This is a genomic window from Leclercia sp. J807, assembly GCF_009734465.1.
Classification (GTDB): Bacteria; Pseudomonadota; Gammaproteobacteria; order Enterobacterales; family Enterobacteriaceae; genus Enterobacter.
In genome coordinates, this window is record NZ_CP046446.1 from 56546 (window position 1) to 171008 (window position 114463).

The following is a 114463-nucleotide window of genomic DNA, read 5'->3' on the forward strand; positions in this document are numbered from 1 at the left end:
TGCGTGCCAGAGCTTCAAGCCAGATTTCACAGGGGTCGTTCAGGTGCCAGCCGCTGAGCAGAAGGTTGTCGCCCGGCGCTTTCTTATCGCCCTCAAGGCAAAACGAGGTATAGGCGATGATAATGCCATCGAGGATCTCGCGCAGGGTCATGGCGGCGGGAACGTTCGCCGAGACCTGGCTGCGCAGCGGGCGTAACACCTTCGCGACCAGCTCTGGCCGGGGATACTCGCGGCCGGCATCGTAAATCATCTGGCGCAGGGATTCGATTTTGCCCGCCTGCAGACGGTCCAGCATGTTCTGTTGCAGCGTTTGCCAGTTATTGGTACGGCTCGGTGCAGGGCGCTCCAGCAGTGGCTTCACCTGGCCAATCGGGACGCCTTTTTTCACCCAGTCGAGGATTTTCAGCGCCTGTTGGACATCTTCCTCGCTGTACAGGCGATGGCCACCCTCCGTACGCTGCGGCTTGAGTAAACCGTAGCGGCGCTGCCACGCCCGCAGGGTGGTGGCGGTGATCCCGCTGAGTCTGGCGAATTCGCCGATGGAGTAGGCCATGTCTGCGTCCGAAGGAAAGGATTAATCTCAATATACTACGAATATTTGCCTGCGGGATGAAGCACCACAGCGGTGCACTACACTTTACATCCAGACGCGCAAATGAAAGGAGTTCTCATGAAACTATGGCCTGTTGTGACCGGTGTCGCCATTGCGCTGACCCTGGTTGCCTGTAAATCCCCTACGCCGCCGAAAGGTGTGCAGCCCATCACTAACTTTGACGCCAGCCGCTATCTCGGCAAGTGGTACGAAGTCGCCCGTCTGGAAAACCGCTTCGAACGCGGTCTGGAGCAGGTTACCGCCACCTACGGCAAGCGCAGCGACGGGCAGATCAGCGTTATCAACCGCGGATACGATCCGGTGAAACGCAAGTGGAACGAGAGCGAGGGGAGAGCCTCCTTCACCGGCGCGCCGACCACCGCCGCGCTGAAGGTCTCGTTCTTCGGCCCGTTCTATGGCGGGTATAACGTCATCAAGCTGGACGATAACTACCAGTACGCGCTGGTCAGCGGCCCGAACCGCGACTACCTGTGGCTCCTGTCACGTACCCCGACCATTCCGGATGCGGTGAAAGAGGATTATCTCAATACCGCGCGCAGCCTGGGCTTCCGGGTCGATCAGCTGGTATGGGTGAAGCAATAAATATCGTGCTTTCTTCCTGGGGCGGCGTGCGGGCAGACGGACAACCGGATGGACAGCAACAGCTGCCACTGGTTTATCCACGCTAACGACGCCATAGGCATCCGTTCCCAGGCATTACAGTACGATCTGAAAGCGTGCCTGATCCGCAGCGACAAACAGGTGAATGTGCTGGGGATCTTCGAATATTTCAACGACACCGATGTGGTGGCCTTTTTGCAACATATCCTACGGCTGGTGAAACCCGGAGGAAAACGTCATGACCCTTGTGCCGAAAGATGAAGTGAAATCAGGAAGTAAAGTTGCCATATTTATTGGGCTACGACAGAGGGATGAAATTGCAGTTTTTATATCCGCTTGATATTGTTTACGGCGCAGTGGGATATATCTGGATCAGAAAATTAATTTTTAATTTATCTAGTGAATAATATAAGGAAATATTAATGGACGATTTGAAGGACCTGATACACGCCCTGAAAAACAGTATCCCGGAATTAGATCCCGATTCACTTTATGCCTCTGTTCCCACCACCCTTGAGCCTGAAACTGTTCTGGATTGGTTATATGACAACCTCAGTGCGCAACATCTGATGGTATATGAAGAATGGACGGAATATACCGGTTATCTTCCGGCGTTAAAAACACTGGCTAGTGTTTCTCTTCCCGTTGATCCCTCTGAGTATCTTTTTACGTTCATTGAGAAAATTAACTGGTCAGAGGCTGAAATTGAGCCCTGGGATCTTCCCTACATGATGCCTTGGCTCGAACATATCAACCACTACCTGAGCCCACAAGGTATAAGGCTTGTTGATATTTTACCTTTTGAAAATGCCTATATTATCTGTTTGAAGAATGATGACGCATTAATCCAAAATCTCCACGCATGTCTGCAAAAGCTGGGAATGGGCATCAATATGCGGTCGCCAATGAATCAACAACAGGTTCTCACGTACATTGAATCCACTCTTTCAGGAAACGTTCAATAATATAGCGAATTGATTGTCCTATATCTTGCCGGGGCAGGCTGCGATGGATACATGTATAAGGAAAATTACACCGGCTGCAAAAGTATTTAATGGCAAAAAAAATGTCATACGGTCGTGCAGAAAGACGGGGTGGGTGCGGTGATGGGAGTATCTGTTTAAGCGCGGTCGGTTCCCTCTCCTGTTGGGAGAGGGACAAAACTGGAATTTCCTAAATGTGAAACGCCACGCGCTTCCCGGTCGGGAGTTCAACATCCAGACTCAGTTTACCGCCCATTGCCTCAGCGACATGCTTTTGCGACAGCTTTAGCTCTTCTCGCATCATTTGCAGACCCGTTTCCAGGATCATTTCGTCGGCCATTTCTTTGATGCGTTTTTGGCTTTCAGGGGAACGCGAAGCGATCGCTTCATTCAGGGTTTTCAATTTCTTGTTTCCATTACATGATGTCATCCTTGATAAGTTATTAATTGTATAAGCTACAGCTTATAAATACACCTGCTCAGGCTTGATGTAGATTCGTTTCCCGACCATGATCGCATTATGAAAATCGAAACCGCAGTCCCCTCACAATTTGAATGTCTCGTCGCGATCTGGGAGTCCTCCGTTCGCGCTACGCACCATTTTTTACAGGAGAGCGATATTGCGGCATTGCGTCCGCTGTTGCTCAATGCCTATTTACCGAACTTAAAGGTTGTGATCGCCCGCGATGAAAGCGGCGTTATTCATGGCTTTTTGGGCGTGGATGAGAACCGCATTGAAATGCTGTTTGTAGATGATGCGAGCCGGGGGAAAGGCGTCGGCACGCTGCTGCTGAGACACGCTATTGACCATTTCGGTGCTAACGAGGTGGACGTCAACGAGCAGAATCCGCAGGGGGTTGGGTTTTATCAGCATATGGGGTTTGTGCAGGTTGGGCGATCGGAGCGGGACGGGCAGGGGAATGCGTTTCCGTTGTTGCATATGCGGCTCTCTGTTTCCTGAGCAGGAGGCGGTTGCGGTTACCCGGAATCGTAGGCCCGGTAAGCGTAGCGCCACCGGGCTTCAGGTTTGTGCTGGGAGGGGAATATGCCGCATGAGTGGTGGTTCCGTTCACCTTACGTTCGCTGCTGCTCTGTAAACTACGTCACCTGTGAACGTGTTAAGGGGCTTGCCGCCGCCCCTTAACAATCCCGGCTCCCGGCAAAGAAAATCGCCGCTTCGCGGATTGTTCGCCCCATCCCTGGGGCTCACCCCTTCGGGGCCAGCGCAAGCGCTGTCCAAAATTGCTCCCGGCAATTTTGTCCTCGGCTTATTCCCTCCGGCTTTCGGGTCGGGCGTGATCCTACATCCATGTAGGTCACGCCCTCTCGGCGCATCCATGCGCCTCGCCCCGGCCTGCGGTCAACGCCTCAGCGATTTTCAGCCGGACCAGGGAGCCGCTGTAAGCTATTTACTTTCTGATGATTTGTTCATTGCTGTAGGTTTGCTCTCTGATCACGACGCCAGAGCCAGCGCTCCTTCAATGCCTTTCAGCTTCTGCTGCGCCAGCTTTAATTTGTCTAACAGCTTCTTCTCATGCGGGTTGTGCACCATTACCACGATGCAGCCATCCATGACTTTTACCGTGACTTTATCTCCGGTATCAAACCCCGCCGCGCGCAGCCATTTACCGGAAAGGATAAGGTTTGGCGTACTGCGATCGCGACCTTGCGGGCGATATCCCACAATTAATGTACGCTCAGTTCCGGTTGCGGTGGTGTCTGGGGTAGAATGCGAATCAGCCATAATCAACTCCTTGATAGTTGGTGAGGTTAGACGCACCGGTGTGTTCCTGCACACTGGTGCGTTGATAAAACCGGAGGTTTAGGTGGCCTCCTATATGGTTCAGATTAGATGGATAGGTGGCCCCATGTCAATCATAGCGCGTGAAAAAAAACCAAAAGGCGGCGGGCAATCTCCGCAGTTTAAAATGCGTATTGATCCGGCATTGAAGGAACAGTTGGATGCTGTGGCTGCGGAAGAAGGGGTGAGTCTCGCCAGCTGGTTGAAGGAACTGGCGAGAGGGGCTTTGCGGCAGAAAAATATTGAACCGAGGGGATAAAATATTGCTAATAGAGCCTTCTATTAAATAGCTCCTTCATTTGAAAATCTAAATATCTGTATGATTGTGGGGGCGTAAAATTAACTAACTCAGATTTTATCTCGGTTAATGATAATGGATGAAGCAGAGTAACTTTCTTAATTTTTATACCAAATACTTTTTTATCTTGAATATAATGAAGCATTTCTTCTTTTGTTAAGCATGATTGACTGAGAAGATCTTCAGTAATTTCATTTTTATCAAAATGGATTAGAGACTCTATTTGGAATTTTCCAATTATTTTTTGATCGGGAAATGATGAATAGATATATACATCTTCGTCCTTGGAGAATTTTTTGCCAATTTTTTTTCTTATTTCAATTGTCTTTTTTTGTGTTATAATCTGATGGGAATATAACGGCTTAATACTCATTAGGATAGGGTTCGACATGGCCAAAAGTTTCGCTGTTTGGGTTGAGGGGAAGCCAGATAATAACCAAGCCTCAAAGATATGTATAGATGAGTTGCATATAAATTTTTGGTGCACAAGAAAACCACTAATAAATTGTATTGATTTAGGTGTAAAGTTTACATTTAATAATAGTGATGCCCAAAAAATTCAAGAAGATGATGAAAAATTCTTAAACATCTTCATACCGTTTCCTATAACTAAGGATAGAATACATGACTTAAGCGGGAAAATGGATGCTAACAAGGATCTTGTATCAGCTATATTTAATGACTATGTATCCGTTACTCGTAATGTTAAAACAAAGCATGTTGTTTATAACCTTGCTTCGAATCCAAATAGTTTCTTGGCATTAAATACGAGTTTAGATTTTAAAGATGTAGATGGCAGATATGATAATAGAGTCAGAGTTGTTGTAAATGATGAGTATACAAAGATTTCGTTTAAGCTATCAAAATGTGTTATTGATAGTGAAGATTTAAGCTTCATTAATAATAAAGAAGATTTGAAATATTATATTCGTTTGCGTTTAGAGGATTTGAAACCCAATGAAATTAATGCGTTAATTCATAAAACTGAAAATTCTGATAAGTTTTTAAAGCCTTTTAAAGATGAATTGGTAGTTATTGATTTCAGGATTAATGAACTACGTGTTTTGCCTATGGATGTTAGGGTTAGCTTAGCTAATGCATGTGCATGCCCTCATAAATACCATCTTTTTGTCATACGTGACGAGACGGATGAATACCAACTGTCTCATTCAGGACAAAGTTTTAAAAAATGTAGAATACTTGAGGGTGAAACATGGCAAAAATATTTTGAAGAGGATATTTTCAAAAAAGAGCAATCATCTATGATCTATCATTGGGAAAAAGACTGTCGCCCTAAAAAAGATGCGAGTTGCAATATTGATTCCGAAGAGATGTCATCGCGAGTAGAACATAATAAAAAAATAAAAAGCATCAATATGCATAAAATGACAGACTTTATTGCCGTTGCTAAATTCAAGCAAACAGAATCACCAATATTGACGATAATTATATATGTACTTGTAATAGTGTTTTTAAGCATTTTCAGTAATTATATTTACGATCTAATTAAAGCATGGTTTGATTCGTTCAAAAGTTGAAGAAACGTGTTTTTTATAATATAATTGTTAAGTTAAATTTATATATGTTTCGGGAGGGTAAAATGCACGTACTTAAAAACATTGATAAAAATAGCTTTTACAGTATGCATTTGGATGCACCACCTTCAATCGAAAAAATTAAATTATTAATCTTAGATGATTACTCTGATTTTCAAAATCATGAAGTGAAAAATCTTTTTGTTAAGGCCAATGATTACTATCCGTGTTTTCATAAGTGGTATGAAACAAAATTGATTAATGATGTTATAGAAAACAAAATTAAGTATCGGGACTATTTCAGTAGTTATCAATTAGATAATACAAACATTGATTTTCTCAAAAATAGAATTTTACCTAATGGCAGATTTGTTCTGGCTGCTTCAGTAGATGAGCAATTGGCTGGGTTGTCGGTATTAAAGATACATCCTAGTGAATATAAGATTTCTACATTCTTTATTGAAGAGAAATTTAGTGGGATTGGTTTAGGTTCTCTATTATTGAATTGTTCGCTTTCTTTGTTGAAAGGTAAAAACGTTAATATAACAGTTAGTGAAGATGCATTAGATAAAATGGTTCCATTTCTTACTAAAAATGGTTTTCATGAGTATAAATCTATAGCTGGGGAATATCTGAAAAACAAAAAAGAAACCCATTTCATTAAAAAATAGTAGTTATAACTATTTCTTCACTATTTATAGGTTTTGTACTAAATGCAAATTAGAAGGATAAGAAATTTTGGCGGAAGATCACAGGAGTCGAACCTGCCCAGGACCGCTGGCGGCCCCAACTGGATTTGAAGTCCAGCCACCTCACCGGAGATGACGATCTTCCGCGCCTCGATTGCTACATGGAGGCGGGGCGCATTATAGCTACTTTCAATCATTTACCCCATCATTTCCCTCACTTATTTCACCCCTTTTTTGACCTGCGTTATGCCCCCAGCGTAAACCCTAAGAAAATCCTCAGCTTACATTTCCCGCCTCCACACTTTTATCGCGATCACAAAAAACAAGAAACGTAAAAAAGTAACCAGAAAACGCAATACCTGCCCGTGGGTGAATGGTTTACAAAAAATGTAACCGGTCTCAGCGCCCTACGCGTGAAGGAAAAACAATGAAAAGCGAAGTCTTATCCGTCAAAGAGAAAATTGGTTACGGCATGGGTGACGCCGCAAGTCACATCATTTTCGACAACGTTATGCTCTACATGATGTTTTTCTATACCGATATCTTCGGCATCCCCGCCGGGTTCGTCGGCACCATGTTCCTGCTGGCGCGTGCGCTGGATGCTGTCTCCGACCCCTGCATGGGGCTGATAGCCGACCGCACCCGCAGCCGGTGGGGTAAGTTCCGCCCGTGGATACTGTTCGGGGCGATCCCGTTTGGCGTGGTCTGCGTGCTGGCCTATACCACGCCGGATCTCAGCCTGAACGGCAAAATGATCTACGCTGCTGTCACCTACACCCTGCTGACCCTGCTCTATACCGTGGTCAACATCCCTTACTGCGCCCTGGGAGGGGTGATCACCAACGACCCGACACAGCGTATCTCCCTTCAGTCCTGGCGCTTTGTGCTGGCGACGGCGGGCGGCATGCTCTCCACGGTGCTGATGATGCCGCTGGTGAATATGATTGGTGGCGAGAATAAAGCGCTCGGCTTCCAGGGCGGTATCGCGGTGCTGTCGGTGGTGGCGTTCCTGATGCTGGCGTTCTGCTTCTTAACCACTAAAGAGCGCATCCAGGTGCCGCCGAGCACCACCTCCATGCGTGAAGATCTGCGCGACATCTGGAAGAACGACCAGTGGCGCATCGTCGGGCTGCTCACCATCCTCAACATTCTGGCGGTCTGCGTGCGCGGCGGGGCGATGATGTACTACGTCACCTGGATCATGGGCTCGCCAGAACTGTTCGTCGCCTTCCTTACCACCTACTGCGTCGGCAACCTGATTGGCTCCGCGCTGGCGAAACCGCTCACCGACTGGAAATGCAAAGTCAGCGTCTTCTGGTGGACCAATGCCCTGCTGGCGGTGGCGAGCGTGGCGATGTTCTTCGTGCCGATGCAGGCCAGCATCACTATGTTCGGCTTTATCTTCGTGATTGGCGTGCTGCACCAGTTGGTGACGCCGATCCAGTGGGTAATGATGTCCGACACCGTCGATTACGGTGAGTGGACCAACGGCAAACGCCTCACCGGCATCAGCTTTGCGGGCACGCTGTTCGTGCTCAAGCTGGGTCTGGCGCTGGGCGGGGCATTAATCGGCTGGATGCTGGCTGGCGGCGGCTACGATGCCGCAGCAAAAACCCAGAACAGCGCCACCATCAGCATTATCATCGCCCTGTTTACCCTGGTACCCGCCGCTTGCTACCTGCTGAGCGCGGTGATCGCCAAACGCTACTACAGCCTGAAGACGCCATTCCTGGTCAAAATCATGAACGATCTGGCGCAGGGCGCGCGACGTAACCAGCAGGAATTTAACACCCTGCCGGTCAGCAAAGAATTGCAGAACTAAGAGGACGAAAGCATGAAAATCAGTGATGGAAACTGGCTAATTCAACCGGGTCTGAACGTGACCTATCCGGTTCAGGTATTCGATGTGGAGCAGCAGGGCAACGACCTGGTGGTCTATGTCGCCCCGCGCGACGTGCGCGAGCGCACCTGGCAGCTCGACACCCTGATGTTCACCGTGCGCCTGTTTGCGCCGCAGGAGGGGATTGTCGGGGTGCGTATCGAGCACTTCCAGGGGGCGCTGAATAACGGCCCACACTATCCGCTCAACGTCCTGAAAGACGTTAACGTGCAGATTGAAAACAACGCGGAGTTTGCCGAGCTGAAAAGCGGCAACATCAGCGTGCGCGTCACTAAAGGCGAGTTCTGGTCGCTGGATTTCTTCCGCGACGGCCAGCGCATCACCGGCAGCCAGTTGAAAAACAATGGCTACGTGCAGGACGGTAATACCGATCGCAACTACATGTTTGAGCGTCTGGATCTGGGCGTGGGTGAAACCGTCTACGGCCTGGGCGAGCGCTTTACCGCCCTGGTGCGCAACGGCCAGACGGTCGAGACCTGGAACCGCGACGGCGGTACCAGCACCGAACAGTCGTACAAAAATATCCCGTTCTACCTCACCAACCGCGGCTACGGCGTGCTGGTGAACCACCCGGAAAACGTCTCCTTTGAAATCGGCTCCGAGAAGGTGTCGAAGGTGCAGTTTAGCGTCGAGGGTGAATATCTGGAGTACTTCGTCATCGACGGCCCGACGCCGAAAGAGGTGCTCAACCGCTATACGCAGTTCACCGGGCGTCCGGCGCTGCCGCCAGCGTGGTCGTTCGGCCTGTGGCTCACCACCTCGTTCACCACCAACTACGACGAAGCCACGGTGAACAGCTTTATCGACGGCATGGCGGAGCGCGACCTGCCGCTGCACGTCTTCCACTTCGACTGCTTCTGGATGAAGGCCTTCCAGTGGTGCGACTTCGAGTGGGACCCGGTCACCTTCCCGGACCCGGAAGGGATGATCCGCCGCCTGAAGGAGAAAGGGCTCAAGGTCTGCGTGTGGATCAATCCGTACATCGGGCAGAAATCCCCGGTATTTAAAGAACTGAAAGAGAAGGGCTATCTGCTGAAACGTCCGGATGGCTCCCTGTGGCAGTGGGATAAATGGCAGCCGGGGCTGGCGATCTACGACTTCACCAATCCGGAGGCTTGTGCCTGGTACGCCGACAAGCTGAAAGGCCTGGTGGAGATCGGCGTCGACTGCTTTAAAACCGACTTTGGCGAGCGCATCCCGACCGACGTGCAGTGGTTCGACGGTTCCGATCCACAGAAAATGCACAACCATTATGCCTACATCTACAACGAGCTGGTGTGGAACGTGCTGAAAGAGACGGTGGGCGAGGAAGAGGCGGTGCTGTTTGCTCGCTCGGCCTCGGTGGGTGCGCAACAGTTCCCGGTTCACTGGGGCGGCGACTGCTACGCCAACTATGAATCGATGGCCGAAAGTCTGCGCGGCGGGCTGTCGATCGGGCTCTCCGGATTTGGGTTCTGGAGCCACGATATCGGCGGGTTCGAAAACACCGCCCCGGCGCACGTCTACAAACGCTGGTGCGCGTTCGGGCTGCTCTCCAGCCACAGCCGCCTGCATGGCAGCAAATCCTACCGGGTGCCGTGGGCGTATGATGACGAGTCCTGCGATGTGGTGCGCCACTTCACTCAGCTGAAATGCCGGATGATGCCATACCTCTATCGCCAGGCGGCGCTGGCCCGCGAGTTCGGCACGCCGATGCTGCGGGCGATGATGCTCGAGTTCCCGGACGATCCGGCCTGCGACTATCTCGACCGTCAGTATATGCTGGGCGATGCGGTGATGGTTGCGCCGGTATTCAGCGAGGCGGGCGACGTGCAGTTTTACCTGCCGGAAGGGCGCTGGACGCATCTGTGGCATAACGACGAATTGCAGGGCAGCCGCTGGCACAAACAGCAGCACGATTTCCAGAGCCTGCCGGTCTACGTGCGCGACAACACCCTGCTGGCGCTGGGTAACAACGACCAGAAGCCAGACTACGCCTGGAACGAAGGTACCGCCTTCCAGCTGTTTAACCTGGACGATGGCGCCACGGCGATAAGCGAAGTGCCTGCGGCTAACGGTGATGTGGCCTTTACCCTGACCGCGACGCGCAGCGGGGATACGCTCACCCTGAAAGGGAACGGCGAGGCGAGGGGCTGGTCGGTCTGTTTGCGCAATGTGCAGCGGATTAGCAGCGTGAAAGGCGCATCCAACATCGGCAGCGAGTGGGGCGTGGTGGTGAAAGCCGAAGGGGATGAGGTGGTGGTTCACCTCTGAGTCGTCTGGAAAAGCCCGGCGGCGCGTTGCTTGCCGGGCCTACGGGTCGTGCATGCTGTGGGTTTTGTAGGCCGGGTAAGGCAAAGCCGCCACCCGGCAATGCAGTACGGTCTGATGCCCGGCGGCGCTGTGCTTGCCGGGCCTACGGGTCGTGCATGCTGTGGGTTTTGTAGGCCGGGTAAGGCGAAGCCGCCACCCGGCAATGCAGCGTGGTCTGATGCCCGGTGGCGCTGCGCTTACCGGGCCTACGGGTCGTGCATGCTGTGGGTTTTGTAGGCCGGGTAAGGCGAAGCCGCCACCCGGCAATGCAGTGCGGTCTGATGCCCGGCGGCGCGTAGCTTGCCGGGCCTACGGATTGTGCATGCTGTGGGTTTTGTAGGCCGGGTAAGGCGAAGCCGCCACCCGGCAATGCCGTGCGGTCTGATGCCCGGTGGCGCTGCGCTTACCGGGCCTACGGGTCGTGCAGGCTGTGGGTTTTGTAGGCCGGGTAAGGCGAAGCCGCCACCCGGCAATGCAGTACGGTCTGATGCCCGGTAACGCTACGCTTACCGGGCCCACATTATGGTGCGGGTGGTGGTGCCACCGTATTCACCGCCCCGCCCGTCATCGTCTGGGTCACCTGTTGCTTATCCATATTTACCGCATTCAGCCTGCCGTTAACCGTCGGTTTTAACGGGGAATCTTTCTGCACGTTGCCGCTGGCGGTGAGCTGAAGATTGCCGTCGCCGGACACCGGCAGCGCTGGCCAGCCCCACTGCTGGATGATGTTCAACGGCACGCCGCGCCCGGTCAGATTAACGGTAGTCTGGCGCACCGGGGTCTGCGACACGCTGGCTTTCGCTTCCAGGATACCTTTCTCGGTAAAGGCGCTCAGTTCATTGATGGCAATCGTCGAGGCGTTGGCGGTAAGCGTCAGCGACGGACGGCGCACGTCCACACGGTTAAAGGTGGCGGCCGCGCCGTTCAGGGTGGCAGTGCCTGACCAGACCCCCCACTCGCGATCTTTCGCCAGTTGCAGGTTGGTGCCATAACCGTCGAGCGCGGTGATCTGCCACGGGAAGGTGGCGTCGACATCGATCACCAGGTTCCGGCTCAGGCCGAATTTGCGCAGCGTGACGCTGTGCAGCCATTCCGGCAGGGTCGTCATCCACTGCGTTTTCCAGTTCTCCGGCAGGGTGTATTCCAGCCCGGCGACGGCGACATCATCCAGCACCAGCGCTTTACCGCTGCGCAACCAGTTGCCGGAGGTGCGCACCATCCCACCTTCCCAGCGTGAGGTGAACTGGCGCAGGGCGATCCCCTGCGGGGAGAATTCGGCGTTCAGGATCGGGTCGAACAGATGCAGTGAACCGTAGATAAATTCACTGGCGTTCATCGACAGGCGGCCATCCTCGCTCTGCCAGTCGCCCTGGCTGAGGGTCAGGTTGCGCAGGTTTAAATCGAGATCGGTGACCGCCCAGTCCGGCCCCTGCAGGCGGGCATCGGTCACGTCGAGGCGGCCAATCTGCAACGATGGCAGGGTAGTAATCGGGGCAAAAAAGTCGGACAGCGATTTATCGCTCTGCAGGCGGATCTCATTCAGGCGCATGTTGTCCACCTTCCAGCCGCCGTTGGCGTCGCGTCGCGCGGTGCCGGTGAGCGAGCCCCGGGCCATGTCTGCGCCGATGGTGGTCAGCACCACCTCTTTACCGTTCAGTTCACCTTCAATCAGCACGTTGCTGGCCGGTACGCCGTTCAGCGTTAGCGACCCGGCGCTGATCTGAATCTGCGCTTTTTTACCCAACACGTTGCCCGCTTCAGGGTCCCAGGGGCGCACGCCGCCGGTTACCTTCTGGGCGCTCAGATCCCATTCAGTGTTCGGGCTGTTAAACGCCATGTTGTTCAGCAGCAGGCGATCGGCCTGGAAGGGAAGAGGAGCGGTCTGCGGCGAGAGGTTCAGCGTGCCGTCAAACAGGGTGATGGTATCCATGTGCAGCGGATCGGTGAGCTGACGGCTGCTCACGCCGATATCCACCATCTTCGCGACCAGCGTCGCGGGTTGGCCATCGCGCCCGAAGGTGACGTTTTTCAGCACCAGGTGCGTGGGCGACGAGAAACGGTGATCCATCAGGTCGAAATTGAGTTCGTAATCGGTGTTTACCGTGATCCAGCTGCTGACCTGCGCCGCTCCCCAGCGGGTTTGTACAAGGATATAGAGCGCGAGGATCGCAATAAGCAGAACGGCCAGAATACCGACGAGAAGCTTTCCAATAAATTTCATGGTCTTCCATCACGTAAAACGAACATAAAGGAGTTATGCACGATTTATACGCAATGCTCAAGGCGGGAATGGTGTAATTACGTGTCACGGCAGCAGTTGCCTGCTGCCGTGAAAGGCGATCAGTTCTTTTCTGGCGGGAAAATCAGGTTCAGGACGATAGCGGTGATCCCACCGGCGGCGATGCCGGAAGAGAGCAGGTTCTTCACCCAGTCCGGGGCAAACTGCAGGATCAGCGGCTGCTGAGAAACACCCAGACCCACTGCCAGCGACAGGGCGATGATCATGATAGCGCGGCGGTTCAGCGGCTCGCGGGAGACGATACGCACGCCCGATGCCGCGATGGTGCCAAACATCACCAGCGTTGCGCCGCCCAGGACCGGCTCAGGAATGTGCTGCACAAAGCCGCTCACCGCCGGGAATAGGCCCAGTAAAACCAGCATCAGCGCCACGACAAAGCCCACGTAGCGGCTGGCAACGCCGGTCAGCTGGATTACGCCGTTGTTCTGGCCGAAGCAGGAGTTCGGGAAGGTGTTGAACACGGCGGAGACAAACGAGTTCAGACCGTTGGCCAGGACGCCGCCTTTCAGGCGCTTCATGTACAGCGGGCCAGAGACCGGCTGTTCAGAGACGTCAGAAGTCGCGGTAATGTCGCCGATGGTTTCCAGTGAGGTGATCATAAATACCAGCATCAGCGGCAGCAGCAGGCTCCAGTCAATGCCCAGGCCGTAGTAGAGCGGCGTCGGCACCATGATCAGCGGGCTGTCGGTCGGCGCGGCAGACTGCGGCAGCATACCCATCGCCCAGGCGGCCAGGTAGCCAGCCGCCATGGCGATCACCAGCGAGGCGACGCGCAGGTACGGGTTACGCTGACGGTTAAGCAGAATAATGATTGCCAGTACGATGCCCGCCAGCAGCAGGTTTTTCGGGGCGCCGAAGGTGTGGTCGTTCATCGCCGCGTAGCCGCCGCCGATGGAGGTCAGACCCACCTGAATCAGCGACAGGCCGATAATCATTACCACTACGCCGGAGACCAGCGGGGTAATAATGCGGCGCGCCAGGTGCAGAACGCGGGAGATCACCATCTCGGTGCAGCTTGCCAGCATCAGGGTGCCGAACAGCGCCGCCATCATGGTAGGTACATCCGCGCCGCCGGTTTTCAGCGCCGTACCGCCCATGATCAGCGGGGCAACAAAGTTAAAGCTGGTGCCCTGAATCGACAGCAGACCGGAGCCCACCGGCCCCCAGGCTTTAATCTGAATAATGGAGGCCACGCCCGAAGCAAACAGTGACATGCTGATAATGTGCTGGGTGTCCTGCGCCGGTAAACCGAGAGCCTGACAGATCAGCAGGGCTGGGGTAATAACGGCCACAAACATCGCCAGCAGATGCTGGCAGGCGGCAAACAAGGTCTGCGCCAGCGGCGGACGGTCTTCAAGACGGTAAATCAGTTCACTGTTTTGCGGCTGCGCAATCGGTTGCGCATCTTGCTGTTCAATGGCGTTAACGGACATCTGCTGCGAACCCCTGGAGGAAAAGCGGGCATTTTAGCCGAGTGGATGAGAAAAGCAAACGATTGCCAACAAAAAGCGTAGATAAATTCACCCGTCCAGAACGGCTTTTTCTGTCCTGATGCGGCAAAGTTCATTACACTCCTGCTCCCGGTTGCGCTTAAAACACGCAAACGTCAAAGGAAAACGCGCATGTTGATGGAGCACGTGCCTTAAAAGGAGCCCACTATGATTCATCTCGATACGTTGTCGACCCTCGTTGCGGCAACTCTCGTTTTACTGCTTGGCCGTAAACTGGTTCACAGCGTCCCCTTCCTCAGAAAATACACCATCCCGGAGCCCGTTGCGGGCGGATTGCTGGCCGCTCTTGCGCTGCTGGTGCTGAAAAAAAGCATGGGTTGGGAAATCAACTTCGATATGACCTTAAAAGACCCGCTGATGCTGGCCTTTTTCGCCACTATCGGCCTGAACGCCAATCTCTCCAGCCTGCGGGCAGGCGGGAAGGTGCTTGGGGTGTTTTTAATTGTGGTGGTCGGCCTGCTGGTGATGCAGAACGCCATCGGCATCGGCATGGCGTCGCTGCTGGGGCTGGACCCACTGATGGGTCTGCTGGCCGGTTCGATTACCCTGTCGGGCGGTCACGGTACCGGCGCGGCCTGGAGCAAGCTGTTTGTTGAACGCTATGGCTTCCAGAATGCCACCGAAGTGGCAATGGCCTGCGCCACCTTCGGGCTGGTGTTGGGTGGCCTGATCGGCGGGCCGGTCGCGCGCTATCTGGTGAAGCGCTCCACCAACCCGAACGGCTGCCCGGACGATGAGATGACGCCGTCGGCGTTTGAAAAGCCGGACGTCGGACGCATGATCACCTCTCTGGTGCTGATCGAAACCATCGCTCTGATCGCCATCTGCCTGACGGTGGGTAAAGTGATTGCGCAACTGCTGGCAGGTTCCGTGCTGGAGCTGCCAACCTTTGTCTGCGTGCTGTTTGTGGGGGTGATCCTCAGCAACGGCCTGGCGCTGATGGGCTTTTATCGTGTCTTTGAGCGGGCGGTCTCGGTACTGGGCAACGTCTGCCTGTCGCTGTTCCTGGCGATGGCGCTGATGAGCCTTAAACTGTGGGAGCTGGCCTCGCTGGCGCTGCCGATGCTGGCCATTCTGGCCGTGCAGACCCTGTTTATGGCCCTGTATGCCATGTTTGTTACCTGGCGGATGATGGGTAAAAACTACGATGCGGCGGTGCTGGCGGCCGGACATTGCGGCTTTGGTCTGGGGGCCACGCCGACGGCGATCGCCAACATGCAGGCCATTACCGAGCGCTTCGGTCCGTCGCATATGGCGTTTCTGGTGGTGCCGATGGTGGGGGCGTTCTTTATTGATATCGTCAACGCGCTGGTGATCAAACTCTACCTGATGCTGCCGATGTTTGGCTGATCAGGCGTTAGAGTAGCGCTCGGTCTCGGGCATCCAGCGCTCGATTAACGCTGCCGCCTGTTCGGGGTAGCGTTCATGAATATGGCGTGCCAGACGCTGAACTTCGGGGATCATGCCCTGATCGCGCAGTAAATCTGCCACTTTAAACTCGGCGTTACCGGTCTGACGGGTGCCGAGCAACTCTCCCGGCCCACGGATCTCCAGATCCTGTTGCGCAATCACAAAGCCGTCATTGCTGTCGCGTAATACCTGCAGGCGCTTCTGCGCCGTTTTCGACAGCGGGGCTTTATAGAGCAATACGCAGTGCGAAGCCACCGCGCCACGTCCGACGCGGCCACGCAGCTGGTGCAGCTGCGCCAGACCCAGACGTTCCGGGTTTTCGATGATCATCAGGCTGGCGTTAGGCACGTCCACCCCCACTTCAATCACCGTGGTGGCAATCAGCAGATGCAGTTCGCCCTGCTTGAAGGCCTGCATGACCGCCTGTTTTTCCGCAGGTTTCATCCGGCCATGTACCAGCCCGACGTTCAGCTCCGGCAGGGCCAGCTTTAACTCTTCCCAGGTGGCTTCTGCCGCCTGGGCTTCCAGCAGGTCGGACTCTTCAATCAGCGTACAGACCCAGTAGGCCTGACGCCCTTCCTGCAGGCAGGCGTTGCGCACGCGATCGATGATGTCGCTGCGGCGTGTATCCGGGATGGCGACGGTGGTCACCGGCGTGCGGCTCGGGGGCAGCTCGTCGATAACAGAGGTGTCGAGATCGGCATAGGCGGTCATCGCCAGGGTGCGGGGGATGGGCGTGGCGGTCATGATCAGCTGGTGCGGATGATAACCCTGCTGAAGCCCTTTCTCCCACAGCGCCAGACGCTGATGCACGCCGAAGCGGTGCTGCTCATCAATGATCACCAGCGCCAGACCGTGGAACTGCACCTGCTCCTGAAAGATGGCATGGGTGCCGACAATCATCTGCACCTGACCGCTGGCAATCGCCTCCTGCTGCGCCTGTCGCGCTTTACCTTTTTGTTTACCGGCAAGCCAGCCCACCTCCACGCCCAGCGGCGCAAACCAGCTGCGGAAATTGTTGGCGTGCTGCTCGGCCAGCAGCTCGGTCGGCGCCATCAGGGCGACCTGTCTGCCGTGGGCAATGGCGCGTAATGCTGCCAGGGCGGCCACCAGCGTTTTGCCGGAGCCGACATCACCCTGCACCAGGCGCATCATCGGCACGTCCAGCGCCATATCATGCTCGATCTCGGCGGTTACGCGGGCCTGCGCCCCGGTAGGTTTAAACGGCAGCGAGGCCAGAAGCCTCTCTTTTAATTCGTTACGGGCCGGGAGCGGCAGGGCGTGAAAACGCTGTGCCCCGGCGCGCAGGGCCAGCATGCTCAGGTTGTGCGCCAGTAACTCTTCGAGAATAAGACGGCGTTGCGCCGGGTGTTGCCCGCTCTCTAAATCGCTCAACAGCAGTGAGGGCGGCGGGCGATGCAGGGTGCGCAACGCATCCGGCAGGCTCATCATCCCCTGCGCCAGCTCCGGCGGCAGAAGTTCGGCAATGGCGCAGGTGTCCAGCAGCTCCAGCGCCTGATCGGTCAGCTTGCGCAGCGTCGCCTGCTTAACGCCTTCGGTCGTCGGGTAGACCGGCGTCAGCGTCTCCTGCATCTCCGGCGTGCTGAGATCGCCCTGCACGCGGTACTCCGGGTGGATCATCTCTGCGCCATATTTCCCGCGTTTGGCTTCGCCATAGGCCAGCACCCGTCGTCCGGTGGCGAGGCTGTTTTTCATTGCCGCATTGAAGTTAAAAAAGCGCATCGTCAGGATGCCGGAGCCGTCGCTGATCTGGCAGGTCATCATCCGGCGACCGCCGAAGGTGATGTTGCAGTTCAGGACTTCGCCTTCAACGGTGGCGTAAATGCCAGGCAGGAGTTCACCAATCTGGTAAAGCTGAGTGCGGTCTTCGTAACGCAGGGGGAGGTGCAGAAGGAGATCCTGCACAGTATGCAGGCCGATTTTCGCCAGTTTACTGCTCTGGGCCGCGCCAACGCCCGTCAGGGAATTGAGCGGCACAGCATCCAGCAGACGGCCTTGCATGATTTACTTCGCCGCCTGCATCGTCGCCCACCACGTCGCATCGGCTTCAATCTCGCCCTGCAGATTCACGTGGGGGTACGGTAATTTTTTCTGCTTCGCCACTCTGGCCAACACCGGATAACCGCCTTCAAACAGCAGGCGCTGCTGCTCATCGTCCGGCAGCATGCTGTTCTCGCGTTTGTACATCCCGGCATTTTGTCGCTGGCGCTGGGCTTCATACAGAATGAGGGCGGAGGCCACGGAGACGTTCAACGACTGCACCATGCCGATCATCGGAATGATGATGTCCTGATCCGCCAGATCTAAGGCTTCCTGGGTGATCCCCGTCTTCTCCTGGCCCATCAGAATGCAGGTCGGGCGGGTGTAATCAATTTCACGGAAATCGACGGCTTTGTCGGAAAGGTGGGTCGCCAGAATCTGCATGCCGCGCCCTTTCAGATGCGAAATGGCTTCGCCAATAGTGTTGTGGGCTTTGACCTGTACCCAGCTGTTGCTGCCTGCGGCAGCCGAGGCCATAGGACGCATCCGCGTCCCCTTCCAGACGGCGTGTACTTCATGCACGCCGACGGCATCAGCGGTACGGACGATAGCAGCAACGTTATGAGGTTTATGCACCTGCTCCATGCACACCGTCAGATCGGGCTGACGCCTGGCGAGCATTTCGCAGATCCGGGCATAACGCGTTGAGTTCATAAAACTAGTTTCGGTTACGGGTGACTTTAATGACGTCAGCCATCACGCGGATTTTACGCATGATATTCGCCAGATGCACACGGTCCCGCGCGGTCAGACGAATAAAGGCGCTGTAGACACGGCCATCCTTCTCTTCGGTATTCAGGCTATGAATATTGGAAGAGGCGGTATTGATCGCCGCGGTCAGGTTCGCCAGCGCGCCCTGGTGGTTGAACATATCTACCTTGATCTCGGTGATAAATTCTTGCTCGGTCTCTTTATCCCACTCGACCGCCATAAACTTCTCTGGCTCTTTCTGATAGCCGCGGATGTTACGACAGGATTCGTGATGGATTACCAGACCTTTACCCGGGCTGACGTGGGCGATAATCGGATCGCCAGGGATAGGGCGGCAGCACTTGGCAAAGGTGATCAGTACGCCGTCGGCACCCTTGATCGGCAGATGACCGTGGCTGGTTGATGACGGCTGCGGCACAGAGGTTTCACCCTGCTGCAGGTTCTTCGCCACCACCACGCTCATCGCGTTACCCAGACCGATCTCTGCCAGCAGGTCATCAAGCGAGGCGAGCTTCATACGCTCCAGCTCGTGCTGAATGCTCTCTTTCGGGATCTCAGCCAGCTTGCGGCTACCCCCCAACGCATGGTTGAGCAGACGACGACCCAGGCTGACGGAGTCATCGCGTTTGAGGTTCTTCAGCAGCTGACGGATCTTGGCGCGCGCTTTCGAGCTCACGACAAAGTTGAGCCACGCCGCGTTCGGACGCGCGCCTGGGGCAGTAATGATTTCCACCGTCTGGCCACTGGTCAATGGCTGTGACAGCGGGTAAGGCTGCCTGTCGACACGTGCCCCCACGCAGGCATGACCGATATCGGTATGCACGGCGTAGGCGAAGTCGACCGGCGTGGCACCAGCAGGTAGCTCGACAATGCGCCCTTCTGGTGTGAAAACGTAAATCTCATCCGGGAAGAGATCGGATTTAACGCTCTCGATAAATTCAAACGAGCTACCGGCGCTCTGTTGCAGCTCCAGCAGGCTCTGCATCCAGCGCTGGGCACGGATTTGCGCGGTAGTGCTGGTTTCGCCGTGCTCTTTATAGGCCCAGTGTGCGGCAACACCCATCTCCGCCATCTGATCCATATCTTCGGTACGAATTTGCACCTCAACCGGCACGCCGTGCGGGCCAATCATCGAGGTGTGCAGAGACTGATATCCGTTCGCTTTTGGAATGGCGATATAGTCTTTCATTCGGCCAGGACGCGGCTTGTACAGGCTGTGCATCTGACCGAGCACGCGATAACAGGTGTCGGCGTCATGTACGATCACGCGGAAGGCGTAGATATCCATGATCGAGTGAAAACGCTGCTCTTTGAGCACCATTTTGCAGTAGATGGAGTACAAATGCTTTTCGCGACCGCTGACGCGGCAGGGAATACCGGCTTCCTGCAAACGCCCTTCGATTTCCGAGAGGATCTTCTGAATCATCTCTTTACGGTTGCCACGCGCGGCTTTCACCACCTCTTTAATCACGCGGAAGCGGTTCGGGTACAACGCTTCAAAACCCAGCTCTTCCAGCTCGGTTTTAATGTGATGAATACCTAAACGGTGCGCCAGCGGGCTGTAGATTTCGAGGGTTTCACGGGCAATACGGCGACGTTTGTCCGGGCGAAGCGAGCCCAGCGTGCGCATATTGTGGGTACGGTCAGCGAGTTTGATCAGAATGACGCGGATATCCTGCACCATCGCCATGATCATCTTGCGGAAGTTTTCGGCCTGCGCCTCTTTCTTGTCGCGGAAATTCAGCTTATCAAGCTTAGAGACCCCTTCCACCAGTTCGGCAACGCTTTTGCCAAACAGCTGTTCCATATCCTGGTAGGTGGCAGGGGTATCTTCGATCACGTCATGCAGCAGGGCGGCCATCAGTGTTTCATAGTCGAGTTTCATCTCGGCCAGAATACAGGCCACCGCTACCGGGTGCGTGATATAGGGTTCACCGCTTGAACGTGTCTGACCCTCGTGAGCGTCACGTGCAACGAGATACGCCTGCTGGAGACGTTTAATCTGATCTACCGGCAGGTAGGTTTGAATCAGTTGATTCAGGCTTTCAAACAGATACAAGGGCGACCCGCAGGTTTAATTAACGACGACCTTCAGCAATGGCGGTAACGGCCTGCAGTTCTGCGGCTTCCTGCTCTTGCTGCTCCTGGCGCTCACGAACATCGAGGATCTGGCTGTTGATCAGACCTTCTTCGATTTCGCGCAGTGCGATAACGGTAGTTTTATCGTTTTCTTCCGGTACCAGTGGATCTTTACCGCCTGACTGCATCTGACGAGCGCGACGCGCGGCGACCAGCACCAGGTCAAAACGGTTACCAATTTTCTCTACAGCGTCCTGAACAGTTACGCGTGCCATACTTAAAATGCTCCACAGATGAAGAAATGACTGGGCATGATACTGAATGTGGGTTCAGTCTGCCAACAGTTTGGTGATTAATGCGTCATGTCGCTGCTTCTGGCGGCTCATACGCAGACGTTCGGCGCGAAGGATAGTTTTGAGATCGCTCAGGGCGGCGTCAAAATCATCATTCACAATCAGGTAATCATATTCGGCGTAATGGCTCATTTCCGCAACTGCCTGGGCCATACGTTTTGCGATAACCTCTTCGCTATCCTGGCCGCGACCACGGAGACGGCGATCCAGCTCATCTTTCGATGGCGGCAAAATAAAAATGCTGCGTGAATCGGGCATTTTCTGGCGAATCTGCTGCGCGCCCTGCCAGTCGATATCCAGGAATACGTTTACGCCGGTCGACAGCACTTGCTCGATGGTTTCACGCGAGGTGCCGTAATAGTTACCGAAGACCTCAGCGTGTTCAAGAAACGCATCTCTGCCAATCATCGTTCTGAATTCGTCGTGATCGACAAAGAAATAGTGTTCACCGTGTACTTCACCCGGACGCGGCGCGCGTGTGGTGTGAGAAACAGAAACCTGCGTATCGTACAACGGTTGGGTTTTTAACAGCGCCTGAATCAGGCTGGATTTACCCGCGCCACTTGGGGCAGAAACAATATAAAGCGTGCCTTGAGCCATGAGAGTCTTTTGTATGTGTTAGCGAAGAAAGTCCTACATACGGGCTTATTATACACGTCGCCGCTTCGTGACGTAGCCTTTGTCACACTTTTTCCGCATTCCGGTTGATTTTTGCGTATCTTTTTCCGGTTTTAACTTCTTTCTGCTGCAACAAAAACAACGTGCTGAAGCACGCTCGTAAAATGCCTTTTTGCTGCTGGTCTGCGGTATCCGGGCAGGGTATACCCTTCGCAAAACAGGGAGGGATACTAATGGTGAGATGGATAAGCATACTGATGTTCTTCTTAAGCAGCGGGGCGATAGCAATCTGCCCTGTCTGGTCACCGTCGAAGGCCGGGCAGGAGATCGCGGCCTTGAAGGCGCAGCTGACCCGCTGGAATGATGCTTACTGGAAGCAGGGCAGCAGCGAGGTGAGCGACGATGTTTACGACAGGCTTAACGCCCGATTAAAACAGTGGCAGCGCTGTTTTCACGATGAGCTGCTGCACAACGATCTCCCTGCCACCAGCGGGACGGTGAAGCACCCCTTCGCCCATACCGGCGTGCATAAGGTAGAAAGCCAGCAGGCGCTTAGCCGCTGGATGGCGGCGCAGCAGGATCTCTGGGTGCAGCCAAAGGTGGATGGTGTAGCGGTCACCTTGGTCTACAAATACGGCAAGCTGGCGCAGGCGATCAGCCGGGGCGACGGACTACAGGGAGAAGATTGGACGGCACAGGCGCGAATGATCCCCGCTATCCCGCAAACGCTGGGCGGGCCGCTTGCCAACAGCGTGTTGCAGGGTGAACTTTTTCTGCTGCGCGAGGGGCATATCCAACAGCAGATGGGTGGTATGAATGCGCGTGCGAAGGTGGCGGGAGCGATGATGCGCGCGACCGATCCCGCAGCGCTGAAGCAGACAGGTATTTTTATCTGGGCCTGGCCGAACGGCCCAAAAATGATGAAAGCACGCCTTTCCGCGCTGGCGGAGGCAGGTTTTACCCTGACTGCGCGCTATACCCTGCCGGTTAAAAACGCGGCTGACGTGGAGGCGCAGCGGGCGGTCTGGTTTAAGGCTTCGTTACCCTTCGCCACGGATGGCATCGTGGTTCGCGCCTCGGCAGAGCCGCCGGGTGAGCAGTGGCTGCCGGGAGAAGGGAACTGGGTTATCGCGTGGAAATATCCTCCTGTGGCCCAGGTGACGGAAGTCAAAGCCATTCACTTTACCGTTGGCCGTACCGGACGGATCAGCGCGATTGCGCAGCTTGAGCCGCTTATGCTCGATGATAAACGTGTACAGCGCGTTAGCCTGGGGTCGGTCAACCGCTGGCAGATGCTGGATATTGCCCCCGGAGATCAGGTGCTGATAAGCCTGGCGGGACAAGGTATTCCCCGGCTGGATAAGGTGGTGTGGCGCAATGTGGATCGCCGTAAACCGCAGCCGCCCTCATCGCGCTACAACAGCTTAACCTGTTTCTACGCCTCCCCGGAATGCATGGAGCAATTTTTTGCCCGGCTGATGTGGCTAAGCTCTAGCCAGGCATTAGATATCAAAGGAATGGGCGAGTCGGGATGGCGTACCCTCTATCAGACGCATCGGTTTGAGCATCTCTTCTCCTGGCTACAGCTCACACAAGCTCAGCTCACTGCGACGCCGGGGATATCGGCAACGCATGGCGCTGCGCTATGGCATCAGTTTAACCTGGCGCGGGAGCGTCCTTTTATCCGCTGGATCGCTGCAATGGGAATACCGTTGGCCCGGTCGACGCTGAAGGCGGCAGGGGATCGCTCCTGGCAGGCGCTAATTCAGCGAAACGAAGCGGAGTGGCGGTTGCTGCCTGGTACCGGGGAGGAGAAGGCCCGCCAGATCGTAAACTGGCTGCATCAGCCCCAGATTGAAGCGCTGGCGAGGTGGCTGGCCGCACAGCACATCGGTGGATTTTAATCTGCGTGCGCTCCTGAACAGACTAGCAAGGGTGCACTATTCCGCAGTTGTTAAAACGCGTATTTATGATAAGGGGTTTAATATACATAATAGATATGAATATGAATAAACTATTCACAGTAAATATATTTTGAGGAAATCTTATTCCTGCACCCTCTTTCAGAAATTAGATTATTTGATCTCAATCATTGTTAATCAATAATAATAGCCTGAAATGAAGATAATATTGGGCGGGTGCCTTGGTATTAAGCCGGTTATTGTTTATTATTTCATTGACTTAATCATTTCATTATTAATATGTAGAGAGTTTTCTAAATTAACAATTAGTCATATTTATTCTGCCGGAAATCATTGCGTCAAATTATCATAAGAATTATCTTATCTGAAATTATTAAGGTGGTTACCGCTGGGGTGAAATTTGTATCACCTCTGCGTTTTTCTTTATTTTGGCGCCCCGTGAGGGAGTTAACTATCTGAACTCCAATTGAAGCAATTAAGGGTATCTAAATATACCCTGACGGTTTATGTGCGCTGGTATTCAGAGCTCAGGGCTTTTGCATGGATGATTTCCCGTCCCTGTCGGGCCGGGATTCAGCCCCGGGCTTTATGCCCGTCAACTGAGGCCTGGTTTCCAGGCGCTCATCTTTTCCTTCATTGGAATGAGGAACAAAAATGAAAAAGACACTTTGTACAGTGCTGACGGCACTCACGCTGGCGGCTGCGCTACCTGCTATGGGGGCAACCACCGAAGCTGGTAGCGCCAGCGCAGCAACAGGCGGAACGCCGACCGGAACAACAATTGGTACAGCGACTGGAACGACAACCGGTACAGCGACCGGGACAACAACCGGAGCGACGACCGGGACAATGGTGGGAACTACCGCTGGCACCACGGGGGGGCTGGCAGCAGGTGCGATTGGAACGACCGCTGTTGTCACCACCGCTGCGATTGCCGGTGTAGCGACGTTAGCCGTTGTTGCGGCAAGCGATAGTGGCGATGACTCAGGCAACGGTACTTCCACGACGACAGTTACCCGCTAAGGCTGGTGCGCAAGGCGATATAGCCTTCCGCTGAACAGCGCAACTACTTGACCCGGTGGCGACATCAAAGCCGGGTATTTAATTGATTCTGATGTTATTCAATAAAGGATTTCTGGTGAGACTGCTTATTCTGCTCATCATGATTCTGCCGATCCAGGGATGTACGCCGAGTCAGCAGAGCATCATCGAGACCTTTAACACCAGCCTGGCCGGGCGTCAGGATGTGACGGTAACGGACGGGCAGATTCAGGCGCTCCCTTACTCAACCATGTACCTGCGTCTTGATAATGGTCCGAGGATCCTGGTGGTTCTCGGATATATCGAACAGGGAAACAGTAAATGGTTATCGCAGGATAGGGCGATGATCGTCACGCATAACGGTCGCCTTATCCACACGCTGAAGCTCTCTTATAACCTGCTTGAGGTGTCCAACCTCGGGCAAGATCCGCTGCGCCACGCGCAGCAACTCCACGACGGCAGCGAGTGGTCGCGGGATGTGCGCTGGCAGGAAGAGGAGCGTTATCGCTCCGCACATCTGACCTCGCGCTTCTCCCTGAGCGGGACAGAAAACCTGACCATTGCCGGAAACACGCTACGTTGTCAGGTCTGGCAGGAGACGGTGCAGGCCGACGGCCTCGATCGTCGCTGGCATAACACCTTCTGGATTGATTCCGCTACCGGTCAGGTACGCCAGAGTGTACAGATGCTCGGCGCTGGCGTATTACCTGTTGCCATGACGATGTTGAAGCCCGCCCCATGAACAGTCTTAGAAAATGGTTACCTGGCGTAGGGCTATCACTCTTCAGCCTGTCCGCCTTATGTGCAAGCGTCGTTACCGTGCATCAGCCGGGAAAAACGTGGTCTGCCGGACAGGCCGACACGCTCTTGCAACTGGTTACCCAGCCGCAGCTGAACAACGTCTGGTGGCAAGGCGCTGCGATCGCAACCCCTTCCGCCACGCTGCGCGCGCAACAGACGCAACAGCAGGTTCTGGCGTCGCTTTCAGCCTGGCAGAATCGTGCCGATGACGAGCGGAGCGCGACCGTTCGCGCTGTCGCTGCACAGATTCAATCCCTGCGGATCGTCGGGCGGCAGTTTGTCAGCCTCGATCCAGACGCAGTGCGTACCGACGCCCACGGCGATCGTCCCCTGATAGGCCGTTACGATTTGTGGCTCTCGCCTGCACCCCGCACCGTCACGCTGATGGGGGCGGTCGCAACACCAGGAAAACTGGCCTGGCGACCGGGCGCAAGCATTCGGGATTACTTACAGGGGCAGCCCCGGCTGGCCGGAGCCGACAGGAATAACGTGACCGTTATCGATCCTGACGGCAGTACGGTTGTTGCGCCAGTGGCGTACTGGAACGCACGCCATATTGAAGCAGAGCCGGGCGCTGTTTTGTGGGTGGGTTTTGAACCCCGGGCGGTACCGGACGATTTTACCGGGCTGAATGAGCAAATCGTTGCGCTCCTGACGCGGCGGATACCTGACTAATGAACAAACTTTTTTTACTGAGCGGCCTTGCTCTGGCGATCTCTTCTGCCTGCCACGCGGAGCTGCGTACCTGGCCCGATCCCACTGGACCTTCGCAGTCTGACTTTGGCGGCACCGGCCTGATGCAAATGCCCGATGCGCGCTTTGGCAGAGAGGGAGAATTTAGCGTCAACTACCGCGATAACGATCAGTATCGTTTTTACTCCTCTTCTGTCGTGCTCTTCCCGTGGCTGGAGGGGACGATTCGTTATACCGACGTCCGCACCCGCAAATACAGCAGCGACGAGGATTTCAGCGGCGATCAAAGCTACAAGGATAAGTCGTTCGACTTTAAGGTTCGTCTGTGGGAAGAGGGCTACAGCCTGCCGCAGGTGGCGCTCGGCAAGCGCGATATTGCGGGCACCGGCCTGTTCGACGGTGAATATTGGGTTGCCAGCAAAATGGCCGGCCCGGTCGATTTTACCTTTGGAATAGCCTGGGGATATCCCGGTAATAGCGACAACGTGGGCAACCCGCTTTGCCACGACAACAATAAGTATTGCACCCGCGGCGAGTCGCATGATGCCGGGGATATCAGCTTTAGCGATATGTTTCGTGGTCCAGCGTCGCTGTTTGGCGGCCTACAGTATCAGACACCCTGGCAGCCTCTGCGCCTGAAGCTGGAGTATGACGGCAACAACTATGCCGATGATTTTGCTGGCTCCCTTAAGCAGTCGAGCCATATCAACGTGGGGGCAGTCTATCGCGTTGCCGACTGGGCCGAGCTCAATCTCAGCTATGAACGTGGCAATACGCTGATGTTTGGTTTTACCCTACGGACCAACTTCAACGACCTGCGCCCCGCGCTACGTGATAACCCAAAACCGGCCTGGCAACCGGCACCGGCAGGCGAGACGCTCAACTATACCTCGGCGGCAAACCAGCTCACCGCGCTTAAGTACAACGCAGGCTTTGATGCGCCGGAGATCCTTCAGCACGGCAACACTTTATACATGACCGGCGAGCAGTATCGCTATCGCGATCCGCGCGAAGCGGTGGACCGCGCCAACCGTATTCTGATCAATAACCTGCCCGAAGGGGTCGACACGATCAGTATCACCCAGCAGCATGACCATCTGCCGCTGGTCACGACGCAAACCGATGTCGCTAGCCTGCGCAAACGGCTGGCGGGGCAGCCGCTCGGCCAGGAGGAGATGCTCAAGCAGCAGCGCGTCGAGCCTGTTGATACCACAGCATTCGGGCGAGGCTACCGTATTCGCGCCGATCGCTTTAGCTACAGCTTCAAACCGACGCTGGCGCAGTCGCTGGGTGGTCCAGAAGATTTCTATATGTTCCAGGTGGGGGTGATGGCCAGCGCCAACTACTGGCTGACCGATCATCTGCTGCTCGACGGCGGCGTGTTCGCCAACCTCTATAACAACTACGACAAGTTCAAATCCTCGCTACTTCCTGCGGACTCCAGCCTGCCGCGCGTCAGAACCCATATTCGCGATTATGTCAGCAATGATATCTACATCAATAACTTGCAGACCAACTATGTCGATGCGTTGGGGCACGGCTTATATGCCCAAATTTATGGCGGCTACCTCGAAACCATGTACGGCGGCGTGGGGGCAGAGGCGCTTTGGCGCCCGCTGGATAGTGACTGGGCGCTGGGCATTGATGCGAACTACGTCAAACAGCGCGACTGGGACGACATGATGCGCTTTACCGATTACAGCGTGCCTACAGGATTTATCACCGCCTACTGGAACCCGGCAAAGCTCAACAGCGTGCTGATGAAGCTGAGCGTCGGGCAATACCTGGCGAAGGATAAAGGTACCACCCTCGACGTCGCGAAGCGATTCGACAGCGGCGTGACGGTAGGCGTCTGGGCGGCACTGACGAACGTCTCGAAAGACGATTATGGCGAAGGTGGCTTTAGCAAAGGCTTCTATATCTCGATCCCGCTCGATCTGATGACGATCGGCCCAAATCGCAACCGGGCAGTAGTCTCGTGGACGCCCCTCACGCGTGATGGCGGCCAGATGTTAGGCCGTAAATATCGGCTCTATGACATGACGTCAGAACGCGAAACCCCGGTAGGGCAGTAGTACCGGATGAAACATGCATTACTTAACCAGATGATTTTCCTGAATGAAAAACTTTAAATTTTCCGTGCTCGCGTTGTCCATGGTGGCGTTAAGCGGTTGTACTATCTTGCCGGGCCAAGGACTCAGCACCCACGGCAAAGATATTATCGATCTGCCTGACAGCAATTACGACCTGGATAAGATGGTCAACGTCTATCCGCTCACGCCGGGGCTGGTCGAGCAGTTGCTGCCTGGTAAAGTCGACTCCCGCGCCAATCCTGGACTGGATCGCCAGCTCCAGAGTTATCAATACCACATCGGCGTTGGCGACGTGCTGATGGTTACCGTCTGGGATCACCCGGAGCTGACCACTCCTGCAGGCCAGTACCGTAGCGCCAGCGATACGGGCAACTGGGTGAATGCCGATGGTACGATCTTCTATCCCTATATCGGCAAAATCTACGTTGTCGGCAAAACGCTGGCCCAGGTGCGCGATGAGATCGCCGCCCGGCTGGACTCGGTGATTGAGAGCCCGCAGGTGGATGTCAGCGTGGCGGCGTTCCGCTCGCAAAAAGCCTACGTGACGGGCGAAGTGGCTAAGTCGGGCCAGCAGCCCATCACCAACATTCCGCTGACGATAATGGATGCGATCAATGCGGCAGGAGGCCTGACGTCGGAGGCGGACTGGCGTCACGTGGTGCTGACCCACAACGGCAAGGATACGCACATTTCTCTCTACGCGCTGATGCAGCGCGGTGATCTCACCCAGAACAAACTCCTCTATCCGGGCGATATTCTCTTCATTCCGCGTAATGACGACCTGAAAGTGTTTGTCATGGGCGAGGTGGGTAAACAGAGCACCCTGAAGATGGACCGTAGCGGCATGACGCTGGCAGAAGCGCTGGGTAATGTACAGGGTGTGAATCAGGAAATGGCCGACGCCACGGGTATCTTTGTGATTCGTCCGTTGCAGGGCAAGCAGAACGGTAAAATCGCCAACGTCTACCAGTTGAACGCCAGGGATGCCACCGCGATGGTACTGAGCACCGAATTTCAGCTGGAGCCTTACGACATCGTTTATGTCACCACCACGCCGCTGGTGCGCTGGAACCGTGTGATCTCTCAACTTGTACCGACCATTACCGGCGTACATGACCTGACTGAAACAGGGAGATATATCAGAACATGGCCAAATTAACCTTTAACGCCATCCTGGTGATCTGTACCGGCAATATCTGCCGCTCCCCCATCGGAGAACGGTTGCTGCGTCGGCTGCTGCCCGCCACCCGGGTCGATTCAGCGGGAATTTGTGGCCTGGAAGGGCACACTGCCGATTCGCAGGCGACAGAGATTGCCGCCGAACGCGGCACTCTGCTGGAGGGCCACGTTGCGCGCAGGCTCACCCCCGCCATGGTGCGCGACTACGATCTAATTCTGGCGATGGAGCTGGAACATATTGAGCAGGTCACGGCTATCGCACCGGAGGCGCGCGGCAAAATGATGCTCTTCGGTCACTGGACAGGCAGAAAAGAGATCCCGGACCCCTACCGTAAAAACCGGGACGCATTTGAACATGTTTATGGGCTGCTGGAGCAGGCCAGTCAGGAATGGGCAAAACGGCTCAGTTAATCACACGGGATAGTCACGTTTTATGTCAACAAATACTCTTCACACCCATGATGCGTCTGCCGCGAATAACGAGATCGATCTGGTGCGTCTGTTTGGTGAGTTGTTCGACCATCGAAAGTTTATTCTCACCCTTACCGCGCTGTTCACGCTGGCAGCGCTGCTTTATGTGCTCTTTGCCACGCCGGTTTATCAGGCCGATGCGCTGATACAGGTGGAACAGAAACAGGGCAACGCGCTACTCAGTAATCTTAGTGAGCTTATCCCTGACTCCTCGCCGGAGTCGGCGCCGGAGCTTCAGCTTCTACAGTCGCGAATGATCCTCGGTAAAACGATTGATGACCTGAACCTGCGCACGAAGGTGAGCGAAAACTATTTTCCCGTTGTCGGACGCGGCTGGGCGCGGCTCACCGGCCAGCAGCCTGGCATCGTCGATATCAGCATGCTCAATCTCCCTCCTGTCGCTGGCCGGGCGCAAAAGCTGAAGTTGACCGTCGGCGAGAAGGGCCACTATCAGCTGGAAGGGGATAACGTGACGTTACAGGGCGTCGTGGGACAGCAGCTGAGCGCGGCGAATATCGCCATTAAAATTGCCGATATCCAGGCGAAGCCGGGTACCCAATTTACGATTACACGGTTGAGTGAGCTGGAAGCTATTGACGCGCTACAGCTGCGCTTTACCGTGGGCGAGCGCAGCAAGGATAGTGGGATGCTTGGCCTGACCATCACGGGGGAAGATCCCGATGAGATGGCCCGCGTGCTTAACTGCATCGCCGACAATTATTTGCACCAGAACGTGGCTCGCCAGGCGGCGCAGGATGCGAAAAGCCTGCAATTTCTGAAGCAGCAGCTTCCACAGGTGCGCGGCGAGTTGGATCAGGCCGAGGAGAAGCTCAACCGCTATCGTCAGCAAAACGACTCCGTTGACCTTAACCTGGAGGCAAAAGCGGTGCTGGAGCAGATTGTGAATGCAGACAATCAGCTCAATGAACTGACCTTCCGGGAAGCGGAAATTTCTCAGCTCTACAAAAAAGATCACCCCACTTACCGGGCGCTGATTGAGAAACGCCAGACGCTGGAGCAGGAAAAGAATCGCCTGAATAAACGGGTATCGTCCATGCCGGCCACCCAGCAGGAGGTATTGCGCCTGAGCCGCGATGTGGAGTCGGGACGCGTCATCTACCAGCAGCTGCTTAACCGCGAGCAGGAGCTGAGTATCGCCCAATCGAGCGCGATTGGTAACGTACGCATTATCGATCCGGCTGTGACCCGGCCGCAGCCGATCAAGCCGAAAAAAGCAATGATCGTCTTTCTGGGAGTTATTCTGGGTTTAATGGTCTCCACAGGCTGGATCCTGGCGCGCAGTATGCTGCGTATGGGCATTGAAACGCCAGAGCAGTTGGAGGAGCACGGGATTAACGTTTATGCCACCGTGCCGCTGTCGGAATGGCTGGCTAAAAAGATACGTTTGCGCAAAAAAGGCTTTATATCCCCGGCCCTGCGCCATAAGAAAAAAAATATCCCCTTCCTGGCGACGGATAACCCTGTTGATCTCTCGGTAGAGGCGATTCGCGGCCTGCGCACCAGCCTACATTTCGCAATGATGGAGTCAGCGAACAATATACTGATGATCTCTGGTGCCACGCCGGACAGCGGGAAAACGTTTGTCAGCAGTACCCTGGCGGCAGTCGTGGCGCAGGCGGGCCAGAAAGTGCTCTATATTGATGCGGATATGCGCCGCGGGTATGCCCATGATCTGTTTAAGCTCGACAATACCTGCGGCTTGTCGGAGATGTTGTCCGGCAAAGCAGAGTATACGCAGGGCGTTCAGAGCTTCGATCAAGGCGGATTCGATATCATCGTGCGCGGGCAGATCCCGCCTAATCCGGCGGAGCTTCTAATGCACGCGCGTTTCCAGCAGCTGCTGGATTGGGCGAACGAACGCTACGATCTGGTGATTATTGATACTCCGCCGATCCTGGCGGTCACCGACGCAGCGGTAGTCGGCCGTCGCGCAGGCACCACGCTGCTGGTCGCCCGCTTTGGGATGAACAGCGTGAAGGAGATGCAGGTCTGTGTACAACGTCTGGAGCAGAGCGGCGTCAATACCAAAGGGGTGATTCTGAACGGCGTTATTAAGCGGGCAAGCAACGCTTACGGCTATGGCTATCATCACTACGGTTACAACTATTCTAGTAACTGATAATCCGGCTCCTGCCCGGCGGGAGCATGATAAGGACATGGAACGCGTATAACCGTTCTGACTATATCGCTCAGCGCATTAACAGGTTCAGATATTAATGCGCATTGTGTTTGTAATGAAAAACGGGCAGGCCAAGCTTCAGGCGCAATGCGAGCATGCGCGCCGTGAAACCAAACAGCAGCGTGGAGATAACCACCACATCGTGGTTAGTGACATAGTGCTGCAAGGCAACATAAAGCACTGCGGCGGCAAAGGAGATGCCGGCATACAGTTCCTTTTGGAAAACCAGCGGGATACGTTTGCAAAACATATCGCGCAGTACCCCGCCAAACACACCCGTGATCACGGCAGCAATGATGGCGATAACCGGGCCTTCACCCATATCGAGAGCAATTTGTGCACCAATGATGGAGAAAACAATCAGTCCAAGCGCATCAAGCACCAGGAACAAGCGGCGCAGATGAGGCATCACCGGAGCCACAATCGTAGTTAGCACGGCTGCCGTTGCCACAATAATGACGTACTCAGGGTTTTTGACCCAGCCGAGCGGATAGTGGCCCAGCAGGATATCCCGGACGGAGCCGCCACCCAGCGCCGTGGCAGTGGCAATAATAATGACGCCGAAGGTGTCCATACGACGACGTCCGGCGGCGAGGGCGCCGGTCATGGCTTCAGCGGTGATACCGATCAGATACAGGATATGCAGCAGCATGTTACCCCCAGAAATAAGAGCGTCAGGGTAACGCTTTGTGCTCTGGCTCACGATTTAGATTTTCTTGTGCGAGTAAATATGCCTTAGATTATCTAATGGCACTTTAGCTTAAAGAGGGCGATGTACTGTTTTTGGAGCAAATATCGCATTAGATAAATTTGGCCTTTAACGCTACTGGGGGCTAAAAATCTGCCGGAACATTGGCACCAGCATCTTATTCCCGGTTTCGCTAAGGTGGTTATCGTCGAAATACCACGGTTGTAAATTCTTACTGCCCATGCAGCGGCCCGCGGTACAGAGCCAGGCGGTGGGATCGAGCACCTGAACGCCACACTGTTTTGCCGCCCGCGCCTGCGCCTGCAAAATAACGGCGTTTTGTTTGGCGTAAGTCGCGACGGGTATGGATAAGTCGTGCGTGGTTTTGCCGGTCATCAGGCGATGAGATAACGTGCGGGGAACATTTTGCGTCATCTCGGGGATCGGATTCACCAGATAAACAGGACGCGTACTGTTGAGCGAGCATGCCATATCAACGATGGCATCAGAGTACTGACGCAGGTAGTCCTGCTTGTTTTGCTGCCCGGCCCCGAAGGTGACAAGCTGCTTTTCGGCATAGTGCGTCAGGCGGTTCACGATCACCACCGGTACGTCCGGCGCGTAATCCTTCAGCCTTGAAGGGAGAGAGCGGTTAAATTCCCCGCATCGATTGCGCGCCCCCAGCTCGCCCCTCGCCAGCGTCGGACAGCCAGAGTAGGTGATCCCGACAACAGAGCCTTTACCTTGCGCTGCTTCTGCCAGCGCGGTTGCGGTGGCTTCCGCATGGCTGTCGCCAATGATGATGGCTGCAGGCTCACCTGTGCCATAAGTGCTCAGGTGCGTTTTAGGATTGGCAGCATAGTTTTTGTTGGTGGCTTCCAGCGCGATTTTGTTGACGAGCGGGTCGGGCTGGCTGACTACGATCTGGTTTTTCACCAGATAGCTGAACAGCCAGGCGACACCTACGCAAGCAAAGAGGATCAACCAGAAAGCGCGGCTTGAACGCTGGCTAAGGTAATTTTTGCCGGGTTGCTCAATCAGCACCCACGACAGCCAGCCGACGGCGAAAGAGAGCGCAATCGCGCTCATGACCCACAGCCCGTTATGCTGCTTTCCGCAGTAGAGCAGAACCACCGCCACAGGCCAGTGCCATAAGTAGACGGAGTACGAGCTCAGCCCCGCCCAGCGAAAATTACGGTCGAACAGGCTCACCAGCGGCTGGTAGTCGCTATAAATCGCCAGCATCGCGCCCACGACGGGCAGTAAGGTCAGCGGTCCTGGCCAGGCATGCTCAGCGGTGATGAAAAAGAGAGAAAGCAGGATCAGCGCGTAACCCGCAATTGCCGCAACCGGGCGAAGCATCAACGGCATCACAAAGCGCTGCGAGGCATACCACACCAGCCCACCGCACAACATCTCCCAGGCGCGATAAGGCATCAGGTAGAAGCTGGTGGCCGCAGCGTTGGGCGTGTGGGTGACACTCACGATAAACGACGCAACGGTGAGTATGGCCAGGCATAAGCCGGTGTTCAGTTTTTTCCTGAGGGGATAGAGCCCCATCATAATGAAGGGTAATACCAGGTAAAATTGCCATTCGACGGACAATGACCAGGTATGTAAAAACCAGTTTTCATGGGAGTCGAGGGAAAAATAGTCCCCGGACTCTTTGTTAAGTTTCAGATTGGATATAAATAAGGCAGCATAGCCAATATAATTTCCGAGTTTTTGGTACTCATTTGTTGGCAACCAGAAAAAGGTCGTCGCGGCGACAATCAGACACATCGCCAGCAGCGCGGGAATTATTCTTTTACAGCGCGCGGCATAAAACTGAATAAGGTTGAAGCTATTTCGCTCAAGGCCTGTGGCGATGATTTTGGTCATCAAGAAGCCGGAGATAACGAAAAACACATCCACGCCAGCGAAACCGCCGGGCAGCAGGGTGGCAGTAAAGTGATAAAACACTACAGAAAGAATGGCTATTCCGCGCAGCAGGTTAATGTCCTGCCGGAAATCGCGGTCAATTGATAGGCTGGAGGTTTCCTCTAAGGATAAGTTGATGTTTGCCATTATGTTTCCTGAGAGGAAAGATAAGAATATTGAGTGCGGCGTGCATTCTAACAAAAATAGGAAAGGAGTTCTTATATTCTGATGCGCAGGTGGGATTCAGGACATACTTAAAGCCGTTAATTGACAATGGTCCCTTAGCGGGACCATTAATAGCGAAAAACGCGCGCTAATGTTTATTCGATATTCTGAATCTGTTCGCGCATCTGCTCAATAAGCACCTTCAGTTCAATCGCAGAGTTAGTGACTTCGGCGTTGATAGACTTGGATGCCAGCGTGTTCGACTCGCGGTTGAATTCCTGCATCATAAAGTCGAGACGACGGCCCACGGCCTCTTTCTTCTTCAGGATGTTGTAGGTCTCTTTGACGTGCGCTTCCAGACGATCCAGTTCTTCCGCCACGTCAATACGCTGGGCCATCAGCACCAGTTCCTGTTCGAGACGGTTGTTTTCCAGCTGGACTTCGGCATCTTCCAGTTTGGCGACCAGACGCTCACGCTGCCACTGCAGGATCTCCGGCATATGGGCGCGGACTTTCGCCACCTCGCCGCTTACGCCTTCCAGGCGTTGCTCGATCAGCGCTTTCAACGCCTGACCTTCGGTTTCACGGGCTAAAATGAAGTCGTCCAGCGTGCTGTCCAGCGCGGTAAGGATCTCAGCGGTAATGGCGTCCAGATCCTGTTCGCCTGCCGCCATCACGCCAGGCCAGCGCAGAATATCTACCGGGTTGATTTCGCCTTCGTCGCTCTGCATTTTGACCCAGTTAGCGGCGTTCACCAGCTGTTTAGCCAGTTTCTCGTTCAGGATCAGCTCACCTTGCGCGCTCGCATCGGGCTCAAAACGCAGGTTGCATTCAATCTTTCCGCGGGTCAGGCGAGCGCGGATACGCTCACGCACGACAGGCTCAAGGCTGCGGAACTGTTCTGGCATACGGAAATAGGTTTCAAGATAGCGTTGGTTTACCGAGCGCATTTCCCAGGTAGCGCTGCCCCAGCTACCCTTGATTTCACGGCGGGCGTAGGCGGTCATACTGCGGATCATAGACTTTTCCGTTTTCAGAGGAGAGATGGGGGGATTATAGCTTTCGGGGCTTTCTCAGGATAGGAATAAGCGCGTTTAATCCGTATAATGCGCAGCCACATTCGTTTCAAGCCGGAGATATCATCATGCGTCCATCAGGTCGTAGCGCCAACCAGGTGCGCCCCGTCACCCTGACCCGTAACTATACAAAACACGCTGAAGGTTCCGTGCTTGTTGAATTTGGTGACACCAAAGTCCTGTGCACCGCCTCCATTGAAGAGGGCGTACCGCGCTTTCTGAAAGGCCAGGGTCAGGGCTGGATCACTGCTGAGTACGGCATGCTGCCACGCTCCACCCACACCCGTAACGCCCGCGAAGCGGCGAAAGGTAAACAGGGTGGCCGTACCATGGAAATTCAGCGTCTGATTGCCCGTGCGCTGCGCGCGGCTGTTGATCTGAAAACCCTGGGCGAGTTCACCATCACCCTGGACTGCGACGTGATCCAGGCGGACGGCGGCACCCGTACTGCCTCTATTACCGGAGCCTGTGTGGCGCTGGCCGATGCCCTGAACAAACTGGTTGCGGCCGGTAAACTGAAAGCGAACCCGCTGAAAGGCATGGTGGCAGCGGTATCAGTAGGTATCGTCAATGGTGAAGCACTGTGCGATCTGGAGTACGTTGAAGACTCCGCGGCAGAGACCGACATGAACGTGGTGATGACCGAAGACGGTCGCATCATCGAGGTTCAGGGCACGGCAGAAGGCGAGCCGTTTACCCACGAAGAGTTGCTCTCTCTGCTGGCGTTGGCCCGAGAGGGGATCGAATCTATCGTAACGACGCAGAAGGCGGCGTTAGAAAATTAATTTTAAAGGCGACTGAAGAGTCGCCTTTTTTTTGCCTGTAAGACAGAAAAGAGAAAGGAGCGAATCCATGAAACCGTATCAGCGCCAGTTTATTGAGTTTGCGCTTAGCAAGCAGGTACTTAAGTTTGGCGAATTTACGCTGAAATCCGGGCGCAAAAGCCCCTATTTCTTTAACGCCGGGCTGTTTAATACCGGGCGCGATCTGGCACTGTTAGGCCGCTTCTATGCTGAAGCGCTGGTGGATTCCGGGATCGAATTCGACCTGCTGTTTGGCCCGGCGTACAAAGGTATTCCGATTGCCACCACCACCGCCGTGGCGCTGGCGGAGCATCACGATCGCGACGTGCCGTACTGCTTTAACCGCAAAGAGGCCAAAACCCACGGCGAAGGCGGTAATCTGGTTGGTAGCGCGTTGCAGGGCCGGGTGATGCTGGTGGACGATGTGATCACCGCAGGCACCGCCATCCGTGAATCGATGGAGATTATCCAGGCGAATAATGCCACGCTTGCGGGCGTGCTGATCTCGCTGGACCGCCAGGAGCGTGGACGTGGCGATATCTCGGCCATTCAGGAAGTGGAGCGTGACTACAACTGCAAAGTGACCTCAATCATCACCCTGAAAGATCTGATTGCCTATCTGGAAGAGAAGCCGGAGATGGCAGAGAGCCTGGCGGCGGTGCGCGCCTATCGCGAAGCGTACGGCGTTTAATGTAAAAGCCCGGTGGCGCTTTGCTTACCGGGCCTACGTAAACCGTAGGCCGGATAAGGCGGCAACAGGGTTACTGCAACTGCGCGGCCACGAGCGGCCAGCGGGCATCAAAATCGTCCGTCGGACGATATTTGAATTCACTGCGCACAAAGCGAGAGAGCATCCCTTCACAGAAGGCCAGAACTTGCCCGGCAAGCAGCGATTCATCCATGGTGAAGCCTTCGCCTTCACGCATTTTCTTTTCGCGTAATACCTGGCGCAGCTGCGCCTCAATACGCTCGAAAAGCTGGTTAATACGCCCCTGCAATCTGTCCTGTTCAAACATCAGCGCGTGGCCGGTCAGGATACGGGTTAACCCCGGATTGCGCTCGCCGAAACCGAGGATCAGCAGAACAATCAGACGCAGCCGTGCGGTGGTGTCTTTTTCATCCTTAAGAATCAGGTTGATACGCGTGATCAGGCTATCTTCGATAAACTCGATCAGGCTGTCGAACATCCGCGTTTTGCTGGGAAAATGACGGTACAGCGCCGCTTCCGACACGCCCACAGAGGCGGCCAGTTTTGCGGTGGTGATGCGTTGACTGCCATCGCTGGATTCAAGCATCAGAGCCAGAGATTGAAGTATTTCTTCGCGACGATTCCTTTTCGCTGTTTGTTTTTCTGCCATGTTACAAAATACCCCTGAAAATAATCACTTGTCAGGCTGACGTCCACACAACGACCGCAAACGGATGTTTGCGGTTTGTTATTACGTTATGCGTTGTGGGATGCGTATAGCCGGGTTTATTTACGCCCGGAATGGCCGAAGCCGCCTTCGCCGCGATCGGTCGCGTCGAAATCTTCTACCAGATTAAATTCAGCCTGTACCACCGGGACGAACACCATCTGGGCGATACGCTCGCCGGGTTGAATGGTGAAGCTCTCCTGGCCACGGTTCCAGACAGAAACCATCAGTTGACCCTGATAGTCAGAATCGATAAGACCCACCAGATTGCCCAGCACGATACCATGCTTATGGCCCAGGCCGGAACGCGGCAGGATCACCGCCGCCAGAGAGGCGTCGGCAATGTGGATCGCAAGGCCGGTCGGCAGCAGCGTGGTAGCGCCGGGTGCCAGTTCTACGGCGTCGTCGAGGCAGGCACGCAGGTCAAGACCGGCAGAGCCGGAAGTGGCATAGGTCGGCAGTGGAAATTGCTGACCAACACGCGGGTCCAGAATCTTAACGTCGATTTTTTTCATCATAACGGGTAACGATCTCGTCCAGTAATTGTTGGCCCAGGAGTTCCTTGCGCTCAAGCGGTAAGACTTTATCTCCATCCTGCCAGAAAAGGTGCAATGCGTTGCTGTCGCTGTTGAATCCTTGTGAGGCCAGCGATACGTCGTTCGCGCAAATCAAATCGAGGTTTTTGCGGGTACGTTTTTGCCGGGCATATTCTTCCACATTATTCGTTTCAGCGGCAAACCCAACGACATAAGGGCGGCGATCTTTTAATGCCGCGACCCCGGCTACGATATCGGGGTTTTTCACCATTTTTATCGTGATTTCATCGCCTTGCTTTTTGATTTTCTCATCGGCTATGGCTGCAGCACGATAGTCCGCCACGGCAGCACAGCCGACAAAAATCTGCTGCTGCTGCGCATGGGTCTGAACCGCGGCGTCCATTTCCAGCGCGGTAGTGACGTCGATGCGCTGCACCCCAGGAGGCGTTGGCAGCGAAACCGGGCCGCTCACCAGCGTCACCTTTGCCCCGCGCGACGCGGCGGCGGCGGCAATCGCAAAGCCCATCTTGCCGGAGCTTTGGTTGGTGATATAGCGCACCGGATCCAGCGGTTCACGCGTCGGACCCGCGGTAATCATGATGTTGAGATGTTGCAGATCGTTGACAGGTGAAAAATAGCTCGCGGCCAGATCCACAATCGCCAGCGGATCCAGCATACGGCCCGGACCCACATCGCCACAGGCCTGGCTGCCGCTGTCCGGCCCCCAAATTAACAGCCCGCGAGAGGCGAGGGTTGTCAGGTTATGCTGCGTTGCCGCATTGCGGTACATCTGCTGGTTCATGGCCGGGACCACGGCGACGGGCGCTGGCGTGGCAAGGCAGATAGTGGTAACCAGATCGTTAGCCATGCCGGCGGCCACGCGGGCGATGAGATCGGCGGTGGCGGGGGCGAGGATAACTAAATCGGCCCATTTACCCAGCTCGATATGGCCCATCGCGGCTTCTGCCGCCGGATCGAGCAGGCTGTCCGACACCGGGTAGCCTGAAACGGCCTGCAGGCTCAGCGGCGTAATGAACGCTTTGCCCCCTTCGGTTATTGCCACCCGCACGTCCGCTCCGCGCTCGCGTAAACGGCGCACCAGTTCCGGCGTTTTATAGGCTGCAATGCCGCCGCTCACGCCAAGAACGATTTTTTTACCGGCCAGGCTCATCATGATTCTTTCCTGTTGGGTTCAGCTGAGAGGCGGGCATTTTATCACAATCCGAAAAGCATCGTGCTGTTGTCCATCCGCCACTTTGCGAGGCGTTACGCAATACGAAAAACAGAGCCTCGTGAGGCGTCAGGCGCTGTGGCAGCATAGCGTGGTGATGGAGAAGGAGAGGGTATGAAGACACTATCCCCGCTGCTGCCGCGGGAGAAAATGCTACGGGATGGCGCGACGTTACTGACGGACGAAGAGCTGCTGGCGCTGTTCCTGCGTACCGGGACGCGGAGTAAAAACGTGTTCGTGCTTGCCAGAGATCTGTTGCAGCATTTCGGCTCGCTGCATGGTTTGTTATCCGCAGAGATGAAGGATTTCAGGCAGGTCGAGGGAATTGGCCTGGCGACATTCGCCCAGCTGAAAGGGATTGCTGAGCTCGCCCGCCGCTACTACTGCTCGGGGATTCAGGGCATCAACCCGCTGAAAGATCCGCAGATGACCCAGGAGTTTGTGCGTAGCCAGCTGGCGGAAGAGGAGCGCGAGATCTTTATGGTCATCTTCCTCGATAACCAAAACCGGGTGCTGAGCCACAGCCGGTTATTTTCGGGAACCCTGCGTCACGTTGAGGTGCATCCCCGGGAAATTGTGCGCGAAGCGATAAAAGTGAATGCCGCGGGCGTGATCCTCGCGCATAATCACCCCTCAGGGCGCGCCGAACCGAGCAAAGCCGACAGAGACGTGACCGCACGCATCATGAAATGCTGTCAATTCATGGACATTCGTGTTCTTGATCATCTGGTGATAGGCCGCGGAGAGTACGTTTCGTTTGCTGAACGTGGGTGGATTTAAGCCATTTCTCGCGATCCATCGGGATCTTTGTCTGTTCGGGACTTGAGCACATCCGCGAGTCAGCGTATACTACGCCACCTTTGAGAATCTCGGGTTTGGCATTTGGGCCTGGCAATCGATGGTTCACTTAGAATCGCGATGACCGGGCTGTAAAGCCTGACGAGGCGCCGATACCCCATACGAAGCTCGAGCTAATTTGATTTTTGGAGAATAGACATGTCCCGAGTCTGCCAAGTTACTGGCAAGCGTCCGGTGACCGGTAACAACCGTTCCCACGCACTGAACGCGACTAAACGCCGTTTCCTGCCGAACCTGCACTCTCACCGTTTCTGGGTTGAGAGCGAGAAGCGTTTTGTCACCCTGCGCGTATCTGCTAAAGGTATGCGTGTAATTGATAAGAAAGGCATCGATACAGTTCTGTCTGAACTGCGTGCCCGTGGCGAAAAGTACTAAGTACTTAAAGAGGAAATAAATCATGGCTAAAGGTATTCGCGAGAAAATCAAGCTGGTTTCTTCTGCTGGTACAGGTCACTTCTACACCACCACGAAGAACAAACGTACTAAGCCGGAAAAACTGGAACTGAAAAAGTTCGATCCAGTTGTACGCCAGCACGTTATGTACAAAGAAGCTAAAATCAAATAATTTTAGATTCCTTGTATTGAAAAACCCCGCATCTGCGGGGTTTTTTGCATTCTGCATCTCAACGGAGGAACCATGCCTGAATTACCTGAGGTAGAGACCAGCCGCCGTGGCATTGAGCCTCATCTGGTCGGTGCGACCATTCTTCACGCTGTTGTCCGTAACGGTCGTCTTCGCTGGCCGGTCTCTGACGAGATCCATGCGCTGAGCGATAAACCGGTTCTTAGCGTACAGCGCCGTGCAAAGTACCTGCTGCTTGAGTTGCCTGACGGCTGGATCATCATCCATCTGGGCATGTCCGGGAGCCTGCGCATCCTCAGCGAAGAGCTGCCCCCAGAAAAACACGACCACGTTGACCTGGTGATGAGCAACGGCAAAGTGCTGCGCTATACCGATCCGCGTCGTTTTGGCGCCTGGCTGTGGACCAAAGAGCTGGAAGGGCATAACGTGCTGGCGCACCTGGGGCCGGAGCCGCTCTCAGACGCGTTTAATGCGGAGTACCTGAAGGCGAAGTGCGCGAAGAAGAAAACCGCCATTAAACCCTGGCTGATGGATAACAAGCTGGTGGTCGGCGTGGGCAATATCTACGCCAGCGAATCGCTGTTTGCCGCCGGGATCCATCCCGATCGGTTAGCCTCATCGCTGTCGGCGCAGGAGTGCGAGCTGCTGGTGCGGGTGATCAAAGCCGTATTGCTGCGTTCGATTGAGCAGGGCGGAACCACCCTGAAAGACTTCCTGCAAAGCGACGGCAAGCCCGGCTACTTTGCTCAGGAGCTGCAGGTCTATGGCCGTAAAGACGAGCCGTGTCGGGTCTGTGGCACACCGATTGTGGCAACGAAGCATGCCCAGCGGGCAACGTTCTATTGCCGTCAGTGCCAGAAATGATGCGGAGGCCCGGTAAGCGCAGCGCCACCGGGCAAAACATTTATTTCAGCTTGTCCATCAGCGCCTGATGCACGCTGGCGGGTAAGAAATGGGTAACGTCACCTGCATGGCGCGCCACCTCTTTCACCAGAGTAGAAGAGATAAACGACCACTCTTTGGATGGCATCAGGAAGACACTTTCCAGCTCGGGCATCAGATGGCGGTTCATGTGCGCCAGCTGCATCTCATATTCAAAATCGGCCACCGCGCGCAGCCCCCGAATTAAGATATTGGCCTGCTGAGCGCGGGCAAAATTCGCCATCAGATCGCTAAAGCCCACCACGTCAACATTGGGCAGATGCGCCGTTGCGGCTTTTGCCAGCGCAACCCGCTCATCAAGATCGAACAGAGGTTTTTTGCTGGGGCTGGCGGCAATCGCCAGAATCACCGTGTCAAACATGCTTGCGGCACGCGTGACGATATCGATATGGCCGTTGGTGACAGGATCAAAGGTACCCGGATAAATCGCTTTTGTGCTCATGGCTCACGCTTTCTCAGAGTAGCCGCGGCTCAGCGCCCACAGCTCGGTGTATTTATTAAAAGTATACTGGGCGTTAACCACCGCCAGTAACCAGCCCTGCTTACCGTCCAGCACGCCACCACGTAGCAGCAGTGTCTTCAGGAACGCCCCTGCGGTGTGGCTAAAGATACCCGCCAGCGAAGCGGTCTTGCCACGCTGATGCCGCTCCTGAGCCCATGCCGTCGCGTAGTTAAGCTGTTTGCGCTGGAAGCTGGCGAAATCACGGCAGGTGAGGTGCAACAGATCGCCCGTCAGGGGAATCACCTGGGCGCTGTCGCAGGCCAGGGATTCATGGACCAGGTTGTCGTTGTACTGATACCGCTCGCGCTCGTAGAGGCGCATCACGCGGTCCGGATACCAGCCGCTGTGGCGCATAAAACGGCCGAGGAAGTAGTTGCGGCGCGCAATGCTGTATACCGCACCAGGCTGAGGCGAGGAAAGCACCGCCTGAATGGCCTGCTGAAGTTCTGGCGTGACGCGCTCGTCGGTATCAAGCATCAGGACATAATCGCCTGTGGCGTATCCCTGCGCGCGCTGGCGCTGGATGCCATAGCCTTGCCAGTCGGCGTTGATAAAGACCTTTGCGCCTGCTGCGCGGGCAACGTCCACCGTATTGTCCGTACTGCCGGAATCGAGCAGGATGATCTCATCAGCCCAGGCAACGGAGGCAAGACAGTCCGGCAACAGGTCGGCGGCGTTTTTGGCGATCATCACGACCGACAGACGCGTTGACATTAGTGGCTCCGCTGAGGCAAATAAGGTTGCAGAAGTTGCAGCAGACGGGTCAGTGCGCCCTGGTTCTGATGCAGCACTTCGACAGCGTGACGGCCATACCACAGACGATAATCTTCGTCGGTCAGCAGGTTTGAAACCTCTTTTTCGATGGCGTTCGCATCGGTGACGGTAATCAGCCCGTCCGCCTGCTGCAGTTTGGCGCAGATATCTTTGAAGTTAAAGGTATGTGGCCCCATCAGTACCGGGATGGCGTGCGCTGCGGGCTCCAGCGGGTTATGCCCGCCGCGCTCCACGAGGCTGCCACCAACAAAGGCCAGATCGGCAATACCGTAAAGCAGCATCAGCTCACCCATGGTATCGCCAATCACCACCTGGGTACTGGCGGATGGGATTTCACCGCTGCTGCGCATCGTGAAGCTGAATCCGCCCTTTTGCACCATCTCGCGGGCGTCTTTAAACCGTTCAGGATGACGAGGCACGAGGATCAGCAGCAGGTCCGGGAAGCGTTCAAGAAGCTGGCGGTGCGCCTGCAGGATAATCTCTTCTTCACCGTCGTGGGTGCTGGTGGCGATCCACACTTTGCGGCGCGGCGCCCACTGGCGACGCAATGTGACTGCCCGGGCAGCAAGCTCCGGGGTAACAGAAATATCAAACTTCAGGCTGCCGGTGACTGCCAGCTGGTTGCGCTTCAGGCCCAGCGACAGGAATCGCGCGCCATCTTCTTCATTCTGGGCCGCAATCAGGGTGATCTTACTCAGCAGGCGGCGCATAAAGTTGCCCAGCTTGCCGTAGCCCTTCGCGGAGCGTTCTGACAGGCGGGCGTTAGCCACCACCAGGGGAATTTTGCGGGCGTGCAGGGCAGAAATCATGTTCGGCCACAGTTCGGTTTCCATTACGATCACCAGCTTAGGGCGCACGGTGTTAAGGAAACGGTTCATGGCACAGGGTAAATCGTACGGCAGATAGACGTGATGCACATCTTTGCCAAAAGCGGACATGGCGCGTTCGGAACCGGTAGGCGTCATGGTGGTAACGGTGATCGGCAGCGACGGATAGCGGTGGCGCAGGGCGCGGACCAGCGGAATGGCGGCCAGCGTTTCACCCACCGAAACGGAGTGGAGCAGGATACCGTCCGGCGCAACTTTGTTGCGGCAATAACCATAGCGTTCAGCCCAGCGTTGACGGTAGGCAGGCGCTTTACGGCTACGCAGCAGCAGTCGTAGCCACACCAGTGGCTGAATAATATAGAGCAGAGCGGTATACAACAATTCCAAGCGATTATCCGTTTTTTCAGTTTCGGCGGGCAAATTCTAAGCATTTAGACCGTTTAAAGCTATCCCTTATGCCAGATACCTTTTCAGACGGAAGTATCGGCGACCAAGGCGCCAGCGCTGGCGCAGGCCACGGGCGTTTTTCCAGATAAGCGACCATACCCCACGCTCAAACAACTCACGGATGATTTCGCGCTTTTTGGTTAAATCGGTAATGTTATTGATCGCATGTAAAATGCCCAACCCTTCTTTAGCAATCTGCCACTGACAGGCTGGAACCTTGCGTACCTGCTCTGGATAACGCTGGTTAATGGCATCCAGCATTTCCAGGATTTTCATATAATGCCGTGCGTTACGCATCCGTGTGTCATCCGTACCCGGGGTGTGTGAAACGGATGCGGAATGGATGAGATAATCATAAAATGTTTCATCGACATACTGGACACGCTGTGCCGTCAACAGAACTTCTGTTGTCCATGGAATATCCTGATGACGAAGCCCATGCTCAAAGGTAAAACCCTGCTCTTTGATAAAAGCATGACGGTAGATATTGAGCCAGGTCACGTGTAAAAACTTTCTCGATGCAAGCGCGCGTTGCAGCCATGTTGGCCCATCCAACACCTCTGTGGAGCGTAGCTTATCGGATGGGAAGATTTTTTTAGACGGTCTGCCGTCGTCGTAAACGTAGGTGCCGTTGCAGGTCGCTACATCCAGTCGGTTTTGAGTCGCCATCTCAAGAAGGCGTGGGTACATACCCGGATAAATCACGTCATCAATATCCGGGAAGGCAATATATTCGCCAGTCGCTACGGCAAGACCTGAATTGCGTGCCGCGGAAACCCCTTGGTTTTCCTGATTAATCACATGAAACATGGAAAATTCGCTGGCATATTGCTGAATAATATCAGAAGAGTTATCACGCGAACCGTCGTTAACAACAATGAGTTCGAGGCTGTCCAAATGTTGAGCTTTAATGCTGTCAAAAAAAGTGGTCAGAAATTGCTCGCCATTATATACGGCAATTACAAGGCTCAATAAAGGTTTGTCGGACATGCGTTCTCCGTTGTATTCGGGGCAGATCGGCTGAGATGGTGATAACATTCAGCGATCTATTATATCTACCGAGCACTAAAAGCCTATCGTTGAAGGTACAAAGTTCCGGGCGAATGATAAATAAGTGCCATGTTAGCAAGCTAACTCACAGGATAAGTATGCATATTGTTCACACTGAAGCAGACGGGGGTAAGGGCGGCCAGCCATTACGCATTATTAATGAATCCCTTGGGATGATTCAGCGTGGCCATCAGGTGACCATACTTTGCCCGGAGAGTGCGCCGCTGCACGGCCTGGCGCGTGATGCCGGGTTAACGGTGGTCACCATGCCGCTTCGGCGCAAGAATCTTCAGAACCTGCAGCAGCTGCGCGGCTGGCTGAAAGAGAACCGTTCATCCATTGATGTCATAAATAGTCATAATTCCGCCGATACCTGGCTGGTGGCGCTGGCCAATCTTACCCTCTCAAACCCGGTGCCGCTGGTGCGTACCCGCCATGCTTCGGGCGTCCCGCGCAAAAACTGGACTACCCGCTGGCTGTTTCGTAAAGCCTGTTCGCATATCGTGACTACCGGGGAAGCCCTGCGCCAGCAGATGGCGGATATCGGCGTACCGATGGCCCAGAGCACCTCTGTGCCTAGCGGCGTGGATACGCAGCGTTTTCATCCAGCGGATAAACAACAGGCTCGCGCATACTGCGGCCTGTCGCAGACCGATTTCTGGCTGGGGGTGGTGTCACATCTGCGGCCTAATAAAGGCCATAGCGTGCTGCTACGCGCCCTGGCCGCCATTGATCATCCGCAGATCAAACTGGCGATAGTGGGTGAAGGGCCGCATAAAGCGACGCTGGAGCAGGAGATTATCGACCTGGGATTGCAGCAGCGGGTAGTGATGGCGGGGCATCGCAGCGATCCTGAGCGCTGGTTCCCGGCCTTTGATGTTGCGCTCAGCCCGTCGCACGATATGGAAGGTGTCCCGCAGGGAGTGCTGCAGTCGCTGGCCTCGCGGATCGCCACCATCGCCACCGATGCGGGCGGCACGGCAGATGCCGTGATCGACGGCAAAACCGGTATTTTGATCGCGCAGCGCGATGAAACGGCGCTGCGCGAGGCGATTGTAAAACTGTATGAGGATGCTTTACTGCGCGAAACACTGGCGCAGCAGGGCTATGATTACTTGTGCAGCCATTTCACTCGTGAATGCATGCTCGAGTCGATGGAAAAGGTCTTTTCCAACGCGGCTCAACGCAGCAGTTCGCGATAGAGCGCCTGCAGCTCTTTCGCCATCCGTTCCAGGGTATATGGCTCAGCAGTGGCGCGTGCCGCTGCTGAGTAATCCACGCCCCGTTCACGGCCATTCAGCCATTCGCCGATCGCCTGCTGATAGCCAGCGTCGTCGAGCGCGTCGCGCACCCAGCCATTAACACCCTCTTCAATCCACTCCGCCGCGCCGCAGCCATGGCTGGTGAGCAGCGGCAGGCCGCAGGCCAGCGCTTCAACGCAGACATTCGGGAAGGGATCGTAAAGCGTCGGCAGGATCAGTGCGTCGGCGGTGCCGTAGACCTGGCGCACATCGGCGACCGGCCCCAGAAAACGCACCCGGGAAGCGACGCCGAGCGTCTGCGCTAGCTTTTCGAATTTGCGGGCGTGCTTGTCCCGCCCGGCCACCAGCAGCCAGACATCAGAATGAGGCACAATGGCGCGCAGCGCCGTCGCCACCCCTTTACGGCTGAAGCCGGAGCCGACATAGGCCAGAACCGGCGCATGCTGCGGGATACCCAGCGCATCCCGCCGGGAGAGCGAGCGCACGTCCGGGCTGAAGTGGGCAGTATCCACACCGTTGTAGATCACCGTCAGCTTGTCATCCCCCAGGCCAAAACGGCGGGCGATATCATCCCGGACCATTTTCGAGTTGCAGATCACTTTGCGCAGCGCAGGATGGGTAAACATCTGCGCTTCCGCCCGCAAAATATAGCGATGGTAGCGGCTCAGGGACTGCGCCCAGCGCGCCAGCGGCGACTGGATGCGATTGTACTGCTCAAGCCAGGTGGCGTGTACGCCATCCCCGGCCCGGAAGATCGTTGCTCCCGGAATACGTTCGTGGCTCTGCACAATATCGAACTGCGTAAACTGCGCTGCCGCGGCCTCAGCAAAACCCGACTCGCGATCGAGACGGTTACGGAATGATGGATTAACCGTCAGCGTTTTCCAGCCGGCGGCATCCTCCCACTGGCGGGCGATCAGCGTGACGTCGAGAGCCGTATCCTGCGCCAGCACGTTCAGCGCGCGAGAGACGAAGCGCTCCGCGCCGCCGTTGGGGTTATAGGTCTGTCGGACGATAGCCAGCTTCATGCCGGGTTTTCCAGCAGCAGTGTATCGATGGCGCTCAGTACCATTTGCGGGGTGATCGCCGTAATGCAGTCGGAGACGCCGCTGTCGCCACAGCCCGCTTTACCGCAGGGCTGGCAGGTAAAGCCAGCCACAATCACGCGGTAGTTCACTCCCCACGGCGCCCACTTAATCGCTCCGGTCGGGCCGAAGATGGCGACGGTCGGCGTGCCCACCGCGCTGGCGAGGTGCATCGGCATGGAGTCAACGCCGAAGTAGACCCGCGCGTGCTTCATCAGCGCACCCAGCTCTTTCAGGTTCAGCTGGCCGCTCAAATCAAACACCGGCTGGGTGAGCGCCGCACGCAGCGCATCCATATAGTCGGTCTCTTCTTTTGACGGCGCGGCGGAGAGGATAATTGGCAGGCCGCGGGCCGCCAGGTTATCAATGGTCGCCGCCAGCTTTTGGATATCCCATGCCTTAAACATCCAGCGCGACGTGGGGTGGACCAGAATGTAAGAGCCACTGCTCAGCCCAAAGCCGGCCAGTTTTTCGGCAATCGACGCTTCCGCCGCATCCCCCGGTACAAACAGGGTGTGCTTGTCTGCATCGGTCTGGGGATGGATGCCGATCCGCCGGAGTGCATCGAGATTCACCTCCACCATATGGCGGCTGTTATCCTGGATCGCCGGATAGAGGGTGGTGAAAGATTTCACCCAGCGGCGACGCGCCAGCCCGCCGCGTTTATCGGGCTTAAAGCCGACGGAAACGCGCGGTTTCAGACGACGCGCCAGACGCGCGCCGTGCCAGTGTTCGGTGAGGTTGATCAGCACGTCATACTGACGCGCTTTCAGGGTGTTCAGCAACGCACGGTACAGACGGAACTGCGCGAACCAGCCCTTTTTACGCCAGTTACGCCCGATGGTATGCACCTGGTCGATAAACGGATGGCTGGTGAGCATCGCCTGGGTGTCGTCATACACCAGGGCATCCACTTCCACATCGGGATAGTTCGTTTTCAGTACCGTAAAGACCGGCGAGGTCAGCAGAACGTCGCCGTGGTGACGTAGCTTAACAATCAGCACGCGCTTCGGTGGGCGCTCCGCTGAGAAAAAATCAGACATAGGCTCTCTCTGCTGTCAGCAACGGCTCTAATTGCGCAAATACCGCAGCGGCGCTGAGGTCGCTCAGCTGCGATGAATGTTCCGGGCGGCAGATATATTGATTTTTGCCATAGCCGCCAATCAGACCCGGGTCCGTCGGGCCGTAAAGCGTAATATTAGGACGATCCAGCGCCGCCGTCAGGTGGCTGAGACCGGTATCCACCGACACCACCGCCGTCGCGCCCGCCAGCTGCTGCGCCACGCCATCCAGCTTCATCCGGGGCAGCACGTCCACGTAATCAAAGCCTTCCGCCAGACGCTTCGCCCGCGCCTCTTCGTGCGGGGCGCCCCACGGCAGCCTGATGCGCAGGCCCGCATGGCTCAGCAGGCCGATAAGCTCGCGCCAGTGGGCTTCCGGCCAGTGTTTGTCATCGCGGGTAGTGGCGTGCAGGAAGATGAGATAAGGCGCGTGTGGCTTTGCATCGTGCAGGAAATGCTGTGAAATAGCGTAATCCCCCTGCCGTTGCGGTTTAGCATAGCCAAGGCTCTTCGCGAACAGCTCCCGGGTGCGCTCCACGGCATGCTGCTGCTTCGCGATCGCGTGGCGACGATTGTAGAACAGGCTCGCCAGCGGTTCGCGGGCGCTCTGCCAGTCCATACCGTGCTTTACGCCGTGGGCCAATCGGGTGACCAGCGCCGCGCTTTTTACCAGCCCCTGGGCGTCGATGATCGCATCGTAATGCTGGGCCTGCAGCGCGTCGTGAAAGGCCTTACGTTCGGCCTTAATCGGTGCGGAAAACCACGCCTTGCGCCAGCGGCGGATCGCCACCGGAATAACGCGGTCTACGGCAGCATGCCAGGTGGGGATCTGGGCGAAGCCCTCTTCCACCACCCAGTCGAAACGGATACCCGGAATAGCCTGCATGGCATCAGTGAGCGAGGGCAGGGTATGCAGCACATCGCCCATTGAGGAGGTTTTAACGATCAATACCCGCATCCGTTATCCTTCTTCGCTCAACAGCAGTTCGTTAAGCTCGTCGAGGACACGCTGCGGAGTGATGTCGATCAGGCTCTGGTGATAGCCTTCAGCGGCGTCACCTTTACGGACTTTATGGTAGCCGGTGATCAGGCGGATCACGCGCGCTTTATGTGACAGCGGCGGCGTGAAGTCCGGGCTGCTCGGGCCGTACAGCGCCACCAGCGGGCGGTTCAGCGCCGCGGCAACGTGCATCAGGCCGGAGTCATTCGTCACGACCGCCTTACAGGCGGCCAGCAGAATCACCGCCTGCTCCAGCTGGGTCTCCCCGGCCAGATTGCGGCACCAGGCCTGCTGCTCGACGCTCAGTGCGGCGAGGATTTCATTGCCCGCCTCGTGATCTTTTGCCGAGCCGAACAGCACAATTTGATAGCCTTCGTCGATCAGCTGCTTCGCCAGCTCAGCGTAGTGATAGTGCGGCCAGCGCTTCGCCGGGCCGAACTCCGCGCCGGGGCAGAAGCCGATGATCGGGCGTTCGGCCAACAGACCAAAGGTATTGCAGATCTGGGATTTCTCACCCTCGTTCACCTGAAGCTGCGGCCACAGCAGCGGCTGCGGCAGGTCCTTCGCGCTGCGCATCACCCCTTTGTCGTAGGCCAGCGCCACGTAGCGCTCTACCATCAGCGGCCAGGCCTCTTTATCCAGCACGCGCGCGTCATTCAGCAGGCCGTAGCGCATCTCGCCGCGCCAGCCGGTACGGTGCGGTACGCCAGCAAAGAAGGGAACCAGGGCAGATTTAAAGGAATTCGGCAGTACATAAGCGCGATCGTAGCGCTTATCGCGAAGGCTATGGCCGAGCTTGCGGCGTTCGCCAATTTCCAACGCCCCGTGGCCGAGCGGCATCGGGATCGCTTCGTTCACTTCCGGCATCCGCGATAATAGCGGACGACACCACGCGGGTGCCATCACGTCAATTATCGCCTGGGGATAGCGCGCCTTGAGCGTGCGATAGAGACTTTGCGACATCATCATGTCGCCCACCCATGACGGGCCGATCACCAGAATTCTCATACTTACGCGTCGCGGTTCAGCCAGGCCATATATTCCGTTACCCCTTCGGCAACGGTCTTGAACGGCTTGTCATAGCCAGCGGCACGCAGGTTGGTCAGATCCGCCTGGGTGAATGCCTGATAGCGGCCTTTCAGCTTGTCCGGGAACGGGATGTACTCAATGGTGCCTTTCTGGTGATACGCCAGCGCTGCGTCAGCCACCGCCTGGAAGGATTCCGCCCGGCCGGTGCCCAGGTTGAAGATCCCGGAGACGCCGTTTTCCCAGAACCACAGGTTTACCGCCGCCACGTCGCCCACGTAGACGAAGTCACGCTTGAAGCCATCGCTGCCTTCAAACAGTTTCGGGCTTTCGCCGTTGTTCAGCTGGGTGTTGAGGTGGAAGGCCACGCTTGCCATGCTGCCTTTATGGCCTTCGCGCGGTCCGTAGACGTTGAAGTAGCGGAAGCCGACAATCTGGGAGTTCGCTTCTGGCAGTACCTGGCGTACATATTCGTCAAACAGGAACTTGGAGTAGCCGTAGACGTTCAGCGGCTGCTCGTACTCGCGGGACTCGATAAAGTCGGAGGTACGCCCGCCGTAGGTTGCTGCGGAAGAGGCGTACAGGAACGGAATTTCGCGCTCCAGGCAGTAGTGCAGGATCTCTTTAGAGTACTGATAGTTGTTATCCATCATATACTTGCCGTCCCACTCGGTGGTGGAGGAGCAGGCACCTTCATGGAAGATTGCGTCGATATCGCCGAACTCTTCGCCCGCCATAATCTGGATGAGAAAATCTTCCTTATCCATGTAGTCGGCAATGTTCAGATCCACCAGGTTTACAAACTTGGTGCCGTCTTTCAGGTTATCCACCACCAGAATGTCAGTGATGCCTTTGTCATTGAGAGCCTTAACAATATTGCTGCCGATAAAGCCCGCGCCGCCGGTAACGATAATCATAACTGTAACCTTTGAAGTGTGGAGCCCGGGGACAATCCCGGGCACTGATATTCATATCATATCATTAGTATGACCACCCTTCAGCCATTCACCGACTTAGCGCAGGGGTACACGTGATTTATGCTGCAAAAACGATAACTGTTAAAGCGTCATCTCGTATAGAGGTATAGCTTTGGGTAATATGTGCCGAAATTTGCCGAGTCTGGAGAATTGCAATGCGTGGTGATTTTTACAAACAGTTAAACAGTGACCTGGAAACCGCGCGGGCGGAAGGGTTGTTCAAAGAAGAGCGAATCATTACCTCCGCTCAGCAGGCAGATATCACCGTTGCCGACGGCAGCCAGGTGATTAACTTCTGCGCCAACAACTATTTAGGTCTTGCGAATCACCCTGAGCTGATTGCCGCGGCGAAGGCGGGCATGGACACCCACGGTTTTGGCATGGCCTCCGTGCGTTTCATCTGCGGTACCCAGGACAGCCATAAGGCGCTGGAGAGCAAGCTGGCCGCCTTCCTCGGAATGGAAGATGCCATTCTGTACTCCTCCTGCTTCGACGCCAACGGCGGTCTGTTTGAGACCCTGCTCGGCGCGGAAGATGCCATTATCTCCGACGCCCTGAACCACGCTTCCATCATCGACGGCGTGCGTCTGTGCAAAGCGAAGCGTTTCCGCTACGCCAACAACGACATGGTTGAGCTGGAAGCCCGTCTGAAAGAGGCCCGCGAGGCTGGTGCGCGTCATGTGCTGATCGCCACCGACGGCGTCTTCTCGATGGACGGCGTGATCGCCAACCTGAAAGGCGTCTGCGACCTGGCGGATAAATACGATGCGCTGGTGATGGTCGATGACTCCCACGCCGTCGGCTTTGTCGGCGAAAATGGTCGCGGCTCCCACGAATATTGCGACGTCATGGGCCGCGTGGATATCATCACCGGTACGCTGGGTAAAGCGCTGGGTGGTGCCTCCGGCGGCTACACCGCCGCGCGTAAAGAGGTGGTGGAGTGGCTGCGTCAGCGTTCCCGCCCTTACCTGTTCTCTAACTCCCTGGCGCCGGCCATCGTTTCCGCCTCCATTAAAGTGCTGGAGATGGTGGAGTCCGGCGCCGATCTGCGCGACAAACTGTGGGCCAACGCTCGTCTGTTCCGCGAAAAAATGACCGCCGCAGGCTTTACCCTGGCCGGTGCCGATCACGCCATTATCCCGGTGATGTTGGGCGATGCTGTCGTGGCGCAGAACTTTGCCCGTGAGCTGCAGAAAGAGGGGATTTACGTCACCGGTTTCTTCTTCCCGGTGGTGCCAAAAGGTCAGGCGCGTATCCGCACCCAGATGTCTGCGGCGCATTCCCCTGAACAAATTGAGCGTGCGGTGGAAGCCTTTACCCGCATCGGCAAACAACTGGGCGTGATTGCCTGAGGACGCATAATGAAAGCACTATCCAAACTGAAAGCGGAAGAAGGCATCTGGATGACCGACGTTCCAGAGCCGGAAGTCGGTCATAACGATCTGCTGATTAAAATCCGTAAAACCGCCATCTGCGGTACTGACGTGCATATCTACAACTGGGACCAATGGTCGCAGAAAACTATCCCCGTGCCGATGGTAGTGGGCCACGAATATGTTGGCGAAGTGGTAGGCATTGGCCAGGAAGTAAAAGGCTTCAAAATTGGCGATCGCGTCTCTGGCGAAGGCCATATCACCTGCGGCCACTGCCGTAACTGCCGCGGTGGCCGTACCCACCTGTGCCGCAACACCGTGGGTGTGGGCGTCAACCGCCCGGGCTGCTTCGCTGAATACCTGGTGATCCCGGCGTTCAACGCCTTCAAAATCCCGGACAATATCTCTGACGATCTCGCCTCCATCTTCGACCCGTTCGGTAATGCGGTACACACCGCGCTCTCCTTCGACCTGGTGGGCGAAGATGTGCTGGTGTCTGGTGCAGGCCCAATCGGCATCATGGCAGCAGCCGTGGCGAAGCACGTCGGTGCGCGTAACGTGGTGATCACCGACGTGAACGAATACCGTCTGTCGCTGGCGCGTAAAATGGGCGTTACCCGTGCGGTGGATGTCTCTAAAGAGAGCCTGAACGACGTGATGGAAGAGCTGGGTATGACCGAAGGCTTTGACGTCGGTCTGGAGATGTCCGGTGCGCCACCGGCGTTCCGCACCATGCTCGACACCATGAACCACGGTGGCCGAATCGCGATGCTGGGTATTCCGCCGTCGGATATGTCCATCGACTGGAACAAAGTGATCTTCAAGGGGCTGTTCATCAAGGGCATTTATGGCCGTGAGATGTTCGAAACCTGGTATAAGATGGCGGCACTGATCCAGTCGGGTCTGGATCTCTCTCCGATTATTACCCATCGTTTCTCCATCGATGAGTTCCAGCAGGGCTTTGACGCGATGCGTTCAGGTCAGTCCGGGAAAGTTATCCTGAGCTGGGATTAAAACACCCTTCTGGCACCCGGGATATCGGGTGCCAATATATTTCATGATGGTTTGACTTTGCTGGGGTTACTTGTTAACTTCTGCCCACTTTTTCGACATCCTGTCTTTCTGTTTACTTAATTTAAACGTTGTACGGAAAGCTATTGAAGATATTATTCAGGGTCCTATGTCTATATTTTTCCCACAAAAATCGACGCATTCGCAATCGCGGATATTTGATGGCCTGTTGTTAGCTGTTTGTCTGTTAATCGTCGTTGGCGTTAATTTATTAAATGCAAAATATAACGCTGTTATTAACAGAGCGTTGGTTTTTTTATTGATAATGCTGACACTGAAATGTATAGAAAATAGCCTTATTAGAAATGTTTTGGCTGCTATTTTATTGATTCCTGTCGCGGCAGATCTAAGTTTACAATTATATGCATTAAATAATTTCAATTCAGAGTTTAGCTATGGATTTGCGTTAAGTATCCTCAATACTACGCCAGGCGAAGCAGGGGCTATGTTGGGCTTATACTGGCGTGAATGTCTACTTTTTGCGGTCGTCTCTTTACTGTTTATTTATACTGCTAATACCGGGCCTTGGCCTGTATCGTATCGACTGCGGCGCGTGCCGTGCATTGTTCTTTGCCTGACTATCATTGGTTTTTTTGCTCAAGCTTATTTACATCAAATTAGAAAAAGTAACGTTGAGAGCCTCGTTCAGCGTGTTGTTCAGGCTACACCCTTCAGTACAGCAAAAGTGTTTATGCAAGCCATTGAGGATAACTCGGTCATCGCTGATATTGGTAAAAATATTCCTGACTATCACATTACATTGTCGGAAACGGGTATCGATAATTATGTGCTTATCATCGGTGAATCCGAGCGTACAGCGAACATGGGCATCTATGGTTATACAAGAAATACGACGCCAGAGCTTATTAAACAAAAGCCACAGCTTTTACTTTTCCGAAATGCAGTCGCTGCTGCCCCTGTAACAATCATGGCTGTTCCTTTAGCGATGACCGCCGATACGGTGACGAAGCGAGACCCCCATAAATACAGAGATAACATCATTAATATTGCCAATAAAGCTGGCTATGACACGCACTGGTATAGTCGCCAGGGCAAAGGCGGGGCGCATAACAACGTTATCGCTGGCATCGCAATGAATGCTCATCAGCATGAATGGATCGATCAAGGTTATGACGAGGCGCTGCTTCCACGGCTGAATGACGCGCTGAAAAAGCCAGGGAAAAAACTTATCGTCCTGCATTTGTATGGCAGCCATGAGCCTGCATGCCAGCGTTTCCCATCAGATCAGAACGTGTTGACCGGCGGAAGTAAGGCCGATGATTGCTATGACAACTCTGTGCGCTACACCGATACGCTGATGGGCAAAATATTCCGTACCCTGGAAAATTCTCGTTCTTCAGTGATGTATTTTTCGGATCATGCCCTGGTGCGTGACCCGGGTCGTGCTGTCGTATACTCACATGGCGGGGTAAATCCACCCAAAGAGGCGTTGAGTATTCCTATGTTCATTTGGTACGGAAGCCGTGTTGATTCTAAGTTTAAAGTGACAGGGGATTACGGCACAGCCTGGTCCGCAGATGACGTTAACGTTCTAGCGGAGCTGTGGTTAGGCATCCATCGGCAGGGCGAGTCAGTAAAAACTGTACAGTCGTGGTTAGCAGACTACCATAAGAATGTGTCAGTACTGGATACCACCGGGAAAAACTATGACTGGCGTAATATTCGTTAACATCGGTATGTTCAACTTATTATTACCGATGTGTTAGCCTCTTCGGCGTTTTAGTGAATGGAACGATGATGACTAAAGTGAAAAGAGAACAGGTCCAGTTTGTATTAATGCAGTTATTATTCGGACTATGTGCCATTGCTTTTTTCTGTGTGATTGTATCACCGGGCTTATCTGTTAAGATCCTCAGTCTTGCAAGTGGTGTAGCACTTACCGTTTTTGTACTGGATATTAAAAAATTTAAAACGCATGATGCTTTCTGGCTCTGCCTGGTGCTTTTTACTATCGGGGTCTGCGATCTCATATGGTATAAACTCTATAAATTTGATAATAGTCCAGCAATTAACTCATATCGTGCTTATCTCGAAGTCGGTAAAATTTGTTTATATGGTGCTTTTTCCATTTGCGTATTTGCAAGTAAAAGATCATTAAAGGTGGGTAGCAATAAGCTGCATGTGCTACTCGCTATTGCGCTACAAGTAATGATATTTATTTATAGCGGTTATCAGCATTTCTTCCTTGATACTCAAAGAGTCACACTCTCACTTGCTGGCGGAGCGGATGCAACCGGAGCGGCTTACACAATCGTATTTATCTCCTTTTACACTATTTTGGTGGCGCAGCACAGTTCAAGTAAATGGAAGGAATTATTGATTTTAGGACATTTCTTTCTGACATTTTTGATTTTGATCGCAACGGAAACGCGCGCTGCTATTTTGGCTTACCCTATTATTTTTTTTGGCCTTCTGGTAATTAAATTATATAAAGAGAAGCATGTTCCGTGGAAAGGTGTGGGCGTTTTTCTGCTCGCGTTGCTGGCAGGTGCATTCATGATGAAAGATAGCCTGATTCAGCGTTATCACGAGCTTAACAGCGATATCATCGCTTACGATAATGCTAACAGCGTTACGTCTGTCGGGGCTCGTTTTGCCATGTGGGAAACGGGTCTCGCTGCAGCAAAAGAAAATTATCTTTGGCAGTCAACTGATAAGCGAAATGAAATCATCACCGCTGTGGTCACTAAAGATGAAAGCTTACAAGGTGCATTATTATTTATGCGTGGCCATTTGCATAATGAAATAGTAGAAACCCTGTCCTTAAAAGGGCCGTCAGGTTTACTTCTTTATATTCTTTTTGTCGTTACTCTCGCCAGGTATGCACTGCGTAAGCTTAACAGTGTGATCCTCGTTGCGTTTTTGGTATCGCTGATTATGTTTGGCATCAGTGGCGTAATGTTTTATTCCAAAACAACACCCATTGCATGGATGTTAACACTTATTATGTCTATCGTTTTTTTGGAACAAAACAGGCATAAAGATATAGTCAGGTAAGGGTTTTGATTATCCTTAGGGAACACGGTATTCTCGCCCAAGGGCGAAAGGTAATTCACTGGATGGGCAAGCTATGAATGAACTAATTTCTGTAATCATCACTACCTACAACAGAGAAGTGTTGCTAGAGCGTGCTATTCGGTCTGTTATTGCACAGAGCTACGCTAATATAGAATTGATCATTATTGACGATTTTTCGAACGAGAAGACAGCGCAGCTTATAGAAACGCTGCGTTCGGAATGTGAATCTCGTTTTGCCAGATTCATCTATAAGCGTAATGAAAAAAATAGCGGCTCCAATTTTAGCCGTAACCGGGGTTATGCGCTCTCCCAAGGGGTGTTTGTCACAGGCTTGGATGATGATGACTATTTCCTGCCTGAACGCCTGTCAAAACTCATCTCGCGCTACGATGAAAATTATGCTTTTGTAACAGACACCATTACTCGTCTGGATAAAACTGACCGTACTTGTCCGGATAACAATAATAAGAGAATTATTGGGTTACAGGATATCCTATGTGAAAACGTCGTGGGAAATCAGGTTCTAACGACTAAAGAAAAATTGTTGGGCGTCGGTGGTTTTTCCCCAGAAATTAAACAGCAACAGGATCGTGATGTATGGATTAAGTTGATCCTGAAATATGGTCCAGGAATCAAATATAGCTTCAGCACTGCAATGGTTGATGCCGAGCACGGCAGCAACCGAATTACCTCTCAGGTGAAAAAATATAACGCGTACCGTAAGCTTTATTTTAAATACCGTGAATATATGTCTGAAGTTACTCGCAGTAATAACCTGTTCCAGCTAATGTCATTCCGTGGCTTTAACTCTAAACGTATGTATTGTCTTTTGCGCGGACACAAAAAAGACAGCAAATTAAGGATGAAACTGCTTCGCCGCACGTTAAAAGAACTATTTTAAAGGCTAATGGTGAAATGATGAATCTTAAAGTATTAAATAGACTTATTAAGAAAAGTCGATACTGGCACAAAAGGACAAGCTATTCTCTGTTCCAACGTTTGGCTAATCATTTTGAAAGAAAGAAACAAGAAATTATTTTTGACGTTATCGATGAATTAAAAGTTCATTCAGATTCCGTAGCGCACGACGCGAATTCAGGACAATCAGAGGTTATTTGGATCTGCTGGTTTCAAGGGCTGGATAGCGCACCTGAATTGGTAAGACGATGCATTGACTCGGTTCATACAAATTCTGATGGCTTAAACGTTACAATTATTACTGATAATAATTTTTCTGATTATGTCACACTGCCGGCAGATATTATCCGAAAATACAACTCTGGATTGATCGGAAAAGCTCATTTCTCAGATATATTACGTTGTTGTTTACTTTATGAGTATGGTGGAGTATGGCTTGATGCAACTATATTTCTGACACGGGGTTTATCTCCCAGCTTTCTTAACGGTTCGTTTTGCTCACTACGTTTTAAATTTTCGGAAGGATATGGCTCAATTAGTAATGGGTTCTGGGCAACATATTTTTTGGCGTCCGAAAAAAAAGGTTATCTGATAGGTTGTGTAAAGAATGTGCTTATAAACTATTGGCAAGAATATGATATGGCCATTGATTATTTCCTTATGGATTATATATTTAGCTTTCTCTTTGAAAAAGATCCTCTTGCCCGAAAAATTATCTTGTCTCAGCCCGAGCTTGGGGAAGAGCGTTTCTTACTAAAGAAAAATATGAGCAACACGTATACCAGTGAGCTATTGGATAAATTTAAGCAGGATTCGGTTGGAGTTTATAAATTGTCTTATAAAGAACAATATCGCATTACGAATAATGGCCAACCCACCTTTTACAGCAAAATTTTGGACGGTTCTTTCCGCCTGCTCTAAAAAACAGCCACCGTACATGTGGCTTTTAATCTATCAGCTTTTCTTACCCCAGCCCTGCCACTGCAGCTGAACATATTTCACCAGCGTACTCTGGCTGATGCTTTCGCCAATCACTGAGAAGTAGCGGGTGACGTAAACAGGCTCAGGCGGCTGCTTAGGCGCACAGAGCGTCACGCCCCGGAAAGGGTTACGCGGTTTTGTGCCAGGCGCAGCGCCAGCGGGCGGCGTACTGACCGGTCGGGAGGTATCCACCTGCGGCTCATTGAGCAGGCTGCTCGCCGGTACCAGGGTAATATCCGCAGGCAGGTTGGGCAGCATCTGCTGCAACACGCGAACGGTGGAGGGGTGAGGGTGTCCGATGGCGATCGCCGAACCCGATCGGCGGGCCACCTGCACGGCACGGTTAAACTGGAAGCGGATATCGGCTTCGTTTTGCGTGTCATCGAGGAACACTTTGCGCTTAATCACCTTCACGCCGGTGCCCTGCGCGGCGCGCATCGCCTGGCTGTTGCCAATGGTCATGCTGTCCAGGAAATAGAGGTTATAGCGCGCCAGCGACTGCATCACTTTCTGCATGCCAAACAGGCTGGAGGTCATGGCGCTGCCCATATGATTATTCAGCCCTACGGCGTAGGGGACTTTGCCATAGGCTTCGCGGATGATGCGCTCGATCTCGTCGCTGGTCATCTCCGGGCGCAGCGTATCTTTTTCCAACGGCTGTTTACTGAGCGGCGCCATCGGCAGGTGGATCAGCACTTCATGCCCGCTGTTATGGGCTTTGGTGGCCATTTCATGCGCGTGAGGCGCGTTCGGCAGGACGGCGACAGAGATGGCGGAGGGCATCGCCAGGACCTGATTTTCTGTGTGTGGACGATAACCGAAGTCATCGATAACGATAGCGAGTTTACCTGCGTAAACCGGCATCGCCAGCGCCAGTGCGCTGACGAGGGGAAAAACCATACGACGAAATTGAAGCAAAACTTATCTTCCCAACCACGGCTGTGGATTGACCGCCTGACCCTGGCGACGAATCTCGAAATAGAGTGACGGGCGGCCCTGACCGCCACTGCTGCCCACAAGGGCGATAGCCTGTCCGGCCCGCACCTGGGTACCAACGCTGACCAGCGCGCTCTGGTTGTAGCCGTAAAGACTCATGTCGCCTTTACCGTGCTCTACCACCACCACCAGGCCGTAGCCCTGTAGCCAGTCGGCGAGGATCACCCGGCCATCGGCGATAGCTTTGACTTCGCTGCCTTCCGATGCACCGATCACAATCCCCTTCCAACGTAGCTCACCCTGCAGCTGTTCGCCATAGCGATGCAGAATAGAACCGCGTACCGGCCAGTAGGCCTGGCCGCGCGGTGAGCCTAAGCCGCCGGTGCGGGACATCAGCGAACGTTCGTTTTCGGTCGGTTTATAGGTGGTGCCTTTGCGGGAGGCTTCCTGCTGTTTGTCACGCACGGCCTGCGCTTCGCGGGCCTCTCTTTCGGCGCGCGCTTTCGCTGCCGCCTCTGCACGGGCGATGCTGTTGCGCAATTTCGATTCGTTAGCGCGCATTTCGCTCAGCTGGCTCTGACCTTCCTGAATGGAAGATTCGAGACCGGCAAGGGTTTTCTTACGTTCGTTGCGCGCCTGCTCCAGCTTGGCTTGCTGCGCCTGCTGATCGTAGAGCAAGGTCTGCTGCTGGCTCTGTTTCTCTTCCAGCTCTGCTTTTTGCGTGGTGACCTCTTCGCGCGTCTGCTTCAGCTGGGCGATGGTCTCCTGGCGGGACTGGTTGAGGTAACCGAAATAGGCCTGCAGACGCTGCCCGCGCTGGCTCTCTTCGCCGCTGAGGATCAGCTGAACGCCGGTGTGTTCGCCCTGGCGAAAGGCTGCGTCTAACTGCGCGGCAAGGTTGCGCTCCTGAGCCGCGCGCTGGCGCTCAAGTTTGGCGATAGACGCATTCATCTCGTCTATTTGTTTATTGAGCTGGGCGAGGGTGTTCTGGGTTTCACGTAGCTGACGTGCGGCCGCGGAGATGGCCTCTTCCTGCTTTTTGAGTTGCGCAAGCAGCGATGAGCGTTGCTGCTGCTGCTGGCGTACCGCCCGCTCTTTAGCGGCGATATCCGCCTGAATGCTTTTGAGCTGATCGCGCTCGTCCGCCTGGGCGGATGCCGCGCACAACAATACGCCAGCGCTGAGTGCGCTGGCGTACAGTAAAGGCCTGACTGATAACCGTAACGGCTTCACGACCCATGTGAATGAAACAATCGCCTTTCCCCTCATGGGGAGGGATTATTCCACGATGAACAGCGGCTTGCCAGTCATCTCTTGCGGGATTTCCATGCCCATCAGGGTCAGCATGGTTGGGGCGATGTCCGAAAGCTTACCGCCATCAACGGATTTCACGGTTTTATCACCGACATAAATCAGTGGTACCGGCAGGTTAGTATGCGCGGTATGCGCCTGACCGGTGGCCGGATCGCGCATCTGCTCGGCGTTACCGTGGTCAGCGGTGATCAGCATCTGGCCGCCTGCGGCTTCCACCGCTTTGGTAACCTGTTCAATGCACACATCCAGCGCTTCAATGGCTTTAATTGCCGCTTCCATTACGCCGGTATGGCCCACCATGTCGCCGTTCGGGTAGTTACAGATGATGGCGTCGTATTTGCCGCTTTCGATAGCAGCAACCAGCTTCTCGGTCAGCTCGGCGGAGCTCATCTCTGGCTGCAGGTCGTAGGTCGCCACTTTCGGGGAGTTGATCAGAATGCGGTCCTCGCCTTTGAAGGACTCTTCCACGCCGCCGTTAAAGAAGAAGGTAACGTGGGCATATTTTTCGGTTTCGGAGATGCGCAGCTGGGTCTTGTCGTGCTTCGCCATCCACTCACCGAAGGTGTTCGCCAGAGATGACGGCGGATAGGCGCATGGCGCTTTGATGTCGGCGGCATATTCGGTCAGCATCACGAAATCGCCGAGCTTAACCTCTTTTTTACGGGCGAAGCCGTCGAAATCGGCGTTGACGAAAGCACGGGTGATTTCGCGGGCACGGTCAGCACGGAAGTTCATGAAAATCAGCGCATCGCCATCTTCCATTGCGGCATCGGCCTGGCCTTCAGCACGGATCACGGTCGCTTTTACGAACTCGTCGTTTTCATCGCGGGCATATGCGGCTGCCAGCGCGGCAACAGCGGTATCTGCCTGGAACTCACCTTTGGCTTCAACCAGCAGATTGTAGGCCTGCTCTACGCGATCCCAACGGTTGTCGCGGTCCATGGCGTAGTAGCGGCCAATGATAGAGGCTACGCGGCCTTTGCCCAGTGCGGCAAACTTCTCTTCAAAGGCTTTCAGGGAGGATTCAGCGCTGCGTGGTGGGGTATCGCGGCCATCCAGGAAGGCGTGCAGATAGATTTTGTCTGCTCCTTTCTCTGCTGCCAGCTCCACCATCGCCATGATGTGATCTTCATGGCTGTGAACACCGCCCGCGGAGAGCAGACCCATAATATGCACCGCTTTGCCTGCGGCGGCAGCTTTCTCAACCGCGCCGGTCAGCACCGGGTTTGCAAAGAAGGTACGTTCTTTAATTTCAACATCCAGACGGGTCAGGTCCTGATAAACAATGCGGCCTGCGCCCAGGTTGACGTGTCCAACTTCGGAGTTGCCCATCTGGCGATCGGGCAGACCCACTTCCAGGCCGGACGCATCAATCAGGGTGTGCGGACGTTTTGCCCACAGCGCATCCATGACCGGGGTTTTAGCGTTGAAAATGGCGTTATCCTGCTGATCTTCGCGATAGCCATAGCCGTCAAGAATCACCAGTACCATAGGTTTTTTAGAAACCGACATTGCGACAACCTCTTTGCTCAAAAGACAAAAAATTTGCGTAATTTTACTACAGCTGAATCGATCAAATAGCCGCAGAAGATCAAAGAAACCGCAGGGGTAGGGCTAAGGTTAGGCCATTTTTGGTCTTTTTTTTCGTGGCAGTACGCAGAAAATGGATTAGCTTATTGTCGCTGGCTGTATTTGCCACAACGCACAGGTATACTCCTGTCCTGGTTTTTTATTCACTCAGTCGGGAGTCGTTACCCCCCATGCAAGAAATTATGCAATTTGTCAGCCGCCACCCCATACTTTGTATCGCGTGGATTGGTCTACTGGCGGCAGTACTTTTCACCACGTTCAAAGGCCTCACCTCGAAAGTGAAGGTGATCAACCGCGGCGAAGCAACGCGTCTTATCAACAAAGAAGATGCAGTGGTTGTCGATCTGCGTCAGCGCGATGATTTCCGCAAAGGCCATATTGCAGGGGCGATTAACCTGCTGCCGACCGACATCAAAGCTAATAACCTTGGCGAACTGGAAAAGCATAAAGATAAACCGATTATCGTCGTTGACGGCACCGGTATGCAGGCTCAGGAGCCCGCAAACACGCTCGTCAAAGCTGGCTTTGAGAAAGTCACTGTCCTGAAGGACGGTATCTCTGGCTGGAGCGGCGAGAATCTGCCTCTGGTTCGCGGTAAGTAAACAGGAGTCTGAACATGGCCAATATCGAGATCTACACCAAAGCGACCTGTCCGTTCTGCCATCGTGCAAAAGCGCTGCTGGACAGCAAAGGCGTTACCTTCCAGGAACTGCCGATTGATGGCGACGCTGCAAAGCGTGAAGAGATGATTAAACGTAGTGGCCGTACGACGGTTCCGCAGATTTTTATCGATGCGCAGCACATTGGTGGCTGTGATGACTTGTATGCGCTTGACGCGCGTGGTGGACTCGATCCGCTGCTGCGCTAAGGCGTTTTAGGACAATTAAAAAGGGCTTTTCCATGTCAGAACAAAATAATACCGAGATGACTTTCCAGATCCAGCGCATCTACACCAAAGATGTCTCCTACGAAGCACCTAATGCGCCGCACGTTTTCCAGAAAGACTGGCAGCCAGAGGTTAAACTTGATCTGGATACCGCTTCCACCCAGCTGGCGGAAGATGTGTATGAAGTCGTGCTGCGTGTTACCGTAACCGCCTCTCTGGGCGAAGAGACTGCATTCCTGTGCGAAGTACAGCAGGGTGGCATCTTCTCCATCGGCGGCATCGAAGGTAATCAGATGGCGCATTGCCTGGGTGCATACTGCCCGAACATCCTGTTCCCGTATGCCCGTGAATGCATCACCAGCCTGGTTTCCCGTGGTACGTTCCCGCAACTGAACCTTGCGCCGGTGAACTTCGATGCGCTGTTCATGAACTATCTGCAGCAGCAAGCTGGCGAAGGTACTGAACAACATCAGGATGCCTGATGAGTACTGTCAATGCGTCAATGACTGTGATCGGTGCCGGCTCTTACGGCACCGCTCTTGCTATTACTCTGGCAAGAAATGGACACGAAGTGGTCCTCTGGGGCCACGATCCCAAACATATCGCGACGTTAGAAGCCGATCGCTGCAACGTTGCGTTCCTCCCCGATGTGCCTTTCCCTGACTCACTGCATCTTGAAAGCGATCTGGCGACGGCGCTTGCCGCCAGCCGTAATATTCTGATCGTGGTGCCGAGCCACGTGTTTGGCCAGGTGCTGCGACAGATTAAACCGCTAATGCGTGACGATGCGCGCGTGGTCTGGGCGACTAAAGGGCTGGAAGCCGAAACCGGACGCCTGTTACAGGATGTCGCCCGCGAAGCGCTGGGCGATGCCATTCCGCTGGCGGTGATCTCCGGCCCGACCTTTGCGAAAGAGCTGGCGGCAGGGCTGCCGACGGCCATCTCACTGGCCTCGACCGATGAGACCTTCGCTGACGATCTGCAGCAGCTGCTGCACTGCGGTAAGAGCTTCCGCGTTTACAGCAACCCCGATTTTATCGGCGTACAGCTGGGCGGCGCGGTGAAGAACGTTATCGCTATCGGCGCGGGCATGTCCGACGGCATCGGCTTTGGCGCCAACGCACGTACCGCTCTGATCACCCGTGGTTTAACTGAAATGTCCCGTCTTGGCGCGGCGCTCGGTGCCGATCCGGCCACCTTTATGGGGATGGCAGGGTTAGGCGATCTGGTGCTGACCTGTACCGACAACCAGTCCCGTAACCGTCGTTTTGGCATGATGCTCGGCCAGGGCATGGATGTGATCGGCGCGCAGGAGAAGATCGGCCAGGTGGTGGAAGGCTACCGCAATACCAAAGAAGTCCGCGAGCTGGCACACCGCTTTGGTGTCGAAATGCCAATAACCGAGGAAATTTATCAGGTATTGTATTGCGGAAAAAATGCGCGCGAGGCAGCATTGACCTTATTAGGTCGCGCACGCAAGGACGAGCGTAGCAGCCGTTAACCGCAGGAAAGCGTTATCACCTGAATGACCCGGCCAGCAAAGAACTGGCCGGTCATTATTATTACGTCTGGAGTAAGCAATGCCGTGTGAAGAACTGGATATCGTCTGGAACAATATTAAAGCCGAAGCCCGGGCTCTGGCTGACTGTGAGCCCATGCTGGCCAGTTTCTACCACGCGACGCTACTCAAGCACGAAAATCTCGGCAGCGCCCTGAGCTATATGCTCGCCAACAAACTGGCTTCACCGATCATGCCGGCTATCGCCATCCGTGAAGTGGTGGAAGAGGCCTATGCGGCCGACCCGGAGATGATCGCCTCCGCCGCCTGCGATATTCAGGCGGTACGCAACCGCGACCCGGCGGTGGATAAATACTCCACGCCATTGCTCTATCTGAAAGGTTTCCACGCCCTGCAGTCCTACCGTATCGGCCACTGGCTGTGGAACGAAGGTCGCCGCGCGCTGGCCATCTTCCTGCAAAATCAGGTTTCGGTGAGCTTCCAGGTGGATATTCACCCGGCGGCGAAGATTGGTCGCGGCATCATGCTTGACCACGCGACGGGTATCGTGGTGGGTGAAACGGCGGTGATTGAAAACGACGTCTCGATCCTGCAGTCCGTGACCCTGGGCGGGACCGGGAAAACCAGCGGCGACCGTCACCCGAAAATCCGTGAAGGGGTGATGATTGGCGCAGGCGCGAAGATCCTCGGCAATATCGAAGTCGGGCGCGGCGCGAAAATTGGCGCCGGTTCCGTAGTGCTGCAACCTGTGCCTCCGCATACCACCGCGGCTGGCGTTCCGGCGCGTATCGTCGGCAAGCCAGACAGCGACAAGCCAGCGATGGATATGGATCAGTTCTTCAACGGCATCCACCATACCTTTGAGTATGGCGACGGGATTTAACCTGTAGGCCCGGTGGCGCTGCGCTTACCGGGCATTACCGGTTGGCAACGCAAGCCTCTTATCCGGGCTACCGTAATATCGCGCCAGGGTATCCCAGCTGGCGCCAGGCCTCATACACCACGACCGACACCGCGTTCGACAGGTTCATGCTGCGGCTGTCTGGCATCATCGGAATACGAATTTTTTGTTCAGCAGGCAGGGCATCGAGAATGGTAGCCGGCAGGCCGCGCGTTTCCGGGCCAAACAGCAGATAATCCCCTTTCTGATAGCTCACGGCGCTGTGGGCAGGCGTGCCTTTCGTCGTCAGGGCAAAGATCCGCTCCGGCTTTTCCGCGTCCATAAATGCGGTCAGATCCTTATGGCGCACCACGGCGGTGAATTCGTGGTAATCCAGCCCGGCGCGGCGCAGGCGCTTGTCGTCCCACGTAAAGCCCATCGGCTCAATGATGTGCAGACGGAACCCGGTATTGGCGCAAAGGCGGATGATGTTGCCGGTGTTGGGTGGAATTTCTGGTTCGAATAAAACGATGTTAAGCATGCTGCCCCCTTGAATAGCGGGGGCAGGATACCATCCCCTCTCCCCTTTGGGGAGAGGATGAGGGGTTAAGCCGCGTTCCCCTGCGCCAGCGGCGCCAGCCCGGCAGGGAGCTTACTCAACTCCTGCACCAGCATCTCCTTGCTGATTTCCGGGATGGTTTTCGCGCCGGTCAGCGTCATTGCCACCTTCATCTCTTTCTCGATCAGGTTGAGCAGATTGGCGACGCCTGCCTGGCCGTGGGTCGCCAGCGCATACAGATAGGCGCGACCCAGCAGGACGGTATCGGCGCCGAGGGCAATCATACGCACCACGTCCAGGCCGTTGCGGATCCCGGAGTCCGCCAGAATCGCGATATCGCCCTTAACCGCATCGGCAATGGCGGGCAGGGCGCGAGCTGAGGAGAGCACGCCGTCGAGCTGGCGGCCGCCGTGGTTCGACACCACAATCCCGTCGGCGCCGAAACGCACCGCATCCCGGGCATCTTCCGGATCGAGGATCCCTTTGATCACCATCGGGCCATCCCAGAACTCGCGGATCCACTCCAGGTCTTTCCACGAGATGGACGGATCGAAGTTATTCGCCAGCCAGCCTATATAATCTTCCAGCCCCGTCGGTTTGCCCAGATAGGTGGAGATATTCCCCAGATCGTGCGGGCGGCCGTTAAGCCCCACATCCCACGCCCATTGCGGATGCGTTACCGCCTGCCAGTAGCGGCGCATCGCCGCATTCGCGCCGCTCATCCCGGAATGGGCATCGCGATAGCGTGCGCCGGGGGTCGGCATATCTACGGTAAAGACCAGCGTGGAACAGCCTGCCGCCTTCGCCCGCTCCAGGGCATTGCGCATAAAGCCGCGGTCGCGCAGGACGTACAGCTGGAACCACATCGGGCGCTTGATAGTCGGAGCCACCTCTTCAATCGGGCAGACCGAGACGGTTGAAAGCGTAAACGGAATACCTTTCGCATCGGCGGCGGCGGCGGCCTGCACTTCACCCCGGCGGGCGTACATGCCACACAGCCCGACCGGGGCGAGGGCGACCGGCATGGAGAGCGTTTCATTGAACAGCTTCGTCTCAAGACTCAGGTCGGACATATTCTTCAGCACGCGCTGGCGCAGGGCCACTTCCGACAGGTCTTCCACGTTGCGACGCAGGGTGTACTCGGAATAGGCCCCTCCATCAATATAGTGAAACAGGAACGGTGGCAGGATGCGCTGGGCGGCGGCGCGATAGTCACTGGCTGCGGAAATGATCATCAGTTCTTCTCCCTGGAAATAACGGTATCGCCCGGCAGACGGGTGATACGCGCCTGCCGGGCCTGATCTTCATCAAATTGTTTAATGGTGGTGTGGACGAAGCCCAGATGCGCCATCATCGCGGCGCGTGCGGCTTCGGCATCACCTGCCAGAATGGCGTTGAGGACCGCTTCGTGCTGCTCGGTCAGCCGGGCAAAAACCGGCGGCACCAGATACATGCGCTGGCGGCTCTGCTTTACGGACGATTGCAGCAGGTCGAAGAAGCCGCGCATGGTCTGGAGCAACACGACGTTGTGTGAGGCCTCGGCAATGGCCAGATGAAACCGGACGTCTGCCTGCGAGGCGATATCCGGATCGCTGCTTTGCGTGGCCTCGAAACAGGCTTTGAGCTTCTCTTTATCCGCTTCGGTTGCCCGCATAGCCGCATGCCAGGCGGTGCTGGTTTCTATGGCGTGGCGGGCTTCGAGGATGTCAAAGCTGTAGTCCGGGTCGTTCTCCATCAGAGTTTTCAATGGCTGAACAATGTTCTGCCCGGACCAGTCATCGTCCTGCCAGCGCACAAAGGTGCCGCCACCGCGACGGCTCACCAGCACCCCTTCGCTGACCAGGGTCGCCAGGGCTTCGCGCAGCGAGTTACGCGATACGCCAAGCCGGGCAGCAAGCTGGCGTTCGGCGGGCAACTTCATGCCCGCTTCCAGCTGCATCTCTTCAATCAGCGCCCGCACGCGAGTAGCAATCTCGTCGGACAGGCGTCTGGGCATCACTATCATGGGATCATCCAGGTTAAGACATAGGCCTGCAGGGTGGTGATGACCCCGACCATGCAGGTAAATATCAGGCTGTGTTTAACGGTAAAGCGGAACAGATCCGACTCTTTCCCCACCAGGCCTACCGCCGCACAGGCAATGGCAATGGACTGCGGGGAGATCATCTTGCCGGTGACGCCACCGGTGGTGTTGGCCGCCACCAGCAGAACATCCGACACGCCAATCTGCTGCGCGGCGGTCGCCTGCAGGGCCGCGAACAGGGCGTTCGATGAAGTATCTGACCCGGTCAGGAACACTCCCAGCCAGCCGAGGAACGGCGAGAAGAAGGTGAAGGCTGAACCGGTATGGGCCAGCGCCAGGGCCAGCGTTGATGACAGGCCGGAGTAGTTCGAGATAAAGGCGAACGCCAGCACCATGCCGATGGAGTAGATCGGCAGCATCAGCTCTTTGATGGTTGCGGCAAAAGTCTGCACCGCGGCAACAGGCTTCATGCGCAGCCACACCACGGAAAGGAGGGCGGCAAACAGAATGGCGGTACCGGTGGCCGAGAACCAGTCGAACTTGAACACCGCGGCATACGGCGTGGCGTCATGTACCACCGGCGGCATACGGGCAACCATCTTGTCGAGGAACGGCACGGAGATATTGACCACCATGTCATACAGCGCGCCGTTCGGAGCGAACAGGGCTTTAAACGGTGGGATACTCCACAGCGTCACGGTCGCGGTCAGGAACAGGAACGGCGACCACGCGCGGACGATTTGTCCTGCGGTATAGCCCGTGCGGGCCAGGGTCTGATCCACGTGCGATGCGCCCATGTCGGCAAAGCGGAAGATACGCACCGGCTGCCAGCGTTTCAGGAACAGCGTCAGACAGACGAGAGAGACCAGGGAAGAGATAATGTCCGGCAGTTCCGGGCCAAGGAAGTTAGAGCTCAGGTACTGGGCGATGGCGAACGAGCCACCCGCGACCATCACCGCAGGCCAGGTCTCTTTAATGCCGCGCCAGCCGTCCATAATCGCCATGATCCAGAACAGCACGATAATGGTCAGGAACGGCAGCTGACGGCCCACCATCTGACCGATCTCGAAGCTGTCCAGCCCGGTTACCTGCCCGGCCACCAGAATTGGAATGCCCATCGCACCAAACGCCACCGGCGCGGTGTTGACGATCAGGCACAGGCCCGCGGCATAGAGCGGATTGAAGCCCAGCCCAACCAGCAGCGCGGCGGTAATCGCCACCGGCGCACCAAACCCGGCAGCCCCTTCCAGGAACGCGCCGAAGGAGAAGCCGACAATCAGCATCTGCAGGCGCTGGTCCGGGGTGATGGAGAGGATTGACGAGCGGATAATGTCGAACTGCCCGGTCTTCACCGAGATTTTATAGACGAAGACCGCGGCAATGATGATCCACGCAATCGGCCACAGGCCGTAGAAGAAGCCATACACCACTGAGGCCAGGGCGCGATCGACCGGCATTTTGTAGAAGAACAGCGCTACCAAAAGGGCGATGACAACGGTGTACGTCGCCGCAAGATAGCCCTTCAGCTTGAGCTTAATCAGCGCAAAGAAGAAGAACAGAATAGGTAGCGAGGCGATCAGGCTTGATAGCCAGATATTTCCTGCCGGATCGTAGTTTTGTTGCCAGAGGCTCATTGCAGGTCTCCTGAGGACCACACCTTCTGTGAGGCGGTGAGTCTGTGCTCATCTCTGCGTCACATTATGTGTAAAAGTGGTCCTGCCAATAGTGTGATGTAGGGTTAATGACAACAAATGGTTAACCAAATGTTATTGGTCGGCAATGTGTTTGTGAGTGAAGATTATGGAAATGTGAACCGAAGAAGGGTTGTTTAGCGAATTGGTAGGGCCAATATGGAGAGGGAGAAAGCGGTAGGCCGGGTCAGCATATCGCGCCACCCGGCAAAAAATCAGAATTCGGTCTTACTGAACCCCGTCATCTCTTTCAGACCCATTTCACGACCCAGCTCGGTCATCGGATGGACAACCACCAGGCCGCGCACGCTTTTCTTCAGCTTGCCCATATCGGCCTGTTCTTTCTTGGTGATCGCACGGCGGAACGGCAGCTTAGTGAGCTTTTGCGCCTCTTTGCTCAGCTTCTGGCTGTGCACGCTGCGCAGACGTTCGATCTCAGTTTCCAGCGTCGCTTTCTCTTTTTCCAGTTCGGCGTACTTCTCTGCGGCATCAACCAGAGAGAGGCTGGCCTGCTGGTGGCGGATCAGATCCAGACGATCGCTCAGACGTTTAATTTCACTCTTTTCGACTTCTTTCATAACAAATGGCTCTAAAAACAGGGGGAATTACCACAAAGGATACACGAATGTGCGCAGGCTTACTTCTGAAACGCTTTTTTTAAGCTGATTCGGGAAATCAGCTCGGTCAGGGAGAGTACCATGGTAGAGCGAACAATCTGCTGATAACGCTGTTTCTGCATGGCGTAAAGCTCAGGATCGCTGGTATCAAAATGCGGGGCCGGGGGCAGGGCGGTAACGCAATGCAGCTCGCCCAGCGGGCCGAGGATCTCGTCGTCGGTAAACGAATAGTCGTTGCCGTCGTGATTGAGCTCCTCGCGCAACGCCATCAGCAGTTCCGCATCTTCATACTCGTGACGGCTGATGACGCCCAGGCCATAGATCAGTTTCAGACGTACAGATAAATCGCCCAAGGGGCCGTCACCGTCGAGCAACGGTTCAACTGCGTATTTCACTGCGTAGTCGTCTTTGCGAAACACCTGAAGCACCAGGATATTCACCGCCTCGGTTAATAACTCGACGGCGGATATCAGGAAACTTCGAACGGTTTTGCCAGCATTCAGACGCTCCAGCACACGGTTTTCAAAGGCCTGGGTTTGTTCCATTATTGCCTGCATATCTGACAATCTATATTCCGGGCGCAGGATGACCTGCGCCAGTTCCTGCATCATTTGGTTGCGTTATAGTCGTTCACCGCCTCCACAACCACGTCGCTGTTGGCATCCAGACCGGATACCTGCGCCAGCGCGGCCTGTGGACCTTTCTCAGCAATCAACTGCGCCAGTTCCTGCGCCTGCGGATCTTCTTCGCTGCGGTAGTGCATCGCGGCAGCAATGCCTTTGACCAGGTTGGCGTGCGGCAGACCATATTCCAGGGTACCGAGCAGCGGCTTAATCAGGCGATCGCCCGCACTCAGTTTGCGCAGCGGCTGACGGCCAACGCGCTCAACGTCATCTTTCAGATACGGGTTTTCAAAACGACCGAGGATTTTCTGAATGTATGCCGCATGCTTATCGGCATCAAAACCGTAGCGTTTAATCAATACCGCGCCGCTCTCATCCATTGCACCTTTTACCACGGCGCGGACCTTCTCATCGAGAATGGCGTCACGAATGGTCTGATGACCGGCTAATTTACCGAGGTAGGCGGTTATAGCATGCCCGGTGTTCAGCGTGAAGAGCTTACGTTCGACAAATGCCATCAGGTTATCAGTTAATTCCATGCCAGCAATGTCAGGCAGTGGGCCTTTAAACTGAGTTTTATCGACAATCCATTCACTGAAGGTTTCAACGGTCACTTCCAGCGGATCGTGAGTGGCAGAGGCGGACGGTGGCACAATACGGTCTACAGCAGAATCAACAAAGCCAACGTGCTCTTCAACCCAGGCTTTGTCTTCATCGGCTACCGCGGCCATCACGTGGCCTTTCAGCTGGCTGGTACCGCGCACCATGTTTTCACAGGCGATGATGTTCAGCGGGGCGTCGTTACCCTGGGCCTTACGTTTGGCCAGACCTTTCGCCACCGCTGGCGCGATGCGCTCCAGCACCACCGGACCGACGGCGGTCGTCACCAGGTCAACCCCGGCAATCAGGTCGATAACGTCGTCGCCAATGCTGCTGACCGCGTTGACGCCGGTCACGGTTTCAACCTGCTCGTTTTCGCCAACCACATGCACCTGATAGCTATGACGTGCATTCAGGGCATCAAGTACCGTCTGATTGACATCGGCGAATGTCAGCGTAATGCCCGCATCTGCCAGCAGTTTGCCGATAAAGCCACGACCGATGTTACCTGCGCCAAAATGTAATGCTTTCATAGTATTAACCTTCATCAATGTTTTTACCCGAGAGGGCTGGGGTGAGGAACCACGCGAATTTCCCCTCACCCTAGCCCTCTCCCCAACGGGGAGAGGGAGGTTTGCTTAACTTACTTGTTCAGCAGCGCCAGAACTTCTTCTACGCTGGTGGTGTTAGCCAGACGTTCGATAACACTCTCATCGTCCAGGGCATTGGTCAGGCTGGTAATCACCTGAATGTGCTCGTTGTTACGGGCCGCGATACCAATTACCAGACGGGCGATATCATCTTCTTCTTCACCGAAGCGCACGCCTGCCGGGTACTGACAAAACACCACGCCGGTTTTCAGAACGCGATCTTTCGCCTCAACCGTACCGTGTGGTACCGCAATGGATTCGCCCAGGTAGGTCGGGGTCAGTTTTTCACGTTCCAGCATTGCCTGAACATATTCCGGCTGCACGTAGCCGCCTTTCACCAGCTGCTCACCGGCAAAGCGAATCGCTTCTTCTTTATTGCTCGCAGTACGGCCAAGGAAGATGTTCTCAGCACCCAGACGGAACAGGTGGCTGTTGCTCTCATCAAAGCTGTCCTGCAGGCTGGTACGCACTTTCACTTCGTTTTCTTCGTGACGCTGTGCCGCCACCAGGCGTTCGGTCAGGCTGGTATACAGGCCGCTGTCGAGGAAGTTGGTCAGTGAAATGTGCTGCGCCTGCGGTACCTGGCGCATCGCACGCTCGGTCAGGTCGCGGTGGGTGATAACCAGGTCAACATCCGGCGGCAGGCTGTTAATGGCGCTGTTGGTGACGGAGATCTGAGACAGACCGGCATCCGCCACTTTCTTACGCAGTACGCCTGCACCCATGGCACTGGAACCCATACCGGCGTCGCAGGCAACGATGATTTTACGTACGTGGCTCAGGTCGTTAGAAACATCGCCCGCAGCCAGCGGCGTTGCGCCTTTAGACAGGGCTTTCATGTCCTGCATACGACGGGTTGCCGCTTCGATATCGTCCTCTTCTTTCACCTTGCTGGTTTTCAGCAGGATAGACGCCACGATGAAGGAGACCGCCATTGCTGCAAAAATTGCCGCGAGGTTAGCGAAGTAAGCACCTTTCGGGGTCATCGCCAGTACTGCCAGGATAGAACCCGGAGAAGCCGGAGAAACCAGACCGCCACCCAGCACGCTCAGGGTGAACACACCGGTCATACCGCCGAGGATAACGGCGAGGATCAGACGTGGGTTCATCAGCACGTACGGGAAGTAAATTTCGTGGATACCACCCAGGAAGTGGATGATTGCCGCACCGCCCGCAGACTGTTTCGCACTGCCACGACCGAAGAAGATGTACGCCAGCAGGATACCCATACCTGGACCCGGGTTCGCTTCAATCAGGAAGAAGATAGACTTGCCGAGGTCGTGAGACTGCTGAATACCCAGCGGTGAGAAGATACCGTGGTTGATGGCGTTGTTAAGGAACAGGATTTTCGCCGGTTCAACAAAGATGGACGCCAGCGGCAGCATGTCGTGGGCAACCATGAAGTTAACGCCCGCCGCCAGCAGTTTGGAAAGCACTTCAACTGCCGGGCCAATGCCGAGGAACGCCAGAATCGCCAGGATCATACCGATGATGCCGGCAGAGAAGTTGTTCACCAGCATTTCGAAGCCGGATTTGATCTTGCCATCAACCCAGACGTCGAACTTCTTAATTGCCCAGCCGCCCAGAGGACCGGCAATCATCGCGCCGAGGAACATCGGCATATCCGCACCGACGATCACACCCATAGTTGTAATCGCACCGACCACGCCACCGCGGTCACCACCCACCAGACGACCGCCGGTATAGCCGATAAGCAGCGGCAGCAGATAGGTGATCATTGGGCCAACAAGTTTCGCCAGCGTTTCGTTAGGCAACCACCCTGTCGGAATAAATAACGCGGTGATGATACCCCACGCGATAAACGCGCCGATATTTGGCATCACCATGTTGCTGAGGAAACGACCAAAGCTTTGAACTTTGATCTTGAAATCGGATGACATAAAACACCCCTTCTTTTTGTTTACGCAGGCCTTCGGCCCGAGGTTTGTTGTTAATGCGGTGGCAGAGGTTGCCCAGCCCTGTTCTGATGTCGTGAAATTTGGCACTTAATACTTTAACTGTCCAGACAGGCAAAAATAGTGTGATCTGAGTCACGTAAATGTAGGGGGTGTGCCAATGAATGGAGTGATGTACATCACAAAATTGAAGTGTAAAAAAAATACAATGGACGTAAAAGCGGCAGTTTGACCCGTGAAATGTGAAATAAATCACATTTTGCTATCGTCTGTTTGTTTCTGGAGTGTGATCAAATCCACAAAAAATTTTTATACGGAATACTCTGGATGTGATCGCCGGCAACATCTGTTTTACCGATCAACGCCAGGATGTAAGTCAGCAACACGTATTGTTAAAAAAATAGTGCCATAATGGTCTATGGCGAAAAGCACTAAGCTGGATTAAGCTCATAATGTAAACTTAGGTTTATTATTATTCAGGATATATTTTGACACGCTTATAAACTTGCGTGGAGATATAAGAGAAAATCATACTCCCCGGCTCTGAAATATTAAGTTCACGATCGTGTACTTAACAGTGAATTAATATGCTTGCTTACCATTTAATTATTTAAATGAGTTGTTGATTTATTTAGCGAGGCAAATATGTTTCTCAACTATTTTGCGCTGGGTGTGTTGATTTTCGTATTCCTGGTTCTTTTTTATGGAATCATCGCTATCCATGACATCCCCTATAACATAGCCAAAAAGCGCAACCATCCCCATGCCGATGCGATCCATACGGCGGGGTGGATAAGCCTGTTTACGCTCCATGCCATCTGGCCATTTCTGTGGATTTGGGCCACGCTCTACCAGCCAGAGCGTGGCTGGGGGATGCAGAACCACATTCAGCCGCCAGAACGTAGCCCCGACGTAGATGCGCTGGCGAAGCGCGTAGCCGAGCTGGAACAAAAACTGGCCGCCGTGCCGCCCGTTGCTGACAAGAATACGCCGGAGCAATAATCATGGATCTGTTAATCATATTGACCTATGTCGCGTTTGCATGGGCCATCTTTAAAATATTCCGTATCCCGGTAAACCAGTGGACGCTGGCGACCGCAACATTAGGCGGCGTATTTATCGTGGCCGGCCTTATTTTATTAATGAACTATAACCACCCCTATACGTTTACGGCGCAGAAAGCGGTAATCTCAATTCCGATTACGCCGCAGGTTACAGGGGTGGTAACTGAAGTGACCGATAAAAATAACCAGCTCATTAAAAAGGGCGAAGTGTTATTTAAAATCGATCCGGTCAGGTATAAAGCGCGCGTCGATCGTCTGCAGGCCGACCTGGTGACGGCGACACACAATATTGATGTCCTGAAAGCTCAGCTTGCAGAAGCACAATCGAATACCACCCGCGTCTCCGCCGAGCGTGACCGTCTGTTCAAAGACTATCAGCGTTATGTAAAAGGCAGCCAGGCGAAGGTGAATCCGTTCTCTGAAAGCGACATCGACAACGCGCGGCAAAACTACCTGGCGCAGGACGCCATGGTGAAAGCGTCGGTGGCGGAACAGGTGCAGATCCAGAGCCAGTTAGAGAGCATGTCTAACGGTGAGCAGTCGCAGATCGCCTCCCTGCGTGCACAGCTGGCCGAAGCCACCTACAACCTGGATCAGACAATCGTTCGCGCGCCAAGCAATGGCTATGTCACCCAAGTGCTGATTCGTCCGGGAACCTACGCGGCCTCGCTGCCGCTGCGTCCGGTGATGGTGTTTATCCCTGAGCAGAAACGCCAGATCGTGGCGCAGTTCCGCCAGAACTCATTGTTGCGTTTGAAACCGGGCGATGAAGCGGAAGTGGTGTTCAATGCCCTGCCAGGCCAGGTCTTCTCCGGTAAACTCACCAGCATTCTGCCGGTGGTGCCGGGCGGTTCCTACCAGGCGCAAGGGGCGCTACAGGCGCTGACGGTGGTCCCGGGTACGGATGGCGTGCTGGGCACCATCGAGCTGGAGCCGAACGCCGACGTGGATTCCTTGCCTGACGGTATCTACGCGCAGGTTGCGGTCTATTCCGACCACTTCTCGCATGTTTCCGTGATGCGTAAGGTCCTGCTGCGTATGACCAGCTGGATGCACTACCTCTATCTCGACCATTAATCCCCTGAAAGGCAGGCATGCGCGACGCATCGCCTGCCTTTTTTCTTTGCCTGAGCCATACTTATGCTTTTGTTGGCGGATAAGGAGCAGGCAATGAAACTCATCGGCAGTTATACCAGTCCCTTTGTACGTAAAATCTCCATTCTCCTGCTGGAGAAAGGCATCACTTTTGAATTTGTTAATGAGCAGCCCTATCAGGCTGAAAGCGGTGTCGCGCAGTACAATCCCCTGGGCAAAGTCCCGGCGCTGGTAACCGATGACGGTGAACACTGGTTCGATTCCCCCATCATTGCCAGCTATATCGAACTGCTGGATATCGCCCCGGCGATGATCCCCCGTGAACCGAAAGCAGCGCTGGCTATCCGGCAAATCGAGGCGCTGGCGGACGGGATCATGGATGCGGCGTTAGCCTCCGTGCGTGAACAGGCCCGCCCGGCGGCGCAGCAATCTGAGACCGAGCTGCTGCGCCAGCGGGAGAAAATCACTCGCAGTCTCGATCATTGTGAGCAGCTGATCCGCGAGGGGAAAATTGCCACCGACAGCGTCAATCTGGCGACCATCGCCATTGCCTGCGCCATCGGCTACCTCAATTTCCGCCGGGTTTCACCGGGCTGGTGCGTCGATCGTCCGCTGCTGGTTAAGCTGGCGGAAACCCTCTTCCAGCGTGAAAGTTTCGCCCGTACCGAACCGCCAAAGGCTTGATGTCGTCGATAACACTTCCTTGCCGGACGCGGTACAATCGCCCTGACATTGACTCCCTCTCCCGTCGGGAGGGGGGAAAATACCTAACCGTCAGGCATATTCATGACTACTCAGCACGCTCTCTACAGCCAACTCCCCGCGACCGATCGTCTGCTTCGCGATGCCCGTCTTACTGCCATTATTGCCCGATTTGGTCACAGCCGAACGGTGGAAACCTTGCGTCTGTTGCAGGACGAAGCCCGCGCCGGGATCCGCGCCGACAACCGCCTGCCAGCGTGGTGCGGCGACTGGGCCCAGGAGACCGAAAAGCGGCTGACGCAGGATGACGAACAGGGGCTGCGGCAGGTGCTGAACCTGACGGGCACCGTGCTGCATACCAATCTGGGACGCGCGCTGCTGGCAGAGGAGGCGGTTGCCGCGGTCACCCAGGCGATGCAGGTGCCAGTGACCCTGGAGTACGATCTCGACGGTGCCGGACGCGGCCACCGAGACCGCGCGCTGGCGGCGCTGCTGTGCCAGCTCACCGGGGCGGAAGATGCCTGCATTGTGAATAACAACGCTGCGGCGGTGCTGCTGATGCTGGCCGCGACGGCGAGCGGCAAAGAGGTGCTGGTCTCCCGTGGTGAGCTGGTGGAGATTGGCGGCGCGTTTCGCATCCCGGATGTGATGACCCAGGCCGGGTGCCAGCTTCGCGAAGTGGGCACCACCAACCGTACCCACGACCGGGATTACGCCGCAGCCATCAATGAAAACACCGCTCTGCTGATGAAGGTGCATACCAGTAACTACCACATCGAAGGCTTTACCCATGCCGTCGACGAAGCCGAATTGGTGCGCATCGGGCAGGAGAAAGAGGTGCCGGTGGTCGTCGATCTGGGCAGCGGTTCGCTGGTGGATCTCAGCCGCTATGGCCTGCCGAAAGAGCCGATGCCCCAGGCGCTGATTACCGCCGGTGTCAGCCTGGTGAGCTTCTCGGGGGATAAGCTGTTAGGCGGTCCGCAGGCGGGGATTATTGTCGGCAAGCGCGATCTGATTGCCAGATTGCAACAGCATCCACTGAAACGCGCCCTGCGGGCGGATAAAATGACCCTCGCCGCGCTGGAGGCGACTTTGCGACTCTATCTTCACCCGGAGACGCTGGCCGAACGGCTGCCGACGCTACGCCTGTTGAGCCGCGATGCCGCCTCCATTCATCGTCAGGGAGAGCGGCTGCTGACACACATTGCTGCACACTATCCTGACTTCGAGGTGCGGGTGGAAGATTGCCTGTCGCAGCCGGGCAGCGGGTCGTTGCCGGTGGATCGTCTGCCCGGCGCGGCACTGACCTTCACCCCGCGCGACGGGCGCGGCGGCCAGCTGGATGCGCTGGCATTGCGCTGGCGCTCGCTGCCCGTGCCGGTGCTTGGACGGATCAAGGACGGGCGCCTGTGGCTGGATTTACGTTGCCTGGAAGATGAAGCACTGTTTCTGGAGATGTTGTTGAAATGATTATTGCCACTGCCGGTCATGTTGACCATGGCAAAACGACGTTGTTGCAGGCGATCACCGGCGTCAACGCCGACCGACTGCCGGAAGAGAAAAAGCGCGGCATGACCATCGATCTGGGTTATGCCTACTGGCCGCAGCCGGATGGCCGGGTGCTGGGGTTTATCGACGTGCCGGGGCACGAAAAGTTTTTATCCAACATGCTGGCAGGGGTGGGCGGTATCGATCACGCCCTGCTGGTGGTGGCCTGTGATGACGGGGTGATGGCGCAGACGCGGGAGCATCTGCAGATCCTCAGTCTGACCGGCAACCCGCAGCTGACGGTGGCGCTGACCAAAGCCGACCGCGTTGACGACGCCCGGGTGGAGGCGGTGCGTGACGAAGTGCTCGCCACCCTGCGGGAGTATGGTTTTGCCGACGCGACGCTGTTTGTCACCGTCGCCACCGAAGGGCGGGGAATTGATGCCCTGCGCGATCATCTGCAACAGCTCCCTGAGCGCGCCCATGCTGACCATCACCGTTTTCGGCTGGCTATCGACCGCGCCTTTACCGTGAAAGGGGCGGGGCTGGTGGTGACCGGCACGGCGCTGTCTGGCGAAGTGCGCGTGGGTGACAACCTGTGGCTGACCGGGATCAACAAGCCGGTACGTATTCGCGGGTTGCACGCACAGAATCAGCCTGTCGAACAGGCGCACGCCGGACAGCGTATTGCCCTGAACCTGGTGGGTGATACGGAAAAAGCCGAGCTGAACCGCGGCGACTGGCTGCTGGCCGAAGCGCCGCCGGAGCCTGCCACGCGGGTGATTGTCTCCCTGCAGGGCGACGTACCGCTCGCGCAGTGGCAACCGCTGCATATTCACCATGCCGCCAGCCACGTGACGGGGCGTGTCTCGCTGCTGGAGGGAGCGCTGGCGGAGCTGGTCTTTGACACCCCTCTGTGGCTCGCCGACAACGATCGGCTGGTGCTGCGCGATATTTCTGCCCGCGTCACCCTGGCCGGGGCGCGGGTCGTGACGCTTAACCCCCCGCGTCGCGGTAAGCGTAAGCCGGAGTACCTGCACTGGCTGGCGACGCTGGAGACGGCGACGGATGACCGCAGCGCCCTGCTGGCGCACCTGGAGCGTGGGGCGGTGAATCTGGATGACTTTGGCTGGGCACGCCAGCTCAGCGGAGAAGGGCTGCGTCAGTTGACGCAGCAGCCGACGTTCATCCAGGCCGGAAACGGTCTGTTAAACACCCCGGTTGCCGCCCGCTGGCAGCGTAAAATTCTCGATGTGCTGGCAACCTATCATCAGCAGCATCAGGATGAACCTGGCCCCGGGCGCGAGCGCCTGCGCCGTATGGCGCTACCGATGGAGGATGAAGCTCTGGTGCTGCTGCTGATCGGGCGGATGCGCGAGAGCGGAGAGCTACACAGCTACCACGGCTGGCTGCATCTGCCGGATCATAAAGCGGGCTTTACCCCGGAGCAGCAGGCCGTCTGGCAAAAAGCGCAGGCGCTGTTCGGCGACGACCCTTGGTGGGTACGCGACCTGGCGCGCGAAACCGCCACTGAGGAACAGACCATGCGTCAGGTGCTGAAGCATGCGGCGCAGCAGGGGCTGATCACCGCGATCGTCAAAGACCGTTACTACCGCCACGATCGCATCGTCACCTTTGCGAATCTGATCCGGGCGCTGGATAGCGAGCGCGGCTCGACCTGCGCGGCAGATTTCCGCGATCGGCTGAACGTCGGGCGTAAACTGGCGATCCAGATCCTGGAGTATTTCAACCGCATTGGCTTTACCCGCCGCCGCGGTAACGATCATCTCCTGCGTGACGCGCAGCTCTTTACCGGCGAGTCGCCGCAGCCTTAAGCCTCGCTTCTGGCAAGTTTCTGTTTTGCCAGCCATACGGCGCCCAGCCTGCCCGCCTGGTTACCCAACTGGCAGGGCAGGATGGGCACCTGCAACGATTCCCACTCTTCAAAGGTCTGCAGGTGCCTGTCGAGCAGCTTATAAATTTTCTCCTGCTCGCTGATGCCGCCGCCAATCAGCACCACCTGCGGATCAAACATGGAGATGACGCTGTAGACCCCGCGGGCCAGAAACAGCGCCCACTCTTCGACGGCTTCGCGCAGGTGCAGGTCGTTCTCCATACGCTCGAATAGCTCTTCGCCTTTCGGCATCTCCTCTTCGGAGACCGCCAGCGCCCGGCGGCAGGTCTCCATCAGCCCTTTGGCCGAGGCGACTTCATGCATCCCTTCGCCGTTCTTGCCGACCGGGATCACCCCGAACTCCCCGGCGCGGTGGTGCGAGCCGCGCCAGAGATCGCCCTCCACCACAATACCGCCGCCGATGCCGGTGCCGAGCGTAATGCAGACAAAATTTTCATATTCACGCCCCGCGCCGCGCCAGCGTTCGCCCAGTGCAGCACAGTTAGCGTCATTCTCGGCGATAACCGGCAGGTCCGTCAGCTCTGAGAAAAGCGCATACAGGTTGACGTTGTCCAGATAGTCGAGCGCGCCCGCCTTTGCGGCTTCGCCGGTATGGGTATTGATGTGGCCAGGAAAACTCACGCCGATAGCCGCGATCTCGTGTTCATTCTGGTAAGCCTCGACCACCTCGCGCCATTGTTGCTTAAAGCTCTCCTCATCCTCTGGGGTATCAAACTGATCGGTGGCGATTTCGTTGCCGTTCTCGTCGATCACGCCGTGTTTAATGTGGGTTCCGCCCACGTCAAAGCCGATAAAAAGCCGCATTTATCCTTACCTCCGCCCGGGTTGTGCGCTTTAAGTATGGCTCAGCGCCGGAAACCAAACGTAAAGTAAGGTAATGCGTGAAGGGGCTCGCAAAGCAGGCGACGACTGGCGATATTTTCACCGCCGCGGTCTACCTTTGAAAGACACTACACACAAGGAGACAGTCATGACGAATAACCCTCCATCAGCACGTATCCTGCCTGGCGAATATGGTTTTCCTCTCAAACTTAAAGCCCGTTATGACAACTTTATCGGCGGCGACTGGGTTCCTCCGGCCGACGGCGACTATTATCAGAACCTCACCCCGGTGACCGGCCAGCCGCTGTGCGAGATCGCTAGCTCCGGGAAGCGCGATATCGATCTGGCGCTGGATGCCGCCCATAAAGCGAAAGAGAAGTGGGCGCATACCTCGGTGCAGGATCGCGCGGCGATCCTGTTCAAAATCGCGGATCGCATGGAGCAGAATCTGGAGCTTTTAGCCACGGCGGAGACCTGGGACAACGGTAAACCGATCCGCGAAACCATGGCCGCCGACGTGCCGCTGGCTATCGACCATTTCCGCTACTTCGCCTCCTGTATTCGTGCGCAGGAAGGGGGGATCAGCGAGGTGGACAAAGATACCGTGGCTTATCACTTCCATGAGCCGCTGGGCGTGGTCGGACAGATCATTCCGTGGAACTTCCCGCTGCTGATGGCCGCCTGGAAAATGGCGCCCGCACTGGCGGCAGGCAACTGTGTGGTGTTGAAACCGGCGCGCTTAACCCCGCTGTCGATCCTGCTGCTGATGGAAGTAGTGGGCGACCTGCTCCCGCCGGGCGTTGTGAACGTGGTCAACGGTGCGGGCGGGGAGATTGGTGAATATCTGGCGACCTCCAAACGGATCGCCAAGGTAGCCTTTACCGGCTCCACCGAAGTGGGCCAGCAGATCATGCAGTACGCCACCCAGAACATCATCCCGGTCACGCTGGAGCTGGGCGGAAAATCCCCGAACATCTTCTTCGCCGATGTGATGGACGAAGAGGATGCCTTCTTTGACAAGGCGCTGGAAGGATTTGCGCTTTTTGCCTTCAACCAGGGTGAAGTCTGTACCTGTCCAAGCCGGGCGCTGGTGCAGGAGTCCATTTACGAACGCTTTATGGAGCGCGCCATCCGCCGCGTGGAGTCGATCCGCAGCGGCAACCCGCTGGACAACGGTACCCAGATGGGGGCTCAGGTTTCCCACGGGCAACTGGAGACGATCCTCAACTACATTGATATCGGTAAGAAAGAGGGGGCGGACATCTTAACCGGCGGACGGCGCAAGATGCTGGACGGGGAGCTGAAAGAGGGTTACTACCTTGAGCCGACCATCCTGTCCGGTAAAAACAACATGCGCGTCTTCCAGGAGGAGATCTTTGGCCCGGTGCTGGCGGTGACCACCTTCAAAACCATGGAGGAGGCGCTGGAGCTGGCCAACGATACACAGTATGGCCTGGGCGCAGGCGTCTGGAGCCGCAACGGCAATCTGGCCTATCAGATGGGACGCGGGATCCAGGCAGGACGCGTATGGACCAACTGCTATCACGCTTATCCGGCCCATGCCGCGTTTGGCGGATATAAACAGTCGGGTATTGGCCGCGAAACGCACAAGATGATGCTGGAACATTACCAGCAGACGAAATGCCTGCTGGTCAGCTACTCCGACAAGCCGCTCGGGCTGTTCTGACCCTTCAGCGCAGGCCGCCCCAGGGAGGCCTGCGCAATCTGTTTACGCAGGGTATTCAGCACGCCGTCGAGCACATACTGCACCCGCCATGGTTGATAGTCACGTTTACGGAAGATAGCGACCAGATCCAGCCACCACTCCTCTTGATGCGCGAAGCAGGGCACCAGAACCCCCTGTTCGATCTCTTTCTGCAGGCTCTGTTTGGGCGCAAAAACGATCCCCAGATGATTGCGCGCCAGCTCCAGCGCCGTCTGGGTATTGTCGCAAATATAGTTCCCGGTGACTTTATAGTCATGTATCTGATTGCTGTGATTCGAGCGGAAACGCCAGATATTGGCATCGTCGATAACCATTGAATCAATAAGAATACAGGAGTGGTTAATTAAATCTTCAGGATAACTAATAGGGTGCTTTTTAATATATTCCGGGGTGGCGAAAGCGGTAACCGAATATTTGGTTAAGGTCGTGGCGACCAGACTTTCATCTTTGGGTAGGGCATAGGTAATTAAAATATCACAATCGTCGGGGAACACGACGCCTTCGAGAAACTCGCTGCCACTCAGGTTATAGGTTTTCAGGCTAATGCGAATATCGCCAATATTGTCGATCTCATGAATCACGTGGCGGGCCAGCCAGGTAATGATACCCGTTGGTCCGTAAATAGTCACTTTACCGCGTTTTTCATGCTTATAATCTGCAATAAAATTAACCAGTTGTTCGTTCTTTTCCAGCGAGGCGTTGATAAAGGGCAGCAGCGACTGGCCAAACTGGGTCAGCGCCAGGTGGCGGGTGGTGCGCTCAAAAATCTTCAGCCCGACGCGAGTTTCGAAATCCGAGAGATATTTACTGACGTTGGCCTGGGCCATACCCAACAACGCGGCAGCATCACCAATGCTGTGAGTGGCGGCAATGACGGAAATAATTTTTAATTCGCGCGGTTTGATTTGCAGCTTGTTCATTGCCTGATGCTCATCTATATGAATTTATATATAATATTATACAAATATCAAAATTGCATTGCGATTTTTGTAACCATTATTATGCGCCGGGTCGCAGGAAATTTAATGGATTACAAACAATGACGTTTAAAAAGAGTTTACTCATCGCCACGGTTTTATTTGCGGCTGCTCCCGCAATGGCCGATGAATTTTCAATTGGCGCGGGCGCCGTTTTTAATGAATCACCGTATAAAGGTTATAACGAGAATGTTTTTGCTGTTCCATTAATGCACTACGAAGGGGAACACTTTTACGTGCGTCAGGCTACTGGCGGCTGGATTGTCTGGAAAGATGCCAAAAACGAACTTAGCCTGACCGCCTCCTGGATGCCGCTGCATTTCGATCCGGACGATAACGACGACTCTGCGATGAAGCAGCTGGACGAGCGCAAAGCCTCCGCGATGCTGGGCGGGGCATACTATCGCCACGAAAGCTGGGGTAGCCTGAAGTTGGCGATTGCCGCCGATGCGATGGATGAGAGCGGCGGCGTGATGGGTGAAATCTCTTATTTCCGCCCGTTCCGCATGGCGCGCCTGACCCTGACGCCATCGGTAGGGGTCTTTTACTACGATGAAAGCTTCAACGATTACTACTACGGCGTGTCGCAGAAAGAGTCCCGTCGCAGCGGTTTAGAGCAGTACAACGCAGGCGAAACCGTGACTCCTTATGTGGGTGTGGCAGCTAAATACCCGCTGACACAAAATCTCTCTCTGAATGCCAGCGCCGTCTATACCGTGCTGCCTGACGATGTGAAAAACAGCCCGATGATCGACCGTGACGACAGCTTCGCGCTGATGACCGGCCTCTCCTGGAGGTTTTAAGGAAGTAAAAATCAGCCCTCAGAGATGAGGGCTGATTCTGTTTTCCGGCTTTAGCGTGCGGCGTTCGCCTCATCCACCCAGATCCGCATCTCCCCTTCGCCCCGGTTAGCCCAGCTAAACCACGGAATAAAGGTCAGCGTCTGCGCCTGTTGCGTGGCGGGCGCACGATCGTATTGCCACAGCGGTTGGTGTTCAGCGTCCGCGGCGTGGCGGGCATACCCTTGCGTCTGGATCAGTATTTTATGAGCAAAAATCCCTTTGCCTTCAACGAGCCTGAATTCGCTGTCGGCTGGCAGGGAAAGGTTGTGCAGCCCCGCACCGTTATCCGCCTCTTCAAGACAGTAGACCAGTGGCCCGCGCTGCAAAGCCACTTTTCCGGCCTGCTGGCGCACCTGCGGATTACCGTAAACCCGGCGGACCGGCATCGGCAGGGTTAACACCAGCTTATCGCCTTTCTGCCAGCGGCGGGTCAGGTAGATATAGCCCTGACGCATCTCACCCGTGATGGGTTTGCCATTCAGCGTGAGCTGTGGATTGTCACACCAGTCCGGCACACGTAAGGCCAGGGTATAGTCGACGTCCACCGAGGAGGCGATCTCAATGACGACCTGCTCCTGCCACGGGTAGTTGCCGCTGATCCGCAGCTGCAACTCCTGCTCACCCACCGGGAAAGCCATGCTGTTGCCGATGTAGAGGTTGATAAAGAGGGCATCGTCGCGAACGGTATAAATGTAGTGACCAATCGAGGCCAGAACGCGGGCGATGTTCGGCGGGCAGCAGGCGCAGCCGAACCAGCGCTGGCGAACCGGCTTCACGTGATCGTAGATATGGTTAAATTTCAGCGTCTTCGGATGTACTTCCAGCGGGTTGACGTAGAAGAAGTGTTTTCCGTCCAGCGCCATGCCGCCAAGCACGGTGTTGTACAGCGCCCGCTCCATGACGTCGGCGTACTGGCTGTTGGCTTCCATTTCCAGCATGCGACGGGCAAACATCATCAGGCCGATGGAGGCGCAGCTCTCGGCATAGACGGTGTCGTTCGGCAGATCGTAATCGCTGCTGAAGGCTTCACCGCTGCTCTGGGAGCCGATCCCGCCGGTGATATAAAGCTGGCGCTGCGCCATGTTGTTCCACAGCCGCAGGCAGTCCTGGCGCTTACTCTCGTCCTGGCTCAGGCGGGCCAGGTGCGCGACGCCGGTCATCAGATAGACGAACCGCACCGCATGGCCGATGGCGGTTTGCTGTTCCGCCAGCGGCTGATGCGCCTGGCTGTAGGCTTTATCCTGCACCATCCACGCCGGGCCGTAGGTGTTCCAGTACGAGGTTTTGCCCCGCTTTTCATATTCGATGTCGTAGAAGTGCGGCTGGGTGCCACGCTCTTCAACAAAATATTTCGCCAGCGCCAGGTAGCGCGGCTCCTGGGTGACATCAAACAGGCGCATCAGCGCCAGCTCGATCTCCGGGTGGCCAGGATAGCCATGTAGCTGCTGCTCGCCCGGACCAAAAACGCTGTCGATATGGTCGGCCAGCTTACAGACCACCTCCAGCAGACGGCGTTTGCCGGTGCCCTGGAACCAGGCCACGCCCGCTTCAATCATATGTCCGGCGCAGTAAAGCTCGTGGCACTCCGCCAGGTTTGTCCAGCGCTCCTCCGGCGCTTTCACCGTGAACCAGGTGTTGAGATAGCCATCGTCGCACTGCGCGGCGGCTACCAGCTCAATCACCTCATCGGCGGTTTTTTCCAGTTCCGCGTCGGGCTTCTGGCACAGCGACCAGGCGACCGCCTCGAGCCATTTCGCCACGTCGCTGTCCTGAAAGACCATCCCGTAGAATTCACCATTTTGCTGACCCGCCGCGATGCGAAAGTTGCTGATGGCATGGCTCGGTTCCGCCTCCTCAATGCGATCGTTCAGGGCATCCCACTGGTAGGGGATAACCACATCGCGCACCAGCTGTTGATACTGACCCAGAAACGGGTCGCTGATTTTCAGTTTATGCAGGTCGGGTTCCATTATGGACATTATGTTCTCCTCAGGCGTGAGCGTGACGCTGGCGCAGGTCGGTGGCAATGCGCGTCATCATCGGGTTATTGAGTCGGCACTTGCGGATCGCCAGCGCCAGCAGCAGATGGAAAAGGGCGGGCAGCAGGGTCTCCATGGCGGTAATGCCCTGTAATGAGGCGGGCGTCTGGTTGCCCGCGCCCGGCTGGTAGGCGACGAAAATAAACACCAGGCTGATGATCCCGGCGCTGGAAGCCCAGGCCAGCTTGATGAAAAAGAGGTTAAAGGCGAAGTTCATGCCGGAGGAGCGTACGCGAGTTTTCCACTCGCCGTAGTCGTCGGCAAAGGCCATCAGCGCGAAGTGCAGCGGCAGGGTAAAACCGAGGATCACGCCGTTCGCCAGAATGACCACCAGCCACAGGGTCTGGTAAACCGGGCCGCCGGGCAGGAACCACATCCCCACCGCCAGGGCTGCCAGCACCAGGTTGGTGTAGTAGTAAAGTTTGACGGTGTCGCTGCGACGCGACAGCAGGTTAACGATCACCGCGCCCAGAATAGAGGCAAAGGTCACCATGGTGAAGAAGAGCGAGGTGTAGGCGGTGCTCCCTTCCAGCACGTAAGTGATGAAATACATGTAGCCGCCGCCACGAATGTTGAAGACGTTAATCAGCAGGAAAGACATCACCAGCATCAGCAGCAGCTGGTCGTTTTTACGCAGACCGGCGAGGTGCTCCTTAAGGGTAAATTTTCCCATCATCGCCAGCGGTACGCGCTCGCGAACCCAGAAGAAGCAGCACAGGAACATCACCACCGCAATGGCGCACAGCACACCCACGCCGAACTGATATCCCTGCGCCACGTTGCCCTGGCCGAGAAGTTCAACCAGCCAAGGCAGGCCAACGGAGACCAGAAAACCGGCCACGCCGCACAGCACAAAACGCCATGACTGGCAGGAGATCACTTCGCTGTGGCGGGTGGTCATGGTGTTGATCAGCGCGCAGTAGGGCACGTTGATGGCGGTATAGCCCACCGAGAGCAGCAGATAGGTGCCGAAGGCCCAGGCGATTTTGACTCCCATGCCCGCGTCCGGCACGGTGAAGGTCAGCACGCCGATAATGCCAATCGGCAGGGCGACCCACAGCTGCCAGGGGCGAAAGCGTCCCCAGCGGCTCTGGGTACGGTCGGCGATGATCCCCATCACCGGGTCGGATATCGCGTCGAAGATGCGCAGGGCGATAAACAGCGTGCCGACCAGCGCCGGGGTTAAACCAAAGACATCGGTATAGAAAAAAGTGAGAAAGTTCATGATCAAACAGGTGATCACCGTGCCGCCGGCATCACCCAGGCCGTAGCCTATTTTTTCTCGCACCGTCAGGCGATCGTTGATGGCCTGCTGGGCGATCTCTGTCTGTGTAATCGGGGTGGAAGTCATGAGGTAACTCCTCGGGTTATTGGATTTTTTATGTTGTTTTGCAGAGTACCTGACTAATTTTGCACTGTTCCCTGGGGGCAACAAGGGAAGGGAAAAGTATAAAAAGGTGAGGATTCCGACCTTGTTCGTAAAATGTGATTTTGATCGGGACGAATAACAAATAGCTGTTAATAATCAGTGATAAAGAGAAAGAATCTGCTCATAAATAGCGAGAAATTGAATAACCATGCTCGAATTATCCATAGCGCTTCCGATCAGGGTGCAGAATGGCGGCTATTTTATCTCCCGGGGCGTCGGGCGACATCCGGCGCGCAGGCTCGACTCCTGGGAGGTCATCTTTGTGGAAAAGGGGACATTAACGATCCAGGAGGATACGACGCTGTTTGAGGTCCATGCCGGAGAAAGTCTGCTCCTCTGGCCCCACCGCCGACACAAGGGGATTGAAGATTTTCCTGCCGATTTACGCTTTTACTGGCTGCATTTTGAAGTTCACGAGCAGGCCGCGCCGTCATCCCTGAGTACACTGCTGTCGGTGCAGCAGCACGGCAAAACCGGCGATCCGCAGGCGATGATTGCCCTGTTCCGGCAATTTCTGACCGAACAGGAGAAGCTCCAGCGCAGCCCGGCGCTGGAATTTATTCTGCTGCTGATTTTGCAACAGCTCTCAGTCATGCCCGGGCAGGAGCTCGCCCCGGACGAAGCGGGCGTCAGCCTGGCGTGGAAGGCGCGGCAGCTGATCAGCACGCAGTTTCACCGGCCACTCTCCACGTCGCAGCTTGCCCGGGAGCTGCACTGCAACGCAGATTATCTGGGGCGGGTGTTTCGTCGGGTCTTTCATCTGACGCTCACTGAGGCTATCCACCGTCAGCGCGTCCGGGCCGCGGAGAAGTTACTGCTTAATGATGCCGTGTCGCTCAAGGAGGTGGCGGTGCGCTGCGGGTTTAACGACACCGGATATTTCCGGCAAATTTTTCGTAAGCATACCGGGTTAACGCCCGGCGTCTGGAAACGCCGCTACTGCAAGGAGCACATCAATTCCGCCTGAGCGCTGTGGCAAATGGCCAGTATTCGCGGCAGGGTGCACAAAAGTGACTTTTTGCCCCGTCTGATCAAAGCGCGTGCCCTGAACACTCTGGCAACCTGACTTTTTCAACAAGGATGGAGCAGGCGATGAACCCGTTTATTGTTGCGGACCCGGCGAAATGTATTGGCTGTCGCACCTGCGAAGTGGCCTGCGTGGTCTCGCACCAGGAGAATCAGAATTGTGCCGCTGTGACGGCAAAGACCTTTACCTCCCGCATCCGGGTGGTGAAAGGCGGGACGTTCACTACGGCGGTTACTTGCCACCAGTGTGAAGATGCCCCCTGCGCCAACGTCTGCCCGACGCAGGCGATCCAGCGTGAGCAGGGGGTCTGGCGGGTGGAGCAACAGCGCTGTATCGGCTGTAAAAGCTGCATGATTGCCTGCCCGTTCGGGGCGATGCAGGTGACGGGAGAGGCGGAAGCGGTGCAGGCGCTGAAGTGCGACCGTTGCGCGCACCGCGAAGGTGGACCCGCCTGCGTGGAGGCCTGTCCAACCCGCGCATTAAGTTGTGTCGATCCTGCCAGATTACGTGCCGAACGGCTGCGTTATCTGGCATAGATCATTACTGATCGTTTTCCCGCCAGGCGAGGTCGATTTCCTCGGCGAGGATCTTCACGCCCGCTTCGATTTTTTCCGGGTCCGGGACATAGTTCATGCGCATGCACTGGTGGGTATGCGGCCACGGCTTGTCCAGCCCCGGGAAGAAGTAATCCCCTGGCACCATCAACACTCCGCGCTTTTTCAGACGCTGATAGAGCAGCTCGGTGGTGATCGGTAGATCCTTAAACCACAGCCAGAGGAAAATTGCCCCTTCGGGTTTGTGGATCAGACAGCGCTCTTCCGAGAGATAACGGCGGATAGTCGCAATGGTCTCCTGGACGCGCTGATAGTAGAAGGGCTTAATCACCTCGTTGGACAGGCGCAGCAGATCGTTGCGCTTAATCATCTCGCACATCATTGCCGGGCCGATCCCGCCAGGGGAGAGGCTGATGATGCCGTTCATGTTGGTGATGGCGGTGATGATTTTCTCATTGGCGATGATAATCCCGCAGCGGCTACCCGGCAGACCCAGCTTGGAGAGGCTCATGCACAGGACAATGTTCGGGTTCCACAGCGGACGCGCTTCGCTGAAGATAATGCCCGGGAAGGGCACCCCATAGGCATTATCAATCACCAGCGGAATGTCATGCTGGTTCGCCAGCGCATCCAGCTTAATCAGCTCTTCATCGGTGATGACGTTGCCGGTCGGGTTGGTGGGGCGCGAGACGCAGATCATCCCGGTCTCTTCGCCAATATGCAGATGCTCAAAATCGACGTGATATTTGAACTGGCCTTCCGGCAGTAGCTCGATGTTCGGGCGCGCGGCGACGAAAAGATCGTCCTCAAGGCCGGAGTCGGCATAACCGATGTACTCCGGCGTCAGCGGGAAGAGCACTTTTTTGGTGGTGCCGTCGGCACGTCGTCCCGCGAAGAGGTTAAATAAGTAGAAAAACGCGCTCTGGCTGCCATTTGTCAGAGCAATGTTCTGTGGATCAATCTCCCAGCCGAGGGTGTCGCGCAGCATCTCCGCGAGGGCAGCGAGCAGCTCGGTTTTGCCCTGCGGGCCGTCGTAATTGCACAGCGCATCTCTGGCTTTGCCATTTTCCAGCATGTCTGCGAGGAGCGTCTGAAAATAGGCGTTCATCTCGGGGATTTGTGCCGGGTTACCGCCGCCGAGCATGATGGCGCCCGGTGTGCGCAGCCCGTCGTTGAGATCCTCCATCAGGCGGGTAATGCCTGAATGGCGGGTGAATTTGTCGCCGAAAAGTGAAAAAGTCATAGCAGGTGATCTGTCGAGCGTGTTCTAAGTGTGGCTCACCATAACGCTACAGCTGCGCAGGTGCAAATCAGCGTCGAAACGAAGATGTGTGGCTTTATGTTGTTAGTTTGCCATCAGGCAGCAAGTTATCCTGCCTCCCTCTCCTGTGGGAGAGGGATTTTGCCCCTGCCGATCAGCGATTGCCTGCCCACACCACCATCACTTTGTCGTCCTGATGCTCGCGTACAAAGCCGTAGCCCTGAGGCAAGGTTAACGTGGTTTGTCTGCCTTCACCGATCGCCGGATGGCGGGCGCGGAACTGCCCGAGCCGCTGCCAGTGGGCGACGGTTGCAGCCTGCGCGCCGCTGATATCCTGCCAGTTCATGTCCGAGCGCGTGCCCTGTAAAGGATCGGAACCCGTCGGGCCGAACGGTCTTGCAGATTCATCGCCATAAAAGATCTGCACGCTGCCCGGCGCCAGCAACAGCAGCTCTGCCGCACGCTGGTCACCCTCGCGGAACAGACGGGTGTCATGGGAGGAGAGATAGCTCAGGACGTTAAAGCTCTGCAGCTTTTCCGCCATCTGCTGCCAGGTCAGGTCGATGTCGGCCAGGCAATCTACCGCTTTGGCCGCCTGCTCCTGGTAATCAAAATTGATCATCGCATCGAAGCCGTGACGGTAGTAATCGCTCTGCATCACCCCGTGTCCCCAGGATTCACCGGTCATCCAGAACGGCGCATCGTCGAGTTTTTTCTCCGGGTTGGCCGCTTTCCATGCTTTAAGGGCATCGCTGGCCTGATCTTTCAATTGCTGCCAGCCCGCCAGCTCAACGTGCTTGGCGGTATCGACCCGGAAACCGTCGATACCGTATTCACGCACCCACTGACTCAGCCAGTGGGTGAGGTAATCCCGGGGCGTGTAACCGTCAATGGCCTTCGCCCGGGTGTCGGGCTTGTGGCGATAAAAATTCGGTAAGCCTGATGGGGTGGTCGATTCCGTTTTCAGGTCCGGCAGGAAGGCCAGCGACATGGTCAGATCGTCGAAGCCGGGGTTGTCGTAGTCACCAATATCGGTGCGTATCCACTTCTTGCCCCACCAGTTTTCCCAGCCCGCTTTATCGCTGAAGTTGATGTAGTCATTAAAGCTGTGCCAGCTCTGTCCGGTGCCCGGTTTCCAGTCGGTCCAGCGTTCGCCCAGGGTTTTCTTCAGCTCTTCGCCCTGCAGATAGAGCGACCCGAACTGGTACTCCTGCATATCGGCCAGCGTCGCGTAACCGGTGTGGTTCATCACCACGTCAAAGAGGATGCGAATCCCCCGGCGATGGGCTTCATCCACCAGCTGACGTAAATCATCCTCCGTACCCATGTTGGCATCGAGCCGGGTCCAGTCCTGGGTGTAATAGCCGTGATAGGCGTAATGGGGGAAATCCCCCTTGGTGCCGCCGCCGACCCAGCCGTGGATCTGCTCCAGCGGGGAGCTGATCCACAGGGCGTTAACGCCAAGCTGTTGCAGATAATCCAGTTTGCTGGTGAGCCCTTTCAGGTCGCCGCCGTGGAAGGTGCCGATCTCCTGCATGCCATCTTTATGGCGCCCGTAGCTGTTGTCATTGGCCGGATCGCCATTCTCAAACCGGTCGGTGAGAACAAAATAGACGGTGGCGTTTTGCCAGCTGAACGGGGCGGGCTTGTCCGTTTCTGCCCGCTCAAGTAACAGCAGGCCGTTGCTCCCCGGTGCGGGTTGCAGGGTAATTTTACCCTGCTGCACCGTCGCGGTCTGTTTGCTGTAAAAATCACGCACCACGCTCCCTTCCGGGAAGGTATTGCTGACATCGAGCGTCAACGGTTTGCCGTCCCATTTGGGACACTGGCGCACTACCGATGCCACCGCCTTTTCGCTGGCGCTGGCAACGGTCAACATCAGCGTTGGCGTGCCGGAGCGGGTATCAATTCGTGCCTGATAATCCCCGTCGCGGAAGATACGCCACTGCGCCGGATCGCCTTCGCACGGCTTCAGTGACATCATCTCGTTGAGTTTTATGGCGTTAGTGGGTTGCCAGCACGCCTTGTCAAAACTCAACGTTAGCGGGCGGGTACCCTTCGTCAGCTTTGCCTGTGCCGTGAAGACGCCCGATCCTTCAGCGGTAAAGGCCGGAAAGCCGGGGGCGGACCAGTCGGCGCTGGCCAGTGCAGGCAAGAACAGAAGAGCGAGAGCAGAACGTTTCATACCATTTTCCTGTCACAGCATTTTGCTCAGTTTGCCATCTATTTTAGTGGGCAAACTCATCCCCTGGCGCTATCGCGCAGGGAGGAGCAAAGAGGGTGAGTGATCTCACGCTAAGTACGCTGTTTAACTGCGATATTGAGCACGTTTTCGCGAAAATGATGCTGAAACGCGCAGATTCCAGGTGACAGGGTTTCGGATTTGGACTATTTCTAAGGATGCTCTTCTCGTCTATTTTTGCTAGGATTTGAGATTCGCCTCTCAATTTTCGAAAAAAATAAGGTGTTGGAATGTTTCTATCCGACCAGGAGACCTAATGATATCGACTCCCATTCGACGATATGGGGCTGCGATACTCATGTTACTCACCACGGCATTTTCTGGTGGGGTGCTTGCAAAGACGCACACGGATACAACGAGTAAGAAAGCCCACGTCATAAAGACGACAACAAGTAGTAAGGTTAGCAGTAAACAAGAGTATTCTCGCAATAGTGCAAAGAGTAGTTCACTTCCTGATTTGCGAAAATACCCTTCCGGAACACCAAGGAAAAAAGCGTTTCTCCGGACGGTAATGCCTTACATCACAAGTCAAAATGCCGCGATTACGGCGGATCGTAACTGGCTTATTTCCAAGCAGTACGACAGCCGCTGGTCGCCGTCCGAGCGTGCGCGCCTGAAAGAGATAGCCAAAAACTATAAAGTGAGCTGGAACGGGAACACACGTCGTGTACCGTGGAACACCTTGCTTGAGCGTGTGGATATCATCCCAGGCAGCATGGTCGCAACGATGGCTGCAGCCGAAAGTGGCTGGGGCACCTCTAAGCTGGCCCGTAGCAATAACAACCTGTTCGGCATGAAATGTGCGAAAGGTCGTTGTACTAATGCGCCGGGCAAAGTGAAAGGCTACTCGCAGTTTGAATCGGTAAAAGATTCCGTGAATGCGTATGTTGTGAACCTGAACACGCATCCGGCCTATAAATCCTTTCGTAAGTCGCGCGCGCAGCTGCGTAAAGCAGACCAGGAAGTGACGGCGAGCAATATGATCCACAAGCTGAAAGGTTACTCAACCCAGGGCCAACGCTATAACAACTATCTGTTTGCAATGTACCAGGATAACCAGCGCTTAATTGCCGCTCATATGTAATCTTAAAAAAAGGCCTTCCATCCGGAAGGCCTTTTTTATTTATATCAGTACTTCACTGTAGCGATCGCGATACTCTTTCGGCGTGGTGTCATACTCTTTTTTAAAGACCGAATAGAAATACTGCAACGACGGATAACCGCACATCTGCGAAATCTCGTTAATGGAGAGCGAGGTCGAAATCAGCAGGCTGCGGGCTTTCTCCAGTTTCTCTGCATGGATAACCGCATGGATCGTCTCGCCCACCTCTTCTTTAAAGCGCTTCTCCAGATTTGAACGCGAAATCCCTACCGCATCCAGCACCTGATCCACTTTGATACCTTTGCAGGCGTGGTTACGAATGTAGTGCATGGCCTGAATGACGGCCGGGTCGTTCAGCGAGCGGTAATCCGTTGAGCGTCGCTCCACCACACGAACCGGTGGCACCAGCAGACGTTGCAGGGGAAGATTTTCATTATCCAGCAGCCGGTGCAGCAGCTTGGCCGCCTGATAGCCCATCTGACGTGTTCCCTGCGCCACGGACGACAGCGCCACGCGTGACAGGTAGCGGGTGAGCTCTTCATTATCGATCCCGATGACGCACAGCTTTTCCGGCACCGGAATATGCAGATGTTCGCACACCTGCAGCACGTGCCGGGCGCGGGCATCGGTCACGGCGATAATGCCGGTCTGCGGTGGCAGGGTTTGCAGCCAGTCGGCGAGCCGGTTCTGCGCGTGCTGCCAGTTTTCCGGGGCCGTTTCCAGCCCCTGATAAACCACGCCGCGATACTTCTCCTTTGCGACCAGCTGACAGAATGCGTATTCCCGTTCCGCCGCCCAACGTTTTCCGCTGGAGGTGGGCAGGCCATAAAAGGCGAAGCGGTGAACCCCTTTTTCTTTGAGATGGAGAAACGCGCTCTCTACCAGAGCGTGATTGTCGGTGGCGATATAGTGAACGGCAGGGTAGTGTTCCGGCTGGTGATAAGAGCCGCCGACGCCGACGATGGGCACATCGACATCGACCAGCAGTTGCTGGATAACGGCGTCGTCAAAATCCGCGATGACGCCGTCGCCCAGCCAGTCTTTGATATTTTCGATTCGCGTGCGGAAATCTTCTTCGATGAAAATATCCCACTCGGATTGCGACGCCTGCAAATATTCCCCAACGCCCTCGACGACCTGACGGTCATAAGCTTTGTTGGCATTGAATAACAACGTAATGCGGTGACGCTTCTCAAACATGGCGCTATTTTTCCAGTATCAGTGACAGATGAAAAGGCATCCTCAGGCGCGCCGTTTGGTAGCGGAATCCATCCATACCGCCAGCAACAAAATGGCACCCTTGACGATATACTGCCAGAATGTCGGGACGTCCATCATACTCATTCCGTTATCCAGCGACGCCATAATAAATGCCCCCATAACTGCCCCTGCGACGCTACCAACACCTCCGGCAAGGCTGGTTCCGCCGATGACACAGGCGGCGATGGCATCGAGTTCGGCAATATTCCCGGCAGACGGCGAGCCCGCACCCAGACGCGAGCTTAAGATCAGGCCCGCTACGGCAACCATCAGGCCGTTAATGGCAAAGACGGCAAGTTTGGTGCGTTCAACATTAATACCTGACAGACGTGCGGCCTCGAGGTTGCCGCCGATGGCATAAATACGCCGACCAAAGGCGGTGCGGGTCGCCATAAACATGCCTGCCAGTAATAACAGAACCAGTATCAGCACTGGCGTCGGCACGCCGCGATAGTCATTCAGCAGCCAGATTGCCCCCAGCACGATCACCGCCGTCAGCGCCTGACGCCCAACGACAGAGGTGGAGGGCATTGTGGCTAACCCTAACGCCTGACGGCGCATTCTGCCGCGCCATTGCCAGGCTACAAACGCCATCAGGCCAATCGCGCCGAGGGTAAAACCAACCCCGCCGGAGAGATAGCTCTGCCCAATCTGCGACATGGAGGCGCTGGTGGGGGAGACGGTGGTGCCGTTGGTGATGCCAATCAGAATGCCGCGGAAGGCCAGCATTCCCGCCAGCGTGACGATAAATGACGGTACTTTGCGGTAGGCCACCCACCAGCCGTTCCAGGTGCCGAGCAGCAAGCCGAGCAGCAGGGTGACCACGATAGTGAGCGGCAGCGGCCAGCCCAGCCAGACGTCGAAAATCGCCGCCACGCCCCCCAGCAGGCCCATCATTGAGCCCACGGAGAGGTCGATTTCCGCAGAGATAATCACAAACACCATCCCCACCGCCAGAATGCCGGTAATGGCGGTCTGACGCAGCAGGTTGGAGACGTTACGGGCGCTGAGATAGGAGCCGTCGGTCATCCAGGTGAAGAACAGCATGATCGCCACGATAGCTGCAATCATGACAAACACCTGCAGATTGAGCGCTTTTAGCCCGGAAAACAGACCCGGTGCGGGTGCCGTGGCTTTTAACTCAGTGGGGTTGCTTTTCGACATGGCGTTCGCTCCTTAGTGCGGCTTCCATCACCTGTTCCTGCGTCAGGTTCTGGTTTATCAGGTTGGCTTTCAGTTTTCCTTCGTGCATCACCAGTACCCGGTCACTCAGACCCAGCACTTCGGGAAGCTCCGAGGAGATCACAATCACGGCGATACCCTGCTGGACCAGCTGGTTGATCAGCTTGTAGATTTCATATTTCGCACCGATATCAATTCCGCGGGTGGGTTCATCGAGGATCAGGATGCGCGGGTTGAGCAACAGGCAGCGGGCGAGGATCGCCTTCTGCTGATTGCCCCCGCTCAGGCGGCCAATCGCCAGTTCCGGGGAGGAGGTTTTGACTTTCAGCTGCTGTAAAGAGTGAAGAATGCAGTGCTGTTCCGCGGCGTCGTCCAGGCTGCTCAGCGTGCCGCTGAACTGATCTAACGCGGCAAGGGTGATATTTTTGCCCACCGCCATCACCGGTACGATGCCATCTTTCTTGCGATCTTCCGGCACCATCGCGATACCCTGGGCAATGGCCTGCTGACAGTTTTTGATCTCTACCTGCTGCCCATCAATAAAGATGCTGCCCTCCCAGCGGCCAGGCCAGACGCCGAACAGACACTGCACGGCCTCGGTGCGCCCGGCGCCAACCAGCCCGGCCACCCCCAGGATCTCACCGCGATGCAGCGAAAAAGAGACGTCATTGACCCGTTTAATATGGCGATTCACCGGATGCCAGGCGGTAAGATGCTCCACGCGCAGCACCTCTTCCCCCAGGGTGTGCGGCTCATTCGGGTAGAGCGCGGTGAGCTCACGGCCCACCATCATGGTAATGATGTCATCCTCGCTCATCCCCTGCGCTTCCCGGGTGCCGATATGCTGTCCGTCGCGAATTACGCATACCGTGTCCGAAATGGCTTTCACTTCGTTGAGCTTGTGGGAGATATAAATGCAGGCAATCCCGTGGTTTTGCAGGTCACGAATGATGTCCAGCAATACCGCGGTTTCCTGTTCCGTCAGCGATGCTGTTGGTTCATCGAGGATCAGCAGACGCACCTGTTTGTTCAGGGCCTTGGCGATCTCCACGAGTTGCTGCTGTCCCAGACCTAAATCACCCACCCGGGTGTCGGGGGAGATCGTCAGACTGACCTGCGCCAGCAGCTTTTCGCAGCGCAAGGTCATGGTGTCGTAATCCAGGAAGCCGTGGCGGGTTACCTCGGCGCCGAGGAAGATGTTCTCCAGCACGGTCAGATGCTTCACCAGCGCCAGCTCCTGGTGAATGATGGCGATCCCTTTGCGCTCGGTGTCGCGGATATGTGTGGCCTGCAGCGTTTCGCCGGAAAAGACAATTTCACCCTCGTAGCTGCCGTGAGGATAGATGCCACACAGAACCTTCATTAAGGTGGATTTGCCCGAGCCATTTTCGCCGCATAACGACATGATCTCGCCGGGGTTTAAGCGCAGGCTGACGTTGTCGACGGCCTTCACCGCGCCAAACGCTTTGGTGATACTTTTCATTTCAAGTAAATAAGACATAACTGCTCCACATGACCCGAAGGAAAACAGTACAAGTCGATGTGCCCCCGCAAGCCGGGGGCGATGATGGATTACAGTTCGCTCTTTTTATGGAAACCGTCTTTCACAACGGTGGCGTCAATGTTCTCTTTATTGACTTCGATAGGGGTGAGCAGTCGGGAAGGCACATCTTTCAGGCCGTTGTTTAAGCTGGCATCCGCTTTAGGCTGTTGGCCATTGCCGAGCTCAACGGCAATTTCTGCGGCGGTGGTGGCAAGCTCAGTGATCGGCTTATATACCGTCATGGTCTGGGTACCTGCCACAATACGTTTCACCCCGGCAAGGTCCGCATCCTGCCCGGAGATCGCCACTTTTCCGGCCAGTCCCTGGGCGCTGAGTGCCTGAATAGCACCGCCTGCGGTCGCATCGTTAGAGGCCACTACGGCATCGATTTTGTTATTATTGGCGGTGAGGGCGTTTTCCATAATTTTTAACGCGTTTTCAGGTAACCAGCCGTCCGCCCACTGATCGCCAACGATCTTGATTTTGCCTTCATCAATATAGGGCTTCAGCACCTTCATCTGTCCGGCGCGGAAGAGTTTGGCGTTGTTATCCACCGGGGAGCCGCCCATCAGGAAGTAATTGCCCTGTGGGACTTTGGCGACCAGGCTTTGCGCCTGTAATTCGCCGACCTTTTCATTGTCGAAGGAAATATAATAATCAATGTCCGCATTATTAATCATGCGGTCGTAGGCCAGCACTTTAATCCCTTCGCGCTTGGCTTCTTTTACCACGTTACTTAAAACCTGACCGTTATAAGGAATAATAACCAGCACATCGACGCCGCGGTTTATCATATTTTCGATTTGCGACATTTGCGTTTCTTCATTGCCATTGGCAGACTGGACAAAAACTTTCGCACCTAATGCTTCTGCCTTATTGACAAAAATATCGCGATCTTTTTGCCAGCGCTCCAGACGGAGGTCATCAATCGCCATGCCGATTTTGACTTCTTTTGCATGACTCGCCGTACTCGCCAGCAGCAGCGATGCACAAAGAGTGAGGCACAGGTTCTTTATCTTCATAATTGTATTGCCTTTTGTAGGGTTAGGTTGCTGAGATAAAAGAAACAATCATTGCAAGAGACGTAGCAAATTCTTAACGGGGAATGGCAGGCTGGCAATTACAGATTTTTATCTTCTCGTTATGATATTTGGTTTATTTTCGAATTTATGATCGCGATCGAATTTTAAATTCTATAAGCTCTTAATTACACGTGATTATGGAATTTGTGCTGTGAAATTTGTTTGTCTGCAAATTGATTTTGCGAGCCAGCGCACGTTTGTGCATTCTCTCAATAGCAGTGTGAAATAACGTAATTGAGCAACCTGCGATCCCTATTCAGTATTACTCCAGTATCAACTCTTTGCTGTATCCCTGATTATGGAGCTCACTATGCAAGCTTATTTCGATCAACTCGATCGCGTTCGTTATGAAGGTCCGAAATCCTCAAATCCTTTAGCGTTTCGTCATTACAACCCGGACGAGCTGGTGCTGGGTAAGCGCATGGAAGATCACCTGCGTTTTGCTGCCTGCTACTGGCACACCTTCTGCTGGAACGGTGCCGATATGTTTGGCGTGGGCTCATTCGATCGTCCGTGGCAGCAGCCAGGCGAAGCGCTGGAGCTGGCAAAACGCAAAGCGGATGTCGCTTTTGAGTTCTTCCACAAGCTGAATGTCCCTTATTACTGCTTCCACGATGTGGACGTTTCACCGGAAGGCGCATCGCTGAAAGAGTATCTGAATAACTTTGCGCAGATGGTCGATGTGCTGGCCGAAAAACAGCAGCAGAGCGGCGTGAAGCTGCTGTGGGGCACCGCCAACTGCTTTACTCATCCGCGCTATGGCGCAGGCGCTGCCACCAACCCGGACCCGGAAGTCTTCAGCTGGGCGGCCACGCAGGTGGTGACGGCGATGAATGCTACCCATAAGCTGGGCGGGGAAAACTATGTGCTGTGGGGCGGGCGTGAAGGCTACGAAACGCTGCTCAATACTGACTTACGTCAGGAGCGCGAGCAGATTGGCCGCTTCATGCAGATGGTGGTCGAGCATAAACACAAAATCGGCTTCCAGGGTACGCTGCTGATTGAGCCAAAACCGCAGGAGCCGACCAAGCATCAGTACGACTACGACGTGGCGACGGTCTACGGCTTCCTGAAGCAGTTCGGGCTGGAAAAAGAGATCAAGGTGAATATCGAAGCCAACCACGCGACACTGGCGGGTCACTCGTTCCATCACGAGATCGCCTCCGCTATCGCGCTGGGCATTTTCGGCTCCGTAGATGCCAACCGCGGCGATCCGCAGCTCGGCTGGGATACCGACCAGTTCCCGGTCAGCGTGGAAGAAAACGCGCTGGTGATGTACGAAATTATCAAAGCGGGTGGGTTCACCACCGGCGGCCTGAACTTTGACGCCAAAGTGCGCCGTCAGAGCACCGATAAATACGATCTCTTCTATGGCCATATCGGGGCGATGGACACCATGGCGCTGTCATTGAAAGTGGCTGCCCGCATGATTGAAGATGGCGAGCTGGATAAGCGCGTGGCGAAACGCTACGGCGGCTGGAACAGTGAGCTGGGTCAGCAAATTTTGAAAGGCCAGTTATCACTGACCGAACTGGCGAAGTACGCTGAACAGCATAACCTGGCGCCGCAGCACCAGAGCGGCCATCAGGAATTGCTGGAAAATCTGGTGAATCATTATCTGTTTGATAAGTAACCGGGTATTGCCGGGCAGCGCGACGCTAGCCCGGCTTACGGTTAGCCCAGGCCCGGAACCGCTGCAAGCGTCCGGGCATTTCTGTTAAAGGAGTCACCGCAATGTATATCGGGATCGATCTTGGCACATCGGGTGTGAAAGCCATTCTGTTAAATGAACAGGGCGACGTGCTGGCAACGCAAACAGAAAAACTGCACGTTTCACGGCCACACCCGCTCTGGTCTGAACAGGATCCTGAAGCCTGGTGGCTGGCCACGGATCGCGCCCTGAAAGCGCTTGGCGAGCAACACTCTCTGCGCGAGGTAAAAGCGCTGGGCATTGCCGGACAGATGCATGGCGCCACGCTGCTGGATAAGGACAACCGCGTTCTGCGCCCGGCGATTTTATGGAACGATGGCCGCTGCGGTGAAGAGTGCGCCCTGCTGGAAGAGCGCGTCCCAACCTCGCGGGAGATCACCGGCAACCTGATGATGCCGGGCTTTACCGCGCCGAAACTGCTGTGGGTGCAGCGCCATGAACCCGAAATTTTTAGCCAGGTGGCGAAGGTATTGCTGCCGAAAGATTATCTGCGGTTGCGCATGACCGGAGAGTACGCCAGCGATATGTCCGATGCCGCTGGCACTATGTGGCTCGACGTGGCAAAGCGTGACTGGAGCGAGACGATGCTCGAAGCCTGCCATCTCACCCGCGACCATATGCCTGCGCTGTTTGAAGGCTGTGAGCAGACGGGTACGCTGCTGCCGTCGGTGGCGCAGCAGTGGAATATGCCGGCTGTTCCGGTCGTGGCGGGGGGCGGGGATAACGCCGCCGGCGCGGTTGGCGTCGGCATGGCCGATGCCGGGCAGGCGATGCTGTCGCTGGGCACCTCCGGCGTTTACTTCGCCGTGAGCGACGGCTATCGCAGTAATCCTGACAGCGCAGTGCACAGTTTCTGCCATGCGCTGCCCGGAAAATGGCATCTGATGTCGGTAATGCTCAGTGCGGCGTCTTGCCTGGACTGGGCGGCAAAACTGACAGGATTAGAGAGCGTGCCGGCCCTGCTCGATGCCGCGCAGCAGGCGGATGAAAACGCCGATACCGTCTGGTTCCTGCCCTATCTGTCCGGCGAGCGCACGCCGCATAACAACCCCCAGGCGAAAGGGGTGTTCTTTGGCTTAACCCATCAACACGGCCCGGCTGAACTGGCGCGTGCGGTGCTGGAAGGGGTGGGCTATGCGCTGGCCGATGGGATGGATGTGGTGCATGAGTGCGGACTCAAACCGACCAGCATTACGCTGATTGGCGGGGGAGCACGTAGCCCTTACTGGCGTCAGATGCTGGCGGATATCAGCGGGCAACAGCTCGATTACCGTACCGGTGGGGATGTCGGGCCTGCGCTGGGTGCGGCGCGGCTGGCGCAAATTGCAATGAATCCGGGCAAGCCGCTGGCGTCGCTGTTGCCACAGCTGGCGCTGGAACAGCAGCACACTCCGGACCCCGATCGTCATGCCCGCTATGCAGGGCGACGCGACGTGTTCCGCAAAATCTATCAGCAGCTTCTGCCACTGATGTCGTGAAACAGCGCCGGGTGGCGGCTTCGCCTAACCCGGCCTACCCATTTTTATATTTTAAATGATTGATTCTAAATAATTATTTATTTGTATGGTTTTTTTCCGAATTCGGACTTCTCCGCGCCCTTCATTACAGTGGATCGCAAGACTTCATCCATAATGCCTCGTTTAGTTCCCTGGTGAGGTTTACGTGAAAATGGAAAGAGACGTGACAAATAGCTCCCCTGCTTTTAATGCCGTATCCTGGCTTGCCCTTCTTGGTGGGATCATTAGCTATCTGGTTGGTTTATGGAATGCGGATATGCAGCTCAATGAGAAAGGGTATTACTTTGCGGTCATTATCCTTGGCTTGTTTTCTGCCGCCTCTTATCAGAAAACCGTTCGTGACAAATATGAAGGGATCCCGACGACGTCGCTCTACTATATGACGTGCCTGACGGCATTCATTATCGCCGTCGCGCTTTTAGTGGTGGGTTTGTGGAATGCCACTCTGTTGCTGAGCGAGAAGGGCTTTTATGGTCTTGCGTTCTTCTTAAGCTTATTTGGTGCGGTGGCTGTGCAAAAAAACGTGCGGGACAGTGCGGCGCACACTTCGTCTGATACGATCGCAGAACAGAAAGAGATCGTCTGAAAAAGCGCCCGGTGGCGCTTCGTTTGCACAGCCTTGTAGGCCCGTGCAAGCGAAGCGCCGCCGGGCAAACAAGCCGCACACTCAGCTCACAAACCTGCGCGTATCAACGCGCTGTAACAGCATCGACAGCAACAGGCTGACCGCTACCGTTATGGAGAAGATCCAGACGATATCCAGAAGCGGCCAGCTCTTTAACTCCACACCTCGCGTGCGCAGGGCGTGGATCACCAGCGCGTGAAAACCGTAGATCCCCAGCGAGTTCCGTGAAATTAACCCCAGCAGCGGCAGGGCGCGCGCATGGAGCGTGTTTTTCACCAGAGTAAATAACGAAACCGCGCAGATAAAGACCATCGGGCCACAGTAGAGATACCAGGTATCGGCGAAAGTGCCGCGCCACTGCAGCTCATGCAGCGTACCGCGGGAGATTATCGCCACCGCGGCAATAAACAGGGCGGCGCACAGGGCATTTAGCCAACGTTTGCGGGTATCCATCATTCCCAGGGCGCGGCCCAGCATGCCGTACAGCACGTAATAGAAGGTGTCGCCGTTGATATAGAGATTGATGGGCAGCCATTCAAACCCGCCCATTTTTTGCGAGACCGTATTGGGGTTCGCCACAATGCCAATCACGACCATCAGCGCCAGCAGCATTTTGCCGCTCGTGCTTTTCACCTGCACCAGCGGGGAGAGCAGATAAATCACGATAATGGCGAAGAAAAACCACAGGTGATAGAAGACCGGCTTTTGCAGCAGGTATTTCAGCGACAGCTCGCTGTTGATCGAGGTAAAAAGCACGATATAGAGGAACGCCACGGTGCTGTAAAACAGCAGGCACAGACCGATGCGTAAAAAGTGGCGCGGTTGCGCGCTGCGTTCGCCAAAAAAGAGATAGCCGGAGATCATGAAAAAGAGCGGCACGCTCACCCGCGATGCGGAGTTGAGCACGTTGGCGACATCCCAGTTTATAAGACTGACGGCGGGGGCGTTGGTGATATACCAGGTGGTGGTATGGATCATCACCACCATCAAACAGGCGATTCCCCGCAAATTATCGATCCAGTTAATTTTTTCCTGCATCCATCCCTCTGTTTACACATTAAAAAGAGTCTGACTGTGATATTGATTCAGACGCTCGTTGGAAAATTCTGAGTTTGCATCGTCCTGCTTGTGCCGGGGCGGTGAGATTCGCAGAATGCCGGGCCATAATCTATAAAGTTTAGAGTTTAAAATAACAGCCACAGCAGAGGGCGGTAATATAAATGATGATGCGTGCGATATGGCTCTTGCTACCCGCGCTACTGGCCAGCTGCGCGGCTCAGGAGACCTCCCCGGCGCAAAAAGCGCAAACCCAAAAGGTCAGCCCGGAGCGTTCCCTGGATATGGAACAGCTGTGTAAGGATCGGGCGGCCCAGCGCTACAATACCGGCGCGCAAAAAATCGACGTCACCGCCTTTGAGCAGTTTCAGGGTAGCTATGAGATGCAGGGCTTCACTGCCCGCAATGAGAGTTTCATCTGTTCTTTTGACGCAGATGGCCATTTTTTACACCTTTCGATGCGTTGAGATAGCCGCTTAATGCGATGGCTGCGCCTGCAGGGTGCTGTCAGCTATGCTTATTTCCCAATTTTCCCTAAACAACCCCGTTTCGTACTGTATATCTTGCACTCAGCGGGTATACTGAACCCTTCCATTTAAAACCACACGTATCCAGCACGAAATACTATGCAAAAGTTTGATACTAAGACCTTCCAGGGCCTGATCCTGACCTTACAGGATTACTGGGCTCGCCAGGGCTGCACCATTGTTCAACCTTTGGACATGGAAGTGGGCGCCGGCACTTCACACCCGATGACCAGCCTGCGTGCACTGGGGCCAGAGCCGATGGCTACCGCCTATGTACAGCCATCCCGCCGCCCGACCGATGGTCGCTACGGTGAAAACCCGAACCGTTTACAGCATTACTATCAGTTCCAGGTGGTGATTAAGCCATCGCCAGACAACATTCAGGAACTGTATCTCGGGTCGCTGAAAGAGCTGGGTATGGATCCGACCATTCATGACATTCGTTTCGTGGAAGATAACTGGGAAAACCCAACGCTGGGTGCCTGGGGTCTGGGTTGGGAAGTGTGGCTGAACGGAATGGAAGTGACGCAGTTCACCTACTTCCAGCAGGTTGGCGGTCTGGAATGTAAACCGATCACCGGTGAAATCACCTACGGTCTGGAACGTCTGGCCATGTATATTCAGGGCGTAGACAGCGTTTATGACCTGGTCTGGAGCGACGGCCCGCTGGGTAAAACCACCTACGGCGACGTGTTCCATCAGAACGAAGTGGAACAATCCACCTATAACTTTGAATACGCGGACGTGGACTTCCTGTTCACCTGCTTCGAGCAGTACGAGAAAGAAGCCCAGCAGCTGCTGGCGCTGGAGACTCCGCTGCCGCTGCCTGCCTACGAGCGTATTCTGAAGGCCGCCCACAGCTTCAACCTGCTGGACGCCCGTAAAGCGATCTCCGTGACTGAACGTCAGCGCTACATTCTGCGTATTCGTACCCTGACCAAAGCCGTTGCAGAAGCTTACTATGCGTCCCGTGAAGCCCTTGGCTTCCCGATGTGCAACCGAAACAAATAAGAGGCGGCCATGTCTGAGAAAACTTTCCTGGTGGAAATTGGCACCGAAGAGCTGCCACCAAAAGCCCTGCGCAGCCTGGCTGAATCTTTCGCTGCGAACGTGACTGCTGAGCTGGATAACGCTGGCCTGGCGCACGGTAAAATTGAGTGGTTTGCTGCTCCGCGTCGTCTGGCGCTGAAAGTGGCTAACCTGGCGGCGTCTCAGCCCGATCGCGAAGTTGAAAAGCGCGGCCCGGCGATTGCCCAGGCGTTCGACGCCGAAGGCAAACCGAGCAAAGCGGCAGAAGGCTGGGCGCGTGGTTGCGGTATCACCGTTGACCAGGCCGAGCGTCTGACCACCGACAAAGGCGAATGGCTGCTCTATCGCGCCCACGTGAAAGGCGAAAGCGCAGAAGCGCTGCTGCCAAACATGATTGCCACCTCGCTGGCGAAGCTGCCAATTCCTAAGCTGATGCGCTGGGGCGCAAGCGACGTGCACTTCGTGCGTCCGGTTCACACCGTGACTCTGCTGCTGGGCGATACCGTTATTCCTGCCACCATTCTGGGCGTCGCGTCCGATCGCGTGATCCGCGGCCACCGCTTCATGGGCGAGCCGGAGTTCACCATCGACAACGCCGATCAGTACCCTGAAATCCTGCTGGAACGCGGTAAAGTCATTGCTGACTACGAACAGCGTAAAGCCAAAATTAAAGCGGACGCGGAAGAAGCGGCCCGCCAGATTGGCGGTAAAGCCGATCTGAGCGACAGCCTGCTGGAAGAGGTGACCTCCCTGGTGGAATGGCCGGTTGTGCTGACCGCGAAGTTCGAAGAGAAGTTCCTCGCGGTTCCGGCGGAAGCGCTGGTTCACACCATGAAGGGCGACCAGAAGTACTTCCCGGTCTATGCCAACGACGGCAAGCTGCTGCCGAACTTCATCTTCGTGGCGAACATCGAATCGAAAGATCCGGTGCAGATCATCTCCGGTAACGAGAAAGTGGTTCGTCCACGTCTGGCGGATGCCGAGTTCTTCTTCAATACCGACTGTAAAAAACGTCTGGAAGATCACCTCCCGCGCCTGCAAACCGTGCTGTTCCAGCAGCAGCTGGGTACCCTGCGCGACAAGACCGACCGTATCGCAGAGCTGGCTGGCTGGATCGCCCGTGAAATCGGTGCCGACGTTAACCACGCTACCCGCGCAGGTCTGCTCTCCAAGTGCGACCTGATGACCAATATGGTGTTTGAATTTACCGACACCCAGGGCGTGATGGGCATGCACTATGCGCGTCACGATGGCGAAGCGGAAGATGTGGCCGTCGCCCTGAACGAGCAGTATCAGCCGCGTTTTGCCGGTGACGATCTGCCATCCAACCCGGTAGCCTGTGCCGTGGCGATTGCCGACAAGATGGACACCCTGGCGGGTATCTTCGGTATCGGCCAGCATCCGAAAGGGGATAAAGACCCGTTCGCACTGCGTCGTGCTGCGCTGGGCGTGCTGCGTATCATCGTTGAGAAGAACCTGAACCTCGATCTGCAGACCCTGACGGAAGAAGCGGTGCGTCTGTATGGCGACAAGCTGACCAACGCCAACGTAGTGGATGACGTGATCGATTTTATGCTGGGCCGTTTCCGCGCCTGGTATCAGGACGAAGGCTACAGCGTTGACACCATTCAGGCGGTGCTGGCGCGTCGTCCGACCCGTCCGGCCGATTTCGATGCCCGTATGAAGGCGGTCTCCCACTTCCGTACCCTGGAAGCGGCATCGGCGCTGGCTGCGGCCAACAAGCGTGTCTCCAACATCCTGGCGAAATCCGATGAGACGCTGAACGAGCGCGTAAATGCCGCGACGCTGAAAGAGCCGGAAGAGATCGCTCTTGCGATGCAGGTTGTGGTGCTGCGCGACAAGCTGGAGCCGGCCTTCGCTGAAGGTCGCTACCAGGAAGCGCTGGTGGAACTGGCTGAACTGCGCGACGTTATCGACGCCTTCTTCGAGAAAGTGATGGTGAACGTAGAGGATAAAGATCTGCGTATTAACCGCCTGACCATGCTCGAAAAACTGCGCGAGCTGTTCCTGCGTGTGGCGGATATTTCTCTGCTGCAGTAAGAGGCTTTTGCCCGGCGGCGCTACGCTTGCTAAAAAACCCGCTTCGGCGGGTTTTTTTATGGCATGCCGTTGAAAATTTAACCTTGAAACCCTGAACAAAAACCGGCTATCCTTTCTTCGGTTACTTTTCGCCCTCTGGAGCGCCCCCCAAAAATGAACAAACACGACTGATGAATTTCGATCCTTGCTAAACGCCACCGCGTCGGCAGGGGATGTTTTGATTTCATTCAGGAGTGCTTATGGCTCATTTTGCGCAATCCCCTTCTTTTATTTTGCATCAGGTCACCTGTCAGTTTCCGACAGGCGATACCCTTTTTGGCCCGCTGAATCTCTCGCTGGAGCCCTCGCTGTGCGCACTGGTTGGCCGTAACGGCAGCGGCAAGACCCGTCTCCTGCGCCTGCTGGCCGGGCTGGACTTGCCTGCCAGCGGCCATATCGAGCGTTTCGGCACGCACTGCTATGTGGCGCAACAGCACGATATTTCTCCCCACACCACGCTGGCCCAGCTGCTTGGCTATGAAAACCTTTTCGCAGCCCGCGAGCGTATCGACAGTGGTGATTATCTGCCTGAGGATCTGGAGCGTCTCGACGGTTACTGGGATTTAACGGAACGACTGAGCGAGGCGTTTATCGGCGCCGGGCTTGCGCCGTTTGATCCCAACAGGCTGGCCGCTGAACTGAGCGGCGGCGAGCGGGTTCGCGCTCTGCTGTGCGGCGCGTTTACGGCGAATGCGGACTCTCTGCTACTGGACGAACCCACCAACCACCTCGACAGGCAGGGGCGGGCGTGGTTTTACGAGCAACTTGCCCGACATGCCGGTTGCGTGCTGGTCGCTTCACACGATCGTGAGCTGCTGGCACAGGTGCCGCGCATTCTGGAACTCAGCGCGTCGGGGTTACACAGCTACGGTGGCAATTACGCGGACTATCAGCGCCAGCGGAATGCGGAGCAGCAGGCCGCCCGCGCGGCACTGGAGCATGCAACCACCGAGCGCAAACGCACCCGTGCCCGTCTGCAAAAGGAGCATGACGACAGCCTGCGCCGGTCAGCGAAAACCCTGCGCACGGTGGATAGTCTTAATATCGCCTCGTTTGAGCGCGTTAAGTATAAAGGGGCAGCAAAGGAGCGTCCGGGCGCGTGGCGCAAACAGCATCATGAGCAACAGGATGCGATGAACGCGGCGGTCAATCAGGCGCGGGAGCGGGTGGAAGAGGAAAATCCGGTGATGTTTACCCTGCCAGGCAGCCAGATTGCGGAGGGGAAACAGGTGCTGGTGCTGGAGGATCTGGTGCTGCCGCACGTCACGATGGCGCCGCTTAACTGGCGCATGGATGGGCCGATGCGGGTGGCGTTGCGGGGGCCGAATGGCTGTGGGAAATCCACCTTGCTGAAAGCCATCCTCGGCCAGTGCCTGCCTGTTTCGGGACATTGCCGGACGTCGGTCACGGTGGCGTATCTCGATCAGCACTTATCGCAGCTGGATTTGTCGCAATCCGTTATCTCCCACCTCAATTTGCATAACACGCCGCTGGAAGAGGGGATACTGCGCAGCCGTCTGGCCCAGCTGCAGCTGGGCGCCGATCGGGTGACGCTCCCGCTGTCAGCGCTCAGCGGCGGCGAACGCTTAAAAGCGGCGCTGGCCTGTGTGCTGTGGCGGGAAGAGGCGACGCAGCTCTTGCTGCTCGATGAACCGACTAACCATCTGGATCTGGCTTCGACACGTGCTATCGAGGCGGCGCTGGCTGGCTTTACAGGCGCACTGCTGGTGGTATCGCATGACGACGCTTTTCTGGATGGTCTGAAGCTGACCCATGAACTGGCATGGCTGGAGGGGGAGTGGCGCGGTGAAAGGCGGTAATAAAAACACAAACCCCCGCAAATGCGGGGGCTAAACATTACTACTCAGTCAACTGCTTGCGGAGTGCCGGGTTAGCCTGAATCAGGCTCATCAGCTTCAGCTCGGTCATGGAGGGCTTCACTCTTTTTGATTCCCACTCCTGAACCATCGCTACGCTGACACCCATTGCTCGTGCGAAATCATCGGTTTTCATCCCTGTCCCTTTGCGTAAGCGCTCAAATTCCGTAAAGGGGTTAGACTTTTGCGAACGGGTCACCGTCTGCGGTGCATCCTTAAAAACAATCTGTTCCAGACTGCTTAGCAGATCAAACATAGGATCTTTTAATTCCATTGAGAACTCCTCATAAATCACACTGCGGGATCGTGAACATTAGAGAGCAATTTAAGAATAGTCGCTAAAACTGAGAACAGATCGTAACGTGCGTGATTAATTGTTAGAGATACGTTTCGCTGGCTTGCTTTTCAAACCGACTGAGTATGCTAATGACTTGATTATTCAGTAGCGCCTTAGCACCAGGTATTTTTTTGTAAATAGTAAGAATTTATATGGCAATAATCGTTTTACATGAAAAGGGTATCTTGCGGGCCTGACCTGGACTATTCTGTCACCGTTGGGCACGCGTGTGCCGGTGTGCGCTTTTTTGGGTGAAAGGAGTAATAACAATGGCGACAGGAAAGCCCTGCTCTCGCTGGTTTGCGCCGCTTGCGGCGTTGTTAATGATAGTTAGCCTGAGTGGGTGTTTCGATAAGGAAGGGGATCAGCGCAAAGCGTTTATCGACTTCCTGCAAAATACTGCGATGCGTAGTGGCGAGCGTTTGCCAACGCTGACTGCGGATCAGAAAAAACAGTTTGGTCCCTTCGTTTCTGACTATGCCATTTTGTATGGTTATTCACAGCAGGTGAATCAGGCGATGGACGCCGGGCTGCGTCCGGTGGTGGATAGCGTGAATGCGATTCGCGTACCGCAGGATTACGTGACCCAGCGTGAACCGCTGAGCCAGTCAAACGGTGCACTGGGTGTGCTGGGCCAGCAGCTGCAGAACGCCAAAATGCAGGCCGATGGCGCGCGCTCTGCGCTGAAGCAGGGCGAAGATCTGAAGCCTGTGTTCGACAAAGTGTATGAAAAAGTGGTGACCAAACCTGCCGAGGCTCTGCAGCCGCTTATTCCAGCAGCCCAGATCTTTACACAGCAGCTGGTGCAGGTAGCGGATTATATTTCCCAGCAGGGTACCCAGGTGAGCTTTGTCTCCAACGGTATTCAGTTCCCGACCTCGCAGCAGGCCAGCCAGTACAATGCGCTGATTGGGCCGCTGGCCGCGCAGCATCAGGCGTTCAGCCAGGCGTGGAGCGCGGCGATGGCCGCAACGGAATAACGTCTGAAAGCGTACTCGCATTTTGCCGGGCAATGCTGCGTAAACCTGTAGGCCCGCGCAAGCGAAACGCTGCCGGGCACATTCCAGAATAAAAAACCCCGCTGCAAAGCGGGGTTTTTTATCTTCTCAGAAAATAAAGCTTGTCTTTGATCCGCGAACTATGTCTTAATACACCTCGTCGGTTTGTTACACAGACCTAGAGCAGTTTAGTTAAGCAGTCCAGATGCGTTATCTTAGATACCCTTCGTAGTGACCCTTCCTTCATCGCTTAAAAATCTGTAACACATTCCATCATCGCGCCGGAAGGCAAAACAAATTTTTAAAAGGTAATATCTATGTCTGGTAAAATGACTGGTCTGGTAAAATGGTTCAACGCTGATAAAGGTTTCGGCTTCATCACTCCTGACGATGGCTCTAAAGACGTGTTCGTACACTTCTCTGCTATCCAGAACGATGGCTACAAATCTCTGGACGAAGGTCAGAAAGTTTCCTTCACCATCGAAAGCGGCGCTAAAGGCCCAGCAGCTGGTAACGTTGTAAGCCTGTAAGCTTCCAACTCAGCGAAAGAATTTAAAAACCCGCCTCTGGCGGGTTTTTTTCGTTTAAGGCTTAACTTGCGGATTTACGCAGTTTTTATCCACCTTGCCCTGCAGGGCGTCGATCAGGTTTTCCACCGCACAGGCCGCCATGTTATAGCGCGTTTCGTGGGTGGCGGAGCCAATATGCGGCAGCGCGACCACGTTTGGCATTTTCAGCAGTTCTGAGCTGACCGGTAGCGGCTCCTGCTCAAATACGTCCAGCCCCGCGGCGTGGATCTCACCGTTTTTCAACGCTGCAATCAGCGCCTGTTCATCCACCACCGGCCCGCGTCCTGCATTAATAAAGATGGCGGTTTTCTTCATTTTCTCAAACTGCGCTTTGCCGAACATATGGTGAGTTTCATCGGTCAGCGGCAGGATCAGGCAGACGAAATCCGCTTCCTGCAACAGGGTATCCAGGTCACAGGGGCGGGCGTTAAAGCGTTCTTCAGCCTCTTTATGCTGGCGGCGCGCGTTATACAGAATCGGCATGTTGAAACCGAAGTGGGCGCGCTGGGCCAGGGCCATGCCGATGCGGCCCATCCCGACAATGCCCAGCGTTTTGCCATGCACATCGACACCAAACCAGTCCGGACCGATGCTTTTGGTCCACTCTCCGGCTTTAACGCGCTCGGCCACTTCCACCACGCGGCGCGCGCTGCTGAGCACCAGCGCCATCAGCGTATCGGCCACGGTTTCGGTGAGTACGGTTGGCGTGTGCATCAGCAGGATGTTGCGGGCATTCAGCGCATCGACGTCAAAGTTGTCATAGCCTACCGAGATGGTCGAGGTTGCACGCAGCGCAGGCATTTTTTCCAGCAGTGCGGCATCCACCTTTTCGCTGGAGCCCAGCAGCCCGACGGCACCGGCGAACGCCTCAGCATGCTGCTCCACCGTCTCCGGGCTCAGGTTGTTAACCCGGGTAACGGTGAAATGATCTTCAAGGCGCTGCTGCAGGGCATCAGGCAGGGCTTTATACAAAATGACGGACGGCTTCATGCTAATCTCCGTTGATTTTAAAAGGGTTCAGGCGTGGCGTGCGCCGACGGGAAGGTTCTGATTATTAGCAGGCTTAACAATTAAAGTAAGCCACACCGAGGCAAAAAGCGCCACCCCCATAAAGATGTACGAGGCTGACGGGCCGCCGGTCACACCGTTCAGATAGCCCACGAACCATGAACCAAAGAAGGAACCCAGCGCACCCATG

General features: G+C 55.4%; 106 protein-coding genes and 1 tRNA gene (2 of these 107 cut by a window edge). 55 read left to right on the forward strand and 52 right to left on the reverse strand.

All coding sequences use genetic code 11. The features are described 5' to 3' along the window. A protein-coding gene (locus GNG26_RS00285; protein ID WP_156237430.1) for a MerR family transcriptional regulator crosses the window boundary here: on the reverse strand, positions 1-553 show its 5' portion. It extends 176 nt beyond the left edge of the window; only the first 553 of its 729 coding nucleotides appear in the window; its start codon is at positions 551-553; its stop codon lies off the left edge, out of view. 117 nt (positions 554-670) lie between these two features. On the opposite strand from GNG26_RS00285, the gene GNG26_RS00290 reads away from it, so the two are divergent. The 3 genes from GNG26_RS00290 (at position 671) to GNG26_RS00300 (ending at position 2178) form a co-directional block, all read left to right on the forward strand. Further along, positions 671-1195 carry a lipocalin family protein gene (locus tag GNG26_RS00290; protein WP_103177683.1) on the forward strand — a complete coding sequence of 175 codons (525 nt, stop codon included), beginning with the start codon at positions 671-673 and terminating at the stop codon, positions 1193-1195. Positions 1196-1243: 48 nt separating this feature from the next. Next, the gene (locus tag GNG26_RS00295) at positions 1244-1474 is read left to right on the forward strand and encodes a class I SAM-dependent methyltransferase (RefSeq protein WP_156237431.1); all 231 of its coding nucleotides are present in this window, start codon (positions 1244-1246) and stop codon (positions 1472-1474) included. Between the two features lie 161 nt (positions 1475-1635). Beyond that, positions 1636-2178 carry a hypothetical protein gene (locus tag GNG26_RS00300; protein WP_156237432.1) on the forward strand — a complete coding sequence of 181 codons (543 nt, stop codon included), beginning with the start codon at positions 1636-1638 and terminating at the stop codon, positions 2176-2178. Positions 2179-2386: 208 nt separating this feature from the next. On the opposite strand, the gene GNG26_RS00305 is transcribed toward GNG26_RS00300, so the two are convergent. Continuing rightward, a complete protein-coding gene (locus tag GNG26_RS00305) occupies positions 2387-2599 on the reverse strand; it encodes a transcriptional regulator (RefSeq protein WP_156237433.1) in 213 nt (70 codons plus the stop codon). A gap of 117 nt (positions 2600-2716) precedes the next feature. Here GNG26_RS00305 and GNG26_RS00310 point away from each other — a divergent pair, with 117 nt between their 5' ends. Further along, a complete protein-coding gene (locus GNG26_RS00310; RefSeq protein ID WP_156237434.1) occupies positions 2717-3157 on the forward strand; it encodes an acetyltransferase in 441 nt (146 codons plus the stop codon). A 492-nt stretch (positions 3158-3649) separates the two neighbouring features. Here GNG26_RS00310 and GNG26_RS00315 read toward each other — a convergent pair whose 3' ends face one another. Next, positions 3650-3940, reverse strand: coding sequence for a SymE family type I addiction module toxin (locus GNG26_RS00315; RefSeq protein WP_156237435.1), 291 nt, complete (start codon positions 3938-3940; stop codon positions 3650-3652). 124 nt (positions 3941-4064) lie between these two features. Between GNG26_RS00315 and GNG26_RS00320 the strand changes: the two genes are divergently transcribed. Next, complete coding sequence (locus GNG26_RS00320; protein ID WP_156237436.1) at positions 4065-4256, forward strand: toxin-antitoxin system HicB family antitoxin; 192 nt, start codon at positions 4065-4067, stop codon at positions 4254-4256. 7 nt (positions 4257-4263) lie between these two features. Here the strand turns inward: GNG26_RS00320 and GNG26_RS00325 are convergent, their stop codons facing one another. After that, a complete protein-coding gene (locus GNG26_RS00325; RefSeq protein ID WP_156237437.1) occupies positions 4264-4686 on the reverse strand; it encodes an ASCH domain-containing protein in 423 nt (140 codons plus the stop codon). Here GNG26_RS00325 and GNG26_RS00330 point away from each other — a divergent pair. Beyond that, the gene (locus GNG26_RS00330; protein ID WP_156237438.1) at positions 4685-5833 is read left to right on the forward strand and encodes a hypothetical protein; all 1149 of its coding nucleotides are present in this window, start codon (positions 4685-4687) and stop codon (positions 5831-5833) included. The genes GNG26_RS00325 and GNG26_RS00330 overlap by 2 nt on opposite strands. Positions 5834-5895: 62 nt before the next feature. Further along, positions 5896-6501, forward strand: coding sequence for a GNAT family N-acetyltransferase (locus GNG26_RS00335; protein ID WP_197080124.1), 606 nt, complete (start codon positions 5896-5898; stop codon positions 6499-6501). A gap of 68 nt (positions 6502-6569) precedes the next feature. On the opposite strand, the gene GNG26_RS00340 is transcribed toward GNG26_RS00335, so the two are convergent. Next, a tRNA-Sec gene (locus GNG26_RS00340) sits at positions 6570-6664 on the reverse strand. Between the two features lie 282 nt (positions 6665-6946). Here GNG26_RS00340 and GNG26_RS00345 point away from each other — a divergent pair. Beyond that, on the forward strand, positions 6947-8341 hold the full coding sequence (locus tag GNG26_RS00345) for a glycoside-pentoside-hexuronide family transporter (RefSeq protein WP_156237440.1): 1395 nt from the start codon (positions 6947-6949) through the stop codon (positions 8339-8341). Positions 8342-8353: 12 nt separating this feature from the next. Beyond that, positions 8354-10672, forward strand: coding sequence for an alpha-xylosidase (gene yicI, locus GNG26_RS00350; RefSeq protein ID WP_156237441.1), 2319 nt, complete (start codon positions 8354-8356; stop codon positions 10670-10672). A 559-nt stretch (positions 10673-11231) separates the two neighbouring features. Here yicI and GNG26_RS00355 read toward each other — a convergent pair. Together GNG26_RS00355 and GNG26_RS00360 are read right to left on the reverse strand one after the other, a co-directional pair. Then, positions 11232-12932 (reverse strand): AsmA family protein, encoded by a 1701-nt coding sequence (locus GNG26_RS00355; protein WP_156237442.1) that lies wholly within the window; start codon positions 12930-12932, stop codon positions 11232-11234. A gap of 119 nt (positions 12933-13051) precedes the next feature. Further along, entirely contained in the window at positions 13052-14443 is a 1392-nt protein-coding gene (locus tag GNG26_RS00360) for an NCS2 family protein (protein WP_103824300.1), read from the reverse strand. 225 nt (positions 14444-14668) lie between these two features. On the opposite strand from GNG26_RS00360, the gene gltS reads away from it, so the two are divergent. Beyond that, complete coding sequence (gene gltS, locus GNG26_RS00365; RefSeq protein WP_103824301.1) at positions 14669-15871, forward strand: sodium/glutamate symporter; 1203 nt, start codon at positions 14669-14671, stop codon at positions 15869-15871. Here the strand turns inward: gltS and recG are convergent, their stop codons facing one another. From recG to gmk, 5 genes are read right to left on the reverse strand one after another with little or no spacing between them, the layout of a single operon-like run. Beyond that, complete coding sequence (gene recG, locus GNG26_RS00370) at positions 15872-17953, reverse strand: ATP-dependent DNA helicase RecG (protein ID WP_156237443.1); 2082 nt, start codon at positions 17951-17953, stop codon at positions 15872-15874. It lies immediately after the preceding gene. A gap of 3 nt (positions 17954-17956) precedes the next feature. Continuing rightward, the gene (gene trmH / locus GNG26_RS00375; RefSeq protein WP_103177695.1) at positions 17957-18646 is read right to left on the reverse strand and encodes a tRNA (guanosine(18)-2'-O)-methyltransferase TrmH; all 690 of its coding nucleotides are present in this window, start codon (positions 18644-18646) and stop codon (positions 17957-17959) included. Positions 18647-18650: 4 nt separating this feature from the next. Beyond that, complete coding sequence (spoT, locus tag GNG26_RS00380) at positions 18651-20762, reverse strand: bifunctional GTP diphosphokinase/guanosine-3',5'-bis pyrophosphate 3'-pyrophosphohydrolase (protein ID WP_103177696.1); 2112 nt, start codon at positions 20760-20762, stop codon at positions 18651-18653. 19 nt (positions 20763-20781) lie between these two features. Continuing rightward, complete coding sequence (rpoZ, locus tag GNG26_RS00385; RefSeq protein ID WP_039030179.1) at positions 20782-21057, reverse strand: DNA-directed RNA polymerase subunit omega; 276 nt, start codon at positions 21055-21057, stop codon at positions 20782-20784. 54 nt (positions 21058-21111) lie between these two features. Continuing rightward, positions 21112-21735: a guanylate kinase gene (gene gmk, locus GNG26_RS00390; protein ID WP_103177697.1), complete on the reverse strand. Its 624-nt coding sequence runs from the start codon at positions 21733-21735 to the stop codon at positions 21112-21114. A 251-nt stretch (positions 21736-21986) separates the two neighbouring features. On the opposite strand from gmk, the gene ligB reads away from it, so the two are divergent. The 8 genes from ligB (at position 21987) to etk (ending at position 32093) form a co-directional block, all read left to right on the forward strand. Then, on the forward strand, positions 21987-23657 hold the full coding sequence (ligB, locus tag GNG26_RS00395; protein WP_156237444.1) for an NAD-dependent DNA ligase LigB: 1671 nt from the start codon (positions 21987-21989) through the stop codon (positions 23655-23657). Between the two features lie 672 nt (positions 23658-24329). Further along, positions 24330-24698 (forward strand): hypothetical protein, encoded by a 369-nt coding sequence (locus GNG26_RS00400; RefSeq protein WP_156237445.1) that lies wholly within the window; start codon positions 24330-24332, stop codon positions 24696-24698. Positions 24699-24813: 115 nt separating this feature from the next. After that, positions 24814-25458, forward strand: a complete 645-nt coding sequence (locus GNG26_RS00405; protein ID WP_156237446.1) for a YjbF family lipoprotein — start codon at positions 24814-24816, stop codon at positions 25456-25458. Beyond that, positions 25455-26192: a capsule biosynthesis GfcC family protein gene (locus GNG26_RS00410; protein ID WP_231604188.1), complete on the forward strand. Its 738-nt coding sequence runs from the start codon at positions 25455-25457 to the stop codon at positions 26190-26192. Before GNG26_RS00405 ends, GNG26_RS00410 begins: the two co-directional genes overlap by 4 nt. Continuing rightward, positions 26192-28285, forward strand: a complete 2094-nt coding sequence (locus GNG26_RS00415; RefSeq protein WP_156237447.1) for a YjbH domain-containing protein — start codon at positions 26192-26194, stop codon at positions 28283-28285. Before GNG26_RS00410 ends, GNG26_RS00415 begins: the two co-directional genes overlap by 1 nt. Before the next feature lie 43 nt (positions 28286-28328). Next, the gene (locus GNG26_RS00420) at positions 28329-29462 is read left to right on the forward strand and encodes a polysaccharide export protein (RefSeq protein ID WP_156237448.1); all 1134 of its coding nucleotides are present in this window, start codon (positions 28329-28331) and stop codon (positions 29460-29462) included. After that, positions 29450-29893, forward strand: a complete 444-nt coding sequence (locus GNG26_RS00425) for a protein tyrosine phosphatase (RefSeq protein ID WP_156237449.1) — start codon at positions 29450-29452, stop codon at positions 29891-29893. The genes GNG26_RS00420 and GNG26_RS00425 overlap by 13 nt, the downstream gene beginning before the upstream one ends. A 22-nt stretch (positions 29894-29915) precedes the next feature. Next, the gene (etk, locus tag GNG26_RS00430) at positions 29916-32093 is read left to right on the forward strand and encodes a tyrosine-protein kinase (RefSeq protein WP_156237450.1); all 2178 of its coding nucleotides are present in this window, start codon (positions 29916-29918) and stop codon (positions 32091-32093) included. A 94-nt stretch (positions 32094-32187) separates the two neighbouring features. Here the strand turns inward: etk and GNG26_RS00435 are convergent, their stop codons facing one another. From GNG26_RS00435 to GNG26_RS00445, 3 genes are all read right to left on the reverse strand, one after another. After that, a complete protein-coding gene (locus tag GNG26_RS00435; protein ID WP_156237451.1) occupies positions 32188-32805 on the reverse strand; it encodes a trimeric intracellular cation channel family protein in 618 nt (205 codons plus the stop codon). Between the two features lie 171 nt (positions 32806-32976). Then, complete coding sequence (locus tag GNG26_RS00440; RefSeq protein WP_156237452.1) at positions 32977-34908, reverse strand: acyltransferase family protein; 1932 nt, start codon at positions 34906-34908, stop codon at positions 32977-32979. A gap of 173 nt (positions 34909-35081) precedes the next feature. After that, on the reverse strand, positions 35082-35945 hold the full coding sequence (locus GNG26_RS00445; RefSeq protein ID WP_103177713.1) for a YicC/YloC family endoribonuclease: 864 nt from the start codon (positions 35943-35945) through the stop codon (positions 35082-35084). 125 nt (positions 35946-36070) lie between these two features. Here GNG26_RS00445 and rph point away from each other — a divergent pair, with 125 nt between their 5' ends. Both rph and pyrE read left to right on the forward strand, forming a co-directional pair. Next, a complete protein-coding gene (gene rph / locus GNG26_RS00450; protein WP_103177714.1) occupies positions 36071-36787 on the forward strand; it encodes a ribonuclease PH in 717 nt (238 codons plus the stop codon). 67 nt (positions 36788-36854) lie between these two features. Continuing rightward, entirely contained in the window at positions 36855-37496 is a 642-nt protein-coding gene (gene pyrE / locus GNG26_RS00455; protein WP_103824306.1) for an orotate phosphoribosyltransferase, read from the forward strand. A gap of 70 nt (positions 37497-37566) precedes the next feature. Here pyrE and slmA read toward each other — a convergent pair whose 3' ends face one another. From slmA to coaBC, 3 genes are all read right to left on the reverse strand, one after another. Next, complete coding sequence (gene slmA, locus GNG26_RS00460) at positions 37567-38163, reverse strand: nucleoid occlusion factor SlmA (RefSeq protein ID WP_103824307.1); 597 nt, start codon at positions 38161-38163, stop codon at positions 37567-37569. A gap of 116 nt (positions 38164-38279) precedes the next feature. Beyond that, positions 38280-38738 (reverse strand): dUTP diphosphatase, encoded by a 459-nt coding sequence (gene dut, locus GNG26_RS00465; RefSeq protein WP_156237453.1) that lies wholly within the window; start codon positions 38736-38738, stop codon positions 38280-38282. Continuing rightward, entirely contained in the window at positions 38716-39927 is a 1212-nt protein-coding gene (coaBC, locus tag GNG26_RS00470; protein ID WP_156240121.1) for a bifunctional phosphopantothenoylcysteine decarboxylase/phosphopantothenate--cysteine ligase CoaBC, read from the reverse strand. The genes dut and coaBC overlap by 23 nt, the downstream gene beginning before the upstream one ends. 174 nt (positions 39928-40101) lie before the next feature. On the opposite strand from coaBC, the gene radC reads away from it, so the two are divergent. The 4 genes from radC to mutM all read left to right on the forward strand — a co-directional run bounded on the left by radC (position 40102) and on the right by mutM (position 42292). Next, positions 40102-40767, forward strand: a complete 666-nt coding sequence (gene radC / locus GNG26_RS00475) for a DNA repair protein RadC (RefSeq protein ID WP_156237454.1) — start codon at positions 40102-40104, stop codon at positions 40765-40767. A 216-nt stretch (positions 40768-40983) separates the two neighbouring features. Continuing rightward, entirely contained in the window at positions 40984-41220 is a 237-nt protein-coding gene (gene rpmB / locus GNG26_RS00480; RefSeq protein WP_002436699.1) for a 50S ribosomal protein L28, read from the forward strand. A gap of 22 nt (positions 41221-41242) precedes the next feature. Next, positions 41243-41410: a 50S ribosomal protein L33 gene (gene rpmG, locus GNG26_RS00485; protein WP_013094893.1), complete on the forward strand. Its 168-nt coding sequence runs from the start codon at positions 41243-41245 to the stop codon at positions 41408-41410. A gap of 72 nt (positions 41411-41482) precedes the next feature. Next, positions 41483-42292 (forward strand): bifunctional DNA-formamidopyrimidine glycosylase/DNA-(apurinic or apyrimidinic site) lyase, encoded by an 810-nt coding sequence (mutM, locus tag GNG26_RS00490; protein WP_103824310.1) that lies wholly within the window; start codon positions 41483-41485, stop codon positions 42290-42292. A 40-nt stretch (positions 42293-42332) separates the two neighbouring features. Here mutM and coaD read toward each other — a convergent pair whose 3' ends face one another. The 4 genes from coaD to GNG26_RS00510 all read right to left on the reverse strand — a co-directional run bounded on the left by coaD (position 42333) and on the right by GNG26_RS00510 (position 45910). Next, positions 42333-42812 (reverse strand): pantetheine-phosphate adenylyltransferase, encoded by a 480-nt coding sequence (gene coaD, locus GNG26_RS00495; RefSeq protein ID WP_114316234.1) that lies wholly within the window; start codon positions 42810-42812, stop codon positions 42333-42335. Positions 42813-42815: 3 nt separating this feature from the next. Continuing rightward, on the reverse strand, positions 42816-43586 hold the full coding sequence (locus tag GNG26_RS00500) for a glycosyltransferase family 2 protein (RefSeq protein ID WP_156237455.1): 771 nt from the start codon (positions 43584-43586) through the stop codon (positions 42816-42818). Continuing rightward, entirely contained in the window at positions 43586-44860 is a 1275-nt protein-coding gene (gene waaA, locus GNG26_RS00505) for a lipid IV(A) 3-deoxy-D-manno-octulosonic acid transferase (protein WP_156237456.1), read from the reverse strand. The genes GNG26_RS00500 and waaA overlap by 1 nt, the downstream gene beginning before the upstream one ends. A 66-nt stretch (positions 44861-44926) precedes the next feature. After that, positions 44927-45910: a glycosyltransferase gene (locus GNG26_RS00510; RefSeq protein WP_156237457.1), complete on the reverse strand. Its 984-nt coding sequence runs from the start codon at positions 45908-45910 to the stop codon at positions 44927-44929. Positions 45911-46068: 158 nt separating this feature from the next. Between GNG26_RS00510 and GNG26_RS00515 the strand changes: the two genes are divergently transcribed. Beyond that, positions 46069-47172 carry a glycosyltransferase family 4 protein gene (locus GNG26_RS00515; protein ID WP_156237458.1) on the forward strand — a complete coding sequence of 368 codons (1104 nt, stop codon included), beginning with the start codon at positions 46069-46071 and terminating at the stop codon, positions 47170-47172. On the opposite strand, the gene GNG26_RS00520 is transcribed toward GNG26_RS00515, so the two are convergent. Genes GNG26_RS00520 through rfaD form a run of 5 tightly spaced genes read right to left on the reverse strand, consistent with a single transcriptional unit; the run spans position 47151 to position 52321 of the window. Then, entirely contained in the window at positions 47151-48260 is a 1110-nt protein-coding gene (locus GNG26_RS00520; RefSeq protein WP_156237459.1) for a glycosyltransferase family 4 protein, read from the reverse strand. The two genes, GNG26_RS00515 and GNG26_RS00520, sit on opposite strands and share 22 nt — an antisense overlap. Next, entirely contained in the window at positions 48257-49360 is a 1104-nt protein-coding gene (gene rfaQ / locus GNG26_RS00525) for a putative lipopolysaccharide heptosyltransferase III (RefSeq protein ID WP_156237460.1), read from the reverse strand. Before rfaQ ends, GNG26_RS00520 begins: the two co-directional genes overlap by 4 nt. After that, positions 49353-50336: a lipopolysaccharide heptosyltransferase RfaC gene (gene rfaC, locus GNG26_RS00530; protein WP_156237461.1), complete on the reverse strand. Its 984-nt coding sequence runs from the start codon at positions 50334-50336 to the stop codon at positions 49353-49355. Before rfaC ends, rfaQ begins: the two co-directional genes overlap by 8 nt. Positions 50337-50339: 3 nt before the next feature. After that, positions 50340-51386, reverse strand: a complete 1047-nt coding sequence (gene rfaF, locus GNG26_RS00535) for an ADP-heptose--LPS heptosyltransferase RfaF (RefSeq protein ID WP_156237462.1) — start codon at positions 51384-51386, stop codon at positions 50340-50342. Between the two features lie 2 nt (positions 51387-51388). After that, complete coding sequence (gene rfaD / locus GNG26_RS00540) at positions 51389-52321, reverse strand: ADP-glyceromanno-heptose 6-epimerase (protein ID WP_103177730.1); 933 nt, start codon at positions 52319-52321, stop codon at positions 51389-51391. A gap of 215 nt (positions 52322-52536) precedes the next feature. On the opposite strand from rfaD, the gene kbl reads away from it, so the two are divergent. The 6 genes from kbl (at position 52537) to GNG26_RS00570 (ending at position 59703) form a co-directional block, all read left to right on the forward strand. Further along, positions 52537-53733, forward strand: coding sequence for a glycine C-acetyltransferase (kbl, locus tag GNG26_RS00545; protein ID WP_103824320.1), 1197 nt, complete (start codon positions 52537-52539; stop codon positions 53731-53733). A 9-nt stretch (positions 53734-53742) separates the two neighbouring features. Next, a complete protein-coding gene (tdh, locus tag GNG26_RS00550; protein ID WP_103177732.1) occupies positions 53743-54768 on the forward strand; it encodes an L-threonine 3-dehydrogenase in 1026 nt (341 codons plus the stop codon). 166 nt (positions 54769-54934) lie between these two features. Then, positions 54935-56515, forward strand: a complete 1581-nt coding sequence (locus tag GNG26_RS00555; RefSeq protein WP_156237463.1) for a phosphoethanolamine transferase — start codon at positions 54935-54937, stop codon at positions 56513-56515. 65 nt (positions 56516-56580) lie between these two features. After that, complete coding sequence (locus GNG26_RS00560) at positions 56581-57843, forward strand: O-antigen ligase family protein (RefSeq protein WP_370463880.1); 1263 nt, start codon at positions 56581-56583, stop codon at positions 57841-57843. A 73-nt stretch (positions 57844-57916) separates the two neighbouring features. Next, positions 57917-58765 carry a glycosyltransferase gene (locus tag GNG26_RS00565; RefSeq protein ID WP_156237464.1) on the forward strand — a complete coding sequence of 283 codons (849 nt, stop codon included), beginning with the start codon at positions 57917-57919 and terminating at the stop codon, positions 58763-58765. A gap of 14 nt (positions 58766-58779) precedes the next feature. Further along, positions 58780-59703 carry a capsular polysaccharide synthesis protein gene (locus tag GNG26_RS00570; protein ID WP_231604191.1) on the forward strand — a complete coding sequence of 308 codons (924 nt, stop codon included), beginning with the start codon at positions 58780-58782 and terminating at the stop codon, positions 59701-59703. A gap of 33 nt (positions 59704-59736) precedes the next feature. Here the strand turns inward: GNG26_RS00570 and GNG26_RS00575 are convergent, their stop codons facing one another. From GNG26_RS00575 to gpmM, 3 genes are read right to left on the reverse strand one after another with little or no spacing between them, the layout of a single operon-like run. Further along, entirely contained in the window at positions 59737-60681 is a 945-nt protein-coding gene (locus GNG26_RS00575) for a divergent polysaccharide deacetylase family protein (RefSeq protein ID WP_156237465.1), read from the reverse strand. A gap of 3 nt (positions 60682-60684) precedes the next feature. Next, complete coding sequence (gene envC / locus GNG26_RS00580; RefSeq protein ID WP_103177735.1) at positions 60685-61968, reverse strand: murein hydrolase activator EnvC; 1284 nt, start codon at positions 61966-61968, stop codon at positions 60685-60687. Positions 61969-61977: 9 nt separating this feature from the next. Continuing rightward, positions 61978-63525, reverse strand: coding sequence for a 2,3-bisphosphoglycerate-independent phosphoglycerate mutase (gene gpmM, locus GNG26_RS00585; RefSeq protein ID WP_103824326.1), 1548 nt, complete (start codon positions 63523-63525; stop codon positions 61978-61980). Between the two features lie 248 nt (positions 63526-63773). On the opposite strand from gpmM, the gene GNG26_RS00590 reads away from it, so the two are divergent. From GNG26_RS00590 to cysE, 5 genes are all read left to right on the forward strand, one after another. Continuing rightward, positions 63774-64205, forward strand: coding sequence for a rhodanese-like domain-containing protein (locus tag GNG26_RS00590; protein ID WP_103177737.1), 432 nt, complete (start codon positions 63774-63776; stop codon positions 64203-64205). Positions 64206-64219: 14 nt separating this feature from the next. Continuing rightward, the gene (gene grxC / locus GNG26_RS00595) at positions 64220-64471 is read left to right on the forward strand and encodes a glutaredoxin 3 (RefSeq protein ID WP_103177738.1); all 252 of its coding nucleotides are present in this window, start codon (positions 64220-64222) and stop codon (positions 64469-64471) included. A 32-nt stretch (positions 64472-64503) separates the two neighbouring features. Beyond that, on the forward strand, positions 64504-64971 hold the full coding sequence (gene secB, locus GNG26_RS00600) for a protein-export chaperone SecB (protein ID WP_032615746.1): 468 nt from the start codon (positions 64504-64506) through the stop codon (positions 64969-64971). After that, entirely contained in the window at positions 64971-65990 is a 1020-nt protein-coding gene (gene gpsA, locus GNG26_RS00605; protein ID WP_156237466.1) for an NAD(P)H-dependent glycerol-3-phosphate dehydrogenase, read from the forward strand. Before secB ends, gpsA begins: the two co-directional genes overlap by 1 nt. A 79-nt stretch (positions 65991-66069) precedes the next feature. Then, positions 66070-66891: a serine O-acetyltransferase gene (cysE, locus tag GNG26_RS00610; protein ID WP_103177740.1), complete on the forward strand. Its 822-nt coding sequence runs from the start codon at positions 66070-66072 to the stop codon at positions 66889-66891. A 67-nt stretch (positions 66892-66958) separates the two neighbouring features. Here the strand turns inward: cysE and trmL are convergent, their stop codons facing one another. The 8 genes from trmL to GNG26_RS00650 form a co-directional block, all read right to left on the reverse strand. Continuing rightward, on the reverse strand, positions 66959-67429 hold the full coding sequence (trmL, locus tag GNG26_RS00615; RefSeq protein WP_156237467.1) for a tRNA (uridine(34)/cytosine(34)/5-carboxymethylaminomethyluridine(34)-2'-O)-methyltransferase TrmL: 471 nt from the start codon (positions 67427-67429) through the stop codon (positions 66959-66961). Positions 67430-67494: 65 nt separating this feature from the next. Then, on the reverse strand, positions 67495-68682 hold the full coding sequence (gene lldD / locus GNG26_RS00620; RefSeq protein ID WP_103177742.1) for an FMN-dependent L-lactate dehydrogenase LldD: 1188 nt from the start codon (positions 68680-68682) through the stop codon (positions 67495-67497). Then, the gene (gene lldR / locus GNG26_RS00625) at positions 68682-69452 is read right to left on the reverse strand and encodes a transcriptional regulator LldR (RefSeq protein WP_114316219.1); all 771 of its coding nucleotides are present in this window, start codon (positions 69450-69452) and stop codon (positions 68682-68684) included. The genes lldD and lldR overlap by 1 nt, the downstream gene beginning before the upstream one ends. Further along, positions 69449-71104, reverse strand: coding sequence for an L-lactate permease (lldP, locus tag GNG26_RS00630; protein WP_156237468.1), 1656 nt, complete (start codon positions 71102-71104; stop codon positions 69449-69451). The genes lldR and lldP overlap by 4 nt, the downstream gene beginning before the upstream one ends. A 272-nt stretch (positions 71105-71376) precedes the next feature. Next, positions 71377-71739 (reverse strand): YibL family ribosome-associated protein, encoded by a 363-nt coding sequence (locus GNG26_RS00635; RefSeq protein WP_103177745.1) that lies wholly within the window; start codon positions 71737-71739, stop codon positions 71377-71379. A gap of 59 nt (positions 71740-71798) precedes the next feature. Continuing rightward, entirely contained in the window at positions 71799-72389 is a 591-nt protein-coding gene (mtlR, locus tag GNG26_RS00640; RefSeq protein WP_156237469.1) for a mannitol operon repressor MtlR, read from the reverse strand. After that, positions 72386-73534 (reverse strand): mannitol-1-phosphate 5-dehydrogenase, encoded by a 1149-nt coding sequence (gene mtlD / locus GNG26_RS00645; protein WP_103177747.1) that lies wholly within the window; start codon positions 73532-73534, stop codon positions 72386-72388. Before mtlD ends, mtlR begins: the two co-directional genes overlap by 4 nt. 110 nt (positions 73535-73644) lie before the next feature. Next, positions 73645-75552, reverse strand: a complete 1908-nt coding sequence (locus tag GNG26_RS00650; RefSeq protein WP_156237470.1) for a PTS mannitol transporter subunit IICBA — start codon at positions 75550-75552, stop codon at positions 73645-73647. A 660-nt stretch (positions 75553-76212) separates the two neighbouring features. Here GNG26_RS00650 and GNG26_RS00655 point away from each other — a divergent pair. From GNG26_RS00655 to selB, 5 genes are all read left to right on the forward strand, one after another. After that, entirely contained in the window at positions 76213-76569 is a 357-nt protein-coding gene (locus tag GNG26_RS00655) for a DUF3302 domain-containing protein (RefSeq protein WP_114316214.1), read from the forward strand. A 2-nt stretch (positions 76570-76571) separates the two neighbouring features. Beyond that, a complete protein-coding gene (locus GNG26_RS00660) occupies positions 76572-77708 on the forward strand; it encodes an HlyD family secretion protein (protein ID WP_156237471.1) in 1137 nt (378 codons plus the stop codon). A gap of 93 nt (positions 77709-77801) precedes the next feature. Next, positions 77802-78410 (forward strand): glutathione S-transferase, encoded by a 609-nt coding sequence (locus GNG26_RS00665; protein WP_114385523.1) that lies wholly within the window; start codon positions 77802-77804, stop codon positions 78408-78410. 102 nt (positions 78411-78512) lie between these two features. Continuing rightward, on the forward strand, positions 78513-79898 hold the full coding sequence (gene selA / locus GNG26_RS00670) for an L-seryl-tRNA(Sec) selenium transferase (RefSeq protein ID WP_156237472.1): 1386 nt from the start codon (positions 78513-78515) through the stop codon (positions 79896-79898). Continuing rightward, the gene (gene selB, locus GNG26_RS00675) at positions 79895-81751 is read left to right on the forward strand and encodes a selenocysteine-specific translation elongation factor (protein WP_156237473.1); all 1857 of its coding nucleotides are present in this window, start codon (positions 79895-79897) and stop codon (positions 81749-81751) included. Before selA ends, selB begins: the two co-directional genes overlap by 4 nt. Here selB and GNG26_RS00680 read toward each other — a convergent pair. Then, positions 81748-82635 (reverse strand): ROK family protein, encoded by an 888-nt coding sequence (locus GNG26_RS00680; protein WP_103824338.1) that lies wholly within the window; start codon positions 82633-82635, stop codon positions 81748-81750. The genes selB and GNG26_RS00680 overlap by 4 nt on opposite strands. 166 nt (positions 82636-82801) lie before the next feature. Here GNG26_RS00680 and aldB point away from each other — a divergent pair, with 166 nt between their 5' ends. Then, a complete protein-coding gene (gene aldB, locus GNG26_RS00685; protein ID WP_103177755.1) occupies positions 82802-84340 on the forward strand; it encodes an aldehyde dehydrogenase AldB in 1539 nt (512 codons plus the stop codon). Here the strand turns inward: aldB and GNG26_RS00690 are convergent. Continuing rightward, entirely contained in the window at positions 84310-85299 is a 990-nt protein-coding gene (locus tag GNG26_RS00690) for a LysR family transcriptional regulator (RefSeq protein ID WP_156237474.1), read from the reverse strand. The genes aldB and GNG26_RS00690 overlap by 31 nt on opposite strands. 119 nt (positions 85300-85418) lie before the next feature. Between GNG26_RS00690 and GNG26_RS00695 the strand changes: the two genes are divergently transcribed. Then, positions 85419-86159: a MipA/OmpV family protein gene (locus tag GNG26_RS00695; RefSeq protein WP_156237475.1), complete on the forward strand. Its 741-nt coding sequence runs from the start codon at positions 85419-85421 to the stop codon at positions 86157-86159. 50 nt (positions 86160-86209) lie between these two features. Here GNG26_RS00695 and GNG26_RS00700 read toward each other — a convergent pair whose 3' ends face one another. Together GNG26_RS00700 and GNG26_RS00705 are read right to left on the reverse strand one after the other, a co-directional pair. Next, positions 86210-88177: a glycoside hydrolase family 127 protein gene (locus GNG26_RS00700; RefSeq protein ID WP_156237476.1), complete on the reverse strand. Its 1968-nt coding sequence runs from the start codon at positions 88175-88177 to the stop codon at positions 86210-86212. A gap of 10 nt (positions 88178-88187) precedes the next feature. After that, a complete protein-coding gene (locus GNG26_RS00705) occupies positions 88188-89588 on the reverse strand; it encodes an MFS transporter (RefSeq protein ID WP_156237477.1) in 1401 nt (466 codons plus the stop codon). A 226-nt stretch (positions 89589-89814) separates the two neighbouring features. Between GNG26_RS00705 and GNG26_RS00710 the strand changes: the two genes are divergently transcribed. Beyond that, a complete protein-coding gene (locus tag GNG26_RS00710) occupies positions 89815-90633 on the forward strand; it encodes a helix-turn-helix domain-containing protein (protein ID WP_103177760.1) in 819 nt (272 codons plus the stop codon). Positions 90634-90758: 125 nt separating this feature from the next. Then, positions 90759-91229 carry a 4Fe-4S dicluster domain-containing protein gene (locus tag GNG26_RS00715; RefSeq protein WP_103824345.1) on the forward strand — a complete coding sequence of 157 codons (471 nt, stop codon included), beginning with the start codon at positions 90759-90761 and terminating at the stop codon, positions 91227-91229. Positions 91230-91233: 4 nt separating this feature from the next. Here the strand turns inward: GNG26_RS00715 and avtA are convergent, their stop codons facing one another. Next, the gene (gene avtA, locus GNG26_RS00720; RefSeq protein ID WP_156237478.1) at positions 91234-92490 is read right to left on the reverse strand and encodes a valine--pyruvate transaminase; all 1257 of its coding nucleotides are present in this window, start codon (positions 92488-92490) and stop codon (positions 91234-91236) included. Positions 92491-92662: 172 nt separating this feature from the next. Next, positions 92663-94693 carry an alpha-amylase gene (locus GNG26_RS00725; RefSeq protein ID WP_156237479.1) on the reverse strand — a complete coding sequence of 677 codons (2031 nt, stop codon included), beginning with the start codon at positions 94691-94693 and terminating at the stop codon, positions 92663-92665. Between the two features lie 313 nt (positions 94694-95006). Here GNG26_RS00725 and GNG26_RS00730 point away from each other — a divergent pair, with 313 nt between their 5' ends. Continuing rightward, entirely contained in the window at positions 95007-95834 is an 828-nt protein-coding gene (locus GNG26_RS00730) for a protein bax (protein WP_103824347.1), read from the forward strand. 39 nt (positions 95835-95873) lie between these two features. On the opposite strand, the gene xylR is transcribed toward GNG26_RS00730, so the two are convergent. From xylR to xylF, 4 genes are all read right to left on the reverse strand, one after another. Next, positions 95874-97052: a D-xylose utilization transcriptional activator XylR gene (gene xylR, locus GNG26_RS00735; RefSeq protein WP_103177765.1), complete on the reverse strand. Its 1179-nt coding sequence runs from the start codon at positions 97050-97052 to the stop codon at positions 95874-95876. A gap of 42 nt (positions 97053-97094) precedes the next feature. Beyond that, the gene (xylH, locus tag GNG26_RS00740) at positions 97095-98276 is read right to left on the reverse strand and encodes a xylose ABC transporter permease XylH (protein WP_156237480.1); all 1182 of its coding nucleotides are present in this window, start codon (positions 98274-98276) and stop codon (positions 97095-97097) included. Next, the gene (locus GNG26_RS00745) at positions 98254-99795 is read right to left on the reverse strand and encodes a xylose ABC transporter ATP-binding protein (RefSeq protein ID WP_156237481.1); all 1542 of its coding nucleotides are present in this window, start codon (positions 99793-99795) and stop codon (positions 98254-98256) included. Before GNG26_RS00745 ends, xylH begins: the two co-directional genes overlap by 23 nt. A gap of 71 nt (positions 99796-99866) precedes the next feature. Next, entirely contained in the window at positions 99867-100859 is a 993-nt protein-coding gene (xylF, locus tag GNG26_RS00750; RefSeq protein WP_103177768.1) for a D-xylose ABC transporter substrate-binding protein, read from the reverse strand. Between the two features lie 370 nt (positions 100860-101229). On the opposite strand from xylF, the gene xylA reads away from it, so the two are divergent. The 3 genes from xylA to yiaA all read left to right on the forward strand — a co-directional run bounded on the left by xylA (position 101230) and on the right by yiaA (position 104733). Beyond that, the gene (gene xylA, locus GNG26_RS00755) at positions 101230-102552 is read left to right on the forward strand and encodes a xylose isomerase (RefSeq protein ID WP_114316199.1); all 1323 of its coding nucleotides are present in this window, start codon (positions 101230-101232) and stop codon (positions 102550-102552) included. Positions 102553-102653: 101 nt separating this feature from the next. Then, on the forward strand, positions 102654-104108 hold the full coding sequence (gene xylB / locus GNG26_RS00760; RefSeq protein WP_156237482.1) for a xylulokinase: 1455 nt from the start codon (positions 102654-102656) through the stop codon (positions 104106-104108). A 190-nt stretch (positions 104109-104298) separates the two neighbouring features. Next, a complete protein-coding gene (gene yiaA, locus GNG26_RS00765) occupies positions 104299-104733 on the forward strand; it encodes an inner membrane protein YiaA (RefSeq protein WP_103824353.1) in 435 nt (144 codons plus the stop codon). Between the two features lie 81 nt (positions 104734-104814). On the opposite strand, the gene GNG26_RS00770 is transcribed toward yiaA, so the two are convergent. Next, positions 104815-105810, reverse strand: coding sequence for an acyltransferase (locus GNG26_RS00770; protein ID WP_156237483.1), 996 nt, complete (start codon positions 105808-105810; stop codon positions 104815-104817). Between the two features lie 188 nt (positions 105811-105998). On the opposite strand from GNG26_RS00770, the gene GNG26_RS00775 reads away from it, so the two are divergent. The 4 genes from GNG26_RS00775 (at position 105999) to GNG26_RS00790 (ending at position 111304) form a co-directional block, all read left to right on the forward strand. Continuing rightward, positions 105999-106295 carry a YsaB family lipoprotein gene (locus tag GNG26_RS00775; protein WP_370463904.1) on the forward strand — a complete coding sequence of 99 codons (297 nt, stop codon included), beginning with the start codon at positions 105999-106001 and terminating at the stop codon, positions 106293-106295. Between the two features lie 159 nt (positions 106296-106454). Further along, complete coding sequence (gene glyQ, locus GNG26_RS00780; protein WP_003860141.1) at positions 106455-107366, forward strand: glycine--tRNA ligase subunit alpha; 912 nt, start codon at positions 106455-106457, stop codon at positions 107364-107366. Between the two features lie 9 nt (positions 107367-107375). Further along, positions 107376-109445, forward strand: coding sequence for a glycine--tRNA ligase subunit beta (glyS, locus tag GNG26_RS00785; protein WP_156237484.1), 2070 nt, complete (start codon positions 107376-107378; stop codon positions 109443-109445). Positions 109446-109684: 239 nt separating this feature from the next. After that, positions 109685-111304, forward strand: coding sequence for an ABC-F family ATP-binding cassette domain-containing protein (locus GNG26_RS00790; RefSeq protein WP_156237485.1), 1620 nt, complete (start codon positions 109685-109687; stop codon positions 111302-111304). Positions 111305-111344: 40 nt separating this feature from the next. Here GNG26_RS00790 and GNG26_RS00795 read toward each other — a convergent pair whose 3' ends face one another. Continuing rightward, positions 111345-111635, reverse strand: a complete 291-nt coding sequence (locus tag GNG26_RS00795; protein WP_103177777.1) for an HTH-type transcriptional regulator — start codon at positions 111633-111635, stop codon at positions 111345-111347. A gap of 332 nt (positions 111636-111967) precedes the next feature. On the opposite strand from GNG26_RS00795, the gene GNG26_RS00800 reads away from it, so the two are divergent. Continuing rightward, on the forward strand, positions 111968-112678 hold the full coding sequence (locus GNG26_RS00800; protein WP_103177778.1) for a DUF3053 domain-containing protein: 711 nt from the start codon (positions 111968-111970) through the stop codon (positions 112676-112678). A gap of 335 nt (positions 112679-113013) precedes the next feature. Then, entirely contained in the window at positions 113014-113226 is a 213-nt protein-coding gene (cspA, locus tag GNG26_RS00805) for an RNA chaperone/antiterminator CspA (RefSeq protein WP_032615822.1), read from the forward strand. Positions 113227-113280: 54 nt separating this feature from the next. Here cspA and ghrB read toward each other — a convergent pair whose 3' ends face one another. Continuing rightward, on the reverse strand, positions 113281-114255 hold the full coding sequence (gene ghrB, locus GNG26_RS00810; protein ID WP_156237486.1) for a glyoxylate/hydroxypyruvate reductase GhrB: 975 nt from the start codon (positions 114253-114255) through the stop codon (positions 113281-113283). 27 nt (positions 114256-114282) lie between these two features. Continuing rightward, a protein-coding gene (locus tag GNG26_RS00815) for an MFS transporter (RefSeq protein ID WP_103824359.1) crosses the window boundary here: on the reverse strand, positions 114283-114463 show its final stretch. Its footprint extends 1100 nt past the window's final position; only the last 181 of its 1281 coding nucleotides appear in the window; its start codon lies off the right edge, out of view — the gene reads right to left on this strand; it ends in the stop codon at positions 114283-114285.

What these genes read in the sequence shown, in the direction of transcription:
- GNG26_RS00290 (WP_103177683.1), top strand. Translation starts at nt 671, where the DNA reads ATGAAACTATGGCCTGTTGTGACCGGTGTCGCCATTGCGCTGACCCTG.
- GNG26_RS00295 (WP_156237431.1), top strand. Translation starts at nt 1,244, where the DNA reads ATGGACAGCAACAGCTGCCACTGGTTTATCCACGCTAACGACGCCATA.
- GNG26_RS00300 (WP_156237432.1), top strand. Translation starts at nt 1,636, where the DNA reads ATGGACGATTTGAAGGACCTGATACACGCCCTGAAAAACAGTATCCCG.
- GNG26_RS00310 (WP_156237434.1), top strand. Translation starts at nt 2,717, where the DNA reads ATGAAAATCGAAACCGCAGTCCCCTCACAATTTGAATGTCTCGTCGCG.
- GNG26_RS00315 (WP_156237435.1), bottom strand. Translation starts at nt 3,940, where the DNA reads ATGGCTGATTCGCATTCTACCCCAGACACCACCGCAACCGGAACTGAG.
- GNG26_RS00320 (WP_156237436.1), top strand. Translation starts at nt 4,065, where the DNA reads ATGTCAATCATAGCGCGTGAAAAAAAACCAAAAGGCGGCGGGCAATCT.
- GNG26_RS00330 (WP_156237438.1), top strand. Translation starts at nt 4,685, where the DNA reads ATGGCCAAAAGTTTCGCTGTTTGGGTTGAGGGGAAGCCAGATAATAAC.
- GNG26_RS00325 (WP_156237437.1), bottom strand. Translation starts at nt 4,686, where the DNA reads ATGTCGAACCCTATCCTAATGAGTATTAAGCCGTTATATTCCCATCAG.
- GNG26_RS00335 (WP_197080124.1), top strand. Translation starts at nt 5,896, where the DNA reads ATGCACGTACTTAAAAACATTGATAAAAATAGCTTTTACAGTATGCAT.
- GNG26_RS00345 (WP_156237440.1), top strand. Translation starts at nt 6,947, where the DNA reads ATGAAAAGCGAAGTCTTATCCGTCAAAGAGAAAATTGGTTACGGCATG.
- yicI (WP_156237441.1), top strand. Translation starts at nt 8,354, where the DNA reads ATGAAAATCAGTGATGGAAACTGGCTAATTCAACCGGGTCTGAACGTG.
- GNG26_RS00355 (WP_156237442.1), bottom strand. Translation starts at nt 12,932, where the DNA reads ATGAAATTTATTGGAAAGCTTCTCGTCGGTATTCTGGCCGTTCTGCTT.
- GNG26_RS00360 (WP_103824300.1), bottom strand. Translation starts at nt 14,443, where the DNA reads ATGTCCGTTAACGCCATTGAACAGCAAGATGCGCAACCGATTGCGCAG.
- gltS (WP_103824301.1), top strand. Translation starts at nt 14,669, where the DNA reads ATGATTCATCTCGATACGTTGTCGACCCTCGTTGCGGCAACTCTCGTT.
- recG (WP_156237443.1), bottom strand. Translation starts at nt 17,953, where the DNA reads ATGCAAGGCCGTCTGCTGGATGCTGTGCCGCTCAATTCCCTGACGGGC.
- trmH (WP_103177695.1), bottom strand. Translation starts at nt 18,646, where the DNA reads ATGAACTCAACGCGTTATGCCCGGATCTGCGAAATGCTCGCCAGGCGT.
- rpoZ (WP_039030179.1), bottom strand. Translation starts at nt 21,057, where the DNA reads ATGGCACGCGTAACTGTTCAGGACGCTGTAGAGAAAATTGGTAACCGT.
- gmk (WP_103177697.1), bottom strand. Translation starts at nt 21,735, where the DNA reads ATGGCTCAAGGCACGCTTTATATTGTTTCTGCCCCAAGTGGCGCGGGT.
- ligB (WP_156237444.1), top strand. Translation starts at nt 21,987, where the DNA reads ATGGTGAGATGGATAAGCATACTGATGTTCTTCTTAAGCAGCGGGGCG.
- GNG26_RS00400 (WP_156237445.1), top strand. Translation starts at nt 24,330, where the DNA reads ATGAAAAAGACACTTTGTACAGTGCTGACGGCACTCACGCTGGCGGCT.
- GNG26_RS00410 (WP_231604188.1), top strand. Translation starts at nt 25,455, where the DNA reads ATGAACAGTCTTAGAAAATGGTTACCTGGCGTAGGGCTATCACTCTTC.
- GNG26_RS00415 (WP_156237447.1), top strand. Translation starts at nt 26,192, where the DNA reads ATGAACAAACTTTTTTTACTGAGCGGCCTTGCTCTGGCGATCTCTTCT.
- GNG26_RS00420 (WP_156237448.1), top strand. Translation starts at nt 28,329, where the DNA reads ATGAAAAACTTTAAATTTTCCGTGCTCGCGTTGTCCATGGTGGCGTTA.
- GNG26_RS00425 (WP_156237449.1), top strand. Translation starts at nt 29,450, where the DNA reads ATGGCCAAATTAACCTTTAACGCCATCCTGGTGATCTGTACCGGCAAT.
- etk (WP_156237450.1), top strand. Translation starts at nt 29,916, where the DNA reads ATGTCAACAAATACTCTTCACACCCATGATGCGTCTGCCGCGAATAAC.
- GNG26_RS00435 (WP_156237451.1), bottom strand. Translation starts at nt 32,805, where the DNA reads ATGCTGCTGCATATCCTGTATCTGATCGGTATCACCGCTGAAGCCATG.
- GNG26_RS00440 (WP_156237452.1), bottom strand. Translation starts at nt 34,908, where the DNA reads ATGGCAAACATCAACTTATCCTTAGAGGAAACCTCCAGCCTATCAATT.
- GNG26_RS00445 (WP_103177713.1), bottom strand. Translation starts at nt 35,945, where the DNA reads ATGATCCGCAGTATGACCGCCTACGCCCGCCGTGAAATCAAGGGTAGC.
- rph (WP_103177714.1), top strand. Translation starts at nt 36,071, where the DNA reads ATGCGTCCATCAGGTCGTAGCGCCAACCAGGTGCGCCCCGTCACCCTG.
- pyrE (WP_103824306.1), top strand. Translation starts at nt 36,855, where the DNA reads ATGAAACCGTATCAGCGCCAGTTTATTGAGTTTGCGCTTAGCAAGCAG.
- slmA (WP_103824307.1), bottom strand. Translation starts at nt 38,163, where the DNA reads ATGGCAGAAAAACAAACAGCGAAAAGGAATCGTCGCGAAGAAATACTT.
- dut (WP_156237453.1), bottom strand. Translation starts at nt 38,738, where the DNA reads ATGATGAAAAAAATCGACGTTAAGATTCTGGACCCGCGTGTTGGTCAG.
- coaBC (WP_156240121.1), bottom strand. Translation starts at nt 39,927, where the DNA reads ATGAGCCTGGCCGGTAAAAAAATCGTTCTTGGCGTGAGCGGCGGCATT.
- radC (WP_156237454.1), top strand. Translation starts at nt 40,102, where the DNA reads ATGAAGACACTATCCCCGCTGCTGCCGCGGGAGAAAATGCTACGGGAT.
- rpmB (WP_002436699.1), top strand. Translation starts at nt 40,984, where the DNA reads ATGTCCCGAGTCTGCCAAGTTACTGGCAAGCGTCCGGTGACCGGTAAC.
- rpmG (WP_013094893.1), top strand. Translation starts at nt 41,243, where the DNA reads ATGGCTAAAGGTATTCGCGAGAAAATCAAGCTGGTTTCTTCTGCTGGT.
- mutM (WP_103824310.1), top strand. Translation starts at nt 41,483, where the DNA reads ATGCCTGAATTACCTGAGGTAGAGACCAGCCGCCGTGGCATTGAGCCT.
- coaD (WP_114316234.1), bottom strand. Translation starts at nt 42,812, where the DNA reads ATGAGCACAAAAGCGATTTATCCGGGTACCTTTGATCCTGTCACCAAC.
- GNG26_RS00500 (WP_156237455.1), bottom strand. Translation starts at nt 43,586, where the DNA reads ATGTCAACGCGTCTGTCGGTCGTGATGATCGCCAAAAACGCCGCCGAC.
- GNG26_RS00510 (WP_156237457.1), bottom strand. Translation starts at nt 45,910, where the DNA reads ATGTCCGACAAACCTTTATTGAGCCTTGTAATTGCCGTATATAATGGC.
- GNG26_RS00515 (WP_156237458.1), top strand. Translation starts at nt 46,069, where the DNA reads ATGCATATTGTTCACACTGAAGCAGACGGGGGTAAGGGCGGCCAGCCA.
- GNG26_RS00520 (WP_156237459.1), bottom strand. Translation starts at nt 48,260, where the DNA reads ATGAAGCTGGCTATCGTCCGACAGACCTATAACCCCAACGGCGGCGCG.
- rfaQ (WP_156237460.1), bottom strand. Translation starts at nt 49,360, where the DNA reads ATGTCTGATTTTTTCTCAGCGGAGCGCCCACCGAAGCGCGTGCTGATT.
- rfaC (WP_156237461.1), bottom strand. Translation starts at nt 50,336, where the DNA reads ATGCGGGTATTGATCGTTAAAACCTCCTCAATGGGCGATGTGCTGCAT.
- rfaF (WP_156237462.1), bottom strand. Translation starts at nt 51,386, where the DNA reads ATGAGAATTCTGGTGATCGGCCCGTCATGGGTGGGCGACATGATGATG.
- rfaD (WP_103177730.1), bottom strand. Translation starts at nt 52,321, where the DNA reads ATGATTATCGTTACCGGCGGCGCGGGCTTTATCGGCAGCAATATTGTT.
- kbl (WP_103824320.1), top strand. Translation starts at nt 52,537, where the DNA reads ATGCGTGGTGATTTTTACAAACAGTTAAACAGTGACCTGGAAACCGCG.
- tdh (WP_103177732.1), top strand. Translation starts at nt 53,743, where the DNA reads ATGAAAGCACTATCCAAACTGAAAGCGGAAGAAGGCATCTGGATGACC.
- GNG26_RS00555 (WP_156237463.1), top strand. Translation starts at nt 54,935, where the DNA reads ATGTCTATATTTTTCCCACAAAAATCGACGCATTCGCAATCGCGGATA.
- GNG26_RS00560 (WP_370463880.1), top strand. Translation starts at nt 56,581, where the DNA reads ATGATGACTAAAGTGAAAAGAGAACAGGTCCAGTTTGTATTAATGCAG.
- GNG26_RS00565 (WP_156237464.1), top strand. Translation starts at nt 57,917, where the DNA reads ATGAATGAACTAATTTCTGTAATCATCACTACCTACAACAGAGAAGTG.
- GNG26_RS00570 (WP_231604191.1), top strand. Translation starts at nt 58,780, where the DNA reads ATGATGAATCTTAAAGTATTAAATAGACTTATTAAGAAAAGTCGATAC.
- envC (WP_103177735.1), bottom strand. Translation starts at nt 61,968, where the DNA reads ATGAGGGGAAAGGCGATTGTTTCATTCACATGGGTCGTGAAGCCGTTA.
- gpmM (WP_103824326.1), bottom strand. Translation starts at nt 63,525, where the DNA reads ATGTCGGTTTCTAAAAAACCTATGGTACTGGTGATTCTTGACGGCTAT.
- GNG26_RS00590 (WP_103177737.1), top strand. Translation starts at nt 63,774, where the DNA reads ATGCAAGAAATTATGCAATTTGTCAGCCGCCACCCCATACTTTGTATC.
- grxC (WP_103177738.1), top strand. Translation starts at nt 64,220, where the DNA reads ATGGCCAATATCGAGATCTACACCAAAGCGACCTGTCCGTTCTGCCAT.
- secB (WP_032615746.1), top strand. Translation starts at nt 64,504, where the DNA reads ATGTCAGAACAAAATAATACCGAGATGACTTTCCAGATCCAGCGCATC.
- gpsA (WP_156237466.1), top strand. Translation starts at nt 64,971, where the DNA reads ATGAGTACTGTCAATGCGTCAATGACTGTGATCGGTGCCGGCTCTTAC.
- cysE (WP_103177740.1), top strand. Translation starts at nt 66,070, where the DNA reads ATGCCGTGTGAAGAACTGGATATCGTCTGGAACAATATTAAAGCCGAA.
- trmL (WP_156237467.1), bottom strand. Translation starts at nt 67,429, where the DNA reads ATGCTTAACATCGTTTTATTCGAACCAGAAATTCCACCCAACACCGGC.
- lldD (WP_103177742.1), bottom strand. Translation starts at nt 68,682, where the DNA reads ATGATCATTTCCGCAGCCAGTGACTATCGCGCCGCCGCCCAGCGCATC.
- lldR (WP_114316219.1), bottom strand. Translation starts at nt 69,452, where the DNA reads ATGATAGTGATGCCCAGACGCCTGTCCGACGAGATTGCTACTCGCGTG.
- lldP (WP_156237468.1), bottom strand. Translation starts at nt 71,104, where the DNA reads ATGAGCCTCTGGCAACAAAACTACGATCCGGCAGGAAATATCTGGCTA.
- GNG26_RS00635 (WP_103177745.1), bottom strand. Translation starts at nt 71,739, where the DNA reads ATGAAAGAAGTCGAAAAGAGTGAAATTAAACGTCTGAGCGATCGTCTG.
- mtlR (WP_156237469.1), bottom strand. Translation starts at nt 72,389, where the DNA reads ATGATGCAGGAACTGGCGCAGGTCATCCTGCGCCCGGAATATAGATTG.
- mtlD (WP_103177747.1), bottom strand. Translation starts at nt 73,534, where the DNA reads ATGAAAGCATTACATTTTGGCGCAGGTAACATCGGTCGTGGCTTTATC.
- GNG26_RS00650 (WP_156237470.1), bottom strand. Translation starts at nt 75,552, where the DNA reads ATGTCATCCGATTTCAAGATCAAAGTTCAAAGCTTTGGTCGTTTCCTC.
- GNG26_RS00655 (WP_114316214.1), top strand. Translation starts at nt 76,213, where the DNA reads ATGTTTCTCAACTATTTTGCGCTGGGTGTGTTGATTTTCGTATTCCTG.
- GNG26_RS00660 (WP_156237471.1), top strand. Translation starts at nt 76,572, where the DNA reads ATGGATCTGTTAATCATATTGACCTATGTCGCGTTTGCATGGGCCATC.
- GNG26_RS00665 (WP_114385523.1), top strand. Translation starts at nt 77,802, where the DNA reads ATGAAACTCATCGGCAGTTATACCAGTCCCTTTGTACGTAAAATCTCC.
- selA (WP_156237472.1), top strand. Translation starts at nt 78,513, where the DNA reads ATGACTACTCAGCACGCTCTCTACAGCCAACTCCCCGCGACCGATCGT.
- selB (WP_156237473.1), top strand. Translation starts at nt 79,895, where the DNA reads ATGATTATTGCCACTGCCGGTCATGTTGACCATGGCAAAACGACGTTG.
- GNG26_RS00680 (WP_103824338.1), bottom strand. Translation starts at nt 82,635, where the DNA reads ATGCGGCTTTTTATCGGCTTTGACGTGGGCGGAACCCACATTAAACAC.
- aldB (WP_103177755.1), top strand. Translation starts at nt 82,802, where the DNA reads ATGACGAATAACCCTCCATCAGCACGTATCCTGCCTGGCGAATATGGT.
- GNG26_RS00690 (WP_156237474.1), bottom strand. Translation starts at nt 85,299, where the DNA reads ATGAACAAGCTGCAAATCAAACCGCGCGAATTAAAAATTATTTCCGTC.
- GNG26_RS00695 (WP_156237475.1), top strand. Translation starts at nt 85,419, where the DNA reads ATGACGTTTAAAAAGAGTTTACTCATCGCCACGGTTTTATTTGCGGCT.
- GNG26_RS00700 (WP_156237476.1), bottom strand. Translation starts at nt 88,177, where the DNA reads ATGTCCATAATGGAACCCGACCTGCATAAACTGAAAATCAGCGACCCG.
- GNG26_RS00705 (WP_156237477.1), bottom strand. Translation starts at nt 89,588, where the DNA reads ATGACTTCCACCCCGATTACACAGACAGAGATCGCCCAGCAGGCCATC.
- GNG26_RS00710 (WP_103177760.1), top strand. Translation starts at nt 89,815, where the DNA reads ATGCTCGAATTATCCATAGCGCTTCCGATCAGGGTGCAGAATGGCGGC.
- GNG26_RS00715 (WP_103824345.1), top strand. Translation starts at nt 90,759, where the DNA reads ATGAACCCGTTTATTGTTGCGGACCCGGCGAAATGTATTGGCTGTCGC.
- avtA (WP_156237478.1), bottom strand. Translation starts at nt 92,490, where the DNA reads ATGACTTTTTCACTTTTCGGCGACAAATTCACCCGCCATTCAGGCATT.
- GNG26_RS00725 (WP_156237479.1), bottom strand. Translation starts at nt 94,693, where the DNA reads ATGAAACGTTCTGCTCTCGCTCTTCTGTTCTTGCCTGCACTGGCCAGC.
- GNG26_RS00730 (WP_103824347.1), top strand. Translation starts at nt 95,007, where the DNA reads ATGATATCGACTCCCATTCGACGATATGGGGCTGCGATACTCATGTTA.
- xylR (WP_103177765.1), bottom strand. Translation starts at nt 97,052, where the DNA reads ATGTTTGAGAAGCGTCACCGCATTACGTTGTTATTCAATGCCAACAAA.
- xylH (WP_156237480.1), bottom strand. Translation starts at nt 98,276, where the DNA reads ATGTCGAAAAGCAACCCCACTGAGTTAAAAGCCACGGCACCCGCACCG.
- GNG26_RS00745 (WP_156237481.1), bottom strand. Translation starts at nt 99,795, where the DNA reads ATGTCTTATTTACTTGAAATGAAAAGTATCACCAAAGCGTTTGGCGCG.
- xylF (WP_103177768.1), bottom strand. Translation starts at nt 100,859, where the DNA reads ATGAAGATAAAGAACCTGTGCCTCACTCTTTGTGCATCGCTGCTGCTG.
- xylA (WP_114316199.1), top strand. Translation starts at nt 101,230, where the DNA reads ATGCAAGCTTATTTCGATCAACTCGATCGCGTTCGTTATGAAGGTCCG.
- xylB (WP_156237482.1), top strand. Translation starts at nt 102,654, where the DNA reads ATGTATATCGGGATCGATCTTGGCACATCGGGTGTGAAAGCCATTCTG.
- yiaA (WP_103824353.1), top strand. Translation starts at nt 104,299, where the DNA reads ATGGAAAGAGACGTGACAAATAGCTCCCCTGCTTTTAATGCCGTATCC.
- GNG26_RS00770 (WP_156237483.1), bottom strand. Translation starts at nt 105,810, where the DNA reads ATGCAGGAAAAAATTAACTGGATCGATAATTTGCGGGGAATCGCCTGT.
- GNG26_RS00775 (WP_370463904.1), top strand. Translation starts at nt 105,999, where the DNA reads ATGCGTGCGATATGGCTCTTGCTACCCGCGCTACTGGCCAGCTGCGCG.
- glyQ (WP_003860141.1), top strand. Translation starts at nt 106,455, where the DNA reads ATGCAAAAGTTTGATACTAAGACCTTCCAGGGCCTGATCCTGACCTTA.
- glyS (WP_156237484.1), top strand. Translation starts at nt 107,376, where the DNA reads ATGTCTGAGAAAACTTTCCTGGTGGAAATTGGCACCGAAGAGCTGCCA.
- GNG26_RS00790 (WP_156237485.1), top strand. Translation starts at nt 109,685, where the DNA reads ATGGCTCATTTTGCGCAATCCCCTTCTTTTATTTTGCATCAGGTCACC.
- GNG26_RS00795 (WP_103177777.1), bottom strand. Translation starts at nt 111,635, where the DNA reads ATGGAATTAAAAGATCCTATGTTTGATCTGCTAAGCAGTCTGGAACAG.
- GNG26_RS00800 (WP_103177778.1), top strand. Translation starts at nt 111,968, where the DNA reads ATGGCGACAGGAAAGCCCTGCTCTCGCTGGTTTGCGCCGCTTGCGGCG.
- cspA (WP_032615822.1), top strand. Translation starts at nt 113,014, where the DNA reads ATGTCTGGTAAAATGACTGGTCTGGTAAAATGGTTCAACGCTGATAAA.
- ghrB (WP_156237486.1), bottom strand. Translation starts at nt 114,255, where the DNA reads ATGAAGCCGTCCGTCATTTTGTATAAAGCCCTGCCTGATGCCCTGCAG.